Origin of the sequence: Mesorhizobium sp. STM 4661, from assembly GCF_000359125.1 — a bacterium.
GTDB lineage: Bacteria > Pseudomonadota > Alphaproteobacteria > Rhizobiales > Rhizobiaceae > Mesorhizobium.
In genome coordinates this window covers 53,572-164,189 of record NZ_CAAF010000047.1, presented here as the reverse complement: position 1 = coordinate 164,189, position 110,618 = coordinate 53,572, and the positions used below count along the sequence as shown (strand labels likewise).

The following is a 110,618-nucleotide window of genomic DNA, read 5'->3' as shown; positions in this document are numbered from 1 at the left end:
GCATGATCGTCGCCAGCATGAGCGCAACGGTGATCAGGCCGCGGTGCGGTACTTCGCGAAAGGCTTCTGGCGTGCTCATGATGCGGAACTTCCGACAGGTAACAAAAACGTGTACACTGAAGCGCGTCGCGTCAGATCGGAATTATGCGACGCGCTTAAGTTATTGTTTTTATGCATGTCGTTGTCGCAAAACCACTGCGCACTTTTGCGCGACATGCATTAGGTTTCCGGGCGGCGAGGCCTTCCGTGTGGAGAGACCCTCATCGCGGTGGGACGCGACTATCGATGTGGGGGTTACATCGACCGAGCGTCTCGAGAAAACGGGCGCCCGCCGCCCGGAAACCTGAGGACCGAAGGGTCCCGCGCTGGGTTGTTCAGGCTCCGGCCAGGCCGCAACGCGGCCCGGTTCAAACCCTCAACCCTTCGCCAACCTCCCATCGGACCAATCCTGTCATTCACCTCGCCAGAGTGGCGAGTATGTTTAGTGCTCGCCCGCCGTGGCGTGGCCGAAGATCTTGGGAAAGCCGCGGGCAACGCCGGTATCCACGGTGACGGTCGCGCTCATGCCGGTGCGCAGCGCCATCTTGGCGTCGGCGTCGGTCAGTTCCAGGCGGACCGGAATGCGCTGGGTGACCTTGACCCAGTTGCCGGTGGCGTTCTGGGCGGGCAGCAGCGAGAACTCCGCCCCCGTGCCGGCGCCGATCGCCTTGACGGCGGCCTCGAAAGTCCGGCCCGGATAGGTGTCGACCACGATCTCGGCCTTCTGGCCGGGCTTCATATGAGTGAGCTGGGTTTCCTTGAAATTGGCATCGATCCAGGTGTCGCCGGTTTCGACAAGCGAAAACAGCGGCGTACCCGAGCCGACATACTGGCCGACCTTGAACGAAGAGGCCTGGCTGATGACGCCGTCGGCGGGCGCCTTGACCGTGGTTTGCGCCAAATCATAGGCGGCCTTGTCGCGCGCGGCGAGTGCCGCCATCACGGTCGGATGCTTGTCGGTCTCGATGTCCGGATTGCCGCCAAGTGCCGCCTTGGCGCTGACGATACCCTGCTGGGCCACAGCCAGTTGCTGCTTGGCCTTGTCGAGATCGTTCCTGGCCTCGTCCAGCGAAGACTTGGCGTTGATGCCCTTGCGGGAGAGGTCGGCGGCGCGGTCGTATTGCGACTGCGCGTAGCCGACTTCGCTGGCGTCGGATTTCTCCTGCGACGTCGCCTGGCTATAGGCCGCGCGCAGTTGCTCGACATTGAGGCGCGCGCCGGCCACCGCCGCGTCGGCCTGGGCCAGCGCGATCCGGTAAGGCTCGGGATCGATGGCGAACAGCACATCGCCCTGCTTGACAGACTGGTTGTCGGCGATATCGACCTGAACGATGCGGCCCGCCGTATCCGAGGCGATCGACACCTTGGCCTGCTGGAGATTGGCGTTCTCGGTTTCCTGATAGCGGCCGCCGGTCACCCAGACGTAAGCGCCGCCGGCGATCAGCGCGGCAGGCAGCGCGACCATCAGCAGGAAACGGCCAAGGCGGCGCTTCTTCCTGGGCGCCACCGGCGCCGGTGCCACCGGCGGAGTGACCGCCACGGGGGTTGCCGCCGGCTGCGTGGGAGCTTCCATCTCCAGCTCGGCCACATTGTCGTCTATCTTGGCTACCGCGTTCATGCTGCTGCGCCTTCCGCACTCTTTACTTTTACGCAGGACGCCTCGGCGTCCGTCAGGTTCTCGACCATCACATCCAGCGCCTTGATCAGGACGCGGCGATCTTCCGGCGACACGCCGGTCAGCGAAACTTCATAGACTTCGCCGGCCAGGCTCTTGACCTCGGCATAGGCCTCGCTCGCCTTGGCGGTCGGAAAGATCATGCGGACGCGGCGGTCGGCGGTGTCGGAACGGCGCTCGATCCAGCCGCCCTCTTCCATGCGGTCGACCAGGCGCGAGACGCTGATCGGCTCGATTTCGAGAAGCTCGGCAAGCCGCGCCTGGGTGATGCCTTCTTCCTTGGCAACGCGGACCATAAGCCGCCATTGCGCCGAGGAAAGACCAAGCCCGCTGGCGCGCGCCTCGAAGCGCTTGCGCATCAGGCGCTGCACGTCGTGGATCAAAAAGCCTAATCTGTCGATGCCGTCGGAAACCATGAGCGATATATATAATAAGCGTGCTTATGATTCAAGTGCGGCATTCTGCCCAGAAGCCGGCAAACCTGCATGGCAACCGTGCGATGCTGTCATGGTTAGCGATTCATGAACGGCAGAGCGCTTGATACCCTGAGCGCGATTCCAATCCTCCTCGGCGCCGCTTGTGGCCCGGCCTGGTGCAAATCAAAGGCGATTGCGAATAAGCATCGTGACCACGAAGAAGGCGCCGAGCGAGCTGGTGATGATGCCGATCGGCAGCTCCTGCGGCGGCAGCAGCGTGCGTGCCAGAAGGTCGCTGGCCAAAAGCAGCACCGCGCCGAACAGCGCCGAGCTTGCGATCAGACGCAGATGCAACGGGCCCGCCAGTGGCCGGCACAGATGCGGGATCATCAGGCCGACGAAGCCGATGACGCCGGCGACCGAAACCAGGATCGCGGTCGCCAACGCCGCGACGAGAAAGGTCGTGCGCCGCATGCGCGCCACCGGTACACCGAGGCTTTCGGCGGCGTTTTCGCCGGCAAGGAAGGCATCGAACCTGCGGTGGTTCCGCAATCCATAGGAGAGGATGATGGCCGCGCCAAGGGCGGCCAGGCCGATATTGTCCCAGCGCGCCAGCCCGAGCCCGCCCATGGTCCAGAAAAGCACCGAATGGGCGGCGCGCTGGTCGCCGGCGAAGACGAGATAGTTGGTGAGCGCGGTGAAGATGAAGGAGACGGCAAGCCCGGCCAGGATCAATCGTTCCGGGCCTTGCCCTCTCACCCGCGACACCAGCACAAGGACGATTGCAGCGGCCAGCATGCCGCCGGTGAAGGCGGCAACGGGCAAGGTCCAGATGCCGAAACTGTCGCCGAAAACGGTGATGACCGACACCGCCCCGGCGGCCGCGCCGGAGGACAGGCCGAACAGGAACGGGTCGGCGAGATCGTTGCGCGTCACGGTCTGCAGCAACGCGCCGACGACGCCAAGGCCGGCGCCGACAGCGATCGCCAGCAGCGTGCGCGGCAGCCTGAGATCGACGACGATGCTGCCGACCGGTCCGGAGACCGGATGCGTGTCCAATCCGACCGCATGCGCCAGCGCGCCGACGACGTCCGCCAGCGGGATCACCGTCGAGCCATAGGCGATCGACAACAGCGCAAGAGCGGCCATCGCTGCCGCTCCCGCGATCATGGCCGGTAGGAATGGCTTATGCAGCAAGCTCACGTTTTCACGCATGCCATTGCTTCGCCGGCATTCGAGATTGGTCGAAGCCTCTCCAACTTCGTCATCCCAGGGCGAAGCAGGAGCGAAGCTCCGTCGCGGAGACCCTGGGATCCATGCCGTAACCTTGGGCGAAGAGTGCCACGGAGCAGAATTCTGCACCGCAGCAGCGCCTTGAAGTCAAGGCATGGATCCTGGGGTCTGCGCCGCGTCGCTGCGCTCCTTGCTCCGCCCCAGGATGACGAAGCGATGGGCGTTTCGGCCAATCTCCAAGGCATGCGATTCGTCAACGCGAGCATCTCTGACCAGAACTTCGACGCCAGAATCAGAACGCTTCCGGATGCATCGCCCTGGCGATCTTGCCGATCGCCTCGACGTTGGCGGGTCCGGGCGTCAATTCGGCATAGCGCAGCGCCACGAAGCGCTCGTTCTTGACCGCGTCGGTCTCCTTCATCGCCGGGTGGGCCTTCAAGAAATCAAGCAGCTTCTTGTAGCCGGCACCGTCCTGGTAATCGAGCAGAATGAGGAATTGCGGGTTGCGGGCCGCCACCGTCTCCCAATCCGTATTGCCCCAGCTCGTCTCCATGTCGGCCATGATGTTGTCACCGCCGGCAGCAGTGATCATGGCGCTCGGAATGGCGAACCTGCCCGCGGTGAAGGGTTTGTCTTCGCCGGAATCATAGAGGAAGACGCGCGTGCCCTTGCGGTCGCCGACCTTCGCGGTGATCTCGGCGAGTTGCGCTTTCCAGCCCGAAACAAGCTTTTCCGCCTCGGCCTCCTTGCCGAAGATCTTGCCCAGCTTTTCGACGTCGCCATAGAGCAGATCCATCGAGGCGGCGGGCCGGTTCTTGTCGAGATGGACGCAGCTTTCCGTCAGCACCAGCGTCTTGATGCCGTGCGGGGCGAGCGTGTCGGGCGTCACCTCGCCGCCCGGCTTCATGCCGTAATACCAGCCGGCGAAGAAGAAATCCGGCTCGACCGCGATCAGGTTTTCGAGTGTCGGGTATTTTGGCGCGAGTTCCGGGATCGAGCCTTGCTCGGCCTTGAATTCGGGGCCGACCTTGTACCAGCCGGTGATGCCGGTCAGGCCGACGATCGACGGCTGCAGCTTCAGCGCGAAGGCCATCTCGGTCATGTTGAGGTCCTGGATGACGGCGCGCTTGGGCGGCGCGTCGAAGGTCAGCGGCTTGCCGCAACTGTCGACGGTGACCGGAAAGGCAAAGGCCGCCGAAGCCAGCAGCGAAAAGGCAAGAGAGAGGACGAAGCGCTTCACGGATGTTGCTCCTTGGGTTCGGGGGAAGGTTGTCAGGATGACGAGGACGCACGGTTGGGGACGTCGAAGACGGTAAGCTCGCGGTCTTCGGTCGGGTGGCGCAGGCGGAACACATCGATGCCGAACACGTCGCGGATCAACTGCTGTGTCAGCGCGTCGTGCGGTGCGGCCAGCGCATGCAGCCGGGCATTGTTCATCACCGCCACCTTGGTGGCGAAGGGAGCCACCAGGGCCAGGTCGTGCAGCACCGCCACGACAGTCATGCCGAAGCCAGCGACCAGTTCGAGAAGCTCGCCACGAGCGCGCGGATCGAGGTGGTTGGTTGGCTCGTCGAGGAACAGGATTTTTGGCTGCTGGGCGATGGCGCGTGCCAGTTGGGCGCGCTGACGCTCGCCGCCGGAGAGCGAGCCGATAGTGCGGCCAAGCAGAGGCAGCAGGCCCGTCCTGCGCAGCGCCTCGACGACAATGTCGCGCTCTTCCAGCCTGCGTCTGAGGCCGGCATGCGGGACGCGCCCAAGTTCGACATAGTCGATCAAAGCGAGCCTGGGATCGGGCTGGTCGGTCTGGCCGACAACGGCCATGTTGAGCGCCCGCTCGGCCGGCGTGATCCTGTCGAGACGGCGCCCCGACAGACGCACCTCGCCGGCGCTCGGCTGCAGTGCGCCGCACAGCATGCGCAAAAGCGTGGTCTTGCCGGCGCCGTTGGGGCCGATGATGGCGAGACGGTCGCCAGCCGTTACCGAAAGGCTCACGCCATCAACCAGGTTCCGGCCATTCGCGGTCGCGGTCACGTCGCGGGCTTCGAGGAGGAACGCGGTCATGAGCGGCGCCCCGTTGGATCGCGCGGACCCGACATACGGGTCAGAACCGCACCGGTTGGATCGCGGCAAAGCGCGCACACAATGGTGCAATGGATGGTCTCTGAGACGCTCACCTTCCGTCACTTTCTCAACTGGCGACGGAAGGAAGCTCAGCCGATCGGACGACAGACCGATGGCTTACGTCTCCTCCCGGCACACCCCGTCCGGTCAACTCAGCTGATGGCAGGTCTCCTGGCTCGCGGGTCTCGGCTTCATCCTGCCTTCCCAGCCTTGCCGGCCAGTGGCATTTCCGGATGTTGCTCGCCGCTTACAGTTGCGGGGGCAGCCACGGCCTCGACCCGAAAGCGGATCTCACCGTGTTCCCTTTTCACCCCTCGCCTTTCGACTCGGGGACCATCATCCTTTCAGCCTAGATTTCCCCCGACCGCGCCGCAACGTTTTTTTTGATTGCGCTTGCAGGCGTTGGCGGCCGTCAGCTGCGATATGTAATAACATTACGCTATAAGCACCGCCATGTGCTGTCAACACCATGAGGAGCATTATTGCGCGACGCGCAATTTCGATCAAACTGGCCTCGCCCGGAAGCGGCAGCATGATCCGCCCAATGCGAGGAGGCAGATGAACCCGACCGAGAAAGCGCTGTGGTTCGTCGAGAGCCATCTGCCGGAAGCGGTTTCGCTCGACGATGTCGCGCAAAGCAGCGGCGTGTCGCGCTTCCACGTGACGCGGGCCTTTGGTGCGGCGACCGGCCGTTCGGTGATGGGCTATATGCGTTCGCGCCGGCTGAGCGAAGCGGCGCGCAAGCTGGCTAGCGGCGCGCCCGATATCCTCTCGGTCGCGCTCGACGCCGGTTATAACTCGCATGAGGCGTTCACCCGCGCCTTCCGCGACCAGTTCGGCACCACGCCGGAACTGGTGCGCGCGCAAGGCTCGACCAAGACGCTTGACCTGGTGGAGCCCATCCTGATGGATCAGTCCCTGCTTGCCACTCTCGAACCGCCGCGCTTTGAGATCAGCCGCCCGTTCCTGATCGCCGGCCTCGGCGAACGCTACAGTTGCGAAACCAGCGCCGGCATCCCGATGCAATGGCAGCGCTTCGGCCCCTATATCGGCAACATTCCGGGCGAGATCGGCGACGTCGCCTATGGCGTCTGCGTCAACGGCGACGATGCCGGCAATTTCGACTACATCGCCGGCGTCGAGGTTGCGGACTTTTCCGACCTGCCGAAGGAATTTTTCCGCGTGCGGGTACCGGCGCGGAAATATGCCGTGTTTTCTCATCGCGAGCACATCTCGACGATCCGCCGCACGGTCAACACGATCTGGAACAAATGGCTGCCGGCCTCCGGCCACGAGATTTCAGACGCACCGGAATTCGAGCGCTATGGCCCCGAATTCGACGCACGCAGCGGCAATGGCGGGCTGGAGATCTGGATCCCGGTCAAGGACTGAGGAGGGGCCGGCCGAGGACAATTGCTTCAGACAAAAGAGCTATAGCTCCAGGTTCCAGTTCTGGCCGACCAGATCCTTGCCGAAGGAATGGTGGCGTTCCTCCTCGACAAGCTTGAAGCCCGCCGCCTCATAGATGCGGCGCGCCGAGACGAGAATGTCGTTGGTCCACAGCGTCAACGTCTTGTAGCCCTTCGCACGGGCAAAGCCGATGCATTCCTCGACCAGCCGCTTGCCGATGCCGAGGCCGCGCGCCGAAGGCTCGACATAGAGCAGGCGCAGCTTCGCCACCGCATCCGACTTGCGCACCACGAACACCGAGCCGACGACCTCGCCTTCCCGTTCGGCGATCCAGCAGCGCTCCCATCTCGGATCGAAGGATTTTACGAAGGCGCCGAGGATCTCGGCGACCAGCGCCTCATAGGTTTCGTCCCAGCCATAGTCCTGCGCGTAGAGCAGGCCCTGGCGACGCACGATCCAGCCAATATCGCCGACCTGCAAGGGCCGCAGCAAATAGGGAACCTTCAGTTCGGCACCGTCGCCGCCCAGCAGGCGCCGCACCGTCTGCATGGCCTTGACCAGCCTGTCCTGGTCCGATGCCGCCAACCGATCGAGCAAGGCCGCGACCTGATCGTGCGAATCCCGGTTAAGCGGCGCGAAGGCCTGCCGCCCGGCCGGCGTCAGCACGATCGACGAGCGCCGCGCATCGGCTTCTATCGCGGCGCGCTCGACCAGGCCGCGCTCCTCGAACTTCTTCAACAGCCGGCTGAGATAGCCGGGGTCGAGACCGAGATCGCGCGCAAGATCGGTGGCCGTCAGGCCATCGCGATGCGCCAGCTCATAGAGCACCCGCGCCTCGGTCAGCGAAAAGGCGCTTTTCAGCAGCCCTTCGTCGAGCAGCCCGATCTGGCGGGTGTAGAAGCGGTTGAAGCTCCGCACCGCGTCGATCCGCTCCTTGCCGGGGTGATGATGAATCGTCATGGGATTCTCCTGCCCGCACAGGATCAATCATTTATTTGACTTAGTCAAGTATATCGGGGCCGGCCAGAACATCGCGATTTGGGCGATTATCCGAATTGCCGGATCAGCCCCTCGAAGCCATCGGCCAGATGAGAGGCGCCGGCCGCGAACATCTTCACGAGGTTCTTTGGGCGGCCAGGGGTCTTGTTGGCATCCAGCAGCACGGCCCTGCCCTCATGCATGACGAAATCGAATTTTCCGTAATTGAAGCCAAGTTCGCGCCGCAGCTCGCGCATTTCGTCGGGAACAGGCACGGGCTCGCGGCGGATCGTTTCGGACGCCTTGACCAGGGCGTTCGGCGACACGTAGCGGGTGCAACGTTCGCTCTCCCCGCAAAATACCCAGAACCGCGCCGCGAAGCCGTCGGGCTCCTTTTCCGGAATGAACTTGTCCACGACCAGATCATCACGCTCGAAGACGCCATCCGGAACATCGCCGAGGGAACCATAGATCTCATATGGCTGCAGTGTCGGCACGCCCGGAAACGGCGGTGGTTTGCCCGCCCGTTCCGCTCGCCGATTGAGGAACCTCTCCGGAATGCCCTGATTGTTGAGATTGCTTTTGACGATGACCGGGCCTTGCCAAGCGTCTCCTTGGTTTACCAGCGCGCCGCTGACCCGTCGCTTGGATATGTCGGCCGTTCCGACATTGAGGCAGAGTGGAAAACCTTGCGCATAGTCGAGATAGTCCGCGGGCGTGATTGTCGCATCGACATGCAGAACCGCAATGTCTGCGCTGTGTGTCCTGGCCGGACCTTGCTCAATCCGCACCGAATGGCCGCGTCTTTTCAGCTCCGCAAGAACATCGAAAAGCATGTACGGACTGTTCGGGCGCAGCAGGATGTCGCGACCGCTCTGGAACTTGTCATGTTCATGGGTGATCACGACGATACGCGCCACAGCCGCCCTTTTAGCTTGCCTACCGATTTCTATTAAGCGATGGCTAATACCAAAGCTAGAATTCTCGGTTTCCAATCGGCCAGAATGACAAATCATTGGGACAATTATCACCGCCACTGGAGGCTTCTGGACGCGCCACTTCGGCCGACACCGGAAACGGTCGGCATATTTGAGCGTGAACTCGGTCTGGCGAACGCCGATGTCCTGCTCCTGGGAGTGACGCCGGAACTCGCCGTGCTGGGCAGATCGATGCTGGCGGTCGATCAGTCGGCGGCCATGATTTCCGGCATATGGGTCGGCGACGACGCCTCGCGGAGGGCGGTGACCGGCAATTGGTTGGATCTGCCCGTTGGCAGCGCAAGTGCCGATGCGGTCGTCGGCGACGGCTGCCTGTCCGCCGTCGCCTCGAAGGCGGCCCGCAATGCGCTGCATGGCGAGATCGCCAGGGTGTTGAAGCCTGGCGCTCGAGCCGCGATCCGCGTGTTTGCCGCCCCGGAAACGACCGAGGATCTGGCAAGCATCGAAGCACAGGTGCTGGCCGGCGCAATCGAGAATTTCCACGCGCTCAAATGGCGGATCGCGATGGCGTGCACCACGGGCGGCTCAGATTTCGCGATCAATGTGCGAACGATCCGCGACACGTTCGACGGCATGTTCCCCGACCGCGAGGCCCTGGCCGCACGGACAGGATGGAGCATTGCGTCGATCAACACAATCGACGTCTACACTGGCTCCGACACGAGCTACAGTTTCGCGACGCTGACCGTTCTGGTCGATGAGGCGAGCGGCTGGTTCGACAATGTGCGCGTCGTGCCAAGCGGCTCTTATCCGCTGGCGGAACGATGCCCGCTGCTGGTGCTTGAATCGCCGAGGCGCCGGTAATGTCATTATCGGCGGCGGGCATGACCTCGATTTGGCTTCCGCCAGCCTTGACTCTCGCAAGCCACCGGCCTATCTCACCGCCACGTTAGCACTCGCCAATGGTGAGTGCTAACCAAGTGTCCGGCTCCGCCCGGCCTTTATTGGTTGTCCGGCTCCGCCGGACGGAGGAACTGTTCTCACCGTTCTCATTCGAGGAAGAAAAAATGGCAAAGTCGAAGTTCCGCCCGCTTCATGACCGCGTGGTCGTACGCCGGGTCGAATCCGAATCCAAGACCGCCGGCGGGATCATCATCCCGGATACGGCGAAGGAAAAGCCGCAGGAAGGCGAGATCATCGCCGTCGGCTCCGGCGCCCGCGACGAAGCCGGCAAGCTCGTCCCGCTGGACGTCAAGGCCGGCGACCGCATCCTGTTCGGCAAGTGGTCGGGCACCGAAGTCAAGCTCAATGGCGAAGACCTTCTGATCATGAAGGAATCCGACATCATGGGCATCATCGGCTGAATATCGGCCTCACCGTCACTTAAATCTTCGGGCTCGATCCGAGCCTCTGCCAGGAGTTAAACATGGCTGCCAAAGACGTAAAATTCTCCCGCGACGCCCGTGAGCGCATGCTGCGCGGCGTCAACATCCTCGCCGACGCGGTGAAGGTCACGCTCGGCCCCAAGGGCCGCAACGTCGTCATCGACAAGTCGTTCGGCGCCCCGCGCATCACCAAGGACGGCGTCACCGTCGCCAAGGAAATCGAGCTTGAGGACAAGTTCGAGAACATGGGCGCGCAGATGGTCCGCGAAGTCGCTTCGAAGACCAACGACATCGCCGGCGACGGCACCACGACCGCGACCGTTCTGGCGCAGTCGATCGTCCAGGAAGGCCACAAGGCGGTAGCCGCCGGCATGAACCCGATGGACCTGAAGCGCGGCATCGACCTCGCGGTCAGCGACGTCGTCGCGACGCTGATCAAGAACGCCAAGAAGATCAAGACCTCGGAAGAGGTTGCCCAGGTCGGCACCATCGCCGGCAACGGCGATGCTTCGGTCGGCTCGATGATCGCCGAAGCGATGCAGAAGGTCGGCAATGAGGGCGTCATCACCGTCGAGGAAGCCAAGACCGCCGAGACCGAACTCGAAGTCGTCGAAGGCATGCAGTTCGACCGCGGCTACCTCTCGCCCTACTTCGTCACCAACGCAGACAAGATGGTCGCTGATCTGGAAGACGCCTACATCCTTCTCCACGAGAAGAAGCTCTCCAACCTGCAGGCCATGCTGCCGATCCTCGAGGCTGTCGTGCAGACCTCGAAGCCGCTGGTCATCATCTCGGAAGACGTCGAAGGCGAGGCTCTGGCCACGCTTGTCGTCAACAAGCTGCGTGGCGGCCTGAAGATCGCCGCCGTCAAGGCGCCGGGCTTCGGCGATCGCCGCAAGGCCATGCTGGAAGACATCGCCATCCTCACCGGTGGCCAGGTCATTTCCGAAGACCTCGGCATCAAGCTCGAGAATGTCGGCCTCAACATGCTCGGCCGCGCCAAGAAGGTGTCGATCTCCAAGGAGAACACCACCATCGTCGACGGCGCCGGCAAGAAGGCCGAGATCCAGGGCCGCGTCGCCCAGATCAAGCAGCAGATCGAGGAGACCACCTCGGACTACGACAAGGAGAAGCTGCAGGAACGTCTCGCCAAGCTGGCGGGCGGCGTTGCCGTGATCCGCGTCGGTGGTGCGACCGAGATCGAAGTCAAGGAAAAGAAGGACCGCGTCGATGACGCCCTCAACGCGACCCGCGCGGCCGTCGAAGAAGGCATCGTTCCCGGCGGCGGCGTCGCGCTGCTGCGCGCTTCGCTGAGCATCAAGGCTGTCGGCGCCAACTCCGACCAGACCGCGGGCATCAACATCGTCCGTCGCGCGCTGCAGGCTCCGGCCCGCCAGATCGCGGCCAACGCCGGTGCGGAAGCATCGATCGTTGCCGGCAAAATCCTCGAGAACAAGGGCCCGACCTTTGGTTTCAACGCCCAGACCGGCGAATATGGCGACATGATCGCCATGGGTATCGTCGACCCGGTCAAGGTCGTGCGCACGGCTCTCCAGGACGCGGCCTCGGTCGCCGGCCTGCTGGTCACCACCGAAGCCATGATCGCCGAGGCTCCGAAGAAGGAGTCGGCTGGCGGCGGCATGCCTGGCGGCATGGGCGGCGGCGGCATGGGCGGCATGGGCGGCATGGATTTCTGAGGAAATCCATAAGCACGCCCATGAACCAACATTGCTCAAGCCCGCAAGCGGGCTTGAGTGGCGGCATGGATTTCTGATCCAGCCCATATCATCTTCAGATACGGAGAGGGCGGCCGAGAGGCCGCCCTTTCCTGTTTGCGATGTTGCTGCCGTCTCTATCGGCGGGCGAGACCTTCTGTACCGCTGCAGCCCTCGGCAACAGTCACGGCATGGATCCTAGGGTCTGCGCCGCGTCGCTTCGCTCCTTGCTCCGCCCTAGCGCTACCTCTCGGTCAGCGCCAACTTCGCGCCAAGCATGACGAAGGCGCCGGCGAAGGTGCGGCGCATCCAGGTCATCACCATCGGCCGCGACACGACATGGCTGCGGATCGAGGCCGCGAAAATGCCGTAACCGACAAAGACGACGAAGGTCAAAAGCATGAAGACGCTCGAGAGTTCCAGCATCTTTGACAGCGCATGCGGCTCAGTGGTGCTGACGAATTGCGGCAGGAAGGCGAAGAAAAAGATCGACAGCTTAGGATTGAGGATGTTGATCAGGATGCCGGAGGTGATCACCTTGCCGGCCGAACGTGGCGCGGCATCCTGCCCGACGCTCAAGCCGCCGCTCTCCTTCAGCGTATTCCACGCCATGTAGAGCAGGTAGACGACCCCCAGATATTTCAGCGTCTCGAAGGCGACCGCGCTGGTGTGCAACAGCGCCGCCAGTCCGGTGATGGCCGCCGCCATATGCGGGATGATGCCCAGCGTGCAGCCGAAAGCGGCAATGATGCTGGCTCTGGCACCGCGCGAAAGACCGGCGCTCAGCGTGTAGAGAACGCCGGTGCCGGGCGAAGCCACGACAATCAGCGACGTCAACAGGAATTCGATGCTCACGGATGCTTCTCCCGGCGTTGGCCCAGCCCCCCGGCAAGGTATCCAGCAAGGCCGGTGCGCACAAGCTGTGGCGATTAGCGATTCCTCGCCCCCATCCTTATGGGGGAGAGGTGGATCGGCGAAGCCGAGACGGAGAGGGGGTCGCGCGGCCACATTTTGAGCGCAAAAAGCACGGAGATTCTCTTGTCATCCGCCTGCGAAAGCCCCCTCTCCGGCCGCTTCGCGGCCACCTCTCCCCCGCTTTGCGGGGGCGAGGAACACGGCAGCCCCTACACCGGCAGCCCGTGCGCCTTGCGCGCCATCAGGCAATCGTCGCCGCCGGGCATGCAGGCGTGACAGACATCCGGGCGAAGCTCGTAGATGCCGCAAGCCGTGTGCTTGCCGACTTCGCCGGACAAGGCGGAACAGCGGACGCCTTCGCAGCGCATGCCTGACTGATTGGCGGCGACATACTTTTGCGGAATGCGATCAAGCTGTTCGTCATCCTCAGTCGAGAAGCGTGGCCACTCGGCCGAATAGGAACAGCAGGCACCGCAGCTCTGGCAGTCGAAGAGGACGCCCTCCCGCGAAGACGGAAAGCCCTCGGCCGCCACCAAGGCAATCAGCCCTGGCGCAGCAGGGTTCGGATCGGCGCTTGGCGGCAAGGGCGCTATTTCTTCCTGGGCTTGCGAACGTCCACTGGCGACTTGAACAGATCGGTCGCGGCCTCGGACGTTGCATCCGCAGGTTTCTGCACGACAGGCGGCTGCTTCACCTCCGCGCTCGCCTTGGCTGGCTTGGCGGCAGCAGCGGGAGGTGTCGGCTGGTCCTTGGCTGAAAACTTGATGGCCATGTCAATCCTCGTCAGAGAAACGCGATGATGGCGCATTCGGGTTGCGAAGGCGGCCGATCAGCGCCGAGACCGCCGTGATGTTCATTTCCTCCGGCGACCAGTTTCTGGCCTCCGCGATATGATGCGGCGCCAGCTCGCGATGCGTGCTGCCGCTATAGGCGGCATCCTGATGAGTGACGCGCTCATGGGTCTTGGCCGTTTCGCGCACATATTCGATCAGATAGTTCGGGGCTTCGGCGCGCCCGCGCACGCCGACCCGCACCTGGGCATCGCCATGGACGCGCTTGCAGCGCTCCAGCTTTTCCAGCACGCGCCGGACATATTCGACCGGCTTGTCCAGGACATTGACCATATCGGCGATGGTCGCATCGGCGGCGATCGGGGTTTGCGGCACGCGCTTGGTGGCCATCAACGTCTGCCCGCGCGTTTCGGCGAGGCGACAAGGGCCGCGGCAGCAGCCATGTCTTCGGCTTCCCTTTCCAGACGCAGTTCGCGCAGTCGGGCCGTCTTGGCTTCCCGAGCCTGGCTGACGGCATCCTGCTCGGAAATGATGCGGTTAAGCGACATGGACTGGGTGCGGGTCTTGCTGAAAATGGATTCGGCCTGATCGCGGGATTTGTTCGAAGTGGCGGTCAAAGTCTTCCTCCTGTCCGGAGCGTGATGCCGAAACATGCAAGACCGGTCTTTCGGCCAAGACCAGGCACAAAGCAATACGGCGTCGGATTCAAATTGCCGAAACGTCTTAGCACATCCAGGCGGACGGGCGGCGCTCTTTCGATCTGTGCCAGAAACGAAAAAGGCCAGGCATTGCCTGACCCTCCTCCGCCAATCACCGGTGCCAGTACATCCGTGGTCACCGGCGAGGCTGAATTCGCTTTAGGCCGCCTTCAGCTGGTCGGCCGACATCTTGCCCGACTTGTTGTCGCGGACCATCTCGTAACCGAGCTTCTGGCCTTCGACGATATCGCGCATGCCGGCGCGCTCGACGGCCGAGATGTGGACGAAAACGTCTGCCGAACCATCGTCAGGCTGAATAAAACCAAAACCCTTGGTGGCATTGAACCATTTTACTGTGCCGGTGGTCATGAAGAACCCTTTCCCTGGCAAATATTCGTTCGCCGTCGCGCGAATGCACAACAGCGTTTGTCTCGATTTTTGATGGGAGAAGTTCGTCAAAGGCGCGCTTGACGCGCGGATAACAAAAGTCGTTCAAACAAACATCGACATATTTCTTGTACGCTTATTTTCCAGCGATGTCAATTTTTGGTAGTGTCTCAATTTGAATATCGGCTCACGACCCTTCCATGCCCTTCCTTCTGGGCAGCGCTACGACAATCCGTGACCCGTTCCGACCGTTGAATAAATTGAGGTTGAAGGTCTCGATATGGCACTACCTCCCCGTTCTAGGCGCCCTACGCGAACGGCAAAGTTCTACTCAAAGCGGCTGTTGGCGAGGGCGGTCCACCCGGCGGGACAATGAAGAGACATAATTTGTCTCCTGCAATTTTTCTCGGCGACCCGCTTCGAAATTCCCTTTGTTGCCTTAGTTCGCTACGTTGGGCGGCGAGCTTCGCATCTGCCCCGGTAACGTCTCGCAGTTGCCCAATCGATTTGTCAGGCGGTCATGCAGAGACCCGAGACGCGCTATGCACGATGCGGCGACGTCGCCATCGCTTATCAGGTGGTCGGCGACGGCCCAACGGATCTACTGTACGCGCAAGGCTGGCTCAGCAACGTAGAGTACGCTTGGGAGAGTCCCGAATGCGCTCGATTTCTCACCAGCCTGAGCCGCTTTTCCCGCCTGATCTTTTTCGACAAACGCGGTACGGGCATGTCCGACCGAAACGTCGGCTTTCCGACGCTCGAACAAAGGACCGAGGACGTCAAGACCGTACTTGATGCCGTCGGATCGAAGCAGGCGGCGCTGTTCGGAGTTTCCGAGGGCGGAAACATGAGTTCGCTGTTTGCCGCCACCCATCCCGAAAGGGTGAGCGCGCTAGTTTTGTACGGCTGCTTTGCCCGAAGCAAAAGGGCGCCCGACTATCCCTGGGGGCGGACCCACGAAGAAAATGAACGTGAGGTGGAGTCGCTCCTGGCGCAGTGGGGCCGGTCATTCGATCTCGACGACGGCGCGCCGAGCGTCGCAAGCGACCCTGTAGTGCAAAGCTGGTTTGCTGCCTACCTTCGATTTGCAGCCAGCCCGCACGCCGCCGAGCTGATTTCCCGGCTCAACTTCGAAATCGACATTCGCGCGATCCTTCCCGCCATCCATGTGCCGAGCCTGGTTCTCCATCGCGCCGGCGACCGCTGGCACGCAGCGGAGGAAGGGCGCTATCTCGCCGAGCATATTCCCGGCGCCGAGTTTCGCCTGCTGCCCGGCGATGACCACATCCCCTGGTACGGCGATCAGGACGAACTGATCGGGCAGGTCGAAGAGTTCGTCACGGGGACGCGGACGACCGCAAAACCCGGACGCGCGCTCATGACCCTGCTGATGACCGATATCGTCGACTCGACCAGGACCCTGAGCGCCGTGGGGGACGAGCGGTGGCGGTCGATCCTCGAGCAACTGGACGTCAATGTCAGCCGACGCGTTGCCGCGCTCGGCGGGCAAAAGATCAAGCACACTGGCGATGGATATCTGCTCACATTTGCCGGGCCCACCCCGGCGATTGAATGTGCCAGGGCGCTGGCGCGAGACGCGAAGGCGCTCGGGCTGGAGCTGCGGACTGGCATCCACATTGGAGAGTGCGAGCGCCGGGCCGACGATCTGAGCGGTCTGGCGGTCCACTTGACGGCGCGCATCATGGCCGAAGCGGCGCCGAACTCGATCCTCACGTCCCGAACCGTGAAGGATCTCGCGGTCGGCTCCGGGCTGGACTTCACCTTCCTCGGCCACCGCGAGATGAAAGGTATCCCCGAAGGCTGCGACATTTATGAATTAACAAGCTGAAACGAATGTCTGGTTCTGGCGCTAGCTTCACATTCCGGTAGTCAGCTCAGACGGCAAGATTCCACCCACAGCCGAAATTCAAACTGAGACACTACACAATTTTTGCATGGCCGCGCTGCCGGATTCGCCGCAACCTCAGGGCTTGGCAGGTGGACCGGACACATAAAGCGGCTGCCGTGCACTCGAAAAAATTTGCAAAATCCCGGGAACCATTATCGCAAACGCGCATTTTATCTGTGTCGTCAGCAATTCATGAGAGCAATCGAAGGAAATGCTAACGGCAAAAGACGCCCCCCGCGTGATAAAAGACGCGAGGGGCGTTTTTGTTTGCGCACGCGGCGCCGACCTCACAGGATCGCTCATCAGCGGGTAATATGAAATCAGCGTTCCTGGTCGGTCGGCCTGATGACGATCTCGTTGACGTTGACGCGCGGGTGCTGGCTCACCGCGTAGAGGATGGCGGCCGCTATATCCTCGGCGGTCAGCGCCTCCATGGTGGCAAGCCGCTTGCCCAAATCGGCCTTGAACGCCGCATTGGTGATGTGGTCGCCAAGCTCGGTGCGCACCAGGCCGGGTTCGATGACGGTGACGCGGACCTTGTCGGCATAGACCTCGCGGCGCAGCGATTCGGAAAAGCCGACGACGCCGAACTTGGTCGCGGCATAGCCGCTGGCGCCGGGATTGGCGACGCGGCCGGCGACCGATGAGACATTGACGATATGGCCTTTGGCCGCCTTGAGATGCGGAAGTGCCGCCTTGGTGACGCCCATTAGCGCCAGCAGATTGAGTTCGACCATGCGGCGCCAGTCGTCGAGGATCGCTTCCGCCGCAGGCGACAAAAGCATGACACCGGCATTGTTGACGAGGATGTCGAGCCGGCCCCAATCGGAAACGACCTTATCGACCATCGCGGTAACATCGCCGGCGCTGGTGACGTCAGTCTCGATGCGAAGGGCCGTGCCACCGGCCTTTTCGATGCGTGCGGCCAGTGCTTCGAGGCGATCGGCGCGGCGGGCGGCAACCGCCACCTTCGCGCCGGCGGCGGCGAGTGCGGCGGCCGTTGCCTCGCCGATGCCCGACGATGCGCCGGTGACGAGGGCGACCTTGCCGGCAAGTGGGGAATTAGCGGATGTCATGAGAAATCTCCAAGTGCCCGGCCCGCCCCTTCAGATAGGTCGCGAACAGCATTCTTGGAGTCCCGTCATCAGTCCTGTTCGTGCGGGCCAGGCTCCGGCCAGGTCTCCTTGGCGGCCTCCGCGTACCAGTGGCGCATCGCCGGCGTTGCCAGCACGGCGTCGACGTAGTCGCGGGTGACTGGCGCCAACTCGCCGCCATAGGTGTCGAAGCGGGTGACGATCGGCGCGTACATCGCATCGGCCGCGGTGAAATGACCAAACAGGAACGGCCCGCCCTTGCCATATTCCTCCCGGCATTGCCGCCACAGGCTTTCGATGCGCGCCCGCTGCGCCTCGCCTTCGGCATCGAGCGGCTTATAGGCCTTCGGCCGGCGCAGATTCATCGGCCAGCCGTAGCGGACCTCGCGAAAACCGGAATGCATCTCGGTCGCCGCCGAGCGCGCCAATGCACGGGCCTCGATATCGGCCGGCCAAAGCTTCTTTTCGGGATAGAGGTCGGCAAGATATTCAAGGATGGCAAGGGTTTCCCAGACGATCCTGCCCCCGCCCTTCAACGGCTTGTGATTCAACACCGGCACCAGCCCGGTCGGCGATACCTTGGCAAGGTTGGCGGCAGTCTCAGGCGTGCGCAGGCGCACGAAACTCTCCTCGAACGGGATCTCCAGATGCTTCATCGCCACCCATGGCCTGAGCGACCATGACGAAAAGCATTTGTTGCCGATAAAGAGTGTGAATTCAGCCAAGATGGTCTCTCCGTGTTGAGCGCGGTGGCTTATCGCATCAGCCCGAAAATCGGAATCGATTTTCGGAAAGCACGATGCGTAGATTCAAAAGTGTTAGAGCGTACTTTGTGCGTCCAACTGGACGCACGTCGCTCTAATTTGCCTGTGCTGCAGCCATCTGTGCTCCCGGTGCGACACCGGCGCGGGCACGGATGGCGGCGACCGCCTTGGCGATATCCGCATTCACCAGCAGCGCCTTGCGACCAGCCTCAATGGTGAGGTCGACCTGCTCGACCGGCAGCCTCAGCCTGGTCGGGATGGCGTTCAGCTTGACCTGCATTGCCTGACCCATATCGGCGAAGGACAGATGCTGGACCACGAGCCGGACGTCACGGCAATTCCAGCCGGCCGCCGAGCCGCGATAGGCAGACACGGTCGAGGCAGGCAGGCCGCAGCGATAGCGGACGAGTTCGCCCTTCCATTGCGAGACAGCCAGCGTCAGCGCGTCGAATTCGTCGTGCACCGAAGCGGCGAGCGTGGTGCTGGTTGTAACGTCAAGCAGTTCGCTGGCCTTTGGCCCGTGCAGCGACTTTGCCCAGCTCCGGTCGCTGCCGCTGCCGGCGTCGGCGACGATGAAGATCAGCGTCGTCAGCCGAACGGCGGCCGATGGCGAAAGCGGGCCGTACGGCGTGCCGGCGGCGGCGCGTTCGAGCGCGAAGCCGGTGACGCCGATATTGTCGGTCAGGCCACCATCCAGCAGCTTCACATAGTCGCGCGGGCCGGCATTCTGGTAGGCATCGAGCGCGGCGGCGTAAGCTTTCAGCCTCAGCGGGGCGTTGTGGTCGGCAAGCGCCCGGCTCAGCCATTGCGGCCGCTGGTAACCGCAATCCGGGCTGGTCGCGGCGACGACGATCGGCGCGAAGACGATCGGCACCGCGGCCGAAGCCGCCACCGCATCGGCAAGCCGCACCTTGTCCAGATCGCTGCACAGAGCCGCGAAGGTGTCGTAGGTGAACAGGAACGGCGTGCGGTTGTAGATGTCGGAAGCGTTGATCCAGACGATCGGGCCGCCGGGCCTGCTGAAAGCGTCGAATGTCGCGCCGTCGAAGAGATGGTCGTTCAGCCATTTGGCGAAGCCGCTGCGATCATTGACGCCGCCATAGTAGGCGCGCACGAGATTGACCGGCGAAATCCTTTCCCTGAGGTCGGCTTCCGCGTTCTGGATCAGGAACCGCTCGCGAAAGTCCCGGTAACCGTCCTTGCCCTTGTAGCCGAAATAGGCAGCGGCCACCGCGCCACCGGAAGCGCCGGAGATCATCCTGACATCATCGAGCAGGGTGCGCCTGCGCGGCCGCTCGTCGATGACGATGTCGTCCAGCGCCCGCAGCACGCCGTAGGAGAAGGCCGCGGCCCTTGTACCACCGCCGGAGAAGGCGAGACCGACCACGGTCGAGCCGTCATCTCCCGGATCGGGAATGAAGGTCGGCGACGGCTGGCCGGCTTTGGGAGTGAAGACGTTGATCGGCCCGACATCGTCGGCGACGCAGCCGGCCAGAAGCACGGAGGTCACAACGGCACAGACAAGGTGAAAACGCATCGAACTCCCCCGGCCTGTCCTCACACGCAAGCCGGGCAGAACCTAGCCGCATTGCCGCGCCCGGCGCAACCAGTCGTCCTGCAACAGATTGCAGGACATGGAACCGAAGCCGCACCGGCCCGTTCTGTCTCCCGCGGACGAAACAACCTCAGGAGATGCGGACGATGGTGAACAAGGATCAGGTTGCGGGCGTTGCCAAGCAGGTCAAGGGCTCGGTCAAGCAAGCCGCCGGCAAGGCCACCGGTAACCGGCAGACCGAGGCCGAGGGCGCAGCCGACAAGATCGCCGGCAAGGTGCAGAAGACGTATGGCGACGTGAAGGACAAGGTAAGGAAGGCGCTTTGATCGGGCGTTTGCCGTCACAGCGACAACGAAGGCGGCTTAGGCCGCCTTTTTTGTTTGGTTATTGTTCTTAAGCATGTCGTTATCGCAAAACCGCTGCACACTTTTGCGCGACATGCATTAGAAGTCCTTGGTGAAAGCGTTGGTGAAAGCGACTTCGCCATGGTCGCCGGTTGCCTCGCCCAGCACGACGTCCATGCTGTCGCTGGTCACCCGCGCCAGCGCGAAGCCACCCATATAGGCGGCTTTCGGCTTGAACAGATCGACGCCGTCGCTGCGGTAGACCATCGGCACCTCATGCTGGTGGCCGTGAAAGATGGCGATGACATTGTAGCCCTTCAGCGTTGCCAGCAGCGCCTGCCGGTCCGCCTCGCTCCACCAGTGCGGCGCGCCGGCGCCGTCATCGTCAAAGGTCCGCTTGGCCGGATCCCACCGCTCAATGGAGAAGGTATCCCAGCCATAGTGCTGGAACAGGATGACGGGGCGGCCGTCGCCGGCATAGGTCGCCAGATCCTGCTTCAGCCATGGCAGGCTGGAGACCGCGCCGTGGCCGGTGTCGCCGGCGAAGCGGTGCGTCTGGATGAGGTGCAGGCCACCCCAGTCCCAGGAATAGCAGTCGGTGTCGACATCGTAGTCGGTCGCCGGCACGGGCGGCTTGAAGAACACGCCCGGGCGGTGGTTGACCTCGACATAGTCGCGCAATTCGCGGCGGTACCAGTCGACATGAGGCGGCGGACCGTTCTGGTCGAGATCATGGTTGCCGAGCCCGGCATAGACCGGCATGTGGACGCGATCGGGGCCGACGCCTTGCTGATAGCGCTGGCTGAACTGGAGAAGCTGCGTGCCCTCGCTTGGCTCCGTGATCTGGCCGCCGCCATCGTCGGTCATGTCACCGCCGACAACGAGGCCGAGCGGCGTGGCGATGCGGCCGCCGGCCGAGCGCAAGCCGGTGGCGACGCCGCCGATTTCGGCTGGCCATTGCTCGTCGCCGACGCCGTTCAGAGCCGCAACATTGCGCAGCAGGGCAGCGTCGGTCTTGCCTTCCTGCTGGCAATTCGGGCTCAAGCCGCTGGCCATGCGGCAGGCATGGACATCGGCGATGAACAGGAAATTCGCGTCGATGGGCTGAATGCGCTGCCCGGTCTGACCGAGCGCGGGACGCGCAAAGGCGCCCGCCGCGGCAAACCCCGCCGCTTGCGCCAGGAAGTGGCGTCGAGAGACCGATTTCGGCGAGCGGCAATTCTTCATGCACTGAAATTCGCATGACCAGCGCCCGGCCGTCCAGTCTCGCACAGAGTTCCATCGGGCCATCGACAGCGTGGCGTCAGTCTGGCATTTCTTTGCGACTAACGCCCAAGTTGTGAAGGAAAGAGGAGACCCTCATGACGGTTGCCGCCATCAGCATTGCACTTGTCATCCTGGCCACGGCGAGCGCCGCAAACGCCGCCGAATGCATCGACGCCAAGGCCGCCAAGGCCGGTTTCGTCCTTTCGAAGCCCGGCATAAGCAGCGAATTTCGACCCTCGGCGGGTGGAATGATGCATATCGCCAACACATACGAATCCGCCTCGCCGCAGACGCAGTTTCTGTTCGGCGGTCTGATCGAGGTGTTTCGCGACAGCAATACGGGTCAGCTTGCGATGATCCCGTTCTCCGATCTCAGAAAGCTGTTTCCGCTCAAGGCAGGGGCGAAAAGCAAGACGACTTTTGTCCGCCTGGCGCCAAACAAGCAACCGAAAGGCACGGAGACGCTGGAGCTCGCCGTCAAAGGCAAGGAAACGTTCAGTCTGGGGACCTGCAAATACAATGTGCTCGCCGTCAAGGAGACGACCAAGAACCAGGCCGGGGAAACGCTGGATGAATTCACCGCGCTTTACGCGCCCGACTTGCAGGCGGTTCTCGCCAAACGCTATGACGAGGGCACGAGCGCCGAAAGCGTGGTCGGCTACGAAGTGATCAAGCCGTTGGCGGAGTAGGTCCGCAGCCTGAATACTGGAGACGCTGGCGGAACAGCGCCCCCCTCTGTCCTGCCGGACATCTCCCCCTCAAGTGGGGAGATTGGCAGTTTCGCTGGCAGCGCCATCCCTCCAAGGTTGGTGATCGGTGAATGCGGCTGAGCGCGTGATCTCCCCCCTTGAGGGGGAGATGGCCGGCAGGCCAGAGGGGGGCGCTGTCCCGCCGGCGTCAAAGGGTTTTCTGTCGTAGCAATACCCTGCGGCGTCGCTTCACCGCTAGTCCGCTCTGTGATGACGAAGGCGCAGCCCGCTCCAGCGCCTCGAGGCAATCGCGCAGCACGCCGGCGTCCTGCGCCGTCTTGGCCATCGACATGGCGCCGGAATAGCTGGCCACCGCGAGTGCCGCGAAGCGCTGCGCATCCGTGCCTTGCTCCCTGCCCGCCTGCTGGTCGGCTCCGACCTTGTCGGCGATCGCTTTGCGCCACGCGGCAAAGATGCCGGCAAGGGCCATGCGGAAATCCGGATCGGTCAGCGACAGTTCATGCGCCAGATTGTTGAGCTGGCAGCCGCGCACGAAGCCCTGGTGCTCAAGCCCCGCCGCCACCGCCTCGAACACGGCGCGCACGCCCTCTCGCGCCGTGCCCGCCGCCCGCATCGGCGCGATCCAGGTCTCCTCGACGGCAGCCGCCACCCGCTCCTCGATCACCGCCAGCGCCAGCGCCTTCTTCGTCGGAAAGTGGTGATGCAATGCGCCGCCGGTGACGCCCGCCGCCGCCATCAGGTCGCCGAGGCTGGAGGCGTGGTAGCCGCGCGCCTGGAACGACGCTTCGGCGACATCGAGCACCTTCTTGCGCATGCCTTCGGGGTCGTTGGTGCGTTTTCTGCGCCGCCGCGTTGCGGGAGACTTGTTCTCTGCTGACATTTCCTAGAGATAGCAGATTGACAAAACAGGACAACCGGTCTGTTTTAGAACAGGATGATCATCCTGTTTTGGAGCCGAGCGATGAACCTGCTCGTGAATTCGCCGCCGAAATCCGACCTTGACGACTCGCCTGTCGTCGAACTCAGGCAATATGTGCTGAAACCCGGCCAGCGCGAAACGCTGATCGGCATCTTCGACGGCAAGCTGATCGCGGGCCAGGAAGACGCCGGCATGACCATCATCGGCCAGTTCCGCGACCTCGATCGTCCCGACATGTTCGTCTGGCTGCGCGGCTTCGACGGCATGGTCGCGAGGAAGGATGCCTTGGCCGCCTTCTATGAAGGACCGGTGTGGGCAGCCTGGCGCGACGCCGCCAACGCGACGATGATCAATTCCGACGACGTGCTTCTGCTCAAACCGGCATGGCCTGGCGCTGGCTTCGACCTGTCGGGCACGCGGCGTTTCCTCGATTACGAAAAGCCGAGTAGTGACAGCCACTTGAAGCGTATTGTTGTGATCCGGATTCATCATTTGAGACCCGGCATGGAGACCGGTTTTGCCAGAGACTTCGAAACCGAAGCCGTTCCGATGCTCGATGCGTTCGGCGCAAAACTGCTCGGCGCCTTCATCAGCGAGCATGCCGAGAACAGTTTTCCGCGCCTGCCGGTGCGGGCTGGCGAAAACGTCTTCATCAGCGTCACCGGTTTCGACAGCATCGAGGCCCATGCACGCCATGAGGCAGCGCTTGCCGCCGCGCCGGCATGGCAAGCGCTGCAATCAGGCCTGGCCAGGCCGATGGAAACGCTGCGCCTTTCGCCGACGGCACAATCGCTGCTAAGGTAGCGACCGCCCGTCAGGCCCTCGCCCTGAATTTTCCGGCAATAGCCTTGGCGACAAACGCTGGGTTTTCCCAATGCGGATTGTGGCCGCAGCCCTCAGCCCGAACGAAGGATGCATGGGGAAGAGCACGCAGCAACGTCTGCTGATGCGCCTCGCCGAACAGTGGGTCGCGAGCGCCGCCGATGACTAGCGCATCATGCCGCACGTTCCGCGCTTTATCGGTCAGATCGGCGCCGCGAAGCTGTTCCAGGATCGCACGCCAGCGTGCCGCGAGCATCGCCGAAGCGTCCTCGGCCATACTGGCGAGGAACGCCTGCGGCACGTCGGGCCGGCATGCGTGCCAATAGGCATAGAACGGGTCGGCCGGCGAGATCGGGTCGCGCAAAGCCTGGACACCGACCACCATAGGATGATCGTCAGAAATCCCAGGCTTCAGCGTGCCGGCCAGCAGCACCAATCCTCCGATCAGCCCCTTGTGCCGGACTGCTGTCTCGATCGCGACCATGGCGCCAAGCGAATGGCCGACGAGGATCGGCCGATCGAGCCGCAACTGTCCGATCAACCCGGCAAGGTCGTCGGCGAAGTCGGCAGGGCTGAAGCCGCTCGTCCCCGCTTGCGAGGCGCCGTGGCCGCGCAAATCCGGTATGATCAGCCGACGGCCGGCCAGATGCGGCGCCAGCAGCGAAAAGCTGCGGCTTGTGTCGGTAAAACCGTGAGCCAGCAACAGTGCCGGTTCCGTGCCGCCGATCTCGACACAGGCCATGGCAAGGCTACCGACATCGACCAACCGCTTGCGGCCGGCCCAGCCTTCCTGCCCGGCTACACCTTCCTGTCCAGCCTCTGCTTCCAATCCGGCGAAGCTCACAGGCCGAGCTTTTCCTTGACCGCGGCAATCCCGGGCTTGCCGTCGAAAGTGGTGACGCCGGCGAGCCAGGCATCGAGCCGGCCTTTGTTCAGCGTGATCGCCTTCAGCCCCGCCTCTTCCGGCTTCATGCCGTCATTGATCAAATAGCCCATGCCGACATTCTCGAAATCAACATCGAAAGTGAGGTTCTTCAGCAGCTGTCCGGCATTCGGGCACTGTTCGAGATAGCCCTTGCGCACCTGCGTGGTCACCGTCGCCGCGCCGAGATTCGGTCCAAAAAACTTGTCGCCACCGGTCAGATATTTGAAGTCGTACATCGTGTTCATCGGATGCGGCGCCCAGCCCTGGAAGACGATGAACTGCTTTTCCTTTATCTCGTAGCCGACCTCGGACAGCATGCCGGCTTCGCTCGACTCGACGACTTGCCAACCGTCGAGGCCCAGCGACGGATCGGCAATGGCATCCATCATCAACTGGTTCGAGCCGGGCTCGATGCCGTACATCTTCTTGCCGAACTTGTCGGCGAACTTGTGCAGGTCGGCGAAATCCTTGACGCCGGCATCCCAGACATAGGTCGGCACGGCGAAGGTGTATTTGGCACCTTCGAGATTGACGCGCGCATCCTCGACCGAGCCGTCCTTCTTGTAGGGCTCATAGTAGGTCACCATCGCCGGGTCCCAATAGCCTAGGAACAGGTCCAGGTCGTTGTTCTTCATGCCTTCGTAGATGACGTTGATGCCGAGCACCGAGCTCTGCGGCTGATAGCCAAGCGCTTCGAACAGGACATTGGCGACCCCGGTGGTGAAGGCGAGATCGGCCAGCGCCAGTGCGATCAAGGACACGCCAATTCCAAGGATGCGACACATTTCGATATCTCCTCTTGTCCATTCGGACTGACAATTATCCCTTCGGTCAATTCTTGATCTTGGCGGACGAAAATGTCAATCTGCAATCTTGAAACACCGGATCATCTCGTGAAGCTCAGCCGCATCAGCGACATTCGCCGCAAGGAACTGCGGCAGGCGGCCTTCGCCGTCCTCCAGCGTGAAGGCATTGCCGGCGCGACGCTGGAAAAGGTCGCTGCCCATGCCGGCGCGTCGAAGGGCATCGTCCTGCACTACTTCCGCAACAAGCAGGAGCTGTTCGAGCATGCCATGCGCGAGGCCAACGCGGTGTTGCGCGATGCGGTGATCGCGCGGCTCAGCCGGGCGCGCACGCCGATGCAGCGGCTTGACGCGGTGATCGAGGGCAATTTCGAGCCGCATTTGTTCCAGCCGTCCATCTGCCATGCCTGGCTTTCGCTCTGCGCGGAGGTGCCGCGCGACGCGACGCTGGCGCGCATCCAGAAGGTGATCCATGCGCGCATGCGCTCCAATCTTCTGTCCGGCCTGCGCGGCCTCGCCGCGACCCGCGATGCCGATGACATCGCGTTCAGCGTCACCGCCTTGATAGATGGGCTGTGGCTGCGGCTCGGCCTGCAGCCGGGCAGCGTTACGCGCGAACAGGCGATCCGCCAGGTCAGGGATCATGTCGCGGCGCGGCTGGCCTATCGGGAAGCCTCGCCGCTCGGCGGATGAACAGGCCGATCCGCCTGCCGAAGTTAGCGGCGCGCAAGCGGCGCGGGGGCGGCGGCGAGACGATTTCCGCCGACCTTGCCACATCAGCAGGCATCGATGCCGTGGTCGAGCATGTCAGGCATAGCAGCGGGCCGCTCGATATCCTCGTCAACAATGCCGGCGTGGCCTTCCTGGTGCCATTCGAGAGCGTTAGCGAGGACCAGTTCCAGCAATCCTTCGCGCTCAACGTGACGGCGGCGTTCTTCCTCACCCAGGGCTTGCTGCCGCATCTCGCTGCTGCCGCCTCCATCATCAACATCTCGTCCTATTTCGCCAACAAGATGATCCCGAAGCGGCCGTCGAGCCTCTATTCGCTGTCCAAGGGCGCGCTGAATTCGCTGACCAAATCGCTGGCCTTCGAGATTGGCCCGCGCGGCATCAGGGTCAACGCGATCGCGCCGGGTACCGTCGATACCGCGATGCGGCGCAGGACGGTCGACAATTTGCCGACGGCAGCGCAGGCCGAACTCAAGGCCTATGTCGAGCGCAGCTACCCGCTCGGCCGCATCGGCCGGACCAGGGACCTGGCCGGCATCGCCGTCTATCTGGCGAGCGACGAGGCAGCATGGACCAGCGGCGGTATTTTTGCGATCGACGGTGGCTATACGGCGGGGTGAGGAGTTGCTTATCTCCCCCCTCGAGGGGGAGATGGCCGGCAGGCCAGAGGGGGTCGTCTCGCGCGGATCGCCGGCATCCTCCGTCCACAATAGGGAGTCGCGTCAGGACGTACCGACCCCCTCTGGCGCCTTTGGCGACATCTCCCCCTCAAGGGGGGAGATCGCAGCTTCTTCAACCGATTTGCATCATTCCCGCCTGCAATCTCCGCTTGAAGCCTTTTGTGCAACGCGATACGCCGTTGCCGAATTCGACAGACCGGAGAGACAAGTGAGCGCGCCAAGGACCAGAACTGAAACCGATACATTCGGTGCCATCGAGGTCGCCGCCGACCGCTACTGGGGCGCGCAGGCGCAGCGCTCGCTGTGGAATTTCAAGATCGGCTGGGAAAAGCAGCCGGTCTCGATCGTCCGCGCCCTGGGCATCGTCAAGCGCGCGGCCGCCGAAGCCAATATGGAGCTGACGCGGCTCGATCCGGCGATCGGCAAGGTGATCATCGAAGCCTCGCAGGAGGTCATCGACGGCAAGCTCAACGACCACTTCCCGCTGGTCGTCTGGCAGACCGGCTCAGGCACGCAATCCAACATGAACGCCAATGAGGTGATCTCCAACCGGGCGATCGAACTCTTGGGCGGCGTCATGGGGTCGAAAAAGCCGGTGCACCCCAACGACCATGTCAATATGAGCCAGTCGTCGAATGACACCTATCCGACGGCCATGCATATCGCCTGCGCCGAGCGCATCGTGCATGACCTCCTGCCGGCGCTGAAGCATCTGCACAAGGCACTGGACGCCAAGAGCCGCGCATTCGCCCATATCATCAAGATCGGCCGGACCCACACGCAGGATGCCACTCCCCTCACCCTCGGCCAGGAATTCTCGGGCTATACCGCGCAAGTCGCCTCGTCGATCAAACGCATCGAAATGACGCTGCCCGGCCTGCAGGAACTGGCGCAAGGCGGCACGGCCGTCGGCACCGGCCTCAACGCGCCGATCGGCTTTGCCGAGAAGGTGGCGGATCGCATCGCCACCATTACCGGCATCGCCTTCGTCACCGCGCCGAACAAGTTCGAGGCGCTGGCGGCCCACGATTCCATGGTATTCTCGCATGGCGCGATCAACGCCTGCGCTGGCGCCCTGTTCAAGATCGCCAACGACATCCGTCTGCTCGGCTCCGGCCCGCGCTCCGGCCTCGGCGAACTGTCGCTGCCGGAAAACGAGCCCGGCTCCTCGATCATGCCGGGCAAGGTCAACCCGACCCAGTGCGAGGCGTTGACGCAGGTCTGCATCCAGGTGTTCGGCAACAATGCCGCGGTGACCTTCGCCGGCAGCCAGGGTCATTTCGAGCTCAACGTCTACAACCCGCTGATGGCCTATAATTTCTTGCAGTCGGTGCAGCTTCTGGCCGACGCCTCGATCTCGTTCACTGACAATTGCGTCGTCGGCATCGAGGCGCGTGAGGACAACATCAAGGCGGCGCTCGATCGCTCGCTGATGCTGGTGACGGCGCTGGCGCCGACCATCGGCTACGACAACGCCGCCAAGATCGCCAAGACCGCGCACAAGAACGGGACCACGTTGCGCGAGGAAGCGCTGGCCACGGGGCTGGTCAGCGAAGCGGACTACGACCGGTTGGTGCGGCCGGAAGATATGACGCATCCGGGGTAAGCTAGTATCGTCAATGTAACCATGTGAACGATCTGTCGCCAGATCGACGTCTTTGGTGAACAGTCAGGCTCCTCTATCTGGAAAGAGATTGCAACCTTCCGGAGAGACCCGCCATGTCCATCAACACTTCAGTTGCCGCTTCCGGCACCACGTCCAACAATTCCCTGACGATCCTGCTCGGCCGCATCCTGCTGGCCGTCATTTTCCTGCTTTCCGGTTTCGGCAAGCTCACCGCCATTGCCGGCACCGCCGGCTATTTCGGCAGCCTCGGCCTGCCGCTGCCGACCGTAACCGCCATTGTCGTCGGGCTGATCGAGCTGCTCGGCGGCCTTGCCATCCTTGTTGGCTTCCAGACGCGGATCACTGCCTGGGTGCTCGCCATCTTCACCGTCGCCACTGGGCTGGTCGCCCACACAGGCTGGGCCGATCAGATGCAGATGATCAATTTCATGAAGAACCTGGCGATTGCCGGCGGCTTCCTCGTACTGGCTTCCTCGGGCGCCGGTGCGCTCTCGGTCGACGCCAGGCGCGGCTGAAGCAGACCGGAAATTGTCTATGGCAAAAAGGGCGTGGAATTTTCCGCGCCCCTTTTTCGTTGTCCATGCATGCGTCCCGACCAGCGGTGTCTGCTAGACTGGTGACCGGAACAGGCCGACCGGCCGATGACAACGGAGGTGACCATGCCCCGTAATGTGCTGCTTCTCATTTCCCGGCTGCTGCTTGCCGCGCTGTTCGTCCCTTCGGGTTTCCTTGCGCTTGCCGACATCGCCGGTACCTCAGGCTATTTTGCCGGGCTCGGCCTGCCGCTGCCGACGCTCGTTGCCTGGGCAACGGGGCTGTTCGAATTGATCGCCGGGCTCGCCATCCTCGTCGGTTTCAAGACGCCGATCGTGGCGCTGCTGCTCGCCGCCTTTTGTATTGCCGCCGGCTTCATCGGCCATTACGGCCAAGGCGGCGGCGATCCGACGCTGACGTTCCTGCATACACAGATACTGATGAAGGACATCGCCATAGCAGGCGGTTTTCTGGCGCTGGCAATGGCGGGCGCCGGCGCCTATTCGGTCGACGGCCGAGCGTTCGGAGTCGGTGCCGACGTCACGTGACCGAAACGGCCTGCTTCACTGAAACGACCTATTTCACCGAAACACTGGGGCCGCCCTCGACCGCCAGCACCAGCCGGCGGTTGGTCACTCTCGCCAGTTGCGCCAGCCGGCCGGCCGGCCGCTCGCCGTAAAGATCGGCCAGCGGCGCCGGCAGCACCAGCGCCAGCGCTCCATTGGGGCGACTTTCCCATTTCAGCCGCGGCATGATGCCAGGCATCGCCGCGGTCAGCAGGTAGACGACGCGCATCGTGGCGGCCAGCACTCGGGCGCGCTCGAGATAACGCGGGCTCGCCAACGCCTTGATTTCCGGCGCGATGGATTCGTTGAAGATGCCGTCGTGCCGATAGGCATTGGTCAGCGCCAGGAAAGCGCGGCCGGGATGGTCGACGCCGATGAAGGAGGCGTGGGCAATGATGTTGAGCGACTGCCTGCCGCGATATTCGGGATGCGCGCGCCAGCCGATGTCGGCAAGCAGGCAAGCCGCCTGCCGGTAGCGCGTCTCGTTCTCGGTTTCGTCCAGGCCGAAGGCGGCAAAGGTCTTGCCCGTCCATTCGACCAGCTCATGCGCATGGGTGACCGAGCGCGAGCGCAGCCGGGCGAGTTCCTCCGAGGCGGAAATCAGCGGATCGGCCCGCTGCTCGGCCTGTTCGAGCAACGAATAGAGAAAGCCTTCGCGCACGCCCAGCGCCGAGACGATGATCCTGGACGGCTGCATCGCCGCCATGATCTCCTGCAGCACGATGGCGCCATAAGGCAGCAGCGAGCGGCGGTTCTTCGAGACGCCCTCAATGCCCTTCACCTTCTCGATCTCGCCCTTGGCCACCTGCTTGAGGAAATTGGCGGCACTGTCGATGCCGATCTCGTAGTGGTGCATGACGGCAAGCGGATAGTTGGTCATTTCCATGTGCAGCCGGGCGAGGTTTCGCCAGGTACCGCCGACCGCATAGAATGGCCGGCCTTGCCCGCCTTTCAGCAATCTCGCCTTCGCAAGCTCGTCGCGCGCGATCTTGGCCGCCTGGGCCAGCGAATTCTTCGCCATGTCCTGCAAGCGCAGGCCGCCCAGCGGCAGCGTGATGCCGTCGCCGATCGCCTCGCCTTCGACGTCGACCAGTTCAAGGCTGCCGCCGCCAAGGTCGCCGGCAATGCCGTCGGCCGGATGGAAGCCGGAAATGACGCCAAGCGCCGAATAATGGGCCTCCTCGCGCCCGCTCAGCACCTGGACCTCGGTCTTGAGCACGTCTTCGGCGCGGTGGATGAAGTCGGGACCGTTGACCGCTTCACGGGCGGCGGCGGTCGCCAGCACATACATGCGCTCGGCGCCGGCCTGTTCGGAGAGCGCGCGGAAACGCCGGAACTCCTCCATGGAGCGCGTCACGCCCTCGGGGTCGAGCTTGCCGGTCGAAACGATGCCGCGGCCAAGGCCGGCAAGCATCTTTTCGTTGAACAAGGTGGTTGGAGAGCGCGCCAGCCCCTCATAGACGACAAGACGGATCGAGTTAGACCCGATGTCGATGATGGACAGCGGTCGGCGGTCTTGAAGCCGGCCCTGGGATGCTGAAATCATCAGCTGGTCGCTGCGCCGTTTTTCTTGCGGCGCTTGAACTGCGCGATGCGCTTGGGCGCATGCGATTTCAGCGCATCGCCCCGTCCGGAAAGGCTCGGATTGGTCATGAAATATTCCTGCGCGTTGAACGGTTCCTCGCCCTCCTCCAGCACAACGCGCCGGGAGGTTCCGTCAGCCAATACGTCGAAACTTTGCTGGTTGTCCATGATATTGCCCAGCATGATCTGGCCAAGAACCTGCTCATGCACAGTTGGATTGGTGATCGGCACCATGGTCTCGACGCGACGGTCGAGATTGCGCGGCATCAGGTCGGCCGAGGAGATGTAGATGATCGCCCCATCCGACGGCAGGCCATGGCCGTTGCCGAAACAATAGATGCGGCTGTGCTCGAGGAAACGGCCGACGATCGACTTGACCCTTATGTTTTCCGACAGGCCCGGCACCTGCGGCCTCAGGCAGCAGATGCCGCGCACGACGAGGTCGATCTCGACACCGGCGCGGCTGGCATCATAGAGCGCGTCGATGATGATCGGATCGACGAGCGAATTCATCTTCATCCAGATGCGCGCCGGGCGGCCTTCCAGCGCGTGGGCAATCTCGTCGGAAATGTGCTTGAGGATGCGGTTGCGCAGCGTGAAGGGCGAGATCGCCAGACGCATCTCCTCGGCCGGCTCGGCATAGCCGGTGATGAAATTGAACAGCTGGGCGACATCGCGGGCGATCGTCGCATCGGTGGTGAAGAAGGACAGGTCGGTGTAGATGCGCGCGGTGACCGGATGGTAGTTGCCGGTGCCGAGATGCACGTAGTTGCGCAGCTTGCCGTCCTCGCGCCGGACCACCAGCGACATCTTGGCGTGGGTCTTCAGTTCGAGAAAGCCGAACACCACCTGGACGCCGGCGCGCTCGAGGTCGCGCGCCCAGCGGATGTTGGCTTCCTCGTCGAAGCGGGCCTTGAGCTCGACCAGCGCCGTCACCGACTTGCCGGCCTCGGCCGCGTCGACCAGAGCGCGCACGATCGGGCTGTCGTTGGAGGTGCGGTAGAGCGTCTGCTTGATCGCCACCACTTCCGGGTCGGCCATCGCCTGGCGCAGGAACTGCACAACCACGTCGAAGGATTCATACGGGTGGTGAACAATGATGTCCTTTTCGCGGATGGCGGCGAAACAGTCGCCGCCATGCTCGCGGATGCGCTCGGGGAAGCGCGGATTGTAGGGCCTGAACTTGAGATCGTCGCGGGGAACGGCAACGATCTCGGAAATCTGGCTGAGCGCCAGCGGACCGGTGAGCACGCTGACGCGGCTCGACGAGACGCCAAGCTCGCCGGCGACGAAGTCGCGCAGTTCGGCCGGCATCAGCATGTCGAACTCGATGCGGATGACCGAGCCGCGGCGGCGGCGTTTCAGCGCCGTCTCGAACAGGCGCACGAGATCCTCGGACTCCTCCTCGACCTCGATATCGCTGTCGCGGATGATGCGGAACGTGCCGGAACCCTTGACCTCGTAGCCGGGGAACAACTTGCCGATATAGAGGCCGACCGCCTCTTCGAGCGGAATGAAACGGACAAGATTCTTGCGGTCCGGCAGACGGATGAACCGCTTCAGCGCCACCGGCAGGCGCAAGAGCGCGCTCATCTGTTCGCCATTCTTGCGATGGCGCAGTTGCAGCGCCATCGAGAAGCCGAGATTGGGGATGAACGGGAACGGATGCGCCGGATCGATCGATAGCGGGGTCAGCACCGGGAAGACCTGCTCCTGGAAGTGGTCCTCCAGCCAGGTTTTTTCGTCCTTGGTCAGGCCATCGCGGATGATGCTCTCGATGCCTTCCTTGTTGAGCAGCAGCATAAGTGCTGAAAGGCTTTTCTGCTGGTCCTCCTGCAGGCGCTCGACCTCGCGCAGCAACTGTTCGAGCTGCTGCTCGGGGGTGCGGCCGTCCGGGCTCTTCAGCGTAATGCCCTCGCGCACCTGGCCGGCGAGACCGGCGACACGGACCATGAAGAACTCGTCGAGATTGGCGGCTGAGATCGACAGGAAGCGGACGCGTTCCAAAAGCGGATGATTGACGTTCTGCGATTCCTCAAGAACGCGCCGGTTGAATTGCAGCCAGGAAAACTCGCGGTTGACGAAGCGGTCCGGGTTGCCAGCTTCCGGATGGACCACCGCGACATTGGTGAATTCGCTCTGCACCGGCTTCAGTTCGTTCATGGTTCCTGCTCTTTTCACCCGCTTGCCGGCGCAACTTATCCTCTGACAGGCTTTTGCGACAGTTTCATTTCATCGATCTTGCAAACAGACTGGTTATGATCCAGATGCAATTGCACGATATGAAGGAGACGACGATGGCAGGCGGTTCCATTCCCCATTTCCAGAACGATGCGGGCTATCCGACGATCGACATCGGTGTCAAGGAATTCATGTGCACCGGCGCCAACCCGCCTTTCGACCATCCGCATGTGTTCCTCGACATGGGTGACGACAATGAGAAAGTCTGCCCCTATTGCTCGACGCTCTATCGCTATTCGCCAAAGCTGAAGGCGACGGAAACGCAGCCCGCGGGATGCCTGTATATCGACCTGGCCGCCTGAAGCGCCTGCCACGCCCCCCTCTGCCACACCAATGGACGACACGCGGTCCCGGCAGGTCCTCATCGCCGGGGCTGGCATTGCCGGATTGACCGCGGCACTGGCATTTTCCGAGCGCGGCTACCTGGTGCGGCTGTTCGAACAGGCTGAGCGCATCGAGGCGGCCGGCGCCGGCATCCAGCTTTCACCCAATGCGACGCGCATCCTTCGCCAGCTCGGCGTGCTCGAACGGCTGCTGCCGGCGGCGGTGCGGCCGGAAGCGGTGGTGCTCAGGGATGCCGCCACCTTGCGCGAGCTGGCGCGGGTGCCGCTTGGCGAAGCAGCCGAAAGGCGCTGGCAGGCGCCCTATCTCGTCGCTCATCGGGCCGATCTGCAAGGCGCGCTGATGGCGCGCCTCGCCGAACAGCCGGATATCAGCCTCGTCACCGGCGCGCGCGTCGGCGGCGTCGTCCCGGGGCCGCACCATGTCACGGCGATGGCCGAGATTGCCGGCAAAACCGTGGAAGCCGGTGGCTTTCTGCTGATCGGCGCCGATGGCGTCTGGTCGAAGATCCGCGACCTCGGCGCTTTGGCCAGGAGCGGGTCGGCCAGGAACGCAGCTTCCGCCGCAGGCGCCTCAAGCCGGTTTTCGGGCGAGCTTGCCTGGCGCGCCACGATCGACGCGGAGAGCGCTGCCGGAGAAGCTTTCGCGGCGGTCGGCGCCGCCAACTGCGTGACCACATTCCTGCATCCCGGCTTCCACATGGTCGCCTATCCCGTCAGCCGTGGCAGGGCATTCAACCTGGCCGCCTTCACAGCAGGTGAGACCATGGCCGAGAGTTGGTCCGGCCACGCCGACCCCAATATCCTCGCCGGCGCCATGCGCGGCACGGCTGCCGCGCTGGCCCGGCTTGTCGAGGATGCCGGCCCGTGGACGGCGTGGCCGATCCATACGGTTGACCAGCGCCAGCCCTGGACGACGCCCGCCGGCATCGCGCTGATCGGCGACGCGGCGCATGCGATGACGCCGTTTGCGGCGCAGGGCGCGGCGATGGCGATAGAGGACGCAGCAACCCTTGCCGGTCTTGTCGCCGCCTCGCCCGCCGATCCAGCGGCCGCGCTTGCGGCCTGGGAAAAGATGCGGCGGCCGCGCGTCGCCAAGGTCGCCCGCCGCGGCGCGCTCAACCGCCTCGCCTGGCATGCTGTGGGGCCTGTGGCGGTCGCCCGCAACCTGTTCCTGAGACTGCGCTCGCCGGAAAAGCTCGCGGCGGATTTGGACTGGCTTTATGGGTGGAACCCGGACGCTCTACAGTTTAGGTCGTCGGCGTAGCGATCCTTCCCACCCCCCCTCTCTGTCCTGCCGGACATCTTCCCCGCAAGGGGGGAGATTTGCAGCGTCACTTTCGGCGCCTTTGCGCGCGAACGTTAGACATTGGCGAAGGCCGTCGCGACATCCGATCTCCCCCCTTGCGGGGGAGATGGCCGGCAGGCCAGAGGGGGGTGCTGTCCCTCCGGCATCAAAGGTGCCGCGAGGAACCTATCAATTATACAGCCGCATCGACAGGCCAAGCGAGGCCGGCAGCGGGTTCCACCAGCCTGTGCGTAGGCCGGCGGTGCGCAAGGCCGCCGCCGTCCAGGTGTTGCAGCCGATCAATGCGTTGAAGCGGCCGTTCGCCTCGTAGAAGCGGTCGAAACGGGAATAGGCGGCATTCTCGATCACGATCGGACCGTTCGGCCCTTGCTGGAAACTTGCCGCGATGAAGTCGAGCAGCGCCGCAAAACGCTCCTCGCCGACATCGAAGCCGGCGACATCAGGGTGCGGCTCGGCGATGTTGCCGGCGACATCGACATGCATCACCGAAGCGTCCGATGTCAGCGCCTTCATCACCGGCACGGCTTTCAGCTCCGACCAGGTTGGCGTCTCCAGGTAGAAGGCGCGGCCGCCCCAGCCGAAGACGATGTAACGGACCTCCGCCGCATCGGCCGGAATGCCGGCATCGACCAGGAAACCGAAGCGCCGGCGCACGTCGTCGTCGACAGGAATGGCGATATCGGTGTGGATCGGGTTCTTCAGCACGAGGATATGCCGCGTAGTGGCGGGATTGGCGACGGCCGCTTGCCATAGCGGCCGCGGCACCAGCGTGCCCAGCGTCACGGCAAGCACGATTGCCGCCACCAGAATGGTGATGAAACGCCCGAGCTTTTTCATGAGGGACGGCCTTGCGATCTGGCCGCGACGCGACGGAGTGCGATCGCCGGCACGCGATCAGAACGCAAAATAGCCCGGCCAGGGTTCGGCCGGGCTCTTTCGATCTGCATGAGACCAATCAGTGCAGGATCTGCGACAGGAACAGCTTTGTGCGCTCGTGACGCGGATGGTCGAAGAACTCGGCCGGCGTGTTCTGCTCGACGATCTGGCCCTGATCCATGAAGATCACCCGATTGGCGACCTTGCGGGCAAAGCCCATCTCGTGGGTGACGCAGAGCATGGTCATGCCCTCTTCGGCCAGCCCGACCATCGTCTCCAGCACTTCCTTGATCATTTCCGGGTCGAGCGCAGAAGTCGGCTCGTCGAACAGCATGATGCGCGGGTTCATGCACAGCGAGCGGGCGATGGCCACACGCTGCTGCTGGCCGCCGGAAAGCTGTCCCGGATATTTGTGGGCCTGTTCCGGGATCTTGACGCGCTTGAGGAAGTGCATGGCGATCTCGTCGGCCTGCTTCTTCGGCGTCTTGCGCACCCAGATCGGCGCCAGCGTGCAGTTCTCCAGGATGGTCAGATGCGGGAACAGGTTGAAGTGCTGGAACACCATGCCGACCTCGCGGCGCACCTCGTCGATCTTCTTAAGATCGTTGGTCAGTTCCTTGCCATCGACGATGATCTTGCCCTTCTGGTGCTCCTCCAGCCGATTGATGCAGCGGATCATGGTCGACTTGCCCGAGCCGGAAGGCCCGCAGATGACGATGCGCTCGCCGCGCATCACCTTCAGATTGATGTCCTTCAGGACATGGAATTCGCCGTACCATTTGTGCATGGCGATGATGTCGATGGCGACATCGGTGGTGGAGATATGCATCTTGGCGGCGTTGACCTTGATCTCTTCCGCGCTGACGGCATTTTCTGTGGCCATGGCAGGATCCCCTTGTTCTTTTGTTTAGCGTTTGTGGCCGGTATCGAGCCGGCGTTCCGTGTACATTGAATAGCGCGACATGCCGAAGCAGAACAGCCAGAAGACGAAGGCGGCGAATATCAGGCCGGACCTGGCCGTCTGCGGCGTTGCCCAGTTGGGGTCGGAAAAGTTCTGCTTGACGATGCCGAGCAGGTCGAACATCGAGATGATGATGACCAGGCTGGTGTCCTTGAACATGCCGATGAAGGTGTTGACGATGCCGGGAATGACCAGCTTCAGCGCTTGCGGCAGCACGATCAGGCCCATCTTCTGCCAGTAGCCGAGGCCGAGCGAATCCGCGCCCTCATACTGGCCCTTCGGGATCGCCTGCAAGCCGCCGCGTATCACTTCGGCCATATAGGCGGCGGCAAACAGCGACACGCCGATCAGCGCCCTGAGAAACTTGTCGAAGGTGACGCCGGCCGGCAGGAACAGCGGCAGCATGACGCTGACGAAGAACAGCACGGTGATCAGCGGGATGCCGCGCACCGTCTCGATGAAGATGATGCACAGCATCTTGACGATCGGCATCTTCGAGCGCCGGCCGAGCGCCAGCACGACGCCGAGAGGCAGCGAGACCGCGATGCCGACGAAAGACAGGCTGAGCGTCACCAAGAGCCCGCCCCACCGCGAGGTCTCGACATGCGGCAGGCCGAACATGCCGCCGACCAGCAGGACGAACGAAATGATTGGCAGCACCAGGAACAGCAGGATGGCGTTCAAACCCTTGCGCGGCACGCGCGGGATCAGCATCGGCACCAGCAGCGCCACGAACAGGATGGCGACCAGGATCGGCCGCCAGCGTTCCTCGATCGGATAGGTGCCGAACATGAACTGGCCGAACTTGGCGTTGACGAAGGCCCAGCAGGCGCCGCTCCAGCCATCCGACTGGATGCCGCCCTGCGCCACCGTGGCGCAGACGGAGCGGTCAGGCCCCGTCCACTGGGCATTGATGAAGGCCCAGTTGATGACCTGCGGCAGGATCATCGCGACCAGTGCGATGCCGATGATGGTCAGGATGGCGTCGCCGACCGAACCGATCAGGTTCGTGCGCACCCAGGCTCCCATGCCGCGCACGCTAGCCGGCGCCGGCTGTGCCAGCGCCATTTCGGTGCGCACCCAGGACATGTCGTGTTCCTGCATGGCCTTACCTCTCCACCAGTGCCATTCTGGCGTTGACCACGTTCATGACGGCCGAGGTCACCAGGCTGAGTATGAGATAGACGGCCATCATGATCAGCACGCCCTCGACCGCCTGGCCGGTCTGGTTGAGCACGGTGCCCGCCGTGGCGGTCAGGTCCGGATAGCCGATGGCGATCGCCAGGGAAGAATTCTTGGTCAGGTTGAGATACTGGCTGGTCAGCGGCGGAATGACGATGCGCATCGCCTGCGGAACGACGACCAGCCGCAGGATCGAACCCGAGCGCAGCCCAAGCGCCGCGGCGGCTTCGGTTTGCCCCTTGCTGACGCCCCTGATGCCGGCGCGCACGATCTCGGCGATGAAGGCCGCCGTATAGCAGGACAGCGCCAGGTAAAGCGACAGGAATTCGGGGCTGACCTGGAAGCCACCGGTCAGGTTGAAGGTCGATTGCTTTGGATAATCAAAGCTCAAGGGGAAGCCGCTCAGTGCATAGGCAAGCAGCGGCAGCCCGACGATCAGCGCGGCGGAAGTCCAGAACACCGGGAATTGCTGGCCGGTCGCCATCTGCCGCTGATGCGCCTTGCGGGCGACAAACCATGCCATGGCGATGCCGACAAGCAAAGCAACGAAGATCAGCCAGGAGCCGTCGCCCCATACGGCGCTCGGAAAATAGAAGCCGCGCTGGTTGAGAAAAGAGCCGAACGGCAGATTGATGCTGTCGCGTGGCGGCGGCAGCACCGCAAGCACCCCGGAATACCAGAAGAAGATGACCAGCAGCGGCGGGATGTTGCGGAACACCTCGACGTAGACCGTGCAGATCTTGCGGATCAGCCAGTTCTGCGAAAGCCGGCCGATGCCGACAATGAAGCCGATGATGGTCGCGGTGATGATGCCGACGACGGCAACGATCACGGTATTGATGAAGCCGACCAAAATGGCGCGGCCATAGGTCGAATCCGATGAATAAGCGATAGCGCTCTCGCTGATGTCGAAGCCGGCGCGGCCCTTGAGGAAGCCGAAGCCTGAAGCAATGTGCAGACGCGTCAGATTGGCAATGACGTTTTGGGCAATCCACCAGACGCCCGCCACCAGCAAGACGACGACCACCGCCTGGAAGAAGAGACTGCGGACTTTCGGATCGTTGACGAAGGAACCACGGCTTGGCTCCTCGCGAAGAATTTCCTGCGATGCCATTCGACCACCCTTCTGGCGACCATCCCCTGGAAAGAGAAACCGGAAGGCAGACGATCTGCCTTCCGGATCACATTTCGATCAGCGGATAGGCGGAGCGTATTGCAGGCCGCCCTTGGTCCACAGCGCGTTGATGCCGCGCGCGATCTTCAGCGGGCTGCCCGAACCGACATTGCGTTCGAACAGTTCGCCGTAATTGCCCACGGTCTTGACGATGTTGACGACCCAGTCGTTGGAGACGCCAAGATCGGTACCGATCTTGGTTTCGGCTTCCTGACCGAGCACGCGCTTGATCTCGGGATTGTCCGAGGCCTTCATCTCCTCGACATTGGCCTTGGTGATGCCCAGTTCCTCTGCCTGCAGCAGCGCGAAATAGGTCCATTTGACGATATGGTACCACTGGTCGTCGCCCTGGCGCACGGCCGGTCCGAGCGGCTCCTTGGAGATGATTTCGGGCAGCACGACATGGTCAGCCGGCGCAGCGAGCGTCAGGCGGATGCCGTAGAGGCCCGACTGGTCGGTGGTGTAGACGTCGCAGCGGCCTGCGTCATAGGCGGCGTTGACCTCGTCCAGCTTTTCGAAGACAACCGGGTTGTACTCCATCTTGTTCGACTTGAAATAGTCGGCAAGGTTGAGCTCGGTCGTGGTGCCGCTCTGCACGCAAACGGCCGCGCCGGAAAGCTGCAGCGCGGAATTGACGCCCGGCAGTTTCTTGGCGTTGATCATGAAGCCCTGGCCGTCATAGTAGGTGACGCCGATGAAGTTCAGACCAAGCGCCGTGTCGCGGTTGATCGTCCAGGTGGTGTTGCGCGAGAGGATGTCGATTTCGCCGGATTGCAGCGCGGTGAAGCGCTCCTTGGCGCTGAGCGGTGTGAACTTGACCTTGGAGCCGTCGCCGAAGACGGCGGCCGCGACGGCGCGGCAGAAATCCGCATCGATGCCTTGCCAGTCACCCTTGTCGTCCGGCGCCGAGAAGCCGGCCAGACCGGTTGAGACACCGCATTGGATGAAGCCCTTCGCCTTGACATCGTCGAGCGTGCTCGCCGATGCGGCCGAAGCCATCACTCCAAGCGTGGCGGCGCCGAGAATGCCGATTGCAATGTGTTTCATGACCCACAGACCCTTTTCTGTTGTCAGGCAAAGCCTGATCTTTTTCCCGTGTGAACGCAGCTCCGGTTCCGGCCCATTCCCGGAACCCCCGCATCGTAGCCGACGCGCTGCCTCCCATTCACAAACTGCATCGAAGGCGATTATTCCCGTGAGGTCAAGGGAAATGACCGAAACCGAAAGAGTTTGAAAACCAATTGCCTGAAATGCCTGAATTGCAGACAAACGCATCGGAAAGTAGCAAGCAACGCAAACGGAATTGGCAGAATCCGATCAGCGCCAATGCGGGTTTCCTTAAAGCGCGTCGCATTTGAACGGATTCATGCGACGCGTTTTAAGGTCTTGTTTTCATGCATGTCGTTATCGCAAAAACCGCTGCGCACTTTTGTGCGACATGCATTAGGGAATCCATCCTCCGGACCTACTCGGCATCACTGCCACATCGCCAAGAGAATTGGCGTATTCGAAGTCGGCTGCTTGGCCGATGCCGGGCGGTTGCACGACCCGTGCCGCCGCACTATGGCTAGCGCTTCACTACAGAGCGAAAGAGCAATGGCAAAAAACGGCGGCGACATTGGCATCAACACGCGGCTCGCCCACTCGGGCAACAATCCGCTCGACTATTTCGGCTTCGTCAATCCGCCCGTCGTGCATGCCTCGACCGTGCTCTATCCCAATGCGGCGGCGATGGCGGCGCGCAGCCAGAAATACACCTACGGCACGCGCGGCACGCCGACCACCGATGCGCTGGCCGCCGCGATCGACGCGCTGGAGGGTTCGGCCGGCACGATCATGGTGCCCTCGGGCCTGGCGGCGGTGATGGTGCCGTTGCTGGCCTTCCTGTCGTCCGGCGATCATCTCCTGATCGTCGATTCCGTCTATCACCCGACGCGCAATTTCGCCGACACGATGCTGAAACGGCTGGGCGTCGACGTCGAATATTACGATCCGCATGCCGGCGCCGGCATCGCGGCGCTGATCAAGCCCAACACAAGGGTGGTGTTCACCGAATCGCCGGCCTCCAACACGTTCGAGGTGCAGGATATACCGGCCATCGCCAAGGCAGCACATGCCGCGGGTGCGATCGTCATGATGGACAACACCTGGGCAACGCCGCTCTACTTCCGCCCGCTCGACCACGGCGTCGACATCTCGATCCACGCGGCGACGAAGTACCCGGCCGGCCATTCCGACGTGCTGCTGGGCACGGTGTCGGCCAACGCTGCCTGCTGGAAACAGCTTTGCGAAACCTTCTACACGATGGGCTGCTGCGCCGGACCCGACGACGTCTACCAGGTGTTGCGCGGCCTGCGCACGATGGGCGTGCGCCTCGACCACCATCAGCGCAGCGCGCTCGATATCGCCGGCTGGCTCGAGCGCCAGCCCGGCGTGGCGCGCGTGCTGCATCCGGCGCTGCCCAGCCATCCCGACCACGGGCTGTGGAAGCGCGACTTTTGCGGCTCCAGCGGCATCTTTTCGATCGTTCTCAAGGGTGGCGGCCAGAAACAGCAGCACGCCTTCCTCGATGCGCTCTGCATATTCGGCCTCGGCTATTCCTGGGGCGGCTATGAGAGCCTTGCGGTGCCGGTCTTCCTCGGCGACCGCACCGTCGCCAAGGGCCCCTATGACGGACCACTGATCCGCCTGCAGATCGGACTGGAGGATGTCGACGACCTCAAGGCCGATCTTGCCCGTGGCTTGGCGGCGGCGGCCGCCGGTTAGGGCGCCGGCCATGGCCGTTTGACGCCGGTGCCGCCCCGGTCCTGCGCCAGCGATGCCCTCCTCGCCTCATCCGGCCGCGCGATATGCGCCCACGAACCGTCATAGCTCGGCTCGCGCCGTGCGATCCAGGCATCCAGCCCTTCACGCAGATCGGCGGTCGGGGCCATGCGGGCGAACTGCTCGGTCTCGACCAGCAAGCCCTCGGCGATGCTCTGGTTGAGGCCACGCGCCACTGCCGTGAGGATGCTCGCGACCGCTGCTTGCGAGTGGCGGCCGATGCGACGGGCGAGATCGAGCGCCGCCGGCATCAGATCCTCATGCGGCACCACCTGGTTGACGAGACCGAGCTCAAATGCACGCCGCGGCGAGAATGCCTCGCCCGTCAGCAGCAATTCGAGCGCGCGCTTGCGCCCGGCCAGCCGCGGCAAGCGCTGTGTTCCGCCGAACGTCGGCGGCATGGCAAGATTGATCTCGGGCTTGGCAAACGACGCGCGCTCGCTGGCGATGGCGAGCGGCACCGCTTCGGTGATCTCGCAGCCACCGCCAAAGGCAAGGCCGTTGACGGCCGCGATGACGGGTTTGCGGAAGGCTTCCAGCCGCGCCGTCAGCCGCTGGCCGCGCATGACGAAGTCGCGCAGCGCGATATCGGCGCCGCCGGCAACGCTGGCGGAGAATTCGGGAATGTCGCCGCCGGCGGAGAAGGCGCGCTCGCCCGCGCCGGTGAGGACGACCGCGCGGACGGCATCGTCGACTTCAATGTCGTCGAGAACCGCAAGCAGCCGGTCGATCAGCGCGTAGTTCAAGGCGTTGAGTTTTTCGGGGCGATTGAGGGTGAGCACCGCGATCCCGTCGCGCGTTTCGCTCAGTACGAGGTCGGTCATCTCTTTCCCTTTCCGGCATGCGATGGCCGCAAAGGATCAGGTTCCTCATTGTATGTATATTCACTAGTCGGTATACATGGCAGCATGCCTGAAGCCACAAGTTCTACCCGCAAGCGCATTGTCGATGCCGCGACGAAGCTCTTCTATGGCGAAGGCATCGGCCGCGTCAGCGTCGACGCGGTGGCCGCAAAGGCCGGCCTCACCAAGCGCACGCTTTACTATCACTTCAAGAGCAAGGACGACCTGATCGCCGCCTATCTCGATGGCCGCGATCAGCCCAATCTGAAACAGATGGCCGGCTGGTTCGACGACGCCGAAGGCGGCGCGGACAAGAAGGTGGAAGCGATCTTCACCAATCTGGCGCGTGTGACCCGCCACCCCAAATGGAAAGGCTGCGGCTTCCTGCGCACAGCGGCGGAACTGGCCTCGATGCCCGGACATCCCGCGGTCAAGGCCGGGGCGCGGCACAAGACCAGGTTCGAGACATGGCTGGCCGGCGAACTGTCGAGCCACGGCATCAGTGAGCCGCAAATGCTGGCGCGCGAGATCGTGCTTCTCATGGACGGCGCCTTCTCGATCATGCTCATCCACCGCAATCCCGACTATGTCGAAGCGGCCGGGCATGCCGCCGCAATGCTTGTGCAGGCAAGATCCGGCGCGCCTAATACGCCAGCCACGCCGTTCCGGCGAGCAACGTGACCAGCGTCAGCGGCAGGCCGACCTTGAAGAAGGCGCCGAAGGAGAGCGGCGTGCCGGAAACCCGCGCCTGCTCGGCGACGATCAGGTTGGCGACTGAGCCGAGCAACGTGAAATTGCCGGCCAATGTCGAGCTCATGGCCACCACCAGCCAGGCGCGCTCGGGGTTTTCGAGGCCGGGAATGAACGGCCGCAGCGCCAGCACCGCCGGCACATTGCTCATGATGTTGGACAGCACCGCGGTGAAGCCGGACAGCCGCCAGACATCGCCCAGTCCGAGGTCCTTTGCCGAGGCGACGATGTCGGGCGTGAGCAGCGTCTTTTCGGCGCCGGCGACGACGACGAACAGGCCGGCGAACATGAACAGCAGCGGCCCATCGATCTCGCGGTAGATGCGCGACGGCTTGATGGCGCGGGTGACCAGGAGGATGGCGCCACCGATCAGCGCTGCCTTGGCGACAGGAACCCCGGCAAAGAAGGCGATCGCCAGCCCGACGCAGACGACCGACGCTTTCAGCACCTGACCCGGCAGCATGCGGCCGCGATAGACTTCGGGGCTGAGCTCGGTCTGGCGCGCGAATTCGGCCCGGTAGACGATGCGCACGATGACGATGACGGCGACGAGGCCGAACAGCGCCACCGGCGCAAGTGCAGCCGAAAAGGCCGGATAGGAAATCCCCGACAGTGCGCCGATGACCATGTTCTGCGGGTTGCCGGTGATGGTGGCGACGCTGCCGCAATTCGACGCGGTGGCCGTGGCGATCAGGTAGGGAACCGGGTTGCGGTTGATAACGCGGGTAACGTGGACGACGATCGGCGCCATGACCAGGCAGATTGCGTCGTTGACCAGGAAAGCCGACAAGAGACCGGTCAGCACTGTCACCATGACCAGCAGCATGAAGGGTGCGTGCGCATGCTCGATGGCGACCGCGCCGAGCGCGCGAAAGGCGCCCGATATTTTCAGATGCGCGACGACGATCATCATGCCGAGCAGCAGCGTGATGGTGTCGAAGTTGATGGCGCGGTAGGCGTCCTCCATGCCGAGCGCGCCGATGCCGATCATCGCCGCACCGCCGAGCAGCGCGATGCCTGCACGATCGAGGCGCAGCCCGGGGATCCTGCCGATGGCAACGCCGGCATAGGTCAGGATCAGGATCAGCAACGCCGCCGCGCCCGTCAGTGTCATTCGCGGATCCACCCCGTTCAGATTGGCCGCCATTGGCGAGTACGGTCCACCCCTCTTCGACTGCGGACATGGAATGAACGCAAGCACATGAGGTGTCCGCGACGCCGAATCCTGTCCGCCGACCGGACGACTAGCGATATCCGAAAAAAGACAGGCTTCGCCAGCCTTTCCGGTGCAAATTGGGACACATGCGTCCGGAACGGACCTGAAGAGATTGGCGATCCCGACAGGATTCGAACCTGTGACCATCGGCTTAGAAGGCCGGTGCTCTATCCAGCTGAGCTACGGGACCGCTGCGCCGACCCATGGGCCGGCTGAAATCATGCGCCGGAATCAACTCCCGGCATTGCCGGTCAATGCGTCCAGGGCGTCCTGCGGTCATAGCGGAAATTCTCCGCATAGGAAATCTGGCGGCGCTTGGTTTCCTTCGGCTCCTCGACGCGGAAGGCGAGCCCCTCCTTCTGCGCATAGGCGACCGCCTCTTCCCTGGTGTCGAAGGTGAGCCTGATCTGGCTGCGCATGTCGCCCGACGTGGTATAGCCCATCAGCGGATCGATCTTCTTGCGCATCTCGGGATCGAATTCGAGCACCCAGTGGCCGGTCTTGGCCTTGCCGGACTGCATCGCGGTTTTGGCTGGGCTGAAAATGCGCGCGGACATGGCCACCTCGTTCTAACGTGCAGCGGCACCGCCGCTGTATGCCCCGTCATTACTGCGCAATGGCGTCGGCGGCAAGGTGGATGGTTTTCGTGTCGTCGGTTTTTGGACTTGCGTTGCCGGGCCGAAATCACTAGGCAACAGACCGTTCGGAGTGTAGCGCAGCCTGGTAGCGCATCTGGTTTGGGACCAGAGGGTCGGGAGTTCGAATCTCTCCACTCCGACCACTAACGCCTTTGTTTTTCTTGGATTTTCTCACTCGACGCTTCAATGTCTTTTCAAAACCAGAAGGTCCTGTGTCCAATTCTGTGTAACCCTCCAATCTTCGAATCGCTGCCTTCAGCTGTTCCGGGGACGTGTGAGAGTACCGCTTGACCATCGAGCTGGTCTTGTGTCCCAGCAAATCCATAGAGGGTATTTCTCCGGTCTCCGTCTGGTTCAGCCAGGACGCAAACGTATGTCTTAAATCATGAAATCTCACTCCCTCCAGCTTTGCTCGTGTCGTCACACCCTTCCACCAGGTCTTGGTGGTGGTGATATGGTTGTCCTCTTCGGTGTTGGTCGGTGATGGGAAAACCCACTGAGAGTTCGACCCTTTCTGTGTGTGCAAAAGTGCGCTACACGACCGATCGCTCAGGTAGATGATCTTGGTCTCGCCGTTCTTCGTCCGGTTCCACTCCTGGTTGCCGATGACAATCTCACGACGTTTGAAATCGATGTCTTCCCACTTCAGGCATTTCAGCTCTCCCGACCGCATGCCGGTGTCGACCGCGAGGTAGATAAAGAGCTTCTGATAGACAGCCGTGCAGGCGTCCAACAGCCTCTGGACCTCGTGCCCTCGGAGCCACTTCTTGCGCTCGACCGCCTCAGGAAGCCCTGACTGGTCATACTGAGAAACGATGTTCGGAAGCTTCTCGTCCTCCCAATCTTCTGCCGTGTTATAGAGCGAGGACAGGAACCCAAGGTCCCTTCTGATCGCTACCGAGCCAACTGTCTGGATACGAGTTGACACGTAGGATTTGATGTCGGCTATCGTAAGGGCTCGGAGAACGAAATCGCCCAATACCCTATAGATATTCGCAATATTGCTGTTGTAGTTGACAACCGTTTTTGGCTGCAAATTGGTCTTTACGATGAAGAATCGATCGCACGCGTCGACAAACCGGAGACCGGCTTGCGCTTGGGCTGTTATCTTGGCAGCCTCTGCCTCTTCGTTCCTCCTCTTCTCAATCAGGTCTGCTTTGATTTTGGCAAGCTTTCTAGTCTTTTCCTGAGTGCTGATACGTGACCTGACGCCGTCGACGGTAATGTAAGCTTGGATATAGGGGGACTCAGGACGTTTGTACAATTCTGCCATGGGATGCCTGCTTCATGCTTTTGATTGAGCCAAAGGTGGTATTCGCGAGACCTTACCTTCCATATACGTCCCAGTTTAATAGCTCCGGGAAGCATACCTCTCTGTGCCCAGTAGGCGAGAGTCCTCGTCGACACCTGAAGCTGAGGCGCAATATCCGACAGTACTAGGTACATTTTTGCAACGGTCCCAAGAGGTTGCGAGGAAAAGTTTCACTGCTTACTCGGCCCCCGAGCCGGGGGTTCGAAACTTGTCGCAAGACAAGCCGGTGGCTTTTAGCTCTCGCCTGGACATGACGCACCGCCCCCGGCCAAAGCCAGGTTTGGGCGACACCGCCAAGTGACGCCACGAGTTCGAGAGCACAGGGTGCCCTCTATTGCGATCCGGGTTTCGAAGCCCTGTTAACGCTTATGTTACAGCGTGAAACAAAGAGCAAGAGCGTTTTGGTACTACCAGAACAAATATCAATCTTTGTGATAAAAAAGCGGGCAGATTAGCCACCTCTTATATTATTGGCGTTGCATATTATAGCGACGAAGGATGTGTCGGTAGCTGTCAGGAAGTTCGAAGCCGTTCTTCTCAACCAGCGTGGCGGCAGCCTTCATTCGATCGAGGGTCGGCGTTAGGGCGAAGAAATCACCCTCTTCGTAGTGGAGGTCTAGTTCTGACGCAAGCTCTCGTAAGAGGTTGTTTATCACCTCCGCTGTTAGTGCATCGATTACGCTACTCATTTCATGCCTCAATGTTTCGGGTGTTGTTCACCCAGGTGAAGTTGATCCACCGCATTTTACCCTGTTTTAATCTTTAGTTTTCTCGACCCATGGACGGGGAACCCGACGACTATCCCGTTTCTTTCATGGTTTGAGCATATCCGGCACTCACTGCAACGAGTGTCGGTATAGGTTGCTGGGCAAACAGCAATTCGCCTTTTCTTTGGCGTGGTTTTTGGGAGAGATTTTGTTCTCTCCTTATAAGCGGTAATCGTTTCCAGCCACTCTTTACCCTTGGTCTTTCTCGAATACTCAAGTGGTAGGACGACGACGACCGAAACCCCCAGATCACAGAATTCATCGGCTTCCGCCATGTTGTCGGCGGACAGATTGACCTTGAACCCCAGGTCGGAAGCCTGTTGGAGTGCTTCCAAATTTTCCTCCGTTGGAGGCTTGTGGGTGAAGGCGATCACCGGTCGGTTCTGGTTCGCTTTGGCCAACTCAATTAGTTGAACTGGATCAATTGTATCACCCTCCCCCGGTAAGTCACCCGCTTGTCCATACCTCCAAAGCCCATGACGTGGCAACTTTCTAACCCTTTTAGTAAATTCTTCGAATTCCATCCTTTTTGTTTTTTCGTCACCGCGTCCCAGTGAATACGAAGAGGGCCGTTTTCCGCGTAGCAGCCGGCGCCGAGCAGCGGACAGCTCGTCGGACAACTTTCGTTCGAAACTGTGGCTACGGGGATTGGGCCTGTTTTGCTGTTCGTACTCACCTCCGTCAAATGGAAGTGCATTCTGGAAAGTTCCTCATAAAAGCAAAAGGCCCGCCGAAGCGAGCCTTTGCAGGGGTGGGAAGTACGGGGGGTTAGTCGGCGAGCGGTACTCCCGCGAAGGCGAACTCGGTGTGGACCTGGTCGATTTCTCCGACCACCTTGTAGGTCCAGGCCCTGCCCTTGGAGTTCTGATAGTCGGCGGTGATCGCCACCACGTCGGCCGGGTTGACCTCGACGATTATGACCTTGCCCTGACCGCCCCTGTAGTGAGGCAGGTAGTGCCAAGAGCAAAAGTGCAGGCCGGCGCTACAGTGCTTGTCGCGGTTATCGTCGACTTCGTTGCGAGGCATCGAGGGGCTGGCGCCGACGCGGTTGTCGACACTGGTGCCATCGGGGTTTAGCTGGAACGAGGTGTAGTCGTCCCTGACCTTCTTGTAGGCGAGGAAGTTGCCGTTGGTGGTGATCGGCATGTTGGCCTTCTCCAGCCACAGGAACAGCTCATCAACCGCCGTCTTCGACGGGTTTAGATAGAGCTTGTCCATGAACCGAGCCCAAGGGCCGATGTCCTTGCCGAGACCCATCAGGGTCAGCATGCTCTGGGTCAGGTAGGTGGAGACTGCCCTACCCTTGTAAAGGACGCAGTCCACGCCGACTGATACATCACCGTAGTTGTCGGTAATCGCCTTCAGCTCCTCGCGATAGGAGACGAGCTTTATCAGCTCATCCTCGTCGAGATCGGTGCCGAGCATGTCCCGGACCTGGGTGTAGTTCGGGTGGCTGTCGTCCATGGAATGAGGCACGCCCTGAAGGAAGACCGTGAGGGCGTCACGGGAGATGGTGTATGGGATTGCGTTCATATTTGTCGTCCATGGTTTGAGTGGTATCCGAAAGCAATTTTTGCCTTCTCATAGACTGCTGAAGCAGCCTCGGCTGTGTCGAAGGCGCCGAGATGTAGAACCGTGCCTTCACGGATTTGGGCGACATATTTTCCCCACTTCGTGTTGAAGTGGACTCCCATGAAACCCGAGGAGTTGGTATTCCGAAGTCGCTGGTTTCGGCTATTATCCTGGTGGGATTTGTTGAAAAGGTTCGTCCAGCGATTGTTGGTTCGGACGCCATCCTCGTGATCAACCTCAACAGGAATTTCACCGGTCATCCAGATCCAAATGACTCGCTGAGAAAGAACCTTCTTTCCCAACAAGCACCCTGACAGATAGCCTCGGTTGTTAATCGAGGTGAAAGCTTCTTTTCCAGCGTGTCGAGTGTTCCACCGCTTCTGCCAACGCTCAGCTTTGAACCACTTCAGGTCACGACGTTTCCAGGTGAGCCGTCCTGTAACTGGGTCATAATCTAGAAGCTCTTGGAGGACCGATTGCTCTAAGGGCACTGGTTGACCAGCAAAGCCATGTAGTGGTTGAATTTGGTTGGGTATGAGATCGTGTGATTGAGCAGCGGATAGGTCTCCAGCATTTCGTGGTAGGCCTGGACGACGGGGTCGGCCCTCGAAGATGCGGCTGCGTACTCGGCGGGGTAGTACCTCCGGTAGACCTCCATCAGAGGACTATCCGACGCCAACGTGGCCTTCGGGCCTGCCGCGTCGTCGACAACCAGGTTGCAGACAGAGAGGATCTCGGCTGGAACTGGCACCTCGGCGCTCAGCACCTTCTGGCACTTGTCGACCCGCTCCCTAGCCTGCCAGCTAGCGTCAGGCAGGCGCAGGCTTGTGGCGTCGACCATATCGGCCAGCTTCTCCTTGGCGAAGACGCTCAGGTCGATCATGTCCACGGTGTCGAGAACTTTCTGAGCCGCCTTATTAAGGAGATAGACCTTCTCGCCACGCGGGATGACGCCGGCCTTCATCAGATTGTTGATCGCGTTGTGAAGGTCCTTCTTGCTGACCGTCTTGCCGTTCAGATCAAAATCGGCTGAGTCCTGCTTGACGTAGAACATCTCGTCAGTAGGCACGACTGTGTCATACGTCGCGATCAGCTCATATTGGCGATAAACCGACCCCGCCGGCGACAGATATTGAAGCTTCCTGGCTGCGGTCTTTGGACCCTTCTCCCACTTGAGCGGCGGAACCACACCCAGGTCGGTCCACTCAGGCCCGCCAAGCCCCTCGATGAGCGGCGCCAACGTGGTCAGGTTGGTCGCCCTGATCCACAGGATGTCCTTCTTGTCGGTGTTGTCGAGAATGGCCTGTCGCATCCGGGAGGGGCCGAACCTGAGGCCCTCGAACTCGACGTAGACCAAGGTCTCCATCATCTCCTTGGGGCTGGCGAAGATCTCGCTGACCGACTGGGGCCTGTGAGCGACAGACTTGCGCAGCTGACCCATCGCGATTTTGCTGGGCCGCAGCTCGGCACCGTGAGCACCGATCCAGGATGAGCGGCACCGGATCTTCTCCACGAGCGGCTTCCCGCCCCAGGTCAGGTGAGCGCCGACAAGGTCGAACAGAGGCTTCTTAGGGCTATTGTGATGCTTGCCTTCAGCCAGGATATTGCAGGCTTCGAGGTAGCTGGCGGCAGCGCTGACCTCATCCTTCAGCAGCTCGGTCATGCCCAGCACAGTCTCGTCGATCCGCTTGGTGATGGCCGCTATAGTGCGACTGTCGTAGCCGAGAGCTTCGCGAGAGGTGGCAACTGACAGGTCACCAATCGGGAAGTCGATGACGACGGGCCAGTTGAAGAGTGTGCTTGTGATGCTGAGCGAGGTCGGCGAGATCGGATAGCAGACCCCACCTTGCCGAGCCATGAGTTTGGCTCCAAACGGTACAGTCTTAGCATCGTAGAGAGTCCAGCCATCCCCTGGTAGAGGGTCACCGGGGCTGGACGAACGAATTGCTCATTCAAGATGTTGGGGAAAGGATCGAAGCCGAAGAGCACGTCGGGAGCGATGTTGCGGAACTTGTCCACGTCCTCGACCTTGACAGGGAACGATACCTCAACGCCATCAGGCTCAGTGGTTTGACACATGTCGAGCAAGGCGATCTGTGGGACACCATCTGTGCCGATGAAGGCCGAGTAGGTCCGCTTGTAGTCACCGAGGTAGGCGATAACGGTGAAGACCGATGTATAAGCAAAGGGCGACTTGGACCCCAGACCGATCATCCCCGTGGCTTCGTTCGAGCCACGCTTAGTCGAAGCGAACATGGTCGTGTAGATGCCCATGATCTCTTCGTGGCTGAGCGATATACCGTAGTCACGCACTTTGAATGTCGGGTCCAACTTCGACGGTAAGAAGACATCGAAGGGCTGGTAGAGGTTGCCCTTGGCAGCATGGCCGTCTCTGGCGTTGGTTGCCAGCTCTCGGAACGGAGCCCGCAGTTTATCTGCATAGATGCCAGAGATCACCGTATGGAATGCGAAGCCATTCATTTCAAAACCAAAGGCTTTGGTCTCGGAAATGCCACCCGTTTGGGCGACAAAGTCTTGTTGCGCGATAAGCATATAGTTGATCCTTGATTGGTTAGGTGCCGTGCCGCTCAGAGAGGCCCAAAGTGGTTTTCTTCTCCCTATAACGAGAGATGGCCTCGTCCTTTGAGACGAACCGACCTAGAGCTATGTGTTTCTTGTTGTGAGTAATGTGGACTTGCCATCTCTGGCGGTGCTGGTCCCACGAAACACCCGTTTGGCCGCTGCTGTTGTCCTCACGCTTCGTCATATTCTGCATATTTCCAGCGTGGTCTTTATCTTTCAGATTGGTGAGGATATTGTTCGGCCTCACGCCATCATCATGGTCCACTTCGTCAGGCCAATAACCGTAGACCATCATCCAGATGACACGATGGGCGTACATCTTCTTTCCGAAGATGGAGCCATTGTGATAGCCGTTCTTGCCGATGGTTGTGAATGCGTCCTCGCCAGCCCATCGTGAGTTGAAGGCTCGCCAAGACTGGCGTGATTTACAGAGAGACTCAGGCCTCTCACGCCACCGAAGCTTTCCTGTTTCGGGATCATAGGTGAGAAGCTGAAGCAGGATTTCCTGTGTTAGGATCACGATGCAAGCAGCATCGTGGCGTTAAGGGCTGAGACCGTGTTGAAGGCCAGCTGGTAGTCAGTGAAGTCCGCGACCTTGTGAGCACCCTGGTATACACTCCAGTGGTCCCAGCCGTAATCAAACGGGAGTTTCATCTCAGCGGCGACTTCAGGACCGAAGATATCCTCGGTCCCATCTTGCTGCGGCTCTACGGCATAGAGCTGGAAATTTGACATGCGTTTTCCTCTCATGACTTGTCGTCATGTTGTGTTGTTCCCTGAAAGTGAGAAGGAGTGTTGGGCGGTTATCTATTGGTGATCGAAATATTGATCGACCAGCTGCTTGGCCTTCGCGAGGAGGACTGGTGTCCTTCGGTCAGGACTTCGAGCAGCGCCTTCTTCTCGGTCATGTAGACCTTGGCGAAGGAGGCGTCGGCTTGTGTGATCGACGAAGCGTTGTCGATCAGATCAGCGAGCTTGATGGTCTTGGCATCGGGCGAGGCCCTGGCCGTGTGTTCACGGTCGATTGCTCGGCGAGCGGCACGGTTACCGTCTGAGGGCACGGATGGGTCAGTAAGCTGCTCAACCAGAGCCGCCACCTCTTCGCCGAAGTGGAAGGCGATCTGCTCAAGCGTGACCTTGGTATCCTCGACGGTGTCATGCAGCCAGGCTGCGGCACACATATTCGTTTGATTGTGGGTCACAGAGCGCACCAGGGCGACAACACGGGCGGGATGGTGGATGTAGTCCTCCCCGCAGTACTTTCTCTTCTGGCCCACCGCTGCGTGGGCGCCAGCGGTGAAGTATGAGGCTTGGCTGACGATGCTCATGCTGTCACCTTCCGCATCGATAGGACTTGCTGACAAACCTCATTCATCCGCTCGATGGACATGTCCGCGAACGTGACCTTGATCAAGTTGTGCAGATCGTCAGGCGCACCGCCGAGCTGGGGGACGCTGGTAACCCCTTCCTTGAGAGCAGCTTCACCACGAGCCAGCGCTCGCCGGCCACCGGCCTCTGCATGCTTCCATGCTTCGGTGTCGAGGTAGCGCTGGCCGGGTTCGTAGAAGGCCATGATGAAGCGGAGCGCTCCTGTCAGTTCGTCTACGAGAGATCGATCGGTATTGACTTCCGGTGCGTTGAGATCGGCGCGGATGTATTCACATTTTTCGTAGCCGTACCCAGTGGCGGTCGTGTAGATGCGCTGACCTTCATCGGCGTGGATTTTGGTGTCTCGCAGCGTAAGTCGATCAGGCCACTTGGTCATTGCAGCACCCTTCCCGTCGCTTCGTTGGCTATGATTGGTGACCAGCCGGTGCCAGTCATCTCGCGATGGTACTCGTCAGCCTCGATGTAGGTTCCATCGCCAGCCCAGTAGCCAAGGTCCAAGATGTCGAGATCGCCGACCGGAGGTTGGCCATAGGCCTTGGTATATTCGGCGATGTCGAACTTCTTGATGTGCTGGTATCCGGAACCGTTGAGGTGGTGATCTTCCACCTCCCCGGTTTCCGCATTCACGACGAGCGTTCCCCAGTTCCCACAGATGTTAATGTGAGCCATGGATGTGCTCCTCCAGATCGCCGGCCGTCAGGCCGTACATTTCGAACAGGTCTGCAACTGCGCCGGGGTTGGCACGTATAAGGTCTTCCAGAGTTCTGGTTTTGGACACCCAGTCATCGAAACGACTGGCTGCAAACTGCGGTTTGTACCGGGGGTAGCCGGTGTCCTTCAAGTCGCGAGAGAACCGCAGTTTGCTGGTGTCCAGCTTGATCATGCGGTTCTTGAGATCGTTCAAGAACTTCAGGTTCTGGACTTCCTTGTGGCTATGATGGCCGGCGTAGCCGACCGAGATGTTTGTGCATTCCGAGACGTGATCGACGTAGTTGGCCGTATCAGTGAACAGGCCACTGTCGTCCTTCTCCGAGCCCGGCAGCTGCTCGCAAAGACTATCTGCAAAGTCGTCTGAGCAGCAGCGGCCGAACTGGTGGGTGATGACCGACTTGGTGCCGAAGCGGTCAAAGGCGATGGCCGCGTCGATGTCCTTGAGCAGATCAGGAGTCTTGCTGGCGATGTGCATGGAACCACCGCCGCCGTTCTCTTCGTCGCGATGGAACACGTAGAGGCCGGGGACCTTGGCCTTGATCATCTCCGTCATCAACCAGACACCAGCGGTGCAGTCGGCACCCAGGCAATTTGAGTGCGAGGACTCGGGTAGCGCCACGGTGTCGTCGTTGTGAATGACCTTCTGTAGACCCTCAGTCCAGTGAACCGTGTCAGTGTGACAGGACCAAAGGGTGTTCGGGTGATCACCGATCGACTTCATCAGGTTGCCAAACTTATCGGTCTTGGTGCCGAGTGGACGGATGAACTTGTTCACGAAGATCTCTTCCGTCGCGGAGAACGCCGGGCGCTTGTAGCGGATCATGTTAAGAAATTCTTGCATAGTTGTTTGGACCTTTTCGGTTCATTATATGAGGTTGATGCCTTATGCCGACCCTGAGATGAAGAGAAGAAATGCAAGACTTTACCGGTTGAAGAACCATGAAAAGAGGTTGCTTTACGCAAAGGGCTACTACCTCGCCAATCAGGACAGGTTGAAACTCGCTGCGAAGGAGTGGAAAGAAGCTGATCCCCTACGTTCGACAGCTTCCAATGCAGAAACCTATCAAAGACGTAAGCAAGCTCACCTCCAGAAAAGCCGAGAGTACAAGAACCGACGCAGGGCTGTGGACCCGTCCTTCAAGTTGGCGGCTTACCTGCGGTCACGGCTCTACAAAGCTGTGAAGGGTCAGGGCTCAGCCGTTGCCGATTTAGGCTGCACGTTGTTGACGCTCCGGATCATCATCACCAGCCTGTTTCAACCCGGTATGACCTGGCAGAACTATGGTGAGTGGCATCTGGACCACAAGAGACCTCTGGCCTCGTTCGATCTGACTGATCGAGACCAGTTCTTGCAGGCCTGCCACTACACCAACTATCAACCACTCTGGGCGCCTGATAATCTTCGGAAAGGTGCTAAGCCGCTTTAGACCTCAGAAACTGAGCGAGACCCTCTTCCGAGTACTTGTCGCCTTGATGGTAGACCGCCTCGTCTTGAAGGTAGCGCTGACCATTGCCAAGGCAGACGAAGGTGTGATGTCGATAGGCATAGTTGCCGACGTATCGGCCACCACTGATGGCATGGGCATCGCAACCGAGTGAGAGGTAACGCTGCTCGTAGGCGCAGATGACCAGCTTGTCGTGAGCACAGTCCTGACAGACGGACTCGGTGGGATATTCGTCCACATCAAAGAAGGCATGTTGGTTGCGCATGCTCTTGCACTTCCAGCAACGTTTTGCGGCCCTCTCAGCGACGCCAGACTGGCTTTGGCATTCATATCTTCCCTTGCGGGTGACGACCAGGTAGCCATCGATGGGTTCGACACTGCTCGCGAAGTCGATGTAGGGGCAAAGATAGCCAGAGACATCCTCGCCGTCATAGGCAAAATATCCCCCGGCTCTCCGAAGTGTCAGACGAGCGCCTTCGAACTCGAAGAACGATTTCCGATAGCCGAGCTTCTTCAGTTCAGGCAGAAGTTTCTCCTCGTCACCATAGATCGTGGAAAAGATCTTTTTTGCAGGCCAGACCACGGTGCGGGCAACAGGATCGCCATACTCATCATTGACATACGCCAGCTGTAGGTCAGGACCTGCGTAGGCGGCCGTTGGATTTTCATCCGGAGCGTAGTAGGAAGACTCGTGGGACATGCAGGAGCTGGGACCGCGCTCGTAAATGTCGACGATGTCCTCGGCGGTTGAGGCGAACAGCAGATTTGCCGGGTTCTCTCCGGTAAAGTTCCAAACCAGTCGACGCCGCGTGTCCACCGGCAAGAAGCTATAGAACTCCAGCAGATAGCGGTTGACGTGGACGTTGGTCCGCCGGTCGAGCTTGCCCGAGTTCTCACTCGCGAAGTATGAGACCATTGCCGGGTCCTTGTCCGACACACAGGCAAAGTGGTCAGGGATCGGCTTGAGGGCATCCCCCCATGGTAAGTGCGGGTGGTTCTTTTCTGTCTCCCGCTTACGCCAGTCAGCCGACACCATGATCGGACGAGGCTGATACTTCTTCTCGGGATTGTGAAGGAGCATGGACGCTACGACACCAGCAGCCATCTTGCCGTCAGGGAAGACGCCAAGATGCGGCAAAGACACATTGCCGGCGCCGGTCACTTCAACGATTTCGAACGAAGCCATTTTCGAGATTTCTCCAAAGGAACGGGTCGGGTAGGTTGATCAGTCTTCGATTTCTTCCAGCTCGTTCGCCGGCAGATCGACTGCTTCCGAAAGGAGCTTGCGTCCCTTCAAGGTGCCCTCGACTTTCGCGGATTTGGTGTCGAGCCGGATGATGTGGAGCAGCATGCCGGTTGGTGTCAGAACAACATCGCCCTTGTCGACAGAGCCCTTCTTGGTGATGAAGTGCCTGGGAGAACCTCCACTGACTGCCGCAACAGTGTAGGGACGAACCTCTTCGACCGCGTCGGGGTTGAAGGCCTCGACGCCGCCGCTGGTGCCCTTCATTTCGAGAACGATCTGGCCGGCGCTGTTGTGAGCGAGGAACGAGCCGAAGCGATTGGGCTCGGTGATGGTCTGGTAAAGCTTCGACATGGTGATGGTTTCCTTTGTTTCAATCCGGACAAAGTCCGAGTTTCTGCGGGGTTGTGGGGTGCCATACGATCTGCCATGAGGGTCAGATTTGTAGCGGGCGACTAGGTGGGTGGGGCCGGCCTGGATGACGATCATTGAGGCCGTGCCGTATCGGAGACGGACGATGTCTCCTGGCTCGAAAACATCACTAACCTCCTGTTCACGAGGCATTGGGTAGATCCTTACGTTTGTGTTGTTTGCGAAGGTTTAGAAGCATGGGCCAGCGGGGTTTGAGTGGTGCCAGTGCTTCGAGGTTCCGGGTGTGCAGATCGCTGCCTGGGTAGCCTTCGACATCATCGTAATCGAGATGCCACTGGTGGTTCTCACGGATCACTTCCACGAGGAATTGTTCACGGCTCATTATGGTTCTCCAAAATGAAAAAGGCCCCATAACGTGGGGCCAGGCGGATCGTTCTGTTTCCAAGTGATCAGCTAGTGCAGCACGACCTTACGCAGGTACACAGCCAGTGCCTCGATCTCATCGAGGGTGGCGTTCGACTTGATCCGGTTCGCTCTCATCGACATGGACCTGGACGTTGCCTTTGACATAGCCAAGAGCTGGGATGGTCCGGTCGACCGATGGTCCGTGTGGGTGCCTACACCTGTCCAAACCAGTTCTTGCGGCCTCCATGAAGACCCCGATCATGGTCGGTGGATTACGAGAACTGGTTAGGATAGGCGTAAAACGCTCTACCCATCAGATCACGGCCTAGTACAGCTTGCGCTGGAAAGGAGGGCGGCTCGCTCTGACTGCCGGTGTTACATGCGCCACCCCCGGCTGGGCTATGCGCTGTTTGTGGACGGAACGGGAGGAGTAGAACCTCCATAACCGCTTTTATCAATGCAGGGCTCTACTTGAGCTACGTTCCGTGGTCTGGGTGGTAGGATTTGAACCTACGAACTTCTCGGGTCCAGACCGAGCACTCTGGCCAGGCTGAGCTACACCCAGATATCTAACGTAGTGATGTTTTCGATGACAGTTTGAACACATCACTACGCACTTATTAATTTCGGTCATCAACCGCTTGATCGACCAACCCAGACGGACAGCGTCACCGACGTTTACCTCTTTGTCATCTGTTACGTGATGAAAATCCAGACAGCCTGGGTGGTCTTCTCCACATGCACACTTCATTGTCGACTTGTAGTCCCTGGATTGCTCTAGTGATGGATAAACGCCGATTATCCTGAAGCGCTACTTTTCTCAGTTTTCGCACCAAGGACATCTTGGCGTAATAACCTCGATCTCGTGCTCGACGTTCATCTGGTGACAACATGTCTGGATATAGGTGGTGAGTTTCCAGATGAAAGCTCTATCGGAGCTTAGTCTATAGGGCTGAGGTCTTGTTACGATTTCGCTTGTAGATGTCGATGTCGAGCTTGTCGTAGTCGTAGCCCAGGTCCTGCATGATCGCAGCGATCGTGCTGGGGTTCCTGCGGACGAGGTTGACGTAGGCGCTCCAATCGTACTGAGCCTGATCCCATTCGTAGAAGTCGTAGGGATCATATTCGGCCACGGCGGCGGGATCGCGTTTGAACACGAGGGTGCTCTGGTCGAACTTGACCATCACGTCTCGCAGCCACTTGAGGTGGTTCAGGTCCTGGCTCTCTGAGGGGCTGTGCTGGCGATAGTAGCCGACGCCGATGTTCGTGCATTCGGGCACGATCCTGGCGTAGGCCTTGGTGTCGGTGTAGACACCATTCGAGCTGGGCTTGTAGGCGCCGCCGAGAATGGTGGCGAGAGACGTGGCGAACTCATTGGACGCCGTACAGCTGCCCTGGTGGGTGATCACCTCGTTGGTGCCCATGCGGTCGAATGCAATGGCAGCGTCGATGCCTTTCAACCACTCAGGAGCATTTTTGGCGAGCCAGGTGCTGCCGAGCATGCCCCGCTCCTCAGCACGGTGGAAGATGTAGCGGCCGGGGATGCCGGCTTCGACCATCTCCAACATCAACCACACGCCAGTCGTGCAGTCGGCTCCCAGGCAGTTGGAGAGCTTCTGCCTGGGAGCGACACGGGCAAATCCATCCTTCTTGCCGACTTCGATGTGCTGAAGCCTGCTGTCACGATGGACGGTATCGGTGTGCGAGGACCAGACGATATTGGGTTTGGACCCCACATCGATGATCTGGTTGCCGTAGCCGTCCTCGATGGGCCGGTGAGGCTCGCGGAGATACTTCTCGACGAAGGCTTCCTCGTAAACGCTGCCGGCTGGTCTACAAAAGCTCAACATTTCCAGGTACTTTTCCATTATGCGGCCTGGAGAAGGCGAGCGTAGTTCTTGCCCTCGACCTGGACACCATGGGTTCGGAGCATCTCAGGGTGCCACCAGGCGCCGTGCTCCATCCAGACCGCTCGGTCCTTCTTGAGAACGGACTTCGACACCTGGCAAACGACATAGTCTCTGAAATAAACCTGGTTGCAGACCCATCCGTCGTTGGTGTTCATGCCTTCTGACGGGAGGTAGAACTTTTTGGTCACAGCACACTTACGATAGTAGTTCGAGACCACACCACGTGGCAGGCGCTTGCCGTCGCCGACGACGATGTAGTCGTCGTCATTGTCGGACTTCAACCAACGGGAGCCGTGGTGATATTCGGTGTGCGTGTCCCTGAGGTCGCGAAGGATGGAGACAGTGCTCAGGCCGTCGGGGCTCATAACTTCGAACGCTTTGGCAGCCGGGATCAATTCACCGCTAATGGCGCAGCGATACTCCTGGATGGTGATGTAACCATTCTGCGAGCTATCCTTGCGGTCGTACGCTGAGTTCCGACCCATGACCAGGTACTCGCCATTGTCATGGCAGCCGTTTCCGTTGTCGAGGTACGGACAGGCCAGATAGACCGTGTTGCCGTTCCGGCGCTGCACGAGCCGGGTCATACGAGCGCCGTCGAAGTTGCCGTCAGACGTGTAGCCGGCCTGTCGAAGGGCAGCTCGTATCTTGTCGTAGTTGCCGTAGGTCGATCCGAACTTCTTCTTCTCGGGCCACACGAGGGCACGGCCGAGCAGCTCGCCGGTGACGGGCTTGCGGATGTAGGCCAGGGCCAGGTCGGGGCCAGCATAGGCGCGAACCGGGTGGTCCTTCTGCCACGAATTCCAATGACCGGAGTCCATTCTGTGACTCATGCAGGAGCCACAGGCGCCGGCGTGGCTTTCCTCGTAGATAGCCTGGATGTCGTCGGCGCTATAGGCCAGCTGGAGGTCCATCTTCAGCAGCTTCGTGAAGATGGTCGTCGACTGGGTGGTGACCTCGTCGTCGGTGAGCTGCGGATAGAACTGCTTCAGGTAGCGGCCCAGCTTCATGGGCGAGGTGCGCTTTCTTTTGGCGCCGGCCCATTCATCCTGGAAATAGGTGACGTACACCGCATCGGCGGAGTCATCGCTGGCGAGCATCAGGAAGTGATCCTTGATCGGCTCGAAGCCGAACTCGGTCAGATCGAGCGTCTGGGCACGGTTCCAATCGTCGCGCCAACGGTTGTCATGGAGGTACAGGGTACGCTGCCAATTGGCGCCGATGCGTTGAAGCTCGTCGAAGGCGCTGCAGTAATTCTCGAAGGTCTGGTTGTTGCGGATTTCGTTCGTCTTGTTGTCACGGATCGTGTAACGGGTCATTTCTTTCTCTCCAAAAAGAAAAAGGCCCGCCGAAGCGAGCCTTGTTGTGGATGTGTTGGTGTTGTGGGTTGTTAGTCGACCGGGTCGTCCATGAGGACCCGAGTGCTGTGTTCATTGATTTGGTCGCGGCTCAAACCACGACCATGGCTACGGCCAGCGAGCCGCCGGCCGCTGATGCCCCGGAAGAAGTCCAGGGTCTTGTTCAGGACACGGCGCTGGATGCGCTGTTGTTTGGCTTTACTCATTTGAACCATTCCAGTTCATGCTGTCTCAGACTGCGCTCGACCTCTTCGATGGCCGAGATCAAAGTGGTGGTTCCGATCATGTCGTCGCGCCAATATTCGAGTGCCGTCTTGAGGTAGTCGGCGGCGGCGGTTTGCGTCTTCCGGTCACGGAAGGTGTCCTGTGCGTCGTCAAGGGTCACGTAAACCTCTCCAGTCCGTTCCACATCTCGACGTGCTCGTTGCCGTAGCACTCAGCTTCAGCAGCGGTCTTGGACGGAAACTGTTGTGCTTTCCTGATGTCGCCCGTGAAGCTCTTCTCGCTTCCGGGTCGGGCGACGTATTTGCGTTGGGTGTGGTTCCAGAGATGACGGCGATCCTCATCAGGCGTCCACCTTTTCCTCTTCGAGCTTGTAGATGTTGCCCGAGTGTGTGGTGACGTAGCCGGCCTCGCGGTTCAGCTCGATGACGCGAGACGTGTGGATCTGTTTTCCATCGGGGAAGCGGCCGAGGATGTCGCCGAAGACCTGGCCCCAGATGCATTTGTAGTAAGGGTCCTCGACCCAGTTGCGGATGATGCCGGTGAACTGCATATGCCCGTTCTCCTTTAAGCCTTTGCTTCCAAACCCTATTTAAAGGGCGAAGAGGATGATTGATGTTAGCCACGGAATATCGAGCCAAGAACCGTGAGAGGATCAGGCGACAAGCTAAAGAAAGCTATGAGCGGAACCGCGAGGTGAGGCTTCAGAGGATGGCTGAATACAAGGCCAGGGACCCTGATATGTCTAAGGCTTCCAGGAGAGCATCCTATGAACGCCACAAGGTGGCAAATGCCCTTAAGAAGTTAGAGTGTCAGCGAGAATATTATCGGCAGAACAAAAAGGCTATCAACCTCAAGAGCACTGTAGCTAAAAAGGCTAGAAGGGCATTAGACCCTTCCTTCAAACTCTCCCAGAGCATGCGAAACCGAATTGGTCACGCTGTTAGGGGTCGTCGCTCTGGGCGCCTGACAATCTTCGTAAAGGTGCTAAGTTTTGAATTTGGTACCTCATGCTGGGATCGAACCAAACTTTTCCAGCCTGAGGGGGCTGGTGTCCTAACCGGTAGACGAATGAGGCAAAGAACCACTGACGCCTCGTGTTCGAGCACGAGCCACCACTAGGGTGCAGTTAAGTCAGCGGGCGCTGGAGGGCAGAAAGAACAACCTTCCCCAGCTACTATCGTGAATTTTGGTACCCCACGCTGGTATCGATCCAAGCTTTTCCAGCCTGAGAGGGCTGGTGTCCTAACCTGTAGACGAGTGGGGCAGAAGCAAGTATTTATTTGATACTCGCAAGTCTAGCGTAAGCAACGCGAACCTTAGTTTTCACCGCGGTCTCGGCGGTTTCCCATCCACGCGGGGCGACGGTTGCCAAGGCGTTGCTGATCAGCTCCAGCTCCTCGAAGCTGAATTGAGGGGCGTTGAACTGGGCCTCGAACCTGTCGCTCATATTCGAGCTGGGCGTGACCCAGACGTGGGCGACGATGTTGGTCTCGCCCTTCTTGCAGGGCTGGTCGTGGCAGATGACGAAATCATCGTCGCGATTGCGGATGGCGCGGAGGTTCATGCCTGCACATCCTTGACGCAGTAGAGCGGTGCCTCGACCTCGTAGATTTCACAGTCCGTCAGGCCGCTGTCGAGGACGAAGACGTGGCCCCAGATGACGAGGGTCAGGAGGTAGGTCATGTTGGTCGTCTCCAGGCGGTGTCTCCCGCCATGATGTTGCCGTAAGGCAGGACACGGTCGGTGATCTTGGCCAGGTCGTACTTCTTGATCTGGGCGATCACGCCGGCTGCCGACTTGTAGGCGTCGGGCAATTCCGAGGGGTCGGGCTTGCCGGTGAAGTACCGGATGTCGATGTTGGCCGGCGGTATGGGATCGTAGCTCTTCATGAACTGCGTCCTGCTCATATTCCTACCGGCGCCGTGTGGGGCGAAGCCAAGAGCGGTCTCGTTGTTGGTCGGTGCCGTGATCAGGATCGGCTCGGCCATGTTCATCGGGATCAGCGTCCGCTCATACCCGGCGAACGATGGGGTCGCTCCCTTGGCGTGGTAGTAGAGCCCATCGTCTCTGCGAAAGACGAAGTTGTGCTCGTTCCAGAACTGGTCGATGATGGCGTTGCCCATGTGCCTTGCGATCCGATTGTGGATCTCGAAGTGGCTGGCTTCGGTCCAGTCGCGGACGATCTGGAGAGCTTCCCAGTAGGCGAAGCCCTGGTCGGACGTGGCGTCAAGCCACGCAGCTGCCGGTGGAGCGCGTCGAGCAACGATGGCGGTGTGCCGCCTCGCCGCCTGCATGCCTCGCTTGTAGAGCTGCGCCCCGAGCCCACGGGAGCCGTGATGGGTCACCATCGCCAGCTGTCCCGTGGACTCCAGGTGTCCAACGAATAGGAAGTGGTTGCCGTCGCCCTGGGTGGCGAAGTGAGCGCCGGCAATGTTCTCGCTCTGGGCGAGGAAAGGATTGCCTCGGAAACGGTTCAGGATGGTGTGAGGCACCTTGCTGTATCGGCTCTGTTTGGGTGACGGGCCGAAGTGGGTGATGCCGAATGCTGCATCGAGCAGCCGCTTCGGGTCATCGTTGCGCTTGAAGACGGTGATCGCCATCGAGCAGCAGACGTCGGCTGAGTGGAAGCCAGGATGAATCGCGCCCTTGGTGGCGACGACGCCACCGACCGGGATGACGCCAGCTGGGCAGGCATCGGGCATGATCACGCCGCTCACCACGGTGGGCAGGCGCATCAACTCGTCCATGGCCTTATGGACTGCTGCCTTGTTGGTGATCTCGTCCTCGGTGGTGGCGTCGAGGAACACACCGAAGGGGCGGCTCGTCGAGTAGAGCTGGATCTCGGGGATGGGTGTGGGCACCAGGCGGCGGATCATCTCCTCGATCAAGGCTTCGCTGTAGCCCTTCTTCGAGAGACGGTTGGCCTCATCGATGGCGGGACCGAAGAACGGGCCTGGCTTGTGGCCCCAGCGGATCAGGTCTTTGCCGGTGTAGGTCATCCAAATGTCTCCTGAATAATGCGGTCGCGTTCAGCGCGAGCCGAGGTGATAAGATTGGTGAGGAAGACCAGCTGCTTGGCCGGCTCGGTGCCCTCTCTCCAGACGAGGCGAACCTTGTCGAGATCAACCTGCCATCCCATACTTTCGAGAGGCGTTCCGCCAATAAGGACTTTCATGATGTCTGGCCTTTGGTTCTATCCTCCCGTCTATGTCGCGACGAAGCAGGTTGGATTGACACGCGGCGTGAACAACGTGCGGGTGGCGGCTGAAGAGCTGCTTGAGTGGGATAAGCGGGGCGCCAAATGGCGCAAGGCTGTCCAGGCCTGCATTGATGCAGAAGAAGGCAGGGCTTCGGCCGACGAAGTCAGGAAGGCGTTTGAGGCTGCGGCGAAAGACGCTGATCTTTGGCGGGCGCCCTAACTCTCTTCCCCACAAGAATGTCGATGGACAGCGCCAGGTCCATAGCTGAGTCACAGTCCATCTCGGCGCCCTGCGCTCCGCTGCGGAACATGTCAGCGAAATCCCTGACCAGGTTTAAGGCATCCTCGTTCTTGGTCATGCGAAACTCCATGCCAAGATCAACACCGCCAGGGCGATGATGAACAGTGGGACCAAGCGGTCGAACCACAGCCACGGGTCAGGCGTGTCGAGATTGGTGGGGCGGAAATAGGTCACGGCCTTGACTCCTGTTGGAACGAAGTGAGAACATCGTTCGATGAGTTGCTGTTTCACGGAAGGTACTCCTTGACCCGACGACAGGCGTCGTCATGGTCGATTGAGGGAACTTGGATCAGCTCATGGAAGAGAGACACTTGGGCCTCAGTCATTCCATCAGTGATGTGAGTATCTGAGTAGGGGACGACGCCAGAGGCCTTGAACCATTGGTAGACGGTGATGACGCTAACTGGTCCCTTGTGATGATTATCCCGTGGCTCTCCTTCCAATGTGAGGAGAGCCCGGCGCACGGCCGGGGCGAGTGGTATCGAGTAGTAGGCCATAAGGCGTCCGACCTCTTGGCATAGGGCCAGGCGTGTGGAGGCAGCCACCGGGCCGTTGTGCGGCATGGGTAGAACCTCGCGGATTGTGAACTGCAACTGGTCGGTTGTGGAGCGAACGCTCTACACTACGCGTTTTTTTCGCCCATCGAAGGCTCCGAAATCCTCCAGACCCTATAGACCGAAAAAGTGTAAGCGTTCGGATTGGCGGTTTTAACGCCGACCGTACAACGTATAATATTTCTCTCTGGACCCCTTTTTCTCCTAACGTGTAAGGGGGGAAAGAAAAAAGAAAGAGAATATACTATAGAGGAGTCTATAGGGTATAAAAGGCCAACGATTTCAACTACTTAGCAAGGGTGACCATTGAAATCATTGAGTTATTTTAAACACCCCGCAGCCCATCAACCATTGAAATCATTGGATTATTTCGAGCACCCGGTGTCCCGTCAACCTTGCGGTCTGAACCTCGACCTTTTTCAGGAAGGCGGTGATCTCTTCGCGAAACTCGCGCCGCTGTTTGGCAACAGCGGTCTCATAGTAGGGATGCAACGAGGCCATAGAGGATCACTCCTATCAGGATGATGAGTTCGTGAGCTGGCCAAAGCTTCGCCCTGCCAACAGGGTTGTTGACGCCACGCATAGTCAAACTCCGTCAGTTATGGAGATCACACCAACTTGGTAAGTAGGTATGGGCGGCCTCAGCCGATGTGATCGCCGTAAATGAGGGACGAGCAGTTTAATCAGACGTGCTCAGGTCTGTCGCGGGATGCTTAGAGCATGATGGAGTGGCTCCTGTGCTGTAGGCTTGATGAGCAGTTAGCCACATGCTCAGGTCTTCGGAACTGTCTCTCTAATTTTGCCAACCACATTTATGTCATGGCGCCGGTTGAAAGCGCTTAGGTACAGAACCAGGTCAAGGTCGGAACTCCGCAGTTAGGCCGTGGTCAGCTCCCTCACGTCAATCCCGAATTCGCGAGACACTCCATCATCGTCCGACCAGATGCCAGTGGTGAAGCCGGTGATCGTGACCGGGATTGGCGTCTTGGGTCCGGTCGCGAAGTGAGCATTCAATTCGTCACGGCCCGACTTCACGTCGAGGAGGGCAAAGCCCGAGCTGATTTTGGTCTTCATGTGAGCATTCCTCATGTTTGCACTGATTTCAGCAAAATCCTAGGTCCTAGACACATGTGTACAGTGCCCGCACCCTGCCCTCAATCCTGTGGCTAGTTGTTAAACCCCAACCTAGGTTGAGGTTTCCCGACGTACTTCGAGATCGGTGATCGTACCACCCTGCGAAAGGGCGAGCTTGATGGCCTCGCCGACCACATGCTCACGCGAGCCCACGCAGCGGGCCAGAACCTGGCCGGTGAGCTTATCGACGAACATTACACTCATACCCTCTGCATGCCCATTCACAGGCGCGTACAGGCGTTTCTCGTTGCGAGGCCCTTTGCCCTGTGCCCGAGGCCGAAGGCGCTGTGGCGCCTCGCTGGGTAGCCTGTCGGGGGTATTTGGATGGTGCTCCCCCAACTCGGACCAGGTTCTGGCCATATTGACCGTGCCCTCGCTCAGATACAGGGCGTGAGGGTCGATGATGTGCCTGGCCGGATACACCCGCCGGGCGCCTGGATGCTGAGCACGTAGTGCAATGCTTCCCAAATCAGGCAAGATGCGAGGTACATGGACCTTGGGAAGATCCGAGAACGATTTGAGTATGGGCATGGTTTTCCCCTTGCGGGGAATTCGAAACCCCGCTCGATGCGGATACCGGGATGGCTCCGCGCTAAGGTAATGCTGGCTACCCCGCCAGAAGATGGGTAGCCAGCGCCTAGGCCCCGGTGGGGAGGCCTAGGTAGGGTGTGATGTGTCCTAGGCGGCCATCTGCTGCGTGTCAGTGGTGGCCATGGCGACCATGCGATCATTCAGGAAGATGGCGATGGCGTTCATTTCATCCATCGTCATGCCCTCGATCAAGGCCTTGGCCTTGCCGACCACGTCTTGGACTTCGGCCGGCGCACCGGTCTCGGGCTCGACAACGCTCTCGCCAGTCACTTCGGCTTCTTCCGGAGCGGCCTCGGGTTCGGCCTCTGCCGTGGGAATGGCGTCTTTCGACGTGTATTCCGCGACCGCGTCGTAAGCGTTCTTGCCGTTGACACCAAGCGCCGTCATGTGGGCCGCGAGGGCCGCGAGGGTGGCATTGACCGCCTCGTCAATCGGCTGGTCAGTGATAGCCTTCTTCGTGCTGTCGGACAGGCCGGCGGCGAAGAACTTGGCAGACAGCGACCATGCGTTGTTGAACGCCTTGGAAGGCTTGTCCTTGCCGAACACCATAGTGGCAAGGGTGGATTTCTTCGTGCCACGAAGCTTGGCCAGAGCGGCCAGCGCCGTGTAGAGCTTCCACTGGACATCGTTGTCCAGATTGCGAATGCGGGCGGATACCGCCGTGAGAGTAAAGCCGGGCATTTCCCTTTTCCTTCGTTTCTCCCCCGCAGGGGAAAGTTTCCTTTCGACACACCTCTCCCGTGTCCTGTCCCCGAGGGGAGAGGCTGGCGAGGCAGGCGCGGCGCGCCCCGACCCGAAGGCCTAGATACAGAGTACCATGCTGGACAGTGGTGAACTGGAGTAAGGAGTACACCTTTTTATGGCCCTGGCTGGGGTTAGCGCCCTCTATGGTCTAAAACTCACCCCAGAAAAAATTTTGAAAATCGGAGTGATATCAGTCGCCAGAACCTAGAGTTTCCCTTCCACTGTCTTGTCATTACCGTTCAGGCGCTAACCTGCACCAAAAGAAAAAGGCCCGCGTGAGCGAGCCTTTCTTGAGGGAGAGGCTCTACCGAAGCGAGCCTTTTCAGGGATAGTGTCCAGGAGCTGGCTAGTGAACAGTGATCATGTCCAGGACGGACCTCATCTGCTCTTTGCTCCCGTCCAGAACCGCGAAGTGCTCTTTCAGGTGAGCTAGACCTTCCTCCATATCTTCCAGCTGAGCAATATTGAGTTTTGCCAATTCCAATAGACTAAGCGTTGTGAATTCGCAGACGCTCAAGCCCGAATGGGCAAACACCGCGTAGAGCCTAGAGCGTGTCTCATTTGGATGCGCCAAGATATAACTCCCTTTCCCACTCCCACCATGCTTTTTCATAAACCACGACTACCTCCTCCGATCCGCAAGAGTGATCGACTCGTACGAAACTGTCGGGGCAGACAAAGCCTTCGGCTCTAAAACCTCGTGAAACTCGAAAACGCTCTGCAACTCTTTCATCATTTTCTGAAAACCCTGCAATGAAACACGCTGGGCAATGCCCATAGCGATGCAGAAAGACCAATATTCGCCGTGTAACTCCCCCAACGAAATGCGTGTCAGTGACAGGCCCAGCGTCTTCGCCTTTCCGACGATGATCGCTGGGCAATTTGCCAAAAAATATCGCACCGAGTTGTTGTCGGTTGCCATTTGGTCCGCACATGCCAGGTGAGAGGATGGAAGCGTGTATTCGTTGTTCTTGACCAGTCTCTGGAAGCCTTCGACCGCCCAGGCAACGATCGCCTCTCGCTCGTGCTCCAGGATGATCTGGTCGAGATCGACAATCTTCTTGGCCGGGTCGACGCGCTTGTTCCACTCCAGGATCAACCATCGTCGGTTGAAGCCATCGGAACTGTCCCGAGTCTTGGGAAGGTGGTTCGAGGAGAACCACTGGGCGCACATCGGGCGGAACTCGAACGACGGCATGTTCTTGTGCTGAGCTGAAATCGTCTCGCCAGTCACGATCTTCTTGAACACGTCACCCGGAATGGACTTGCTCTCCGACAGCTCGCCGGCAAAGTTCAGCACCTTGGAGTGCATCTGGGCCGGCATGAACTTGTCGTTCCAATCCGTAGGCGGAATGGACGATACGGCATTCGGCGGCAGCAGGCCCTGCAAGATGGCTGTGACCCTGGACTTGCCCGAACCCGGTGCGCCGAACAGGCAAACCGCCCGCTGGTAGGTCGTGGCGTGTCCGAAGACCGTAGAACCAATGGCTTCCTGGAGCGCGGCGACCTTGTCCATGTAATCTGGGTCGTGACCCCAGCTGTCGGCCAGGAATTGGTTGAAGATCGGCATGTGGCCGGCGAGATCGGGCAGATATCGGAACGGCAGGATGTAGGTCATGCCCTGATCGGGGTTGTGAGCGACCAATTCGAAGTTCTCGGTGAGGAAGCCATTGGCAAAGTTCAGCCCCTTGAGCAGGTTCTGCTTCAGAGGCTTCATGGCCAGGGACTGCATGACCTTGAGAACGCCGGCATAGTCCGAATAGCGTTTGCAGGCCGGATACGTGCCAAATTCGGTGGAAATGACCCGAAGCAGCTCATTTGGGTCCTTTTTGTCCCAATATGCGCCCTTCCACTGCCAAAAAGCACCCATATCGAAGCGATGTTCGCCAAATTCGTCGACATATTTGAGCACCGCAGCGGCGATTTCCTGATGGTTTTCGCCGGCGATGTCACCCCGACGAAGCGAATTGATCATCTTCTTGAGCGTGGCCATTGTGATGGTCGACGCTGACTGTCCGGTGATGAACCGCAGCACCCGCTCTTCGTCCAGCATGCTCATGACGCCGGCGGCGCGAGCCACCTTGTCGAGTGCCACGTTGATGGCGTTGATCCTGCCCTCCGAGTTGTGGTCGGAGAACCGCTCGAACTCGCCAGCCAGGTACAACAGGATTTTGTCGGCGGGCCACTTCTCGTCGTCCTCGGTGAAACTGAGGCCTAACCGCCCCTTATCTTCTTCCGTCAATCCCTCGTCCCAACCGACCGGCAGGCCGACGCGCTTCTCGCCGGTGACATCGCGGACCAGGAACTCGATGACCTTGGCCTGAGCCTTCTCGACCGACAGAGGATCGCCGATCACTTTCTCGATGAACGAATTGACCCAATGCTCCATCTCGCCCAGAGCCTCTAGCAGTGAACGCTCGCCGCGAGTGACGGCGCGCGCCAGGAGCCCGGCATGCCAAACCATGGTGTTGTCGCGGGCGCCGGCCGGAACGAAGGTCGTGACCTTGTTGTTGCCGCCGCCGACCGAGACCTCGATGCCCAGGTCCTGGAGGCAACCCCGGATCAGATCCTCGATGCCAAGCGGAAGCGCCGGCACGCTCGCGAGCACGTCATAGAGATTGCAGTTGGCGGTGTAGGGCCGCTTGGTCTCGGGGTGGATCGAGGGCGGCAGCACGATCTGCGTGCCCTTGGACAGGATTTCGCAGATCATGGCACCGTCAGCGCCCTTGATGCGGCACGTCCGCTCACCGGTGAACCGGAAAATCTTGACCATGCCCTTCTTGCCGACTCGAACCCATGGCGAGGGCGGCAGCAATCCGTTCAGGACGTGGAGGATTTGGGGGTCGTCAGTGTCGATGTCGAGGGCCACCAGGCCCGAGGACGGACCCATCGGCAGACCGATGTTGCCATCGGGGAAATGGTCGAGCCAGACCGCCATCTCCTCGTCCGAGGGCTTGGTGTCGGCGAACAGCTGCCAGCGATTGATCGCCGGGCGCTTCTCGCCTCTCATCAGCGGAATGGCCGGCAGGCCCTTGGCCCAGTAATGGGGTGCAGTTTGTAGGAAAATCATGCGAGCGCTCCATCCAGCCTGAGCATCAGGTCGGTCACTTGGTCTTTGGTGCAGATTTCGTTCATGAAGCCGAGAATGGTCGAACGGAACTCGTTCAACTCCTTGAGCGTGAACGTCCGCTCTCTCATGCTGATCAGCTTCTCGAACAGCACGGTCTTGGTCTTGAAATAGGCCAGCTTCTCACTGACATCCTCTTTGGTCAGGGTCACACCAAACGCTTCGAGATCATTGATGATCTTGGCGATCTGGGTGTCGATGACGACAAGCTCGTCCTCGCCCGCGAAGAGGTCGACCGGCGCGACTTCAGCGCCAGTTCTCTGAAAGAACTTCTTGATGACATCCGAGTACGGACAGTCAGGACTAGATAGGTAGGAAGGGTTTTTCTCGATGTTCTGAACGACCACGTTCAGCATTAAGACTGTTTCGTCTTTGATGGTTGGGTAGAACATTTTGCGCTCCAGTGAAGGAGCTTAGATCGTGTATAAAAAGCAAATCACAAGCCACCGTGGTTCTTAGTCTATAGGTATGCAAACGGGGTCTTGAGTCCCTATCTCTCAAGAATGCTGACACAGACACTCCTTCGACAGCTATTGGATTATGACCCTCTCACTGGCGAGCTTCGCTGGCGAGAGCGGCCGAGAGAGATGTTCTCGCGTGAGCAGGACTGGAAGACATGGAACACCAAGTTTGCTGGGAAGGAAGCCTTTACTGCCACCAACGGTCATGGATATCGACGCGGTAGTATCTTCGACGTGGATTACCTGACTCACCGAGTTATCTGGATTTGGATGACGGGAGACGAACCAGTTGAGATCGACCATGAGAACCATAGTCGATCAGACAATCGCTGGGACAATCTCAAGGATGGTACTCACACCGATAACGCAAGAAATATGTCTCTTCCAGTTACCAACACCTCTGGATACATAGGCGTCACCTTCGAGAAACATAGAAATTCATTCAGGGCCATGATTAGGCATGAAGGCCGCAAGACGCACATAGGCCGCTTTCTTACCGCCGAACAGGCCTCTGCCGCCTATCAGGCCAAAGCTTTGGAGCTAGGGTTCCATACGAACCATGGCCGGACAGCGTGAAAAACAACCAGTACCTAAAGGATTTCAGATCACAGGTTCGCACGAGATTCGCTGAAGACACCGACGCTATGTCGATGTCGAACTGGATTGAGAAGAACACCAAGCTCCGCAAGAAGCCCTTCTCGTTCAACGGATACGAGTTCCAAAGGCAAATTGTCGATGACATGTCGCCTAACATGTGTGTCATCAAATGCTCTCAGATCGGTCTGACCGAAGTCCAGCTTCGCAAGTTCGCCGCCTTCCTAGCCCGCACCGTTGCTGTCAGCGCGATCTTCACCCTGCCTGACGACATCATGATGAAACGTACGTCTCAAACGCGTTTCGGACCAATGATAAGTCAGGAACGTGTCTTCAATCTCGGCTACGACAAGCCTATCCGATCTATGGGCTTGTATCAAATAAATCAATCATTTGGCTACTTCACGGGCAACAAGGAGTCAGACGCTACCTCAATCAATAGTGATGCCCTCTTCCATGACGAAGTGGATCTATCTGACCAGGAAATGCTCGCCTTGTTCCAGTCCCGCCTCCAGGGCTCGGACTATCGGATCACCCAAGGGTTCTCGACTCCGACCTTCGAGGGCTTCGGCATCGACGCCTCATTCAAGGCCAGCGATCAGCATGAATACATGCTCCGTTGCAATAAATGTCGACACCATAATATCCCGGAATTCAACCCCAATTTTGTATCCATTAAAGGCTTGAGTGGTGATCTCAATGATCTATCTGAAATCGACACTGAAATGGTTTCGAGACTGGATCTCGGAAGCTCGTTTCTACGTTGTGAACGCTGTGGTCACCCTCTTGATGTACATGATAGTTCTTTACGTTCTTGGATACCCAGGTTCGCTGGTCGCCGGGGCCGTGGCTATCGCGTTCATCCTTTTTCTACTCCTCGCCTGACCATCGAGTATGTGGTCGATCAGCTCCTTCTTTATAAATCGAAGGACGCTCTGCGTCGCTGGTACAACACGGTCCTAGGCCAATCCTTCAACGACTCCAATGCCCGGCTGAGCGAGACCGACATTCGGGCTGTCATGGGCAGCTCCAGCGCGATCACCCACTCTGCGCCGGTGATCATTGGCATCGACATGGGCATCATCTGCCATATCGTGCTGATCCATCTCGGCCAGAAAGAGCCGGTGATTTTCGATTTCCGCCAGGTCTCGGCTGACAACCTCCTCGATGAGGTCAGGCAGATCAAGGAGACCTTCAATCTGGTTGGCGGCTGCATGGATCGCCACCCCTACACCCCACTCGCTAACAGCATCATGGAGGAGACTGATGGACTGGTGATCCCGGTCGAGTATGCCAGCTCGCCCACGTCGGCCGCCGTGCAGCTGGTCAAGGACGAACTGGACAACATCAGCCACGTCCGCGCCAACCGGACGACGATGATCGACACCGTCGCGACGATGATCCGGAAGCGCCGTATGAGCATGGTGGGCTACGGGAAGCACGAGCATCTCCTCGTCGCACACCTGCAAGACATGGTCCGCATCGAGAAGGAAGACACGTCGGCCATTTGGCAGAAGCTAACGGGCAATGACCACTTCTTTCACGCCATCGCCTACGGCATCTACGCTACTCGCGTGAATGATGCCCTGCTCTACAGGTCCGACGCCGACCCCAGGTCGATGTTCACCACCCAAGACCTCATCGTTACGATGAAGAATGGACCTGAGATGGGTGTGAAATCCCGGCGCAAAGAAGCCATATCACTGGGAACCATCAGTTAGGACAGAACTTTGGCCTCACTAGGGCAACTGCTCCAAATCATTTCACCAAAGAAGTCGTCCAAAAAGGGTGGTATCTCCGCTACTGCCACATTCAACCCGCAGGCTGCTGATCGCGTCCTGACCGCTCCTCTCTATCAGGAGCATTTGACGGACATCTTTACGTCGCGTCAGTCGGACGACAGCCGCACTCTGTTGAAAGGTCTGTTCAAGACCGACCCGGACGTGTCCGCTGCCGTCTTCTCCTACCTTACCATGGCAAACACCGAACCGCTGATCCTGGTCCGTGATATGGACGGGCAGATAGACCGGGACCAGACTAAACTGCTCGTGCAGCAGATCAAGTTTCTGACGGTTCCGACCGACTATACCCTCGGCTTCCAGCTGAAGAAGGACCTCAAAACGATTGCCGAGGAGTTCCGCTTCATGGCGCTGCTTCGCGGTGCCATCGGCACCGAGCTGGTCCTCAACGACAAACTAGCGCCGAGCGAACTGCGTGTCGTCGATATGCAGAGCATCGAGTGGTACGAGAAGAAGCCAGGTCTGTTCAAACCCCGCCAAAAGGTTCAGGGCGTCCAGGACGGCATCGACCTTGACATCCCGACTTTCTTCGTCTCGTTCTTCCGCCGCGACCCGACCGAGATCTACTCCTATTCGACGTTCGTGTCGTCGATCAACACGATCGCCGCCCGGCAGCAGGTGATCAACGACCTCTACCGGATCATGCAGAAGACCGGCTACCCCCGCCTCGACATCACGGTGGTCGAGGAAGTTCTGCTCAAGAACATGCCGGCGAACATCAAGAACGACCAGGAGAAGCAGAAGGCTTGGATGCAGGCCCGCTTCAATGAGGTCAGTTCCCTGTTTTCGAGCGTTCGCGCCGATCAGGCCGTGATCCACTGGGACTCGATTGAACCCAAGATCATCAACGAGAAAAACCCCGGCGTCGGCATCGACATCACGTCGGTCATCGAAACTCTGAATGCCCAGAACCAGGCCGGCCTCAAGACCATGGCGACGGTCATCGGCCGTGGCGCCTCGGGCGTCAATACATCGTCGGTCGAGGCCCGCATCGCGGCCATGAACGCCGACGAGCTGAACGAGCCGGTGGCCGAGCTGCTCACCAACATCTGTTCCTTCATCCTCCATCAGAGTGGTTACCAAGGCTTTGCCGAAGTGACCTTCGTCAAGGCCGAGCTGCGACCCGACCTGGAGTTGGAGCCTCAGTTGACGCTTCGTGCCTCACGGCTGCGCCAGGACCTGTCCGATGGCCTGATCACCGACGATGAGTACCATCTGCTCATGTACCGGCGCCTGCGCCCTGACGCCTCCCCTGAGCTTTCTGGGACCAAGTTCGCTGGCGACCAAGGTGCCATCGATGCGTCGAAAGCAACACCAAACAGCGACCCGCTCGGCCGATCTCTCACCTCAGAGGGCGCGAAGGCCGCGAAGTCGAACGGGGTTAAGAAATGAGCCAGCAACTCTTCAAGCAGGTAGAGCCGATCCGCCCTGGGTATCTGACCTACATTCGACTGCAATACACACCTGAGTTTTGGGACGCAATTGAGTTGGGCACCGGCCGTTTGGTTGCCCAGTTCAGAACAGCTGTGGCTTCTCCAATCGTGCTCTTCGAAGCCGATTCTGCCGAGGCAACCATCAGTCGCGAGGACGGCAACGTCCTGTTGATTGCCATTCCCGCCGCTGCCTCGGTCGCTTGGACCGACGCGGTCATGTTCGACATCATCAATATCGTCGGATCAGTGAAGACCCCGATCCCAGGCATCTGGCGTTGGCCAGTATCAGCAAGAGTAACTCGCGATGTCGTTTGACAATACCGCCATTCTATACACCGAAGGTGTCGCAGCAGTCATCGGCTATGAAGCTGATCCTGTCGTTTCGGTTGCTCTATCCAACATAACGATCATCAACACCGCTGATGGAGCATCAGCCGAAGCCTCTAGAATTGCGGCCGAAGCAGCTGCCGTCCAGTCCGAAACCAACGCTGCTCAGACGACCACTGACAGAGGCGTGGTTGAAGTCGTCGCTGCCGAATTTGGTGATCTTGGCTCGGCAATGACTGCCATCACCGCTGCGGTTTCCACCACTGCTGGGAATGCTGCCACCACTATCTCCAACGCTGCTTCGACGGCTGCCGATGTTGTGTCGACGCACGCCGATGCGGCGAGCGCCGCCCTGGCCAAAATCGCGGCCGGTTTCTTCCCACTCTCCGCTGCCGCTAACGTACCACGTGGCATTAGCAATCTGGTTGGGGCGATCACGGCGGGCTCTGGCGGCACCACCGGGAATGACTTCGCCCTTACTTGGAGTGGAGGCAACTTCTCCGTCAACCCAACTGGCGTCTTCGACGTTGCTGGCGGCATTGTTACTGCGGTTAGGATCACCGGCCCAGGTGAGTATATTGGAGCAGCGCCTTCTGCTCCTACCCCCGGATTTGGCGCATCAGCCGGTCTTACTGGCGCAGCGGTGGCTCTCACTGTCACTTTCCTTGCCGGCAGCGGCCAGAGCTATTGGGCGCTGTCGTCGGACGGCTTCTACAACCAACTCTACAAGAACAACGCTGGCACGTCGTTAATCGTCGCCGGTGTGACTACACCCACGAAAGCCAGCATTGACCTGAACATCGGCAATATGGGAGTGGCAACCCTAGGCCAAGTCCCGGCTCCGACCACGGGCGCGATCACCGTAGGCACCAACTGGTACGTCATCCCAGTCGCCATCGATGTCAACAAGGTGGTGGACATTCTTCACGTCTCGGGCAACGCCGGCCCGGTTTGGCTTTACGCGGGCACCAAGTCTGGCTCAAACTTTACTATCCTAAGGTCAAAGCGCCTCAAGATGGCAGCTGGCGTGAACGCCCTTACCGGCGTGGACTTCAGTGTGTTCGCCGGCGAATACCTTATGGTCTATGCGCCCCTCGGTCTCTACAAGACGACGGGCCTTGGTGCTGGGGTTGACTATTGGACTGCTACTACCACGGCGGTCATTCCGAATTCGGCCTTTGCCTTGACCGTCACCACCGGTAGTCGTTTCGACGTGGGTGTAACTTTCAAATCGTTGCCTCTCAACGAAACCACTATCGATCATGAAGCAGCCCTCACCAGGCAGAGAACTCTTGGTATGCTTGCCGCTGACGTGGTGGCATCCACTGGATGGTCAGCCGCTGTTTTCATGTGCCCTATGGCGGCGTCCCAGGTGGATGGCTTCCTGACCTCCATGAGCGTTTACGGCACGAGCGCCGGCGACATCATGGTACGCATTATGACGAGGAACTCCGACGGGACATTTACCGTCACAGGGGCCATCGATTTTAGCGTGGCAGCGGGCAAGGTTACCGTTACCCCAAATCTTCCAATCGCAAAGGGGCAATTCGTTTGCTGGAGGCATACGGGCACCTCACACTATGATGGTTCCAACACGGGGGAGACGGTCTCCTATTTCAACACCGAACCCACTGTTAACAGCACTCGAAGTGCTGCGTTTCTCGCCAACCTACAATTTTCGGCGACTGTAGAGCCCACAATCCGGGGCGTTGGAACCACCCTCACCGCTCGTATGGTCACTGCCGAAGCCATCGGCAATACCAGTGTGCTTGGAATGGCAGCGGCGAGTGTCGCAGCATCCACCGCATGGTCGGGTCTTGTCTGGATTTTGCCTAAGGAGCGCAGCCCTGCTGATGGCTTCCTCACGTCGCTTACACTGTATGGAACCAGCAGTGGCCTGTTGACGGTCCTGATAGCCACCAAGAACACGGATGGCACCTTCACGATCACCGCGCAGGCGGAAATCAACGTAGCGGCCGGCAAGGTGACCGTGGCGCCAGATCTCCCAATTGCTAAAGGTCAATACGTCTGTTGGCAGCATACGGGCGTTCAACACTACGACGGCGCCGGCACTGGTATCGTGACTGTTGGATATTTCAACGCCAAGCCTACCACCAACACTGCGCAATCTGCACAACTTATTGCCAACCTCCAGTGGTCTGCAACTATCGAAGGCACATACAATGGCCTCCGAGCGGTGAGCGACCGCCGGCTTAATGTCCTGGAAATTGGTCCAAGCTCTACTTCTGTCCTTGGTAAGGCAGCAGCCAGCGTTGCAGCTGCATCGCCTTTCAGCAATCTCTACTTCATCTCACCGCAGGTTGCTGTCCCTTATAATGGCTTCTTGTCGTCTCTGACGGTCTATGGCACGACCGCCGGCACGGTGACTCTCGCCATTCTCACTAAAAACCTGGATGGCACTTTCACCACCACAGCTACGGGAGCGTTCTCTGTAGGTGCTGGCAAAGCGACCATCGTGCCTAATCTGCCTGTCATCAAAGGGCAGTACTTGTGTTGGAAACATTCTGGGAGCAATCACTATACTGCCGCAACCGGCATTCCACTTTTCTACTTTGCGACGCAGCCAAGCGTTAATACCCCAATTTTCTCGCAGCTGCTTGGAGCACTTGAGTATTCTGCAACCATAGATGGGGTATTCAAGGGCGTTAGCACCATTCTCAGCGGACTGACCAGCAATGCAAATGTTGACTGGGTAGGGCTTGATGGCGACTGCATCGGCACCTCGCTCACGGCAGGCGACGACTGGATAACACTCGTTAAGAACGGCCTGGGCCTGGCTACGCTGGTTGACCACGGCGTTGGTGGCGGCAAGATGGCCAAATGGGATCACCCCACGGGCGGTTTGAATTACGGGGGCGAAATCCTTGCCGCCGTTGCCAACATCAATCCACTGTCAAAAATAGTGTTCGCTGAATTCGGGGTGAACGATTGGTGGAACGGTGCCCCACTTGGCGTTCCGAGCGACAGGCTCAACACGGCAGCTGGCACGTATTATGGGGGCATGAGAGAACTCTACGCGGCGATTCATGCCCGAGCCCCGGGCGCGATGATTGTCGTTATGGCGGACTGGAACACGTCTTCTAATGTTCCGCCCTACACTCAAGAAAGCGAAGACCAGAACACTGTTGGCCGATACCCTTGGGAATACCAGGAAGCCATGCGAATTTCGGCGATGATGAACGGGCTGCTTTTCGTTCCACTGTACATGCTTCGTGGTTTCTGGACGCCAACCGAGTATCAAGATCACGTTCATCCACCGGTTGGAAATCCGCAGCTTAGAACTGCAAAATTCATCCTCAACACGATGCGAGGCATATCACCGCTTTCGTAGGGTGACTTGTAGTCACTACGAACCGTTTCGACTCCTCTGAAATTTGCATCCAACACTAGGGCTGCACATCTTCAGAGGAGAATGAAACAGGTCGCCAAGACACCGGACATCATCTCCCGTCTCCGCGCTGCGGTTGGTGCTGATGTCAGTCTCGACAACCTGGCTGTCTACGAAGCGATTGCCCTAAACACGCTCCCACTTCGCAAGAAGCATCCCCTCTACAACAAGTCGGTCGTCGACCGTGGTGTGTTGATGGAAATGGCCGCGTCTCTTTCGCAAGAGACGATCCCTCTCCAATCCATCCATGATTCGAGCGTCTTGCCAAAAGGCCGCGTCTTCCACGGACAAGTGGTCGACACCGGAGTGAATTCTGAGCTTCGCGTTCTGTTCTTTATGGACGAGACCGAAGCCGAGACGATCAAGAAGATAGATGCCGGGACCGTCGATCAGGTCTCAGTCTCCATCCTCTCGAAGCACATCTATAACAGCGTGTCTGGTTTCGATTATCTCGGTCCAGACGCAACATTCGAGCACATCTTCACCGGCACCGACCCCGATGGCAACACCCTCGGCGAGAATGGAGTCTACGGGAAGCTGGTAGGCCTCGATGTCTGGTTTGAAATGTCACTCGTAGGAAAGGGTGGAGCGCAAAACGCCCGCATCGTTCCTCGTGACCAAGCACACTTTGGGTCCTCGTATCAGAAACTCGCCGCCAGCGGTTTGGACCCGAACATCTTCATCTTGGCGGCATCTACGAGGAATGACCAAATGGATCTTACTGCTCTCGTCGCCAGCCTGACCGATGTGAAGGTCGAGCTTGCACAGAAGGTCTCTGCCTTCGCTGCTCTCGAACTTACCATTGCCGGCAAGGATACGGAGATCGCCGCTCTCAAGGTGCAGCTCTCTGACGCCGCGAAGCCCGATGTGACTATCGCCACCGAACTGGCCACTGCCAAGACGGACCTGGAAGCCAAGACGACCGAGGCCGCTGCTGCGCTCACTGCACTGAAGGGTGTCGTGACGAAGGTCCTGACCGCCGCCGGCAAGCTCAACGTGACGGTTCCGGAGACGGTCCCTGAGATGGAAGCTCTCCTCGCGGAGACGACTACGTCAATGGCAGCTTTGCTGACCGCTGGCGCCAAAGCCAAAGACGCCGTCGATGATGTCGATACCAAGGCGGCTCCTGCCAACCTCGGCGCCTTCCGCGTCCGCAAGTAATCCACGGAGATTTTGAACAATGGCCGGCACTCCTTTCCACACTAACGTCAGTCTCGCAGGTTTTCACTTCGAAGACTTCAGCCTGACCTTCAAGCTTACGGCCGGCATTGTTGCCGCTGACGTAGGCAAGGCTGTTGCGATTAGCGCTGCGGCTGCAAACACGGTCAAGCTCGCTGGTGATGGCGACTACATCGTCGGTCGCCTCGCGACCGTAGAAGACCGCACCATCGAAGGCACCCTTGTCGGCGCAGTCGAGCTGAAGTTCGCCAACACTCTGCCGATCAAAGTCGGCCAGGTGGTCGTGGTCGGCGGCTCTGTGGTTGGCGCCGGTGCCGGCGAAGTCAAGCCGGCTGGTGTCACTGACCTTAATGCAAACATGGTCGTTGAAGTCGTTGGCCTCGTCGCCACCGTCGTCAAGCTCTAATCAAATCCACGGAGAACGAAACCAATGTCGACTCTTTCACTCACCCAGGTTCGCCGCCGTGGTGTCCATGAACTCTCGGCCCTGCGTAGTGAAGACTCGCAGGAGTCGATCCGTGCCGCTCTGAAGCTCACCAACGAAGCTCGTAGCTTCGGCCTGGACATGCGCGACTATCTTGACCTGGCCATCGACGTTCCGGCGTCTGATACGCCAGAGCGCTACCGCGACAGCGATGGCTACCTGACCGGCTACGAAGCCGCTCTGGCCCTGCTTGGCCTGCCGGTCGCCAATGACTTCTCTCGTGGCATCGTTCTCGAAGCCGCGTCCGACACCTTCCAGACGTACGCCGGCACCCGCGCCCTCTTCCCACAGGTCATCGACGACCTGGTGCGTTACAAGTACCGTCAGGACCAGCTGGAAAATACCACCGCTCTCGTGTCGCAGTCCCGCACGATCAACGGCATCGAGATGGTTTCGACCGTCGTCGATGACGTGGAGACCGACTACCAGGTGGTCCGCGCAGTTGCCGAGCTTGGCCGTATCCCGGTCAAGACGATCCGCACCGGCGAAACGGCTGTCAAGATCTACAAGCATGGTGGTGGTTATCGTATCTCCTACGAGTTCCAGCGCCGGGCTCGTCTAGACATGCTCACGCCTTTCCAGAACCGTATGGCTCGCGAGACCGAGCGCTCGAAGGTCTGGACCGCCACTGGCGTCCTGATCAACGGCGACGGCGTCAACCCTGCCGCGACCACGGTTGCTCAGGCGACCCTGGCCACAGGTACGGCTGCTGGTGTCATCAGCTGGAAGGCTTTGATGGCTTGGCTGATCAATCGTGCAAAGGCCGGCGTGCCGGTCGACACCGTGGTTGGAAACTGGGACGCTTACGTGGCCTGGCTGATGCTGTTCGCAATCCCAACCTCGGCCAACAACCGTACGGACGCGAACAACCTGGCAGCCACCGGCTTCCAGATTGGTGGCATCCCGATCCTGCAAGGCAAGGTGGACTTCGCCCTGTCGAGCGCAATGCCCGCCAACCAGCTGATGGGCTTCTCGAAGGGTGACACCTTGGAAGAGCTGGTCGAAGCCGGTTCGAGCATCGACGAGTCGGAGCGCGCTATCCAGAACCAGTCCATCACTTACGTGAAGACTGAGAACACTGGCTACAAGCTCTCCTTCGGTGACACTCGCCAGATTTTCACGTTCGCCGCGTAATCCAGCGCGTCGCAGAAATAGAGGTCCACCGTTCAGCTCCTGGGCGGTGGACTTTTCTTTAGAGGAACTCAAATGAAAATCTTGTGTGAAACCAATGGCTCATTTCAACTTATTGATTTTGGAAATGGCGGAGATATTGTCGCGGCTGAGCGGCCCTCGGTTGTACGCGGTTCTCCCTTTATCTCTGCTCGTGCCGCTATCGGTCAGCTCAAGGTCCTCGGAAATGTAGCCGACGAGGCGACCGACGAGGAATTCGCCGAATTCTTCAAGTCGGCCGAAGACTCCCAGCTAGCCGTGTCCTCGTTCCTCGATGCCTATTCCGACGAACCGACCACGAAGGTTGCGCCGAAGAGCAAGGGTCGAGGCAAGGCCAAGGTTGAGGCAGAGACTGAGGTCGAAGCCGAAGTTGAGACCGGCGAGTAAACATGTTCGATTACCTCGACGGCGCCAACGTCACACTGATGGTCACGCTCGTCGACGGGGGTGTCCCAGTCGTTCCAACCGTGGGGTCGTTGACCTACACGGTTCGCGATCAGGAAGGGGTGGCTATCCCTGCCCTCACGGATGTACCGGTAACCACAGGTCCTACGACCTTCAATATCTCCGTCGTGATCCCCGCCGTGAACAACGCTGTCGCGGTCGGTAGGCGCTTCGAGAAACGAACTGTCACATTCGACTTTCTGATGAACGGCGTCAGCAAGCAGCAGATCACCACCTACCGCTTGACGGCTTACCTCAACCACAGCGTCACCCCCGGCCAAATCCGGGGCTTCGTTGGTGTGCAGCAGCACGAGCTGCCAGACAGTGAAATCGATCTGATGATCGCGTTCATGAAGGTCGAGAAGGAAGTCGGTCTTGAGGAGCTGGGCATCGCACTGGCATCGGGAACGACGGTCGAGCTGGCAGCCAATGAAATGATCCGCATGCAGGCCGTCCTCGACGTTCTGCCCTCTCTGAAGCAGCGCATCGCACAGACTGAAACGAATGGACTGAAGGGCTTCTCGCGCCCGGTGATCCGTGACTTCTCGGATGTCGAACGCCAGGCCCAGGGACGCTATGCCGAAGCGCTGCAAGAGACCACGGGGCGGACTGGTGTTGATCTCCCTCTCGCCGCCCTGACCCAAGACACCGACCCGATCACGGGGTAATCGCATGACCATTGGCTTGGACAACGCCGGCCGCAGATTTGAAAGCATGATGACCACCGTTGGTGGTTTCCCATTCGTTGGCGACGTGCAGGCCATGGATGAAGGAAAGGTTCCCTCCTACGACTACAGTGATCCACGCCTCATCCTTCGCGTGCGACACCTGTGTCCGGTCAACACCGGCTCGATGATTATCGACCCCGCCGGCCGCCGCTTCCTCCTCGCAAACCACGATGCCCCGAGCGACTACAATCAGGTCCACTACCGAACCCACCGCCTATTCCACATGGCTACGTCTGTGCTGTGGGAGCGTGAGGTGCAGGAACTCGACACTCTGACGAAATTGCAGAAGGGCATCGGCAGGCAAGCCCTCGCCAATATCTGGGTCCTGATCGAGCGCGTCACCCGAGAACCACCTGGTGGTCAGATGGGCGTGAAGGAACAGGTCCGTCAGGTCATCACCAACGAGGACATTCAACTTGGCGACATCATCGACAAGATGGTGGTCAAGCGTCTCGACACGGTGCTCGGGGTCAATCTTGCGGAAATCCAGTAATGGCCGGCAAGAGCAAGATCCTCATCAAATTCCGGATCGGTAAGAACTCTGGTTCGAGAGACGCCAGTGGCACAGGCGCGGCCGAAGCCATCACCAATGCGGTGGCAGACGAGAGCGGCCGGCTTGCCAGAGAACGAACCCTCATCAACCTCAAAGGCCTGAACGGTCGCCTGCAACGGGTGATCGAGACGGAGTACGCGCAAGGCGTCAAGTACGCCGCAGAGAACATGATGGGACAGATGTCGGTCGCCACAGCACCGAAGGTCTTCTCTTTCGCGGATGCTGGGTTCAACGCCAGAAGCGTTGCGAACACCAAGCGGTTTCAAATGCAGACCCAGCCCTTTGCCCGAGGACAGATTACCTGGGCTCCTCTCCACAGGAGCACCATTCGCCGGAAGATCGAAGGCGGGCTTAGCATCGATCGCGCCAAGCGCTTCTATCGCAACACCGGACGGCTGCGCCAGGAGCTGCTCTCCAAAGCCCGCGAGATGGTGAAGCGCACAGGCGTGGTGAAGATCACCTTCAACGACAGCGGTCGGTTCGCCCCTGTCAAAAATCGGAACGCCATTATCCCAGTGGGAAGGCTTAGGATCACGTTGTTGCCTAGGACGCCACGATCTGCCCTGCCCGGCCTGCTCTCAGGCAATCTCGGCGACACGAACAACAACATGAGCTTCGAGAAATCTCTCGGAATGTCTGAGGACGCGATCACGAAATTGCGTGGCCCGATGAACGGCACCTACAACTTGGCCAACCGTCCTCTGCTCCAGCCAGTCTTCACATACTGGAGCCTATTCCGCATCCCCAACAAGATCGCAGCAGCGCTCGACGCCAGCATCACCACGGCCGTGAGAGGTGATGGTGGCTACACAGAATTCGGCGCGGGAGGCAAGTGATGATAGTTCAAGACGTTTGGGCTTCGGTTGTTAAGGTTTGCCAGGACATCCTGGACGACCTCCGACCACTCTATCCCGACACAGAATTCGCATTCTTCGATTGGGAGACCCACGCCAATGTGGCCGAGCTGCCAAACTGCGATCTGATCGGCCCGACCGCAATGGCAGTTACTGAACTTTGGCCTGGGATGTACGAGGCGACGTTTGCCATCGCCGCGTCCACCTACGCTGATGATACGAACCTGTTCCGTCAACGCAAGATCATGGCAATGATTTTCGAGCGTATGCGTCCCACGAAACAGATGAAGATTTATGACGCCAACTCAGCGTTGGAAAAAGGCTACCTGATCTTCAGCGACGGTACCACGTCGGTGCCCATGACCCGTTCCGAGGCTCGCCCCTGGGCTTATGTCCAGGCTCAGGCAGTTCTTGGGGTCGAGGAGTAACTCCTAGGTGCTCTCTGCCACAGGGTGAGGAATAGAACTCACACCACCCTGCGCGACCATCAACGTCCGCAGGATTGACAGATTGCCATCGATCTCTGCCGCGAGAGCCGTCTCCAACAGGAAGACAATCTCTTTGTTCATGCTACGGCGATTGTAGTTCGACCGGCTTTGCAGCAGCGAATAAAGCTCCGGGTCCAACGTAGTGGTAAATCGAATCATTTTTCATCATTTCGGTTCGAGGTCTCTTAGGCAATATAGTCACTGCCACCTATCTTACAAGGAGCAAGATACACCAGAGGACTCACCATGGCCGGCACTGCAAGAACTGACCGTTTTCTACTCTCGACGGCGACCGTCATGGTTGGCGCCCTGGCTGATCTCCACAGCTTCCAGCCCAATACTCACTCCATCGGCTTGGTGAAGAACTTCACCCTCACGTCCGATCCGGGTTACGTCGAACTGACGCAGGGTATCAAGAACACTGTCGTGATGTCGATCCGCAATCAGGACGGTATCAAGGCAGCTTGTGAGGTCTATGAGTACACCGTCCGAAACCTGGCCTACGCGGCCGGCCTCGACGCTTCGGGCGTCTCTTTCGATCCGATGCCTGCCATGTGGATTTCGAGTGGCGCAGCAGCCCCTGCGGCTGTTGTGATTACCGTGGCCTCGGACATCACGTCCAACCTTGCAGCCGGTGACTACATCTTCCTTCAGGATGGCATCGACGACTCTGTCCACATCGCCAAGGTCTTGACGGCAGTGTTTGCCACTGCCACGACCACGATCACCTTCGCTACGGGCTACGGCGTCCCAGCAGGCAAGACGTTCCCGATCGGCACCCGCATCGGCAAGATCAAACGTATCGATCTCGGCGGTGTCCAGGTCCAGGCGGAAATGGCAGTCAAGGTCGTTGGCATCCTGCCGAAGGACAACTCTCCTTTCACGATCCTGCTCCCACGGGTCAAGATCACGAAGGGCCTGAGCGTCGGCTTCCAGACGGACAACTTCGGCAATCTGCCGTTCGAGTTCACGCCTTACGCCGGCGTTCCGACCGATCCGATGTATCCGTTCTATGGTGAAGCAGCGGCTGTTCTCTTCCCGCGCTAACCCTTCAACACTCCTTGTACCGAAGCACGTCACTCACCACATGAGTGACGTGCTTTTTCTTTGTTCAAACGCGGGAAACATCGTGGCAAAAGATCCAAACATCACTATCAAGCAAGACGACGTGGAACGTGAATTGTTCATGTCCTTCGGCCTTCTGAATGAACTCTCGATTCTGATCGGAGACCCTGGTCAGATCGCAGCAGTCCCGGTCAATCCGGAAATGCGGAGATCGATCCTTCTGGCCTGCCTGGCCCAGCGCAAGAAGAGCGGCAAGGTTGAGAAACCAGTGGCCGACTTCGACGATCTCGACATCTCCATCAGTGACGTTGAAGCGATCCTGGCGTGGACCATGGATCACCTCATGGATTTTTTCGTGCGGTCACTGAAAAAGGTCGTCCAGGTGACGGAGACGCACAAGACCGATCTGGCCAGCCTAGCATCCTCCTTGGCTGGATCACCGGCCTCAGCTTCGAAGACAGCATAATCTGGGCACTGGGCATCAAGCCTAGCTCTCTTCGAGAAACCCTCTGGTCTCATACACATTTCGATCTTCAGACCATCGTCAGTCTGAAGACCCAGTTTGTTTTGGCTCAGGGCTACCAAACGTTCGAGTCATTCCGTCTAGTCGCCCAAGAGGCCTTGGGTGGCGGTAGGTCTTCTACCGCTGCCATACCCGAGTCTGATGCGATCGGAAGTTTTGGAGAACTGGCTGCTGCCTTCTCTAACATAGGTGGCTCAATTGGTTGAGGTAGATTTTAACGAGTTCTTGCACTACGTCCCAGAGACCGGCAAATTGTTCTGGAGAGAGCGAGCACCGATTTGGTTCAAGCGTCGGCAAGACCATAAGACATGGAACAAACGCTTCTCCGGTAAGGAGGCGTTTATCACACCTTTGGAGGGATACCTCGCGGGAGCTTTGTTCGGGAAGACCTACTACGCTCACCGAGTGATCTGGAAGATGGTTCACGGCTACTGGCCCAACAAGGTTGATCATGACAATAGGACGAGGACCGACAATCGTCTTGATAACCTGGTGGACTCAAACAGCATTGGAAACAACCAAAACTTGCCGATGAGAAAAGATAACACAACGGGCTACACCGGCGTGTCTCAGCATCAGGGAAAATTTATGGCGATCATCGCCACAAGATACATCGGCATGTTTAACACCGCGCTTGATGCTCACCACGCTTATGAAGCGGAGAAAACCAGACTAGGATTCCATGCGAAGCATGGTCTGGCCGCTTAGAGTGAACCGTTCCGGTTCACCCAAAACATAACGACATCCCCTTTCAACACTATCTATCAGAGGCACCCAAGACCGGAGCCCTGAGTGTCTAATGACGGCAGCATAAATGTAGATTATGGTCTCGATGCAAGCCGCGCTTCCGCTGAACTAAAAAAGCTCCAAGCCGACCTTCAGGGCATAACTGCCAACCTTCTCCAAGCGCAAAAAGTCATCGAGACCCGCACCGACCAGATGGTCGGGAAGCTCAGCTCCGCGATGGCGAAGATCAACGCCGGGTCCGCCAACTACACTCGGAACATCCAGCGCCAGGAAGCCGCTCTCGGTCAGAACTTCGGCCTTGCCGGCAAGGGTGGTCTCTCCTCGCAGGCCAACGAAGCGGCCTTCCGCTCCATCATCGCCGATGCCCGGTCAACCACCAAAGCAATTACCGCACGTCTGACGGACGAACTGGTCAAGGGTTTCCAACAGAACCTTCGCACCATGGATGCGGCCGTCCAGGCTCGCTTGCGAAACGCAACCTACAGCACCAACAAGATGGTGCAGAACTCTTCCCCTAATCTGCTGAGCGCCAAGACGATACTGGATCAGCGTCGGAACGAGAGCATTCTCTTCGAAGCTGCAAACGGCAAGGCCGCAGCAGCCAACCGCAACATCACCGAGCGAATGAACGCCAATGGTGGTGCCGATATCATCGGCATCCAGAGCCGCCTCCTGGTCGGCTACCAAGCGCTCTCGCTCGCGTTCAATGCTGCCAAGAGCCTAAGCACTTTCGTCGTGCAGCTCGACGCCGAGTTCTACAAGTTCCAGGCGATCACCGGCACGACCAACTCTGAGATGGCGGTTCTGAAGGATCGTCTCATTGAGGTCTCTGAAGCCAGCAAGTTCACGGCACTCGAAATTACCAAGGCTGCGACCATCCTCGGTCAGGCCGGTTTCTCGGCACGACAAGTCGCCGACTCGATTGGTGCGATCAGCCTGTTGGCGACCGCAGCCGGTACGGACCTGGCTTCAGCTGTCGACGTAACGTCGAGTGTCCTGTCGATCTTCAATCTGCAAACTGAGCAGACTGCCGACGTGGCGAATACGATGACCGCTGCGCTCAACCTGAGCAAGCTGACCATCGATAAGCTGGCCCTTGGCTTTCAGTATTCCGGCAACGTCGCCGCCCAGATGGGCGTGACCTTCCAGGAATTGACTGGCGTGCTCGGCGCGCTCGCCAACTCCGGTATCCGGTCGGGCTCGACACTTGGCACCGGCCTTCGTCAGCTGCTGATCGACATCCAAAACCCAAGCAAGGAATTCAAGAAAACCCTCGACGGCCTGAAGCTGTCCGAGGAAGACGTGAACATCGAGAGCAACGGCCTGGTCAATGTGCTGAACAAGCTGAAGACCGCCGGTTTCAGCAGTGCCGACGCTTTCGGCGCCTTCGAAGTTCGCGCTGCGGCGACCTACTCGGCCCTGTCCAACAATCTGGATCTTGCTTCGAAGCTTCAGGCCGAGTTCACGCTCAGCACCGCAGCTGTGGAAGCAAACGCGGTCCAGATGGAGTCGCTCGCCAACACGGCGGCGAAGTTCGGCTCGGTCGTTGGGACCATCGCCTACAAGGCCTTCGCCCCACTGCTTTCGGTGTTGCAGAACCTGCTGAACGCAGCTGCCGACTTCCTGGCCATCCTGAACCAATATCCGTCGATCCTGAACGTCATTGCCGTAGCGGCCACAGCTGCTGGTGTTGGTCTAGCTCTGATGACCACCTCAGCCGTATTCCGTGGCCTCTTGCAGCTCACCCCAATGCTTGGTGCTTTCCGCACGGGGGCAGCCGCAGCCGCAGTAGCGACGGAAGGCCTCGGCGCCGCAGCTGTTGGAGCGAGCCCACTCATCGCCGGCATGCTGGCAGCTGTTGCCGCCATCCCGGCGTGGGTCATAATCGCCGCTGGTGTAGCCGCCGTGGCTGTCGCCTACACGGCCTTCGGTTCAAGCGCCCTTACAGCCGCTGACCGTGTCGACATCTTGCGTGGCCAGGTCCAGGAACTGGAAGGCGACCTCGCCGCAACCAGCGGCCAGATCGACGCTGTCGACCAGACCATCACCAACCTTGTGCGTCAGAAGGCGGCTCTCGATGCCGACCCGCTCCAGCGCCGGGCCAAAATCCTCGAAATCAAGCAGGCGTTCAAGGAGTTGGCCGGCGAGATCGACACCAGCACGGCGTCTGTCCAGAACCTGATCGACGCCCTCGGCAGGCTTAAGAGCGAGGACTTCTCTCGCAACGCCAAGGTCTACGGTGCGCTCATCGAGGCCGAGAAGGCGTTGCTTGAAGAGAACCAGCGCAACCAGGATGTCGCCCTGAAGACTTCGGACACGTACGCCATTAGCGACAAGGCGGCGTCTGTCGCCGGCATCACCGGTGGTGCCACCGAGCGCAAGAACTTGCCTTACCTGGTCGAGAAAGCCCTTGGCCCAGAGTTCAAGGACATTGCGGCGTTCATCGCTGGGCTGAAGGGCGAGCCCAAGGACAGTTCCCAGGTCTCAGGCTATAGTGCTCAGATCGGGCTCACCAAGGCGCAGAACACCCGCGAGCTGAGCACCCTGCTGGCTCAGAAAGAGCTGGGCAACTCGACGCCAGAGCTGGAAGCGAAGATCGAGCAGCTCACCAAAACCGTCGATTTGCTCGACGCGTTGAACGCTGGCCTCACGCCGCTTCTCACGATGTCCACCCGGATCGACGCCTCCAAGGCTAAGCTCGACCGGCTTAACCAGGAGAACATGCTCAACGCGGTCAAGAACACTTCGGAGTTCACTGATCTTGGGCAGCGCGTCGTTTCGTTGTCGGCCGATCTCAATCGGGACACCAGCAGAGCGTTCAAGGAAACCCGTGGAAAGAGTTCCAAAGAAATCCTGGATGGGCTGAACAACCTGAGGGATGTCTATGCCGGCCGCATCGCCGATATCCAGCGCCAGGGCGCGACCTTCGTTAACGACATCATGAAGTCGAACCCCGACTTCGACCGGGCCAAGGTCGAGTCGATGGTGAAGCAGTATCTTACCGACGCCACGGCTTCGATCACCAACCGCATCTCGGCTCGCGCCACCTCCGAAAACAAGCTCTATCAGAAGATCCAAGAGGACGTTCTCAAGGAGCAGCAGTCGACCATCGACAAGGAGATTCAATCTCTCCTCAAGCTGACCGGCAAGAGCTACTCCAAGGAGGAGCTGAGTATCATCGAAGAGGCGGTGAAGGCGAAGTTCGATCGGAAGCGGAGGCTGACGGCCGAAATCTTCGATGCCAAGATCGCAGCCGCCGGCGACGATGACAACAGAGCCGAACTGGAACTTGGTCTTCGCGAAGACCAGAAGCAGATCAACCAGGCCGAGCAGGACTTCATCACCTCTATCAGCGATCAGGCGCAGGAGCTTGCGGTCAATCAGCTGAAGGCGATGAAGGATGCCGTGGATGCCGACGCCGGCGTCCTGGAGAAGAAGATCAAGCAGGTAATCGAGGCTATCCGCAAGTCCCGCCCAGGGCCTGCCATGGACGCTCTGATCACTCAGTTCAACACGATGGCCGCCGAGCTGGCCAAGCTCCAGGTCCAGTCCGGTTCTCTCGACATTCAGTCCCAGACGTTGAGCGAAGGCTCGCCGCTCGCGAAGAGCGTTGCCGATCGCGCTGCTGCCGACATGAAGCAGTTCATCGCCATGGGTTACTCGCAAGCGGCGGCGGCCGGCCTCGTCGGCAACTTCATCACCGAGAGTGGTCTGGACCCGAACGCGAAGGGTGACGTTAGCGACAAGACTGGTCGCCCGACTGCTTTCGGAAAGCCACAGTGGCGTTTCGACCGCTGGGATGCCGCACAGCAGTTCGCTGCCGACAAGGGCAAGAGCCCATTCGACAGCACGACCCAGAACCAGTTCGTCGACGAAGAGCTGCGGACCAAATTCCCTCAGGTCTACGCTGCCCTGATGTCGGCAAGGACGCCTGAGGAAGCTGCTCGCATCGTGATGACCGGCTACGAAAAGCCGAACGCCGACCCAGCCATCAACCACATCAACGACCGTATCGGCCAGGCCATCACCCTTGGCAAGGGCGACTACACCGCTGACAACCAGAACATCCAGGGGGCGATCACCGATCGCACCAAGGCTGAGCTGGATGCGACGACCAAGGCGATCAAGGCCTCGACGAGCACTTCGGTCAAGAGCGCCACTGAGCAAATCCAGACCCTGGTGGCACAGTCGAAGCTCGCCAGCGATCCCGAGACGGTCAAGAAGATTCTGGGCTCGGTCAATGATCAGTATCAGAAGATCATCGACGCCAAAATCAAGGCATTCGATCAGGAGAACGCAGCCGGCCTGAAGGATGGCGACGAGGAGCTGATCGCTCAACGCACCGAGATGCTCGAAGGGCTCCGTGCAGACCGCAACCAGAAGGTCGCCGCCCTCCTGGAGGAGTATTGGAACCAGCTGGACAAGAAGACCCAGGAGCCGGTCCTAGCAGCACAGAGAGCCCTTGACGCTGCTCAGCTGCCTGAGAATGCCAGCAAATTTACCCAAAATCAGATCGTTGGCCTTGAGACCAACGTCAAGCTTGCAGAGCGCAAGGCGCTCCTCGACCAGGTCAATGCGGCTGAGCAGCTACTGCTTCAAATCAAGAAGGAGCAGGCCGTCGCTGAGGCCACCTACGGCAAAGGCTCCCCTGAGGCAACGTATTGGCTAATGCAAGAAATAGCGGCCAAGCAGCGCGCTGTGGACCTGGGCAAGCAGAAGCTGGCGATTGACGCGGCGACTGCTCAACAGAGCCCAAGTGTCTCCGCCGCTATCAAAAGTAGCACTGACGCCTGGATGGTTCAGAACGGTGTCATGCAGCGTAACGCTCGTGGCATGTTGGAGATGGTCCCTCTTGCAACTCAGGTTGGGAATGCCTGGGGACCGATCCTCAACAACCTCACCAGTTCTTTCCAAACCTTGTTCATGGATCTCACCAGCGGCACGATGTCGGCGACGGAAGCCTTCAAGGCGTTCGGTCTAAGTGTTGTGCAGAGTTTGATGCAGGCAATAGCTAAGGCGCTTGCTCTCCAGGTCGTGATGAGTCTAATAAAAGGTGTCGGGGGCGGCGCTGGTGGTGATATCCTTGGGGGGCTACTCGGCGTCGTGGGTATGTCTCTCGGTGGTGGCGTGAAGGGTAGCGCTCTCGGAGAATTAATCCCCGGTAACCAACAGCGGGACAGCGTACTTCGAAAGTTGGCCCCAGGGGAGTTCGTGCTTCGGCAGTCAGCAGTATCCGCCATTGGGGAGGATAAGCTGAACACCCTCAACAACCTAGGAAATGCCACAAGATCAGAGAGTATGACGGCCCCTTCGAATGACAATGCCAAAGGACCTACCACGCTCAATGTGTGGATAGTTAGCCCTGATCAAGTGCCCCCACCTAGCCCAACCGATATTGTGGCCGTGGTTGCTGACAATATTCAGCGCAAGGGTGCTCTCAAGACGTTGATCCAACAGGCGGTCGCGGCCTAGTTGAAGTTCTCCGGCTGGGCCTCTGGACAACCCTGCCCCTGTGTTGGCTGAATCTCACTTACGGCACCATCCTTGTAGAAGACGGTCATCCCACCACGCACCAGCCCACCATAACTGTTGGTGGCGAAGTAATTGGCGCACATGACCCAGTGCTTTCGCCCATACGCATCCGGACCAATTATAAAAGGGGATGGTGACATTTCAAACTCCTTTACAGAGAAAGGGTTCTTCAGAGATTTGCGAACCAATGCCTTGAACTCAGTCGCTGAGACGGAGGGTCGTGGGTCAGCAAATGACTGCGGCGCTGACACGCACCCAGCTAGAAACACGGTTAGCGCCAGAATTGATTTCCTCATACCCATAGACTCCCCCACACAACCCCTTGTTGTGAAGCGCATATAAACCACCTCAAGGTCTAATCCAAGAGTCTGAGGCGAAATATGATTGAGAACCTTCCTGGAGAAGATTGGAGGCCGGTTGTCGGCTATGAGGGAAGGTATGAGATCTCTAATCTGGGACGTGTTAAATCACTGGTTCGACCATACCGACGATCAGAGAAAATCCTCTATCAGGGAACTGAGACTGGAGGATACCTAAAGGTCGAACTGTCGAAAGACTCAAAGATAAAGACACACAAGGTTCACATACTAGTTTTGAATTCGTTTCGAGGACTCTGCCCTCCTCATCTACGAGATGGCTGTCACAGAGATGGCATCCCTTCAAACAACAAGCTGCCGAATCTTCGCTGGGATACCCACGCAGGAAATCTGGCAGACGATGCCACCTTAGAGAATCATGCACACTCTAAACTCACAAACCGGCAACGTCTGGAGATCAACTACCTCTATAGCCAGGGATTCTTCACCCAAGCCAAATTAGCCTCCAAGTACGGGGTCCGGCAGATAGCAGTGCAAAAGATTGTCCGTTCTCCCGACGTTGTCGCCCGCATTGCCAAGCGCGATCCGGAGCTGTTCCGCCGATTTCACGAGCACTACAAAACCCCCGGATACGTCACTATATAACTCCCTGTGGAAACTTTTCGATTTCCGACCCACACGTTAGGCGTCAAATATCCGGAAAGTTCGGCCAGCATGACCTTTGGCAGAGGGTACACTTTTGTATCTAAGCCCAAGGGACCTGATCAGGTGGCGTACACACTCTCCTTCAGAGGACTGTTCTTTTTCTTCATCGACGACTGCACGCTCAACGACACGATCAACACCACCATCAACATGGCCGTCCTTGAGGCATTCTACGCGAGACACCGGCTCTACGAGAAATTTTGGTATCCGCATCCCACCAAGGGTGATCTTGTCGTGCGGTTCAACAAGCCGCTCGAATACAAAGTCATGGAGAACGGCAACGGTGCCGTCGAGCCCTTCACTATAGAGCTGTTGCTCCAGCCATGACCGCGCCAATCTCCCATCTCTCAGAAGCCCAAAAGCTCACAGCCGATGCTCAGGTTGATCTCTATCAGATCAAGCTCCGCAACGAGGACACTTTCATTCGGTTCAAGGAGGGGAACACCAAGACCTGGCAAGGCAATATCTATGAGGGCATGTCAGTTAAGATATCGGGCGACACCCGCACAGCGGATGGCGAGGAGTCGCGACCGCAGCTGGTTGTCATGAACCCGATGGGTGTTTTCAACCTGGCTGCTAAACGCAACGACCTGGACCTTGCTTTCGTCACGCGCCGTAGGGTGCTCCTAACTAACCTGGAAGCTGACGTAAATCTCTTCGAACAGCGGATGTGGCAGATCGGTCGTGTCCCCCAGCTGATCTCGGGCCAGTCCATTACGTTCGAGCTTAAAAACTTGACCGAAGGCGCCAACTTCCAGATCCCGGTTCGCATCTATATGCCACCAGAGTTCCCCACGGTGTCCCTATGATCCTCGAATATCAGCACCTCTTGGGTCTCCCCTTCAAGTATGCGACCACCAATTGCTACACGATGCTCCGCAACTTCTATGCGACCAACTTCGACATTCACTTCCCAAACTACGCCTGCCCCACCGAGTTTTGGAAGCACGGCCTGGACCTTTACATCACTCGCGCTCAGCGGATGGGGTTCAAACTCCTCGATTGCCATCCATCGGAGTATCAACTTGGCGATGTATTCATCATGGCCGTGCGTTCATCTATAGGTAATCACTGTGGTATCCTGGTTGAAAACGGCAAGATGTTGCACCACCTCTACGGTCAGCTGTCAGACGTAGTCGAATACAAAGGCATCTATAGGAACTCCACCATTGGTGTGTTCCGTCATAAGGATGTCTCGGTTGCCGGAACGCAAGCTACTAGGGAACTGATCGACATCGTCTCTCCTAACGCTCGGCGGAAAATCAATGAAGCTCTCTCGGCTGGAAAAGCTACTGCTTAGCAAGCACGACGAAGAAGTCGAGCATGTTGGGTTTGTCTTGAAGAGCGGTAAGGTTATCGAAGTCGAGAATATCTGCAAGAACCCTCAAGAAGGGTTCGATGTGAAGGGTGAAGACATTGCGCTGTACGCGCTGACCGCGCAAGCCACTTGGCACACTCACCCCAAGGCTGACTACAACCTGTCGGCCAATGATTTCAACACCTATCTCAACTGGCCTGAGCTGGATCACTACATCATCGGCGACAATGGTATTCGCAAGTATATCGTCGAGGATGGAGAGGTTCTGATAGATGGTTAGAAGAGTAATACGCGAGCTACTGGACTACGACCCCTCAACTGGGAACCAAAACCACGGGAGGCAACAGCTGTCCCATGCTGCGTAAGGTTTACCTCCACGGCGGTTTAGCTGCTTTTCATGATGGTCCAATTGAGATCATGGCGAACACCATCGCCGAGGTCGTTGAGTCTATCACTCGACAACTACCAGGTTTTGCTCCTCACCCTACCCGTGGCCGGCAAAGGATAAAGGTCGTTGGCTGTGAAACGGTGGAGTCTCTCTTCACCAACCTTGGCAACCAGGCTGAGATTCATATCGTCCACCAGTTGAATGGTGGAAAAAGCGGTGGCCTCGGTCAAATCCTGATCGGCGCCGCCCTGATCGGTCTAGGCATCTTCACCTTTGGCGCAACCACATTCTGGGGATCGATGCTCCTCAAGGTTGGTGCGCTCTCCCTTCTCGGAGGCCTGAGCCAGCTCCTGGCCCCGACACCAGAAAACGACACCGCCAAAGACCAAAGCCGATATCTCGGCTCCCCAAAGAACACTGTCGCCATCGGCACTCGCATACCCATTCTCTACGGGGAAGACCGTGTCTACGGCCAGTTTCTGTCGTTCGATATCAACGCCCGTGAATTCCGGAGAGGCAGCACATGAGCCGACCAAACGAAGATACAATTCGTCAAGCGATTAACGAGATGGGCGGCTTCCGCCCGGCAGCTCGCTTCCTTCGAGAACAGGGCTACGACATCAGCGAGTCGGGCATACGTGGGATGAACCGCCGGTGGCAGGACCCCAATTTTGAGGAGCTTGAGCGAGAATTTGAGCCAACCCCATCCATCGACATCGAGGAGCTGGTCGCCCGCCGCATTGGTCAGTTCGCCCGCAAGAAGGAAATCTTCGACCGGGACAAGATGATCCAGGTCCGCGTCAATCGCGAAGGCCCCATCGGTCTCGGCTTCTTCGGCGACATGCACCTTGACGACGATGGCACCGATCTCGCCGAAGTCATGGACCACGTCTCGATCTTCGACGGCTCGACGCCAGGCCTCTACGCCGGCAACGTCGGTGATGCTTTCAACAACTGGGTCGGTCGCCTTGAGCGGCTGTACGCGGAGCAAAGCACGACTTCGAACGAGGCACTCGCTTTGGTCGAGTACGTCCTGAAAAAGATCAACTGGCTCTACTACACCGATGGCAACCACGACCTTTGGAACAAGGGTGGCGACCTCCTGAAGATGATCCTCAAGGGGAACACGCTCGTCCACAAGAGCACCAAGGTGCGGCTCGCCCTTCGCCTGCCCAATGGCCGGAACGTGAAAATCTATTCTGTCCACGGCTTCCGTGGTCGGTCCCAGTGGTCAGACGTGTTCGGCGCCGGCAAGCAGGCGCAGCTCGACGGTGAACATCATGACATCTACGTCGCGGGACACACTCACGTCTCTGGCTACACCCACGGCATGCGGCCCAGCTCGGAACGCATGTGGCACGGTCTTCAGATCGCGTCCTACAAGAAGATCAACCGGTATGCCGAGGAGCTTAATCTTGATCCGAAGGACCTCTATAACTGCCCTGTCGCCTTGATTGACCCCCATGCAACAACGGAGGTCAACTTCATCCGGTTCGAGTTTGACCCTCATGAAGGTGCCGAGCGTCTGAGATGGATGCAGCAGCGCTACCAGGCTAGTAAATCCGCTTCTTAACTCCCATATTTCGGCTGTAATGACTCAACACTTTAGCCGCCCCCTGGCTGGTTCAGCCGGAGGCAGCGAGCCAAAACAAACTCCTGATAATCTATTTTCTACAGATTCTGTTGAGGTTGTTCTTGGCATCAGCGAAGGGCCTATCAAAGGCCTCGTTGACGGCGGCAAGACCTTTCTTATTGGTGAGACCCCCCTTCAAAACGTTGACGGCGAAAACAACTTCGACCAGTTCGAGCTGATCGTTCGCGAAGGCTCTGAGCTTGGCGAAGAGATCGTCTCTCGGTCTGGCGGCTTCGGATCGTCGACTGATGTCTCGACGGAACTGTCGACCAACGTTCCAGTCGTGCGTCAGGGTCTTCACACTAACATCGACTACATCGATTTTCGTGTCGTCATCAACCACCTCGAAAAGACGACGAGCAAGGGCAGCTTCAACAACACTGGCAAGATCAAGTTCGAGTACCGGGTAACTGGTGCCACCTCTTGGATACCGGTGAACACCCTCGCTCCGCCGAGTAGTATCATCGGCGATACCTTTGCTGCCTTCTATGGCATTCTCAGCAAGGTCAATTCCAAACCATCCCCCGGCGACCGGACAACCTACTGGACCTCGTCGGAACCAATCACCACGGCGGACACAGGCATCTGGTTTGACACCGATGCCTTGAGCCACCCCAAGACCTGGAATGGCACCGCGTGGGTCGAGTTCGCTGGCATCACGTCCGCCACGGTCGGCTCCTATCTGGTCTACACCTGGACGGAGAAATCGTCCTGGGGCAGCGACAAGGCGACCAAAGCCTATGTCGGTGGGACGACCCCGCCGGTTGGTGTGGAGCAGGGCGACTACTGGCTGAACGATGGCAACGGCATCGTCTATTTCTACAACGGCTCAACCTGGATTATCGCCGGCTCCTCGCTGGCACCCGGCACGTTCGGCGGGTCCGACAACGACACGGTCGTCAACGGTGAGCTGACGATCACCGGCAAGACGACTTCTTCGTTCGTGAAGGAGTTCCGCTTCCCCGTCCCGAGGAGCGAGACGGACACCTACCAGCTGCGTGTCACCAAGACGAGCCCGGCGAACACCACCGAGAAGTTCTTCGACGTGACCTGGGAGAGCTTCCAGGAGATCACCGCCACCCCTTTCAATTTCCCCGGCCTGGCTACCGTCCAGCTCACGGCCCGCGCCTCTGAGCAGTTCTCCTCGATCCCCGACTTCTCTGGTATTTACCGGGGCCGGATCATCCGTATCCCGAGCAACTACAACCCGGTCACCCGCGTCTACACCGGCGTATGGGACGGCACCTGGGTGCTCGACTATTCGAATAACCCTGCTTTGGTCGCGAACGATCTCGTCCTGAACGACCGCTACGGCATGAATGCCTACTACCCCGTGGTGCTCAACAAGTTCGATGTCTACGAGGCAGCCCAGTGGTGCGACACACTGACCGTAGACGGCAAGCCTCGCTTCACCTTCAACGGCCAGATCACCGACCCGACCGGCGGGCGGGAGATGATCTATTACATCTGCGGTATCTTCGGTGGTCGGTTCTTCGACGATGGCAACGGTAGTGCGGTCATCCGCCTCGACAAGGACACGAACGCCGTAGCGGTCTTCGCTCCCGAGAACGTCGAGGGTGGCATCTTCACCTACTCGTTCACCGAGATCAGCACCCGGTTCAACGATGTCACCGTCACATTCAACAACCCGGACCTGAACTACAAAGAGGATCGGCGTCGGGTCTTCGATCAGACCCACATCGACCGTTATGGGCGTATCCCTAGCAACTTCATCGCGGTCGGCTGCCGCAGCGCTGACGAAGCCATCGTGCGTGGTCGCTACAAACTGATCACTGGCATGACTGAAACCATGCTGGTCAACTTCAAGACCAACCGCATGGCTCAGTACATGAGCCCGTACGATATCATCTTGGTCTCAGATGACGACATGGACGCCGGCCTTTCAGGTCGCGTGAAGGATTTCGTCAACCCTATCAAGATCACGCTCCGTGATCCGCTCTTCCTTGAGCCCGGCTTCAATTACAAAATCGTCTTCCAGTCCATCAACGAGACGACTGGCGACTACCAGGTCGAAGAGCACAACATCGTGCCAGGCACCACGGGTGCCGTCACCGAGCTGACCTTCACGGCACCGGTCACCGCGGAACTTCCAGACAATGCTGTGTTCGCGATCCGCACCACGGATGACACGGCTGCACCGATGGCGTTCCGCGTCATCAGCATTGCCGAGGTTGAGGGTGACGACGACGCCGTCGAGGTGTCGGCCGTCTATGTCAACCGCTTGAAATGGCTGTATGTCGATGGCGTCATCACGGAATACGAGAACGCCCAGAACTACGACGTTCGGGCGAACGTCAAGCCTAGCCCAGTCCCGAGGCTCCGGGTTTCGGCCACCGCCTCGATGCAGGGCGCGGTGCCGATCTACAATATCCTTTTGGATTGGGACGACAGCACCAACAACCTGGTCTCGCGCTACCAGATTTATGTGAGCAAGGACAACGGCCCACTTGGCCTGCTCGGTGAAACTCCCACCAGCGCGTTCCAGTGGAACAACGTTCCCCTCGGGGAATACGTTTTCCATGTCATCGCCATCACCGTCGTCGGCCGAGAGAGCGATCCCGCGATCATTGAGCACCGATTGGTGGGAGATTGGCGATCGATCCCTGGCGGCGCCGGCCTGCGATTGCAGGACGAGCCATTCGAGACCGTGTTCGAAAGCCGGTCACCGAAATTCGCGTGGGACCCGGCGACGTATCCTGAGCATCAGGATTATCGAATTCGCATCCTCAACGACGCGGACTTCGTTCTCTATCAGACATTCACGACGGAGCTGTTCTTCGTTTACGAGCAGACCCTGAATGCGACGGTCAACGGTGGCTCTGCCGAGCGCTCGTTCACAATCGAAGTGTCCTCCCGCGACCAGTATGGCACCATAGCGGGCTCTCAGCAGCTGGCGGTGTCCAACACCGCTCCTGCGCCGCCATCAGGCCTCACGGCCACGAGGAGCGGCGACCAGGTTGTCATTCAGTTCGAGCAGCCTACGATCCGGGATTACGCGGGTGTGCTGATTTACAAATCGACGACCTTGGGCTTCACACCGACACCGGAAAATCTTTTCTATCAGGGGCTCAACAACAACATCTCGGTTCAATGTGACCGTGGGCATACCTATTATTTCCGTGTCGCGATCTATGACTATTTCAGCCAGGAGGATCTTAATCTTTCTCCTCAAGTCGTTATGGTCGTCCCGACCGAAGCCGAAGAGATAAACGCCACAGTCATTGCAACGCTCACCACGATCTCGGGCCAGGTGTCGGCCCTGTTCGACTACCTCGACCAGGTGGCGGGGAACTCGGCAATCCACAACGCCGCTTCGGAAATTACCCGGATCGACATCGCCCAGAACGTGGCGAATTCCTTTGCTGCAATTGCAAAGGAGTCTGAGGTCCGAGCCAACGCTATCCAAGCCGTCGCCAACGACGTTACGACGCTCCAAACTCAGGTCACTGATCTCGACACTCTGACCACTGGTCAGGCATCGGCGATCTCAGGCCTTCAAACCCAAGTCTCCGCAAAGCCCGAAGTGTTTCTTCAGGCCGGTGCGCCAGCGACCACCGGTCCTGCGGGATCGATCTGGATAGATAGCGATGACAACAAAATCTACGTGCTGCAAGCGGCTGTCTGGGTGGACGCTCTCATCAGCGGCATGACTGTCTTCAACCAGTCCAGCCCTCCCACCACGTCAGTTCTGGGAGCCCTGTGGTTCGACAGTGATGATGATCTGAGGATGTACCGCTGGAACGGCACGGTCTGGCAGGACGTAAGCGACAGCCGCATCTCATCCTTTGCCGCCTCCATCACAGCGGTGGAAGCTCGCGTCGATGAGGCCAGCGCCAGCGGCCTCTTCAAGATCGAAACCGAAGCAGGCTCCGGGTCGGTGTTGGCACGTCAGGTCATGTACGTGAAGGCTACCCTTGCCGATGCCTGGGAAGAAGCCGGCATGATCATGGAGGTCTACACCGTCTCACCTGGTGTCGTCGCCAGCCGTATTATCCTCAACGCCAACCAGATTGTCATGACCGATGGCACGACCACCTCAGCTCCGTTCATCTTCGAGGGCGGTGTGCTGAAGCTCGTCGCGGCTAAGATCGGCACAGCTGTCTTCGATGTTCTACAATCCGCCAACGACAAGCTGATCATCCGTGGTCACGATGATTTCGCAGACATCTCGGTGTTCACATGAGCCGGCTCTTCGTCGGCAACCAGGATGGGCTAGGTCCGGTCCTCAAAATCTTCAAGAACGATCTTGATGATCCTGACACCGTTCCAGACACTGCCACCGGCAAACACCTGTTCAATTCACGAATACAGAAGGTCGGCTACCTCCTCGATATCTTCACTGTTGAGGCGGACTTTGCCACCTACCCGGACGCAAGCAGCCCTACCGGCATAGGCGGCAACCTCTATTACCTACCCGCCGGCAGCAACGAATACAACTGCCAGATAATGATCAGGAGCTTTCGCTCCACATCGACTAATAAACGCCAAGTGTGGAATTTTTTCGAGGAGTATTTCACCGCAAACTACGGACTTCCCTATTTCCCGCTGACAGAGATTAGGACGACTCTCGATTTCCTGAGTAATAAATTCAGAGGCCCATACGTTGACTTGACCACAGGTCAAGATGGAGATCGCGGCCAGGTCTACTCCTTCGGTGGGTTTAAAAGCCGAACGGTGACCGTTAACGACACCGGCGACACTGGCCCCCCCGGACGCGAGCGCCACGCATTGCAGGCGACTGTTTCCAGTTCGGGAGCCATTAATCCCGTGTTGCGCGCATTGGTTTCGGTGTTCAGCCTTCCGATGATGTCCGACGCCATCCCGAACTATGCTACCACCCCAGTACCTGGACAGGAAACAATACGGATTGGTGATACTGCCAACATGGTAAGAATCGCGTTGCCAGGGCGCTCGCTCAGTGACACCGACCCAAAGCGCTTCATTCTGCACGAGGATATGATCCCGGCCAAAGTCATGGCGGCGGGCGAGATCACGGTCCCGACAGGTGGCACTGCCACAATCACCACACGGCTTCCTATGCCGGATACAACTTACATGGACTACATCGCGCGTAGGTCCTCTGAAACGACGTTCTGGCACCCGCCATACATCAGCAGTTTGAACGAAAGCCAGTCGCTCGATTTCACCTACGTTATTTCCGGCAACACGCTCACCATCACCAGCGAGTCCCAACATAACCTGGTGCTGCGGTACGCCATTTTCGCCGACTCCGGTGAGGCGCACACGACGGGCGGCAGCAAGATACTTTTGAAAGGCAGCGACAGCACCGGCCCATATATTCAAATAAAGCGGCCTGGCTCTTCGGACACCGCACCGAGTATGAACGATATCATGCTCGACACGCGATTGACCTACCTGCCAATTCTTGCAGAGGGATTTCTGGATTGGAGCGGGGACTTCCCAACCGATTTGTCGGGCAGCGATCTGTTCAAGGGCGAACGGATGACCAGCGTCACGGTTCCCAACCCTGACGGTCTGCTCCTGTTCCCTAAGCTTGGGGCGATCTACAATCTGCCGGATAACGAAGCGGCAGCTAATGAACCCGGAGCCATCTGGAGCGAGCATGGGGTCTTTGTAAATGCTGGATCATCGTCTGGCGTGTCGTGTGGATTTTCGACATGGGCCAACATAGTCAGCACCACGCAAGTGGACATCTACGCCTCAGGAAACAACCCATACACGGCCCGAAGCACTGACAGTTCCTTCGACTCTTACGACGCTCAGTTGAAGGGCGTGCGCTATTACATCTTCGGCATACCACAGAGCCTTTAACCAGCAAGCCAGGAACACCATATAACTCCCATGTTTTACCCGACTGGCACGATCTCAACTATCAACGGCGATGCGACTGTTTCTGGTGAAGGCACCTTGTGGGAAGTCGCGAGAATTTCCGGCGGCATCCTGTTTATCGACGGTGAATTTCCGGTAGCCCTGGCTTCGGTCACAAGCGATACCTCGGCTGAACTGGTAACCCCTTGGTCAGGCACCACGCTCACCGACGTTCCCTATTACATTCTCCTGATGACAGCCCAGGCTGCGAACGTTCTGTTCTCGCACCAGCTGCTCGCCGAGCTGTCGGCCGGCCTCTATGCCAAGACGCTCTTTCGTCCTGACGCCTTCGGCACTTTAGCGGGAAGAGCTGCTTTCAACAGCGCAGCCAAGGACTTCATCTACGCGGTGCTCCCCACCGTAGAGGGTGGACAGCTCACCTATTACTTCAAGCTCTCGGCTACGTCGGCAGATTGGTCTGTAGGCGCAACCAATTGACCAGGCACAAAGGCATCATTGCCTATGGCACCGAGCTGGACCGCCAGAAGCTCGCCGCTCTGGCTCAGCTCTCCGGTAAGTCCGGAAGTGAATTTCTCGTCGAAATGATCCGAGAAAAATACAGTCTGACGCTTGGTGAGACTGATCCCCTTCGAATCGTTCTGAACCGGTAGCGGCGACAACTCTCTTCCCCTACGTCTTATATTGAGGAGACCAACAGGTGGTTCCTCATGCAGCAATCCTCCCTCAACGAGACGATCTCCCCCGCAAGGTTTGAAGCGATGGAGCGTTCCATTATCACGATGTCTGACCAAGTAGGTCGGGTGGCCTCGTATATGGAGCGTCTCGTTCTGGTCGAGGAGCGCAACAGCACCCTGGCTGTTTCGTTTCGTGAGCAGCGTGAGGAAACCAACCGGCAACTCGAAACCATGAGTGCCCTCTTCACCAAGTCTGTCGACAAGCTGGTCAATAAGCAGGAGGAGGCCGATGACAAGCACGAGGTTCTGTCAACCAACGTCACCAGGATCATGGCCGTTCTTGGCGTGGTCTCGACTATCATCACGATCATCGTTCCCATCGTAATCGCAAATCTTATCAGCCGAATGTAATTATGTTTGCTCGCCTAACTCGTCTCCGCTCTGACTGGCTGAAAATCCTTCAGAGAGCCTGGAGCGTTAGGCTGATGATCGTCGCTATCTTCCTGTCTGGTCTGGAGGTGGCTCTACCATTCTTCGAAGACCTACTGCCTGTCCCTCGGGGCGTCTTCGGCGCCCTGTCAGGCTTCGTCACCATCGCTGCCCTTTGGGCGCGTATCACCGTTCAAAAGAACCTCCCAGGAGGCCTCAGTGGCTAAAATCAAATCATCCGGCCGCGCCAAGAGCGCCATCGCCGCCGTCCTCGCGATTTCCACCTCGATTGGTGGCGTCCTCTATGCCAACAGTGTGCCGGCGTCGGTGCAGCTGGCTGTCAACGCGCTCATCATCCCGTGGGAGGGCCTGGTCCTGAAGTCGCATTGGGACAAGTACGCCAAGATTTGGGACATCTGTTATGGCGAGACCAAGGGCATCAAGGCCGGCATGACCAAGACCAAGGCTCAGTGTAACGACATGCTGATGGCCCGCGTGGTCAACGACTACTACAAGCCGCTCACGCGGTGCATCAAGAACTTCGACAAGCTGCCGACCAGCCTCCAGGCATCCCTGATCTCTGGTGCTTACAACTTTGGCGTCGGCGCCCAATGCAAGTCGAGCGCGGCAAGGTTCGCCACCGCTGGTCAGTACAACACTGCCTGCGTTGCCCAGACGGCCTTCAACAAGGCCGGCGGTCAGGTGGTGCAGGGATTGGTCAACCGTCGTGGGATGGGTGACAAGCAGCGCATCGGCGAAGCCGAGCTGTGCGTGAGTGGTCTGTGATGAAAGAGATCGCTCAAGCTCTCCTTGAAGAGTATGGCACCGAAATCGTCGTGACCCTGGTGCTCCTCCTTGCCCTCCTAACATGGTGCGTCCTCTGATGCCCGCCTGGCTGTCTCTCATTCTCCTCAAGGTTGCTGTCTGCGTGGGCCTCTTCCTCGCCGGCGTCGGCTATGGCTGGGTCAAGTTCGAGAAGGCGGCTCAGGTCGCCGCTCTCAAACAGCAAGTGATTGGCCTGCAAACAAACATCGCGATCCTTGAAGCCGACTCCAGCCAAGCTGTGGCGGATGCCGAAGTGATCGTCATTTTTGACAAGAAGACCAAGGAAGACCGTGATGCGCTCGTTCACAAAGATACTGTTTGTTTTGACGGCCCTGACGCTGACCGGGTGCGACGACTCTGGCAAAATTGAGCTGCCGAACGTTCCGCCAGATATCCGCAAGTGCTTCGACGAGGTGGTCGGACCTTTTCCAGCTGGCCCGATCAACCAGCTGATGCTCTTTGACAAGCTCGCGGAGTTCCTTCGCAGCGACAAAGTCAAATCCGCCTGCGGAAAGCGTCTGATCGCCATAATCGACGCCTCACATGACCCAAGACTGCTGAAATTGAAGGACAAAAAGAAAGGGGCGCAGTAGCGCCCCTCTTAACGTCCTGGAATCGTTTCCTTTTCCTAGGTCATCTCAGTCCAACCTCTCCCACGAAACCTCTGTAGGGTGCCTCTACGGGAGAGACTGTTTTCCTAATTTGAGAAATTCTATTTCGCGTAACTCCAAACCGCTCCGCGATGGTGTTCAGATCACGACCCATTGCCAAATTGAATCTGATATCATCAAAATCACTTTGTGATAGCTTAGAGTTCGGGTGTGATCCTTCAGAGTAGGACCTCCGGTCTGCAATATTCCCCCTCGGTGTGTCCCATCTCAAGCTGTCGAGCCGGTTGTTGTCCTTGTCGCTTTTATCATGACATCCCTGCATACCTGTAGGGCGAGGCCCGACAAAGGCTTCAAGCACCATGACGTGAACTCTCCTCTGCTTTCTGTCCCTACCGAGAGTGACCACATGGTAGCCAGAATAGTTTGGCGTCGACTTCATCAGACCAACACCGCCGTTAGAGCGGAACGCCAGAGATCGAACGCGACCGAGGTCGGAGACCTCGTATCGTCCTTCGAAACCAACCACTGGTAGCCAGCGTTCGGTCATCACACCACCCCGGCCTTGGAGAAGTCGATTGGACAGCTACCGCCTTCGCAGTCAACGTGGACCCGATCCACGTCTTCGGACATCGCCACGATGCCAGCGACGATCTCCGCGAACCTCTCCTCCGAGATCTCCTCCTCTGGCGTGTACTCGTAGCTCAGCGAGTTGATTTGCGGCAGCACCGACACGGCCCTGACGGTCGGAACGTTCTCCCGCATCACCTTCTCGAATTGCGAGAAGGACACCACGGTCGGATCGTACTTCAGAGTGTAGCTGATCTGGTTGCCACGGGTCTCGCCCAGCCAGTAACGCTCCAACAGACGGAGCCAGCGGAACTGCTCGGCCGGCGTTGCCTCCGAAGCGGTGACCAGTTTGTCGCCCATGCCGAGCGTCGTGATGACCGGCGCTGTCGGAAAGCCAACGATCGTCGTGCCGGCGTACGTTTCCAGCTGCCGGATCGGATAGCCCTTGGCGGCGTACTCGGCCACCAAAGGGTCGTCGTTGCGGAACTGGACCCAGCGGAGATACTTCCGCATCGGTGGCAGATGGACGCCCTCGGTGAGACCGAACAACTTGCTGGTGGTGCCGGCTGGCTTCGCGGTCTTGTTGGTGTGAGGGACGACAACACCCAACAGTTTCGCATAGCTCTTGGCTTCATCATCGACAGCATCGCCGAAGCGCTTCAGCATGTTCCAGAACTCAGCCGCCTTGGCTGTCATTGGCAAGGCCACGGCTTCGCGGAAGCCCAACCCGAACCGGGTCCACATCCACTCATGCAGACCGGTCAGGCCGACACCAATTCGATTGGTGCGGGCCACCTCCAGATTGTAGATCGAGTCCATGGTGTTGACCCGCATCAGAGCACGGGTCACGACCCGGAAGCAGTCCTCGGCGTCGTCGTCATCAATGGCATGGAACGGAACCACGTCGGCGATCACGCAGAAGGCCCCCAGCATGAACAGGACGATCTCGCCGCACGGGTTGACGATGTAGTGGTAGCTGTGGGCGAGCACCCGCTCGGTCAGCTCCTTCATCAGTTCCAGGGTAACGGCGTCAGGCGTGTAGAGCTTCGAGCCGGCGAACGCTTGCTCGCGGTACTGCTCGATGTCCGTGTCGTTCATGGTGAGCTTGTGGACGTTCAGCAGCGCTGGCTCGCCGGTGCCATCACCATGCTGGGCATCCATGATGGCATTCCAGACCTTGCGAGCTTGGATGCGGTCGGCCTGCTTCATCCACGGGTGGCAGTTGAGCGCGTCCCAGAATTCCTGGTCGACGGCCACGGAATTGTTCGAGGACCAGAGGTGCGACTGATAGAACCCAGTGGCCCGCAGCTCTTCCACTTCCTCACGGGTCTTGCCGCGGAATTCCAGCGGTCGCTTCAAATCGATGAAGTCGAAGATCGTCTTGTCACGCCAGAACTTGGTGGCGATACGAGCTGCACGGCGAGCGCCGCCCACCAGGACGCACTCGGCCTGGAAGTGGTCCGCGTACATCGCGGCCTTCCACGGCGCCATGGTAGCGCCCCTGAGCCGCGCCACGTTGACAATGGCATCCATCAACGGGCCAGGCCCTGAGGCTGGCCGGTTCTGCATGCCTTTGATGGGCGAGCCGAAGCACCGCACAGCGGTGAAGTCGAGGATGAGGATGTGATCGGTCAGGCCCTGGTAGGCCATCTTCTCGATCTGCTCGATGCCCTTGGCCCAGCCCTCACGGCTGTCAGGCACATGGAACACGACGATCTCGCGACCCTCATACAGGTGCATGGCATCGCGAAGGCTGAGGAAGCCCTTCACGCGCCCGCTGGCCACGTCGGGATGGCTCGGATCGATGACAGGAACGACGTTCGGCTGCTTGGTCCAGTCGACGACCATCAGGGCGTCATCGTATGCGCTGCCGACCCCGGAGCCCGACAGCAGGAGCTTGAAGTTTAGAAAGCGAAGCATGGCCGTCGAGCAGTTGGAGAAGACCTCCATCGGACGCCCTGGCTGGTCTACGTCGCCGTGTTGGAGGTGGCGACCTGACATGAGTGTGGAAGCTTGTAGAAGGTGGTGGGAGAGAGCCGGATAGTCATTGACCTTCTGGTCAAGGAGAGAGTTGCCAAGGGCAACACGGTGAGAGACATCGGACCACTGCTCACCCGGCCTATTGATGGTGCGGTCAGCAACCGCCTGGCCCATACCGGCTTCGTAGTTTCTTGCAATGGTCATGCCTGTGCTCCTTTCCCGTAGAGGCCGGCGACGGGCAGCGTCCAACCGTTGTATGACTTCCACTCTCCTGAGTAACCTTTCCCTACAAGGCCGGATTTTAGAAATTTATTGGAGATAAAGCTCCAAACTTGACCGGTGCGGCTGATGGCATAGAGCCCCTCGTAACCGGCAATAGGAAAACGTTCTGACGACAGATCAGTTTGCATAAAAAACCTCTAGTGGCTGGCCACTAGAGGTAGGTAGTTTCGACATCGAGAGAATGGTTCGTGGGTCTTGGTCTATTGGAACACGACCCTTTCCTTGGCATCGTCCCGATGAGTGGTCGCAAGCTCAGCGTCGAACTTGTTGGGATATCGAACCATCAGCTTGGCGATGTTCCTTTCGCCAACCTCCTCGAACGTGGTTCCGATTTTGCGATAGAGCATAGCCAGGTACCACTGGAGGTCTCCGGCCTCGTCCATGAACTTCTCACGGTCGATAACGCCGGTCTCCAGGTAGGTCTGAAGCACCTCCAGCAGCTCGGTAGACTCGCTGTCCACTCCAAGGGCGGCGTGGATAAGGTCGGGCTCGATCCCTTCGGGATATTCGAGGATCGCACCGTCTTCCTTCATGATGTCTGTCACCAGGTCATGAAAGATGGGCTTGCGCTTACCGTAGAACAGAGCCTTCTTGGCACCGTCGATCATATGGGAAGCATCGATGCGAGCCTGAACAACGGCCACAAGGACTGACCATGGCGCCAAACCGGTGAAGACCGAGCCGGCTGCGGTGCGAGCGGACGAGATGAGGTATTGCTTCATGGTCATAGGGTTGTGTTCCTGTCACCGATAATCGGCATGCTTTTCGTAATCGCTTCGACGGTCGACTTTCTGAGAACGTGTTCGCTGACCATACTCAGCACTGGTAGTGGGAACTGGACATGGGCGTGAGGGGATGTCCCAGGCACGATCCCGGGGTTCAGTTCCTCGTAGTGCCGGGCGAGGATGATGGCGGCGCTGTCTAGAGCGAAGTCGTCACCGTCTTTCCAAGCCAACAGCTCGCTGTAGAGGTTGTTGAACGGTTCATCGCCAAACCCTGGACGAGGCTTGCGGATCGCCAGCCTGTGTCGGTCGTTGTCCCCGACCTTCTGCTCGATGAACTCCAACAGGAAAGCGATGTTGCAGCCGACGTGGGCGTAGTGATGCAGGCCGCTCTCGTCGTCGTGGGTCTCACCACGGGCGATCTTGTTCATGTGCCGCATCGCACAGTCCAGGACGGCGCACCATGATCCACCCTTCCGCCAGTTGTGGGCTGAATACTTCTTCTGGCCGAAGTCGAGGACGCGAGCCACGTCCTCAATCATCAGTGTTGGGGTTCTGAAGAAGTCGCCTTCCCACCCTGCCGCGACCGTCATGATTAATGCAGTCGGAACCAGAGTGAGTGGCGGCTTGCCGGCGTTGTATCGAAGCATCGCCATTAGAGCACCCCCACTTCCTGGCATAGGGTCGTGAGATGACGCTCTGCTGTCTGCCAGCTCCAGAAGCTTACGTGGATGCCGAGCGGCTCCATCGGATAGACGTAGGGAGGGTTGAAGCCCTGAGCCATTTCGTCGGCACAGATACGGCGGTCAAACTCATGGAGAGCCTCCATGTTCTCCCACGGCTCGCCGAAGACGTTGAAGATGTGACGTTGGACTCGCTCTTCGAGCTTCACGTACGCGCGAAAATCCGGATCTTTCTTGTAAGGATGCGGAATGTCGTTCGTCAGCGCCTCACCGAAGTCGTGGATCGTCGCTGCTCGCTTGAGCCCTCGGGCTCGAACCTGAAGGGAGTCAGCCAGCTTGACTGTGTGCTCACCGACCGAGATCGGCTTCCTAGTGTGTCCAGTGTAGCGGTTTAGAAGACAGATGGGATGGATGAAATCGATAGCTGTGAAGCTGTACTTCTCGATTTGGAAGGGGTCGACGAGGCGACCCGTGTTGAGGAGGATCGCGCTCATATCATTGGCACCATGGTTTGAAAGAAGGTTCTCGCAACTGCCCGCGTCATGCGCGGGATCAGGTACTGGACGACCCAACCATCGTTGGGGGTCTGGAACATTTCGTGGGTTCCAGCGTCGAACTTCTTTCTGGCGTCGGCGATGATGGCGTCGAACTTCTCAGGCCAGCGGCAGCCGGCCTTCTTCACGGCGATCACGTAGGGTTCGAAAGACGGTCGCCCTAGTGTTCTGATGTCGATCGGTTCAGGACCGACAGCGGGTCGGAACGGTATATAGTCCGACCCGCCGTATTTCTGTTTCATGTAGAAGTAGTCGAGGCCAAGGACACGAGAGACACGCGAGATGTTGCCGTCCGTCTTCTTCAGTTCCTCAAGAATTAGCTGCTCTTCAAGCGATCTCTGGTTCATTAGTTTCACCCAAGTTGACGTAGTAGTCTGCTTGGGGATATTTGTGAGTCACGAGCAGTATTTGCGAGATACGGGTTTTGAGTGTCTGTAGGGTATAGGAAGTATTCTCGGCCCTGTCCTTGTCCATAGAGGCG

122 protein-coding genes, 5 tRNA genes and 1 riboswitch (2 of these 128 only partly in view) are annotated in these 110,618 nt (G+C 59.3%); of the genes, 51 read left to right on the top strand and 76 right to left on the bottom strand.

What is annotated here, in order from left to right; all coding sequences use genetic code 11:
* From MESS4_RS15015 to MESS4_RS14990, 6 genes are all read right to left on the bottom strand, one after another.
* Positions 1-79, bottom strand: partial view of a DHA2 family efflux MFS transporter permease subunit gene (locus MESS4_RS15015; RefSeq protein WP_006332188.1) — the beginning only. The gene continues 1,457 nt to the left of window position 1, outside the view; 79 of the gene's 1,536 nt are visible here — the first part of the coding sequence; the start codon lies at positions 77-79; the stop codon falls past the left edge of the window.
* Between the two features lie 402 nt (positions 80-481).
* Positions 482-1,657 (bottom strand): HlyD family secretion protein, encoded by a 1,176-nt coding sequence (locus MESS4_RS15010; protein ID WP_006332184.1) that lies wholly within the window; start codon positions 1,655-1,657, stop codon positions 482-484.
* Positions 1,654-2,130 carry a MarR family transcriptional regulator gene (locus tag MESS4_RS15005; RefSeq protein WP_006332182.1) on the bottom strand — a complete coding sequence of 159 codons (477 nt, stop codon included), beginning with the start codon at positions 2,128-2,130 and terminating at the stop codon, positions 1,654-1,656. The genes MESS4_RS15010 and MESS4_RS15005 overlap by 4 nt, the downstream gene beginning before the upstream one ends.
* Before the next feature lie 183 nt (positions 2,131-2,313).
* Entirely contained in the window at positions 2,314-3,300 is a 987-nt protein-coding gene (locus MESS4_RS15000) for an iron ABC transporter permease (RefSeq protein WP_081609742.1), read from the bottom strand.
* A gap of 355 nt (positions 3,301-3,655) precedes the next feature.
* Positions 3,656-4,603, bottom strand: coding sequence for an ABC transporter substrate-binding protein (locus MESS4_RS14995; RefSeq protein ID WP_006332178.1), 948 nt, complete (start codon positions 4,601-4,603; stop codon positions 3,656-3,658).
* Between the two features lie 32 nt (positions 4,604-4,635).
* Positions 4,636-5,424: an ABC transporter ATP-binding protein gene (locus MESS4_RS14990; protein ID WP_006332174.1), complete on the bottom strand. Its 789-nt coding sequence runs from the start codon at positions 5,422-5,424 to the stop codon at positions 4,636-4,638.
* A gap of 203 nt (positions 5,425-5,627) precedes the next feature.
* Positions 5,628-5,837, bottom strand: a riboswitch (cobalamin riboswitch).
* Positions 5,838-6,042: 205 nt separating this feature from the next.
* Between MESS4_RS14990 and MESS4_RS14985 the strand changes: the two genes are divergently transcribed.
* A complete protein-coding gene (locus MESS4_RS14985; protein ID WP_006332172.1) occupies positions 6,043-6,876 on the top strand; it encodes an AraC family transcriptional regulator in 834 nt (277 codons plus the stop codon).
* Positions 6,877-6,915: 39 nt separating this feature from the next.
* Here the strand turns inward: MESS4_RS14985 and MESS4_RS14980 are convergent, their stop codons facing one another.
* Positions 6,916-7,854, bottom strand: a complete 939-nt coding sequence (locus MESS4_RS14980) for a bifunctional helix-turn-helix transcriptional regulator/GNAT family N-acetyltransferase (protein WP_006332163.1) — start codon at positions 7,852-7,854, stop codon at positions 6,916-6,918.
* Between the two features lie 86 nt (positions 7,855-7,940).
* Positions 7,941-8,909 carry a hypothetical protein gene (locus tag MESS4_RS14975; RefSeq protein ID WP_244441139.1) on the bottom strand — a complete coding sequence of 323 codons (969 nt, stop codon included), beginning with the start codon at positions 8,907-8,909 and terminating at the stop codon, positions 7,941-7,943.
* Between MESS4_RS14975 and MESS4_RS14970 the strand changes: the two genes are divergently transcribed.
* The 3 genes from MESS4_RS14970 (at position 8,877) to groL (ending at position 11,892) form a co-directional block, all read left to right on the top strand.
* A complete protein-coding gene (locus MESS4_RS14970) occupies positions 8,877-9,674 on the top strand; it encodes a class I SAM-dependent methyltransferase (RefSeq protein ID WP_006332160.1) in 798 nt (265 codons plus the stop codon). The genes MESS4_RS14975 and MESS4_RS14970 overlap by 33 nt on opposite strands.
* A 203-nt stretch (positions 9,675-9,877) precedes the next feature.
* Positions 9,878-10,174: a co-chaperone GroES gene (groES, locus tag MESS4_RS14965; protein WP_006203049.1), complete on the top strand. Its 297-nt coding sequence runs from the start codon at positions 9,878-9,880 to the stop codon at positions 10,172-10,174.
* Positions 10,175-10,236: 62 nt separating this feature from the next.
* Complete coding sequence (groL, locus tag MESS4_RS14960) at positions 10,237-11,892, top strand: chaperonin GroEL (protein ID WP_006332158.1); 1,656 nt, start codon at positions 10,237-10,239, stop codon at positions 11,890-11,892.
* 261 nt (positions 11,893-12,153) lie between these two features.
* On the opposite strand, the gene MESS4_RS14955 is transcribed toward groL, so the two are convergent.
* The 6 genes from MESS4_RS14955 to MESS4_RS14930 all read right to left on the bottom strand — a co-directional run bounded on the left by MESS4_RS14955 (position 12,154) and on the right by MESS4_RS14930 (position 14,683).
* Positions 12,154-12,765, bottom strand: a complete 612-nt coding sequence (locus MESS4_RS14955; RefSeq protein WP_006332157.1) for a LysE family translocator — start codon at positions 12,763-12,765, stop codon at positions 12,154-12,156.
* A 269-nt stretch (positions 12,766-13,034) separates the two neighbouring features.
* Positions 13,035-13,409: a YkgJ family cysteine cluster protein gene (locus MESS4_RS14950; RefSeq protein WP_006332156.1), complete on the bottom strand. Its 375-nt coding sequence runs from the start codon at positions 13,407-13,409 to the stop codon at positions 13,035-13,037.
* Between the two features lie 5 nt (positions 13,410-13,414).
* A complete protein-coding gene (locus tag MESS4_RS14945; RefSeq protein ID WP_036241323.1) occupies positions 13,415-13,597 on the bottom strand; it encodes a hypothetical protein in 183 nt (60 codons plus the stop codon).
* 1 nt (position 13,598) lies between these two features.
* A complete protein-coding gene (locus MESS4_RS14940; protein WP_006332152.1) occupies positions 13,599-14,006 on the bottom strand; it encodes a hypothetical protein in 408 nt (135 codons plus the stop codon).
* Complete coding sequence (locus tag MESS4_RS14935) at positions 14,006-14,233, bottom strand: hypothetical protein (protein WP_006332141.1); 228 nt, start codon at positions 14,231-14,233, stop codon at positions 14,006-14,008. Before MESS4_RS14935 ends, MESS4_RS14940 begins: the two co-directional genes overlap by 1 nt.
* Before the next feature lie 240 nt (positions 14,234-14,473).
* Complete coding sequence (locus MESS4_RS14930; protein WP_006332139.1) at positions 14,474-14,683, bottom strand: cold-shock protein; 210 nt, start codon at positions 14,681-14,683, stop codon at positions 14,474-14,476.
* Positions 14,684-15,221: 538 nt separating this feature from the next.
* Here MESS4_RS14930 and MESS4_RS14925 point away from each other — a divergent pair.
* Positions 15,222-16,550, top strand: a complete 1,329-nt coding sequence (locus MESS4_RS14925; protein ID WP_006332138.1) for an adenylate/guanylate cyclase domain-containing protein — start codon at positions 15,222-15,224, stop codon at positions 16,548-16,550.
* A 380-nt stretch (positions 16,551-16,930) separates the two neighbouring features.
* Here the strand turns inward: MESS4_RS14925 and MESS4_RS14920 are convergent, their stop codons facing one another.
* The 3 genes from MESS4_RS14920 to MESS4_RS14910 form a co-directional block, all read right to left on the bottom strand.
* Positions 16,931-17,686, bottom strand: a complete 756-nt coding sequence (locus MESS4_RS14920) for an SDR family NAD(P)-dependent oxidoreductase (protein WP_006332137.1) — start codon at positions 17,684-17,686, stop codon at positions 16,931-16,933.
* Positions 17,687-17,754: 68 nt separating this feature from the next.
* The gene (locus MESS4_RS14915) at positions 17,755-18,429 is read right to left on the bottom strand and encodes a glutathione S-transferase family protein (protein WP_006332136.1); all 675 of its coding nucleotides are present in this window, start codon (positions 18,427-18,429) and stop codon (positions 17,755-17,757) included.
* Positions 18,430-18,562: 133 nt separating this feature from the next.
* The gene (locus MESS4_RS14910; protein WP_006332135.1) at positions 18,563-20,005 is read right to left on the bottom strand and encodes a patatin-like phospholipase family protein; all 1,443 of its coding nucleotides are present in this window, start codon (positions 20,003-20,005) and stop codon (positions 18,563-18,565) included.
* 155 nt (positions 20,006-20,160) lie between these two features.
* On the opposite strand from MESS4_RS14910, the gene MESS4_RS14905 reads away from it, so the two are divergent.
* Positions 20,161-20,349, top strand: coding sequence for a CsbD family protein (locus MESS4_RS14905; protein WP_036241321.1), 189 nt, complete (start codon positions 20,161-20,163; stop codon positions 20,347-20,349).
* 117 nt (positions 20,350-20,466) lie between these two features.
* Here MESS4_RS14905 and MESS4_RS14900 read toward each other — a convergent pair whose 3' ends face one another.
* A complete protein-coding gene (locus tag MESS4_RS14900; RefSeq protein WP_006332133.1) occupies positions 20,467-21,594 on the bottom strand; it encodes a metallophosphoesterase in 1,128 nt (375 codons plus the stop codon).
* 134 nt (positions 21,595-21,728) lie between these two features.
* On the opposite strand from MESS4_RS14900, the gene MESS4_RS14895 reads away from it, so the two are divergent.
* Positions 21,729-22,322, top strand: coding sequence for a hypothetical protein (locus tag MESS4_RS14895; RefSeq protein ID WP_006332132.1), 594 nt, complete (start codon positions 21,729-21,731; stop codon positions 22,320-22,322).
* Between the two features lie 208 nt (positions 22,323-22,530).
* Here MESS4_RS14895 and MESS4_RS14890 read toward each other — a convergent pair whose 3' ends face one another.
* On the bottom strand, positions 22,531-23,157 hold the full coding sequence (locus MESS4_RS14890; protein ID WP_006332129.1) for a TetR/AcrR family transcriptional regulator: 627 nt from the start codon (positions 23,155-23,157) through the stop codon (positions 22,531-22,533).
* A gap of 147 nt (positions 23,158-23,304) precedes the next feature.
* On the opposite strand from MESS4_RS14890, the gene MESS4_RS14885 reads away from it, so the two are divergent.
* On the top strand, positions 23,305-24,066 hold the full coding sequence (locus MESS4_RS14885) for an NIPSNAP family protein (protein ID WP_006332128.1): 762 nt from the start codon (positions 23,305-23,307) through the stop codon (positions 24,064-24,066).
* Positions 24,067-24,076: 10 nt separating this feature from the next.
* On the opposite strand, the gene MESS4_RS14880 is transcribed toward MESS4_RS14885, so the two are convergent.
* Complete coding sequence (locus MESS4_RS14880) at positions 24,077-24,928, bottom strand: alpha/beta hydrolase (protein WP_006332127.1); 852 nt, start codon at positions 24,926-24,928, stop codon at positions 24,077-24,079.
* On the bottom strand, positions 24,925-25,794 hold the full coding sequence (locus MESS4_RS14875) for a glycine betaine ABC transporter substrate-binding protein (protein ID WP_006332126.1): 870 nt from the start codon (positions 25,792-25,794) through the stop codon (positions 24,925-24,927). The genes MESS4_RS14880 and MESS4_RS14875 overlap by 4 nt, the downstream gene beginning before the upstream one ends.
* A 72-nt stretch (positions 25,795-25,866) precedes the next feature.
* Between MESS4_RS14875 and betI the strand changes: the two genes are divergently transcribed.
* From betI to MESS4_RS14850, 5 genes are all read left to right on the top strand, one after another.
* Positions 25,867-26,505, top strand: coding sequence for a transcriptional regulator BetI (gene betI / locus MESS4_RS14870; protein ID WP_081609740.1), 639 nt, complete (start codon positions 25,867-25,869; stop codon positions 26,503-26,505).
* Positions 26,502-27,161: an SDR family oxidoreductase gene (locus MESS4_RS14865; protein ID WP_006332123.1), complete on the top strand. Its 660-nt coding sequence runs from the start codon at positions 26,502-26,504 to the stop codon at positions 27,159-27,161. Before betI ends, MESS4_RS14865 begins: the two co-directional genes overlap by 4 nt.
* Positions 27,162-27,429: 268 nt before the next feature.
* Complete coding sequence (fumC, locus tag MESS4_RS14860; RefSeq protein WP_006332122.1) at positions 27,430-28,827, top strand: class II fumarate hydratase; 1,398 nt, start codon at positions 27,430-27,432, stop codon at positions 28,825-28,827.
* Positions 28,828-28,940: 113 nt separating this feature from the next.
* The gene (locus MESS4_RS14855; RefSeq protein ID WP_006332121.1) at positions 28,941-29,363 is read left to right on the top strand and encodes a DoxX family protein; all 423 of its coding nucleotides are present in this window, start codon (positions 28,941-28,943) and stop codon (positions 29,361-29,363) included.
* 144 nt (positions 29,364-29,507) lie between these two features.
* On the top strand, positions 29,508-29,930 hold the full coding sequence (locus MESS4_RS14850; protein ID WP_006332120.1) for a DoxX family protein: 423 nt from the start codon (positions 29,508-29,510) through the stop codon (positions 29,928-29,930).
* A gap of 28 nt (positions 29,931-29,958) precedes the next feature.
* Here MESS4_RS14850 and ppx read toward each other — a convergent pair whose 3' ends face one another.
* Positions 29,959-31,494: an exopolyphosphatase gene (gene ppx, locus MESS4_RS14845; protein WP_006332119.1), complete on the bottom strand. Its 1,536-nt coding sequence runs from the start codon at positions 31,492-31,494 to the stop codon at positions 29,959-29,961.
* Positions 31,494-33,695 carry an RNA degradosome polyphosphate kinase gene (locus MESS4_RS14840; protein ID WP_006332118.1) on the bottom strand — a complete coding sequence of 734 codons (2,202 nt, stop codon included), beginning with the start codon at positions 33,693-33,695 and terminating at the stop codon, positions 31,494-31,496. Before MESS4_RS14840 ends, ppx begins: the two co-directional genes overlap by 1 nt.
* Positions 33,696-33,829: 134 nt before the next feature.
* On the opposite strand from MESS4_RS14840, the gene MESS4_RS14835 reads away from it, so the two are divergent.
* The gene (locus tag MESS4_RS14835; RefSeq protein WP_006332117.1) at positions 33,830-34,075 is read left to right on the top strand and encodes a zinc-finger domain-containing protein; all 246 of its coding nucleotides are present in this window, start codon (positions 33,830-33,832) and stop codon (positions 34,073-34,075) included.
* A 31-nt stretch (positions 34,076-34,106) separates the two neighbouring features.
* Positions 34,107-35,381, top strand: coding sequence for an FAD-dependent monooxygenase (locus MESS4_RS14830; RefSeq protein WP_006332115.1), 1,275 nt, complete (start codon positions 34,107-34,109; stop codon positions 35,379-35,381).
* A gap of 210 nt (positions 35,382-35,591) precedes the next feature.
* Here MESS4_RS14830 and MESS4_RS14825 read toward each other — a convergent pair whose 3' ends face one another.
* The 5 genes from MESS4_RS14825 to MESS4_RS14805 all read right to left on the bottom strand — a co-directional run bounded on the left by MESS4_RS14825 (position 35,592) and on the right by MESS4_RS14805 (position 40,663).
* The gene (locus MESS4_RS14825) at positions 35,592-36,260 is read right to left on the bottom strand and encodes a TIGR02117 family protein (RefSeq protein WP_006332114.1); all 669 of its coding nucleotides are present in this window, start codon (positions 36,258-36,260) and stop codon (positions 35,592-35,594) included.
* 118 nt (positions 36,261-36,378) lie between these two features.
* Complete coding sequence (locus tag MESS4_RS14820; RefSeq protein ID WP_006332113.1) at positions 36,379-37,182, bottom strand: amino acid ABC transporter ATP-binding protein; 804 nt, start codon at positions 37,180-37,182, stop codon at positions 36,379-36,381.
* 24 nt (positions 37,183-37,206) lie between these two features.
* Positions 37,207-38,364 carry an amino acid ABC transporter permease gene (locus tag MESS4_RS14815; RefSeq protein ID WP_006332112.1) on the bottom strand — a complete coding sequence of 386 codons (1,158 nt, stop codon included), beginning with the start codon at positions 38,362-38,364 and terminating at the stop codon, positions 37,207-37,209.
* Between the two features lie 4 nt (positions 38,365-38,368).
* Positions 38,369-39,556, bottom strand: coding sequence for an amino acid ABC transporter permease (locus MESS4_RS14810; protein WP_006332111.1), 1,188 nt, complete (start codon positions 39,554-39,556; stop codon positions 38,369-38,371).
* A 78-nt stretch (positions 39,557-39,634) separates the two neighbouring features.
* Complete coding sequence (locus tag MESS4_RS14805) at positions 39,635-40,663, bottom strand: amino acid ABC transporter substrate-binding protein (protein WP_006332109.1); 1,029 nt, start codon at positions 40,661-40,663, stop codon at positions 39,635-39,637.
* Between the two features lie 549 nt (positions 40,664-41,212).
* On the opposite strand from MESS4_RS14805, the gene MESS4_RS14800 reads away from it, so the two are divergent.
* Positions 41,213-42,382 carry a cystathionine beta-lyase gene (locus MESS4_RS14800; RefSeq protein WP_006332091.1) on the top strand — a complete coding sequence of 390 codons (1,170 nt, stop codon included), beginning with the start codon at positions 41,213-41,215 and terminating at the stop codon, positions 42,380-42,382.
* Here the strand turns inward: MESS4_RS14800 and MESS4_RS14795 are convergent.
* Positions 42,379-43,263: a crotonase/enoyl-CoA hydratase family protein gene (locus MESS4_RS14795; RefSeq protein ID WP_006332089.1), complete on the bottom strand. Its 885-nt coding sequence runs from the start codon at positions 43,261-43,263 to the stop codon at positions 42,379-42,381. The genes MESS4_RS14800 and MESS4_RS14795 overlap by 4 nt on opposite strands.
* 84 nt (positions 43,264-43,347) lie before the next feature.
* Here MESS4_RS14795 and MESS4_RS14790 point away from each other — a divergent pair, with 84 nt between their 5' ends.
* Positions 43,348-43,962, top strand: coding sequence for a TetR/AcrR family transcriptional regulator (locus MESS4_RS14790; protein ID WP_006332087.1), 615 nt, complete (start codon positions 43,348-43,350; stop codon positions 43,960-43,962).
* Here MESS4_RS14790 and MESS4_RS14785 read toward each other — a convergent pair.
* From MESS4_RS14785 to MESS4_RS14775, 3 genes are all read right to left on the bottom strand, one after another.
* Positions 43,925-45,145 (bottom strand): anion transporter, encoded by a 1,221-nt coding sequence (locus MESS4_RS14785; protein ID WP_036241372.1) that lies wholly within the window; start codon positions 45,143-45,145, stop codon positions 43,925-43,927. The two genes, MESS4_RS14790 and MESS4_RS14785, sit on opposite strands and share 38 nt — an antisense overlap.
* A gap of 215 nt (positions 45,146-45,360) precedes the next feature.
* Positions 45,361-45,437: transfer RNA gene (locus tag MESS4_RS14780), tRNA-Arg, on the bottom strand.
* A gap of 61 nt (positions 45,438-45,498) precedes the next feature.
* Positions 45,499-45,804 carry an ETC complex I subunit gene (locus MESS4_RS14775; RefSeq protein ID WP_006332084.1) on the bottom strand — a complete coding sequence of 102 codons (306 nt, stop codon included), beginning with the start codon at positions 45,802-45,804 and terminating at the stop codon, positions 45,499-45,501.
* 147 nt (positions 45,805-45,951) lie between these two features.
* Here MESS4_RS14775 and MESS4_RS14770 point away from each other — a divergent pair.
* Positions 45,952-46,028, top strand: a tRNA-Pro gene (locus tag MESS4_RS14770).
* 1,636 nt (positions 46,029-47,664) lie between these two features.
* On the opposite strand, the gene MESS4_RS14760 is transcribed toward MESS4_RS14770, so the two are convergent.
* From MESS4_RS14760 to MESS4_RS31210, 12 genes are all read right to left on the bottom strand, one after another.
* The gene (locus MESS4_RS14760) at positions 47,665-47,886 is read right to left on the bottom strand and encodes a hypothetical protein (RefSeq protein ID WP_006332082.1); all 222 of its coding nucleotides are present in this window, start codon (positions 47,884-47,886) and stop codon (positions 47,665-47,667) included.
* A gap of 56 nt (positions 47,887-47,942) precedes the next feature.
* Positions 47,943-48,488, bottom strand: coding sequence for a hypothetical protein (locus MESS4_RS33550; RefSeq protein ID WP_157385592.1), 546 nt, complete (start codon positions 48,486-48,488; stop codon positions 47,943-47,945).
* 244 nt (positions 48,489-48,732) lie between these two features.
* Positions 48,733-49,497 (bottom strand): hypothetical protein, encoded by a 765-nt coding sequence (locus MESS4_RS31220; protein WP_006332079.1) that lies wholly within the window; start codon positions 49,495-49,497, stop codon positions 48,733-48,735.
* Positions 49,494-50,027, bottom strand: a complete 534-nt coding sequence (locus tag MESS4_RS34990) for an HNH endonuclease (RefSeq protein WP_006332078.1) — start codon at positions 50,025-50,027, stop codon at positions 49,494-49,496. The genes MESS4_RS31220 and MESS4_RS34990 overlap by 4 nt, the downstream gene beginning before the upstream one ends.
* Positions 50,018-51,199: a hypothetical protein gene (locus MESS4_RS14740; protein ID WP_036241312.1), complete on the bottom strand. Its 1,182-nt coding sequence runs from the start codon at positions 51,197-51,199 to the stop codon at positions 50,018-50,020. Before MESS4_RS14740 ends, MESS4_RS34990 begins: the two co-directional genes overlap by 10 nt.
* Positions 51,200-51,237: 38 nt before the next feature.
* A complete protein-coding gene (locus MESS4_RS14735; protein ID WP_006332075.1) occupies positions 51,238-52,089 on the bottom strand; it encodes a hypothetical protein in 852 nt (283 codons plus the stop codon).
* 19 nt (positions 52,090-52,108) lie between these two features.
* Positions 52,109-52,639, bottom strand: a complete 531-nt coding sequence (locus tag MESS4_RS31215; RefSeq protein ID WP_006332073.1) for an HNH endonuclease signature motif containing protein — start codon at positions 52,637-52,639, stop codon at positions 52,109-52,111.
* Complete coding sequence (locus MESS4_RS14725) at positions 52,636-52,854, bottom strand: hypothetical protein (RefSeq protein WP_006332071.1); 219 nt, start codon at positions 52,852-52,854, stop codon at positions 52,636-52,638. Before MESS4_RS14725 ends, MESS4_RS31215 begins: the two co-directional genes overlap by 4 nt.
* Before the next feature lie 68 nt (positions 52,855-52,922).
* Positions 52,923-53,447, bottom strand: a complete 525-nt coding sequence (locus MESS4_RS14720; protein ID WP_006332069.1) for an HD domain-containing protein — start codon at positions 53,445-53,447, stop codon at positions 52,923-52,925.
* On the bottom strand, positions 53,444-53,884 hold the full coding sequence (locus MESS4_RS14715; protein WP_006332068.1) for a hypothetical protein: 441 nt from the start codon (positions 53,882-53,884) through the stop codon (positions 53,444-53,446). Before MESS4_RS14715 ends, MESS4_RS14720 begins: the two co-directional genes overlap by 4 nt.
* On the bottom strand, positions 53,881-54,177 hold the full coding sequence (locus MESS4_RS14710) for a hypothetical protein (RefSeq protein ID WP_006332067.1): 297 nt from the start codon (positions 54,175-54,177) through the stop codon (positions 53,881-53,883). Before MESS4_RS14710 ends, MESS4_RS14715 begins: the two co-directional genes overlap by 4 nt.
* A complete protein-coding gene (locus tag MESS4_RS31210; protein ID WP_051070888.1) occupies positions 54,164-55,042 on the bottom strand; it encodes a hypothetical protein in 879 nt (292 codons plus the stop codon). Before MESS4_RS31210 ends, MESS4_RS14710 begins: the two co-directional genes overlap by 14 nt.
* 55 nt (positions 55,043-55,097) lie before the next feature.
* Here MESS4_RS31210 and MESS4_RS14700 point away from each other — a divergent pair, with 55 nt between their 5' ends.
* Positions 55,098-55,646, top strand: coding sequence for a hypothetical protein (locus MESS4_RS14700; RefSeq protein WP_157385591.1), 549 nt, complete (start codon positions 55,098-55,100; stop codon positions 55,644-55,646).
* Here MESS4_RS14700 and MESS4_RS14695 read toward each other — a convergent pair.
* The 15 genes from MESS4_RS14695 to MESS4_RS33525 form a co-directional block, all read right to left on the bottom strand.
* The gene (locus MESS4_RS14695; RefSeq protein WP_006332064.1) at positions 55,633-56,850 is read right to left on the bottom strand and encodes a hypothetical protein; all 1,218 of its coding nucleotides are present in this window, start codon (positions 56,848-56,850) and stop codon (positions 55,633-55,635) included. The genes MESS4_RS14700 and MESS4_RS14695 overlap by 14 nt on opposite strands.
* Before the next feature lie 39 nt (positions 56,851-56,889).
* The gene (locus MESS4_RS14690) at positions 56,890-57,396 is read right to left on the bottom strand and encodes a hypothetical protein (RefSeq protein ID WP_157385590.1); all 507 of its coding nucleotides are present in this window, start codon (positions 57,394-57,396) and stop codon (positions 56,890-56,892) included.
* A gap of 64 nt (positions 57,397-57,460) precedes the next feature.
* Positions 57,461-57,661, bottom strand: coding sequence for a hypothetical protein (locus MESS4_RS33545; RefSeq protein WP_006332062.1), 201 nt, complete (start codon positions 57,659-57,661; stop codon positions 57,461-57,463).
* 436 nt (positions 57,662-58,097) lie between these two features.
* Positions 58,098-58,170 (bottom strand) — tRNA-Tyr (locus MESS4_RS33540).
* Positions 58,171-58,249: transfer RNA gene (locus MESS4_RS14685), tRNA-Pro, on the bottom strand. It lies immediately after the preceding tRNA gene.
* Between the two features lie 379 nt (positions 58,250-58,628).
* Positions 58,629-59,552, bottom strand: coding sequence for a M28 family peptidase (locus MESS4_RS31205; protein ID WP_006332059.1), 924 nt, complete (start codon positions 59,550-59,552; stop codon positions 58,629-58,631).
* Entirely contained in the window at positions 59,552-60,913 is a 1,362-nt protein-coding gene (locus tag MESS4_RS14675; protein ID WP_006332058.1) for a hypothetical protein, read from the bottom strand. The genes MESS4_RS31205 and MESS4_RS14675 overlap by 1 nt, the downstream gene beginning before the upstream one ends.
* A 71-nt stretch (positions 60,914-60,984) precedes the next feature.
* Positions 60,985-61,158, bottom strand: a complete 174-nt coding sequence (locus MESS4_RS33535; protein WP_157385589.1) for a hypothetical protein — start codon at positions 61,156-61,158, stop codon at positions 60,985-60,987.
* Positions 61,155-61,337, bottom strand: a complete 183-nt coding sequence (locus MESS4_RS14670; protein WP_006332057.1) for a hypothetical protein — start codon at positions 61,335-61,337, stop codon at positions 61,155-61,157. Before MESS4_RS14670 ends, MESS4_RS33535 begins: the two co-directional genes overlap by 4 nt.
* A 180-nt stretch (positions 61,338-61,517) precedes the next feature.
* A complete protein-coding gene (locus MESS4_RS14665; protein ID WP_006332056.1) occupies positions 61,518-61,727 on the bottom strand; it encodes a hypothetical protein in 210 nt (69 codons plus the stop codon).
* A 448-nt stretch (positions 61,728-62,175) separates the two neighbouring features.
* Positions 62,176-62,252 (bottom strand) — tRNA-Glu (locus MESS4_RS33530).
* A 201-nt stretch (positions 62,253-62,453) separates the two neighbouring features.
* Entirely contained in the window at positions 62,454-62,741 is a 288-nt protein-coding gene (locus MESS4_RS14660; RefSeq protein ID WP_006332054.1) for a hypothetical protein, read from the bottom strand.
* Positions 62,738-62,860, bottom strand: coding sequence for a hypothetical protein (locus MESS4_RS34985; protein ID WP_006332053.1), 123 nt, complete (start codon positions 62,858-62,860; stop codon positions 62,738-62,740). The genes MESS4_RS14660 and MESS4_RS34985 overlap by 4 nt, the downstream gene beginning before the upstream one ends.
* Positions 62,857-64,176 (bottom strand): RtcB family protein, encoded by a 1,320-nt coding sequence (locus MESS4_RS14655; protein ID WP_006332052.1) that lies wholly within the window; start codon positions 64,174-64,176, stop codon positions 62,857-62,859. Before MESS4_RS14655 ends, MESS4_RS34985 begins: the two co-directional genes overlap by 4 nt.
* Positions 64,173-64,352 carry a hypothetical protein gene (locus MESS4_RS33525; RefSeq protein WP_157385588.1) on the bottom strand — a complete coding sequence of 60 codons (180 nt, stop codon included), beginning with the start codon at positions 64,350-64,352 and terminating at the stop codon, positions 64,173-64,175. The genes MESS4_RS14655 and MESS4_RS33525 overlap by 4 nt, the downstream gene beginning before the upstream one ends.
* Here MESS4_RS33525 and MESS4_RS14650 point away from each other — a divergent pair.
* Positions 64,351-64,596 carry a DUF982 domain-containing protein gene (locus tag MESS4_RS14650; protein ID WP_348259883.1) on the top strand — a complete coding sequence of 82 codons (246 nt, stop codon included), beginning with the start codon at positions 64,351-64,353 and terminating at the stop codon, positions 64,594-64,596. The genes MESS4_RS33525 and MESS4_RS14650 overlap by 2 nt on opposite strands.
* Here MESS4_RS14650 and MESS4_RS33965 read toward each other — a convergent pair.
* From MESS4_RS33965 to MESS4_RS14615, 8 genes are all read right to left on the bottom strand, one after another.
* Positions 64,541-64,735, bottom strand: a complete 195-nt coding sequence (locus tag MESS4_RS33965; protein ID WP_198292758.1) for a hypothetical protein — start codon at positions 64,733-64,735, stop codon at positions 64,541-64,543. The genes MESS4_RS14650 and MESS4_RS33965 overlap by 56 nt on opposite strands.
* Positions 64,732-64,908, bottom strand: coding sequence for a hypothetical protein (locus tag MESS4_RS33520; RefSeq protein ID WP_157385587.1), 177 nt, complete (start codon positions 64,906-64,908; stop codon positions 64,732-64,734). The genes MESS4_RS33965 and MESS4_RS33520 overlap by 4 nt, the downstream gene beginning before the upstream one ends.
* 680 nt (positions 64,909-65,588) lie before the next feature.
* A complete protein-coding gene (locus MESS4_RS33515) occupies positions 65,589-65,732 on the bottom strand; it encodes a hypothetical protein (RefSeq protein ID WP_157385586.1) in 144 nt (47 codons plus the stop codon).
* 375 nt (positions 65,733-66,107) lie between these two features.
* Positions 66,108-66,305 (bottom strand): hypothetical protein, encoded by a 198-nt coding sequence (locus MESS4_RS14640; protein ID WP_006332020.1) that lies wholly within the window; start codon positions 66,303-66,305, stop codon positions 66,108-66,110.
* 111 nt (positions 66,306-66,416) lie between these two features.
* On the bottom strand, positions 66,417-66,896 hold the full coding sequence (locus MESS4_RS14635; protein ID WP_006332019.1) for a hypothetical protein: 480 nt from the start codon (positions 66,894-66,896) through the stop codon (positions 66,417-66,419).
* Between the two features lie 147 nt (positions 66,897-67,043).
* Positions 67,044-67,637, bottom strand: a complete 594-nt coding sequence (locus MESS4_RS14630; RefSeq protein ID WP_006332018.1) for a hypothetical protein — start codon at positions 67,635-67,637, stop codon at positions 67,044-67,046.
* A 685-nt stretch (positions 67,638-68,322) separates the two neighbouring features.
* Positions 68,323-70,770 (bottom strand): phage/plasmid primase, P4 family, encoded by a 2,448-nt coding sequence (locus MESS4_RS14620; RefSeq protein WP_006332015.1) that lies wholly within the window; start codon positions 70,768-70,770, stop codon positions 68,323-68,325.
* Positions 70,767-71,219 carry a hypothetical protein gene (locus tag MESS4_RS14615; protein WP_006332014.1) on the bottom strand — a complete coding sequence of 151 codons (453 nt, stop codon included), beginning with the start codon at positions 71,217-71,219 and terminating at the stop codon, positions 70,767-70,769. Before MESS4_RS14615 ends, MESS4_RS14620 begins: the two co-directional genes overlap by 4 nt.
* 195 nt (positions 71,220-71,414) lie before the next feature.
* Between MESS4_RS14615 and MESS4_RS14610 the strand changes: the two genes are divergently transcribed.
* The 13 genes from MESS4_RS14610 (at position 71,415) to MESS4_RS14550 (ending at position 84,690) form a co-directional block, all read left to right on the top strand.
* Positions 71,415-71,864, top strand: coding sequence for an HNH endonuclease signature motif containing protein (locus MESS4_RS14610; protein ID WP_006332013.1), 450 nt, complete (start codon positions 71,415-71,417; stop codon positions 71,862-71,864).
* On the top strand, positions 71,861-73,603 hold the full coding sequence (locus MESS4_RS14605; protein WP_036241298.1) for a phage terminase large subunit family protein: 1,743 nt from the start codon (positions 71,861-71,863) through the stop codon (positions 73,601-73,603). The genes MESS4_RS14610 and MESS4_RS14605 overlap by 4 nt, the downstream gene beginning before the upstream one ends.
* A 9-nt stretch (positions 73,604-73,612) precedes the next feature.
* Positions 73,613-75,073, top strand: coding sequence for a hypothetical protein (locus tag MESS4_RS14600; protein ID WP_006332011.1), 1,461 nt, complete (start codon positions 73,613-73,615; stop codon positions 75,071-75,073).
* Complete coding sequence (locus MESS4_RS14595) at positions 75,070-75,429, top strand: hypothetical protein (RefSeq protein WP_006332010.1); 360 nt, start codon at positions 75,070-75,072, stop codon at positions 75,427-75,429. Before MESS4_RS14600 ends, MESS4_RS14595 begins: the two co-directional genes overlap by 4 nt.
* On the top strand, positions 75,419-78,793 hold the full coding sequence (locus MESS4_RS14590; RefSeq protein WP_006332009.1) for an SGNH/GDSL hydrolase family protein: 3,375 nt from the start codon (positions 75,419-75,421) through the stop codon (positions 78,791-78,793). The genes MESS4_RS14595 and MESS4_RS14590 overlap by 11 nt, the downstream gene beginning before the upstream one ends.
* Positions 78,794-78,874: 81 nt before the next feature.
* Positions 78,875-80,011 carry a hypothetical protein gene (locus tag MESS4_RS14585; RefSeq protein ID WP_006332008.1) on the top strand — a complete coding sequence of 379 codons (1,137 nt, stop codon included), beginning with the start codon at positions 78,875-78,877 and terminating at the stop codon, positions 80,009-80,011.
* A gap of 19 nt (positions 80,012-80,030) precedes the next feature.
* On the top strand, positions 80,031-80,435 hold the full coding sequence (locus MESS4_RS14580; protein ID WP_006332007.1) for a hypothetical protein: 405 nt from the start codon (positions 80,031-80,033) through the stop codon (positions 80,433-80,435).
* Between the two features lie 24 nt (positions 80,436-80,459).
* Positions 80,460-81,647: a hypothetical protein gene (locus tag MESS4_RS14575; RefSeq protein ID WP_006332006.1), complete on the top strand. Its 1,188-nt coding sequence runs from the start codon at positions 80,460-80,462 to the stop codon at positions 81,645-81,647.
* 72 nt (positions 81,648-81,719) lie between these two features.
* Positions 81,720-82,070, top strand: coding sequence for a hypothetical protein (locus MESS4_RS14570; protein WP_006332005.1), 351 nt, complete (start codon positions 81,720-81,722; stop codon positions 82,068-82,070).
* Positions 82,071-82,072: 2 nt separating this feature from the next.
* Positions 82,073-82,795, top strand: coding sequence for a hypothetical protein (locus MESS4_RS14565; RefSeq protein WP_006332004.1), 723 nt, complete (start codon positions 82,073-82,075; stop codon positions 82,793-82,795).
* Positions 82,796-82,799: 4 nt separating this feature from the next.
* A complete protein-coding gene (locus MESS4_RS14560) occupies positions 82,800-83,348 on the top strand; it encodes a hypothetical protein (RefSeq protein WP_006332003.1) in 549 nt (182 codons plus the stop codon).
* Positions 83,348-84,244 (top strand): hypothetical protein, encoded by an 897-nt coding sequence (locus MESS4_RS14555; protein WP_006332002.1) that lies wholly within the window; start codon positions 83,348-83,350, stop codon positions 84,242-84,244. The genes MESS4_RS14560 and MESS4_RS14555 overlap by 1 nt, the downstream gene beginning before the upstream one ends.
* Positions 84,244-84,690: a hypothetical protein gene (locus MESS4_RS14550; RefSeq protein ID WP_006332001.1), complete on the top strand. Its 447-nt coding sequence runs from the start codon at positions 84,244-84,246 to the stop codon at positions 84,688-84,690. Before MESS4_RS14555 ends, MESS4_RS14550 begins: the two co-directional genes overlap by 1 nt.
* Positions 84,691-84,693: 3 nt before the next feature.
* Here the strand turns inward: MESS4_RS14550 and MESS4_RS14545 are convergent, their stop codons facing one another.
* Positions 84,694-84,909 carry a hypothetical protein gene (locus tag MESS4_RS14545; protein ID WP_006332000.1) on the bottom strand — a complete coding sequence of 72 codons (216 nt, stop codon included), beginning with the start codon at positions 84,907-84,909 and terminating at the stop codon, positions 84,694-84,696.
* A gap of 87 nt (positions 84,910-84,996) precedes the next feature.
* On the opposite strand from MESS4_RS14545, the gene MESS4_RS14540 reads away from it, so the two are divergent.
* The 18 genes from MESS4_RS14540 to MESS4_RS33505 all read left to right on the top strand — a co-directional run bounded on the left by MESS4_RS14540 (position 84,997) and on the right by MESS4_RS33505 (position 105,331).
* A complete protein-coding gene (locus MESS4_RS14540) occupies positions 84,997-85,797 on the top strand; it encodes a hypothetical protein (RefSeq protein WP_006331997.1) in 801 nt (266 codons plus the stop codon).
* 40 nt (positions 85,798-85,837) lie between these two features.
* Entirely contained in the window at positions 85,838-86,281 is a 444-nt protein-coding gene (locus tag MESS4_RS14535) for a hypothetical protein (protein WP_157385585.1), read from the top strand.
* Positions 86,282-86,536: 255 nt separating this feature from the next.
* A complete protein-coding gene (locus MESS4_RS14530) occupies positions 86,537-87,046 on the top strand; it encodes an HNH endonuclease (protein ID WP_006331994.1) in 510 nt (169 codons plus the stop codon).
* A gap of 84 nt (positions 87,047-87,130) precedes the next feature.
* Entirely contained in the window at positions 87,131-92,557 is a 5,427-nt protein-coding gene (locus MESS4_RS14525; protein WP_006331993.1) for a phage tail tape measure protein, read from the top strand.
* Positions 92,558-93,702: 1,145 nt separating this feature from the next.
* Positions 93,703-93,966, top strand: a complete 264-nt coding sequence (locus MESS4_RS14515; RefSeq protein WP_006331990.1) for a hypothetical protein — start codon at positions 93,703-93,705, stop codon at positions 93,964-93,966.
* A complete protein-coding gene (locus MESS4_RS14510) occupies positions 93,963-94,448 on the top strand; it encodes a hypothetical protein (protein WP_006331983.1) in 486 nt (161 codons plus the stop codon). The genes MESS4_RS14515 and MESS4_RS14510 overlap by 4 nt, the downstream gene beginning before the upstream one ends.
* A complete protein-coding gene (locus MESS4_RS14505) occupies positions 94,445-94,939 on the top strand; it encodes an NlpC/P60 family protein (protein WP_006331975.1) in 495 nt (164 codons plus the stop codon). Before MESS4_RS14510 ends, MESS4_RS14505 begins: the two co-directional genes overlap by 4 nt.
* Complete coding sequence (locus tag MESS4_RS14500) at positions 94,905-95,237, top strand: hypothetical protein (protein WP_006331974.1); 333 nt, start codon at positions 94,905-94,907, stop codon at positions 95,235-95,237. Before MESS4_RS14505 ends, MESS4_RS14500 begins: the two co-directional genes overlap by 35 nt.
* A gap of 74 nt (positions 95,238-95,311) precedes the next feature.
* Entirely contained in the window at positions 95,312-95,872 is a 561-nt protein-coding gene (locus MESS4_RS14495) for a tail assembly protein (RefSeq protein WP_006331973.1), read from the top strand.
* Positions 95,869-96,918: a hypothetical protein gene (locus MESS4_RS14490; RefSeq protein ID WP_006331972.1), complete on the top strand. Its 1,050-nt coding sequence runs from the start codon at positions 95,869-95,871 to the stop codon at positions 96,916-96,918. Before MESS4_RS14495 ends, MESS4_RS14490 begins: the two co-directional genes overlap by 4 nt.
* A 19-nt stretch (positions 96,919-96,937) precedes the next feature.
* Positions 96,938-101,182 (top strand): hypothetical protein, encoded by a 4,245-nt coding sequence (locus MESS4_RS14480; RefSeq protein WP_006331970.1) that lies wholly within the window; start codon positions 96,938-96,940, stop codon positions 101,180-101,182.
* Positions 101,179-102,792 carry a hypothetical protein gene (locus tag MESS4_RS14475; RefSeq protein WP_006331969.1) on the top strand — a complete coding sequence of 538 codons (1,614 nt, stop codon included), beginning with the start codon at positions 101,179-101,181 and terminating at the stop codon, positions 102,790-102,792. The genes MESS4_RS14480 and MESS4_RS14475 overlap by 4 nt, the downstream gene beginning before the upstream one ends.
* 30 nt (positions 102,793-102,822) lie before the next feature.
* The gene (locus tag MESS4_RS31200; protein WP_006331967.1) at positions 102,823-103,287 is read left to right on the top strand and encodes a hypothetical protein; all 465 of its coding nucleotides are present in this window, start codon (positions 102,823-102,825) and stop codon (positions 103,285-103,287) included.
* Positions 103,284-103,460 carry a hypothetical protein gene (locus MESS4_RS33510; protein ID WP_006331965.1) on the top strand — a complete coding sequence of 59 codons (177 nt, stop codon included), beginning with the start codon at positions 103,284-103,286 and terminating at the stop codon, positions 103,458-103,460. Before MESS4_RS31200 ends, MESS4_RS33510 begins: the two co-directional genes overlap by 4 nt.
* Positions 103,461-103,517: 57 nt before the next feature.
* Positions 103,518-103,895, top strand: coding sequence for a hypothetical protein (locus MESS4_RS14465; RefSeq protein ID WP_006331964.1), 378 nt, complete (start codon positions 103,518-103,520; stop codon positions 103,893-103,895).
* A 237-nt stretch (positions 103,896-104,132) separates the two neighbouring features.
* Positions 104,133-104,699 carry a lysozyme gene (locus MESS4_RS14455; RefSeq protein WP_006331962.1) on the top strand — a complete coding sequence of 189 codons (567 nt, stop codon included), beginning with the start codon at positions 104,133-104,135 and terminating at the stop codon, positions 104,697-104,699.
* 142 nt (positions 104,700-104,841) lie between these two features.
* A complete protein-coding gene (locus tag MESS4_RS14450) occupies positions 104,842-105,108 on the top strand; it encodes a hypothetical protein (protein WP_198292757.1) in 267 nt (88 codons plus the stop codon).
* Positions 105,062-105,331 (top strand): hypothetical protein, encoded by a 270-nt coding sequence (locus MESS4_RS33505; protein ID WP_198292756.1) that lies wholly within the window; start codon positions 105,062-105,064, stop codon positions 105,329-105,331. The genes MESS4_RS14450 and MESS4_RS33505 overlap by 47 nt, the downstream gene beginning before the upstream one ends.
* 40 nt (positions 105,332-105,371) lie before the next feature.
* On the opposite strand, the gene MESS4_RS32245 is transcribed toward MESS4_RS33505, so the two are convergent.
* The 8 genes from MESS4_RS32245 to MESS4_RS14415 form a co-directional block, all read right to left on the bottom strand.
* Complete coding sequence (locus MESS4_RS32245) at positions 105,372-105,896, bottom strand: NUMOD4 motif-containing HNH endonuclease (RefSeq protein WP_081609739.1); 525 nt, start codon at positions 105,894-105,896, stop codon at positions 105,372-105,374.
* Positions 105,896-108,100 (bottom strand): putative Ribonucleoside-triphosphate reductase, encoded by a 2,205-nt coding sequence (locus MESS4_RS14440; RefSeq protein ID WP_006331957.1) that lies wholly within the window; start codon positions 108,098-108,100, stop codon positions 105,896-105,898. Before MESS4_RS14440 ends, MESS4_RS32245 begins: the two co-directional genes overlap by 1 nt.
* Positions 108,097-108,306, bottom strand: coding sequence for a hypothetical protein (locus tag MESS4_RS32240; RefSeq protein ID WP_006331955.1), 210 nt, complete (start codon positions 108,304-108,306; stop codon positions 108,097-108,099). The genes MESS4_RS14440 and MESS4_RS32240 overlap by 4 nt, the downstream gene beginning before the upstream one ends.
* A gap of 72 nt (positions 108,307-108,378) precedes the next feature.
* Positions 108,379-108,906, bottom strand: a complete 528-nt coding sequence (locus MESS4_RS31195; RefSeq protein WP_006331953.1) for a MazG nucleotide pyrophosphohydrolase domain-containing protein — start codon at positions 108,904-108,906, stop codon at positions 108,379-108,381.
* Positions 108,903-109,556: a dATP/dGTP diphosphohydrolase domain-containing protein gene (locus MESS4_RS31190; protein ID WP_006331951.1), complete on the bottom strand. Its 654-nt coding sequence runs from the start codon at positions 109,554-109,556 to the stop codon at positions 108,903-108,905. Before MESS4_RS31190 ends, MESS4_RS31195 begins: the two co-directional genes overlap by 4 nt.
* Positions 109,556-110,077 carry a hypothetical protein gene (locus tag MESS4_RS31185; protein ID WP_006331949.1) on the bottom strand — a complete coding sequence of 174 codons (522 nt, stop codon included), beginning with the start codon at positions 110,075-110,077 and terminating at the stop codon, positions 109,556-109,558. The genes MESS4_RS31190 and MESS4_RS31185 overlap by 1 nt, the downstream gene beginning before the upstream one ends.
* Positions 110,074-110,484, bottom strand: a complete 411-nt coding sequence (locus tag MESS4_RS14420; protein ID WP_006331947.1) for a helix-turn-helix domain-containing protein — start codon at positions 110,482-110,484, stop codon at positions 110,074-110,076. The genes MESS4_RS31185 and MESS4_RS14420 overlap by 4 nt, the downstream gene beginning before the upstream one ends.
* Positions 110,465-110,618 carry the final stretch of an AAA family ATPase gene (locus MESS4_RS14415; RefSeq protein WP_157385582.1) on the bottom strand. 1,895 nt of this gene lie beyond the right edge of the window, so the window shows 154 of its 2,049 coding nt (coding positions 1,896-2,049); the start codon falls outside the window, past its right edge — the gene reads right to left on this strand; its stop codon occupies positions 110,465-110,467. Before MESS4_RS14415 ends, MESS4_RS14420 begins: the two co-directional genes overlap by 20 nt.

What these genes read in the sequence shown, in the direction of transcription:
- MESS4_RS15010 (WP_006332184.1), bottom strand. Translation starts at nt 1,657, where the DNA reads ATGAACGCGGTAGCCAAGATAGACGACAATGTGGCCGAGCTGGAGATG.
- MESS4_RS15005 (WP_006332182.1), bottom strand. Translation starts at nt 2,130, where the DNA reads ATGGTTTCCGACGGCATCGACAGATTAGGCTTTTTGATCCACGACGTG.
- MESS4_RS15000 (WP_081609742.1), bottom strand. Translation starts at nt 3,300, where the DNA reads ATGATCGCGGGAGCGGCAGCGATGGCCGCTCTTGCGCTGTTGTCGATC.
- MESS4_RS14990 (WP_006332174.1), bottom strand. Translation starts at nt 5,424, where the DNA reads ATGACCGCGTTCCTCCTCGAAGCCCGCGACGTGACCGCGACCGCGAAT.
- MESS4_RS14985 (WP_006332172.1), top strand. Translation starts at nt 6,043, where the DNA reads ATGAACCCGACCGAGAAAGCGCTGTGGTTCGTCGAGAGCCATCTGCCG.
- MESS4_RS14980 (WP_006332163.1), bottom strand. Translation starts at nt 7,854, where the DNA reads ATGACGATTCATCATCACCCCGGCAAGGAGCGGATCGACGCGGTGCGG.
- MESS4_RS14970 (WP_006332160.1), top strand. Translation starts at nt 8,877, where the DNA reads ATGACAAATCATTGGGACAATTATCACCGCCACTGGAGGCTTCTGGAC.
- groES (WP_006203049.1), top strand. Translation starts at nt 9,878, where the DNA reads ATGGCAAAGTCGAAGTTCCGCCCGCTTCATGACCGCGTGGTCGTACGC.
- groL (WP_006332158.1), top strand. Translation starts at nt 10,237, where the DNA reads ATGGCTGCCAAAGACGTAAAATTCTCCCGCGACGCCCGTGAGCGCATG.
- MESS4_RS14945 (WP_036241323.1), bottom strand. Translation starts at nt 13,597, where the DNA reads ATGGCCATCAAGTTTTCAGCCAAGGACCAGCCGACACCTCCCGCTGCT.
- MESS4_RS14940 (WP_006332152.1), bottom strand. Translation starts at nt 14,006, where the DNA reads ATGGCCACCAAGCGCGTGCCGCAAACCCCGATCGCCGCCGATGCGACC.
- MESS4_RS14930 (WP_006332139.1), bottom strand. Translation starts at nt 14,683, where the DNA reads ATGACCACCGGCACAGTAAAATGGTTCAATGCCACCAAGGGTTTTGGT.
- MESS4_RS14925 (WP_006332138.1), top strand. Translation starts at nt 15,222, where the DNA reads ATGCAGAGACCCGAGACGCGCTATGCACGATGCGGCGACGTCGCCATC.
- MESS4_RS14920 (WP_006332137.1), bottom strand. Translation starts at nt 17,686, where the DNA reads ATGACATCCGCTAATTCCCCACTTGCCGGCAAGGTCGCCCTCGTCACC.
- MESS4_RS14910 (WP_006332135.1), bottom strand. Translation starts at nt 20,005, where the DNA reads ATGCGTTTTCACCTTGTCTGTGCCGTTGTGACCTCCGTGCTTCTGGCC.
- MESS4_RS14905 (WP_036241321.1), top strand. Translation starts at nt 20,161, where the DNA reads ATGCGGACGATGGTGAACAAGGATCAGGTTGCGGGCGTTGCCAAGCAG.
- MESS4_RS14900 (WP_006332133.1), bottom strand. Translation starts at nt 21,594, where the DNA reads ATGAAGAATTGCCGCTCGCCGAAATCGGTCTCTCGACGCCACTTCCTG.
- MESS4_RS14895 (WP_006332132.1), top strand. Translation starts at nt 21,729, where the DNA reads ATGACGGTTGCCGCCATCAGCATTGCACTTGTCATCCTGGCCACGGCG.
- MESS4_RS14890 (WP_006332129.1), bottom strand. Translation starts at nt 23,157, where the DNA reads ATGCGCAAGAAGGTGCTCGATGTCGCCGAAGCGTCGTTCCAGGCGCGC.
- MESS4_RS14885 (WP_006332128.1), top strand. Translation starts at nt 23,305, where the DNA reads ATGAACCTGCTCGTGAATTCGCCGCCGAAATCCGACCTTGACGACTCG.
- MESS4_RS14875 (WP_006332126.1), bottom strand. Translation starts at nt 25,794, where the DNA reads ATGTGTCGCATCCTTGGAATTGGCGTGTCCTTGATCGCACTGGCGCTG.
- betI (WP_081609740.1), top strand. Translation starts at nt 25,867, where the DNA reads ATGTCAATCTGCAATCTTGAAACACCGGATCATCTCGTGAAGCTCAGC.
- MESS4_RS14865 (WP_006332123.1), top strand. Translation starts at nt 26,502, where the DNA reads ATGAACAGGCCGATCCGCCTGCCGAAGTTAGCGGCGCGCAAGCGGCGC.
- MESS4_RS14855 (WP_006332121.1), top strand. Translation starts at nt 28,941, where the DNA reads ATGTCCATCAACACTTCAGTTGCCGCTTCCGGCACCACGTCCAACAAT.
- MESS4_RS14850 (WP_006332120.1), top strand. Translation starts at nt 29,508, where the DNA reads ATGCCCCGTAATGTGCTGCTTCTCATTTCCCGGCTGCTGCTTGCCGCG.
- ppx (WP_006332119.1), bottom strand. Translation starts at nt 31,494, where the DNA reads ATGATTTCAGCATCCCAGGGCCGGCTTCAAGACCGCCGACCGCTGTCC.
- MESS4_RS14840 (WP_006332118.1), bottom strand. Translation starts at nt 33,695, where the DNA reads ATGAACGAACTGAAGCCGGTGCAGAGCGAATTCACCAATGTCGCGGTG.
- MESS4_RS14835 (WP_006332117.1), top strand. Translation starts at nt 33,830, where the DNA reads ATGGCAGGCGGTTCCATTCCCCATTTCCAGAACGATGCGGGCTATCCG.
- MESS4_RS14830 (WP_006332115.1), top strand. Translation starts at nt 34,107, where the DNA reads ATGGACGACACGCGGTCCCGGCAGGTCCTCATCGCCGGGGCTGGCATT.
- MESS4_RS14825 (WP_006332114.1), bottom strand. Translation starts at nt 36,260, where the DNA reads ATGAAAAAGCTCGGGCGTTTCATCACCATTCTGGTGGCGGCAATCGTG.
- MESS4_RS14820 (WP_006332113.1), bottom strand. Translation starts at nt 37,182, where the DNA reads ATGGCCACAGAAAATGCCGTCAGCGCGGAAGAGATCAAGGTCAACGCC.
- MESS4_RS14815 (WP_006332112.1), bottom strand. Translation starts at nt 38,364, where the DNA reads ATGCAGGAACACGACATGTCCTGGGTGCGCACCGAAATGGCGCTGGCA.
- MESS4_RS14810 (WP_006332111.1), bottom strand. Translation starts at nt 39,556, where the DNA reads ATGGCATCGCAGGAAATTCTTCGCGAGGAGCCAAGCCGTGGTTCCTTC.
- MESS4_RS14805 (WP_006332109.1), bottom strand. Translation starts at nt 40,663, where the DNA reads ATGAAACACATTGCAATCGGCATTCTCGGCGCCGCCACGCTTGGAGTG.
- MESS4_RS14800 (WP_006332091.1), top strand. Translation starts at nt 41,213, where the DNA reads ATGGCAAAAAACGGCGGCGACATTGGCATCAACACGCGGCTCGCCCAC.
- MESS4_RS14795 (WP_006332089.1), bottom strand. Translation starts at nt 43,263, where the DNA reads ATGACCGACCTCGTACTGAGCGAAACGCGCGACGGGATCGCGGTGCTC.
- MESS4_RS14790 (WP_006332087.1), top strand. Translation starts at nt 43,348, where the DNA reads ATGCCTGAAGCCACAAGTTCTACCCGCAAGCGCATTGTCGATGCCGCG.
- MESS4_RS14785 (WP_036241372.1), bottom strand. Translation starts at nt 45,145, where the DNA reads ATGACACTGACGGGCGCGGCGGCGTTGCTGATCCTGATCCTGACCTAT.
- MESS4_RS14775 (WP_006332084.1), bottom strand. Translation starts at nt 45,804, where the DNA reads ATGTCCGCGCGCATTTTCAGCCCAGCCAAAACCGCGATGCAGTCCGGC.
- MESS4_RS14760 (WP_006332082.1), bottom strand. Translation starts at nt 47,886, where the DNA reads ATGAGTAGCGTAATCGATGCACTAACAGCGGAGGTGATAAACAACCTC.
- MESS4_RS33550 (WP_157385592.1), bottom strand. Translation starts at nt 48,488, where the DNA reads ATGGAATTCGAAGAATTTACTAAAAGGGTTAGAAAGTTGCCACGTCAT.
- MESS4_RS31220 (WP_006332079.1), bottom strand. Translation starts at nt 49,497, where the DNA reads ATGAACGCAATCCCATACACCATCTCCCGTGACGCCCTCACGGTCTTC.
- MESS4_RS14740 (WP_036241312.1), bottom strand. Translation starts at nt 51,199, where the DNA reads ATGACCGAGCTGCTGAAGGATGAGGTCAGCGCTGCCGCCAGCTACCTC.
- MESS4_RS14735 (WP_006332075.1), bottom strand. Translation starts at nt 52,089, where the DNA reads ATGCTTATCGCGCAACAAGACTTTGTCGCCCAAACGGGTGGCATTTCC.
- MESS4_RS14725 (WP_006332071.1), bottom strand. Translation starts at nt 52,854, where the DNA reads ATGTCAAATTTCCAGCTCTATGCCGTAGAGCCGCAGCAAGATGGGACC.
- MESS4_RS14720 (WP_006332069.1), bottom strand. Translation starts at nt 53,447, where the DNA reads ATGAGCATCGTCAGCCAAGCCTCATACTTCACCGCTGGCGCCCACGCA.
- MESS4_RS14715 (WP_006332068.1), bottom strand. Translation starts at nt 53,884, where the DNA reads ATGACCAAGTGGCCTGATCGACTTACGCTGCGAGACACCAAAATCCAC.
- MESS4_RS14710 (WP_006332067.1), bottom strand. Translation starts at nt 54,177, where the DNA reads ATGGCTCACATTAACATCTGTGGGAACTGGGGAACGCTCGTCGTGAAT.
- MESS4_RS31210 (WP_051070888.1), bottom strand. Translation starts at nt 55,042, where the DNA reads ATGATCCGCTACAAGCGCCCGGCGTTCTCCGCGACGGAAGAGATCTTC.
- MESS4_RS14700 (WP_157385591.1), top strand. Translation starts at nt 55,098, where the DNA reads ATGCCTTATGCCGACCCTGAGATGAAGAGAAGAAATGCAAGACTTTAC.
- MESS4_RS14695 (WP_006332064.1), bottom strand. Translation starts at nt 56,850, where the DNA reads ATGGCTTCGTTCGAAATCGTTGAAGTGACCGGCGCCGGCAATGTGTCT.
- MESS4_RS14690 (WP_157385590.1), bottom strand. Translation starts at nt 57,396, where the DNA reads ATGATCGTCATCCAGGCCGGCCCCACCCACCTAGTCGCCCGCTACAAA.
- MESS4_RS33545 (WP_006332062.1), bottom strand. Translation starts at nt 57,661, where the DNA reads ATGAGCCGTGAACAATTCCTCGTGGAAGTGATCCGTGAGAACCACCAG.
- MESS4_RS31205 (WP_006332059.1), bottom strand. Translation starts at nt 59,552, where the DNA reads ATGGAAAAGTACCTGGAAATGTTGAGCTTTTGTAGACCAGCCGGCAGC.
- MESS4_RS14675 (WP_006332058.1), bottom strand. Translation starts at nt 60,913, where the DNA reads ATGACCCGTTACACGATCCGTGACAACAAGACGAACGAAATCCGCAAC.
- MESS4_RS33535 (WP_157385589.1), bottom strand. Translation starts at nt 61,158, where the DNA reads ATGAGTAAAGCCAAACAACAGCGCATCCAGCGCCGTGTCCTGAACAAG.
- MESS4_RS14665 (WP_006332056.1), bottom strand. Translation starts at nt 61,727, where the DNA reads ATGCAGTTCACCGGCATCATCCGCAACTGGGTCGAGGACCCTTACTAC.
- MESS4_RS14660 (WP_006332054.1), bottom strand. Translation starts at nt 62,741, where the DNA reads ATGAACCTCCGCGCCATCCGCAATCGCGACGATGATTTCGTCATCTGC.
- MESS4_RS34985 (WP_006332053.1), bottom strand. Translation starts at nt 62,860, where the DNA reads ATGACCTACCTCCTGACCCTCGTCATCTGGGGCCACGTCTTCGTCCTC.
- MESS4_RS14655 (WP_006332052.1), bottom strand. Translation starts at nt 64,176, where the DNA reads ATGACCTACACCGGCAAAGACCTGATCCGCTGGGGCCACAAGCCAGGC.
- MESS4_RS14650 (WP_348259883.1), top strand. Translation starts at nt 64,351, where the DNA reads ATGATGTCTGGCCTTTGGTTCTATCCTCCCGTCTATGTCGCGACGAAG.
- MESS4_RS33525 (WP_157385588.1), bottom strand. Translation starts at nt 64,352, where the DNA reads ATGAAAGTCCTTATTGGCGGAACGCCTCTCGAAAGTATGGGATGGCAG.
- MESS4_RS33965 (WP_198292758.1), bottom strand. Translation starts at nt 64,735, where the DNA reads ATGACCAAGAACGAGGATGCCTTAAACCTGGTCAGGGATTTCGCTGAC.
- MESS4_RS33515 (WP_157385586.1), bottom strand. Translation starts at nt 65,732, where the DNA reads ATGGCCTCGTTGCATCCCTACTATGAGACCGCTGTTGCCAAACAGCGG.
- MESS4_RS14640 (WP_006332020.1), bottom strand. Translation starts at nt 66,305, where the DNA reads ATGAAGACCAAAATCAGCTCGGGCTTTGCCCTCCTCGACGTGAAGTCG.
- MESS4_RS14635 (WP_006332019.1), bottom strand. Translation starts at nt 66,896, where the DNA reads ATGCCCATACTCAAATCGTTCTCGGATCTTCCCAAGGTCCATGTACCT.
- MESS4_RS14630 (WP_006332018.1), bottom strand. Translation starts at nt 67,637, where the DNA reads ATGCCCGGCTTTACTCTCACGGCGGTATCCGCCCGCATTCGCAATCTG.
- MESS4_RS14620 (WP_006332015.1), bottom strand. Translation starts at nt 70,770, where the DNA reads ATGATTTTCCTACAAACTGCACCCCATTACTGGGCCAAGGGCCTGCCG.
- MESS4_RS14615 (WP_006332014.1), bottom strand. Translation starts at nt 71,219, where the DNA reads ATGTTCTACCCAACCATCAAAGACGAAACAGTCTTAATGCTGAACGTG.
- MESS4_RS14610 (WP_006332013.1), top strand. Translation starts at nt 71,415, where the DNA reads ATGTTCTCGCGTGAGCAGGACTGGAAGACATGGAACACCAAGTTTGCT.
- MESS4_RS14595 (WP_006332010.1), top strand. Translation starts at nt 75,070, where the DNA reads ATGAGCCAGCAACTCTTCAAGCAGGTAGAGCCGATCCGCCCTGGGTAT.
- MESS4_RS14590 (WP_006332009.1), top strand. Translation starts at nt 75,419, where the DNA reads ATGTCGTTTGACAATACCGCCATTCTATACACCGAAGGTGTCGCAGCA.
- MESS4_RS14585 (WP_006332008.1), top strand. Translation starts at nt 78,875, where the DNA reads ATGAAACAGGTCGCCAAGACACCGGACATCATCTCCCGTCTCCGCGCT.
- MESS4_RS14580 (WP_006332007.1), top strand. Translation starts at nt 80,031, where the DNA reads ATGGCCGGCACTCCTTTCCACACTAACGTCAGTCTCGCAGGTTTTCAC.
- MESS4_RS14575 (WP_006332006.1), top strand. Translation starts at nt 80,460, where the DNA reads ATGTCGACTCTTTCACTCACCCAGGTTCGCCGCCGTGGTGTCCATGAA.
- MESS4_RS14570 (WP_006332005.1), top strand. Translation starts at nt 81,720, where the DNA reads ATGAAAATCTTGTGTGAAACCAATGGCTCATTTCAACTTATTGATTTT.
- MESS4_RS14565 (WP_006332004.1), top strand. Translation starts at nt 82,073, where the DNA reads ATGTTCGATTACCTCGACGGCGCCAACGTCACACTGATGGTCACGCTC.
- MESS4_RS14560 (WP_006332003.1), top strand. Translation starts at nt 82,800, where the DNA reads ATGACCATTGGCTTGGACAACGCCGGCCGCAGATTTGAAAGCATGATG.
- MESS4_RS14555 (WP_006332002.1), top strand. Translation starts at nt 83,348, where the DNA reads ATGGCCGGCAAGAGCAAGATCCTCATCAAATTCCGGATCGGTAAGAAC.
- MESS4_RS14550 (WP_006332001.1), top strand. Translation starts at nt 84,244, where the DNA reads ATGATAGTTCAAGACGTTTGGGCTTCGGTTGTTAAGGTTTGCCAGGAC.
- MESS4_RS14545 (WP_006332000.1), bottom strand. Translation starts at nt 84,909, where the DNA reads ATGATTCGATTTACCACTACGTTGGACCCGGAGCTTTATTCGCTGCTG.
- MESS4_RS14540 (WP_006331997.1), top strand. Translation starts at nt 84,997, where the DNA reads ATGGCCGGCACTGCAAGAACTGACCGTTTTCTACTCTCGACGGCGACC.
- MESS4_RS14535 (WP_157385585.1), top strand. Translation starts at nt 85,838, where the DNA reads ATGAGTGACGTGCTTTTTCTTTGTTCAAACGCGGGAAACATCGTGGCA.
- MESS4_RS14510 (WP_006331983.1), top strand. Translation starts at nt 93,963, where the DNA reads ATGACCGCGCCAATCTCCCATCTCTCAGAAGCCCAAAAGCTCACAGCC.
- MESS4_RS14505 (WP_006331975.1), top strand. Translation starts at nt 94,445, where the DNA reads ATGATCCTCGAATATCAGCACCTCTTGGGTCTCCCCTTCAAGTATGCG.
- MESS4_RS14500 (WP_006331974.1), top strand. Translation starts at nt 94,905, where the DNA reads ATGAAGCTCTCTCGGCTGGAAAAGCTACTGCTTAGCAAGCACGACGAA.
- MESS4_RS14495 (WP_006331973.1), top strand. Translation starts at nt 95,312, where the DNA reads ATGCTGCGTAAGGTTTACCTCCACGGCGGTTTAGCTGCTTTTCATGAT.
- MESS4_RS14490 (WP_006331972.1), top strand. Translation starts at nt 95,869, where the DNA reads ATGAGCCGACCAAACGAAGATACAATTCGTCAAGCGATTAACGAGATG.
- MESS4_RS14480 (WP_006331970.1), top strand. Translation starts at nt 96,938, where the DNA reads ATGACTCAACACTTTAGCCGCCCCCTGGCTGGTTCAGCCGGAGGCAGC.
- MESS4_RS14475 (WP_006331969.1), top strand. Translation starts at nt 101,179, where the DNA reads ATGAGCCGGCTCTTCGTCGGCAACCAGGATGGGCTAGGTCCGGTCCTC.
- MESS4_RS31200 (WP_006331967.1), top strand. Translation starts at nt 102,823, where the DNA reads ATGTTTTACCCGACTGGCACGATCTCAACTATCAACGGCGATGCGACT.
- MESS4_RS14465 (WP_006331964.1), top strand. Translation starts at nt 103,518, where the DNA reads ATGCAGCAATCCTCCCTCAACGAGACGATCTCCCCCGCAAGGTTTGAA.
- MESS4_RS32245 (WP_081609739.1), bottom strand. Translation starts at nt 105,896, where the DNA reads ATGACCGAACGCTGGCTACCAGTGGTTGGTTTCGAAGGACGATACGAG.
- MESS4_RS14440 (WP_006331957.1), bottom strand. Translation starts at nt 108,100, where the DNA reads ATGACCATTGCAAGAAACTACGAAGCCGGTATGGGCCAGGCGGTTGCT.
- MESS4_RS32240 (WP_006331955.1), bottom strand. Translation starts at nt 108,306, where the DNA reads ATGCAAACTGATCTGTCGTCAGAACGTTTTCCTATTGCCGGTTACGAG.
- MESS4_RS31195 (WP_006331953.1), bottom strand. Translation starts at nt 108,906, where the DNA reads ATGACCATGAAGCAATACCTCATCTCGTCCGCTCGCACCGCAGCCGGC.
- MESS4_RS31190 (WP_006331951.1), bottom strand. Translation starts at nt 109,556, where the DNA reads ATGGCGATGCTTCGATACAACGCCGGCAAGCCGCCACTCACTCTGGTT.
- MESS4_RS31185 (WP_006331949.1), bottom strand. Translation starts at nt 110,077, where the DNA reads ATGAGCGCGATCCTCCTCAACACGGGTCGCCTCGTCGACCCCTTCCAA.
- MESS4_RS14420 (WP_006331947.1), bottom strand. Translation starts at nt 110,484, where the DNA reads ATGAACCAGAGATCGCTTGAAGAGCAGCTAATTCTTGAGGAACTGAAG.